The 115,343-nt window shown below is 39.9% G+C and carries 95 protein-coding genes and 2 tRNA genes (2 of these 97 cut by a window edge); 30 read left to right on the forward strand and 67 right to left on the reverse strand.

The genetic code is table 11. From position 1 onward, the window contains the following. The 33 genes from WA338_RS03700 to WA338_RS03860 form a co-directional block, all read right to left on the reverse strand. Positions 1-987, reverse strand: partial view of an efflux RND transporter periplasmic adaptor subunit gene (locus tag WA338_RS03700; RefSeq protein ID WP_009781597.1) — the 5' portion only. The gene continues 165 nt to the left of window position 1, outside the view; the window shows 987 of its 1,152 coding nt (coding positions 1-987); its start codon is at positions 985-987; its stop codon lies beyond the left edge, outside the window. A gap of 31 nt (positions 988-1,018) precedes the next feature. Beyond that, positions 1,019-2,278 (reverse strand): ABC transporter permease, encoded by a 1,260-nt coding sequence (locus WA338_RS03705; RefSeq protein ID WP_272986348.1) that lies wholly within the window; start codon positions 2,276-2,278, stop codon positions 1,019-1,021. A gap of 7 nt (positions 2,279-2,285) precedes the next feature. Beyond that, positions 2,286-3,530: an ABC transporter permease gene (locus WA338_RS03710; RefSeq protein WP_009781599.1), complete on the reverse strand. Its 1,245-nt coding sequence runs from the start codon at positions 3,528-3,530 to the stop codon at positions 2,286-2,288. Beyond that, positions 3,523-4,224, reverse strand: a complete 702-nt coding sequence (locus WA338_RS03715; protein WP_009781600.1) for an ABC transporter ATP-binding protein — start codon at positions 4,222-4,224, stop codon at positions 3,523-3,525. The genes WA338_RS03710 and WA338_RS03715 overlap by 8 nt, the downstream gene beginning before the upstream one ends. Positions 4,225-4,337: 113 nt before the next feature. After that, positions 4,338-4,565, reverse strand: coding sequence for a hypothetical protein (locus WA338_RS03720; RefSeq protein ID WP_040532972.1), 228 nt, complete (start codon positions 4,563-4,565; stop codon positions 4,338-4,340). 10 nt (positions 4,566-4,575) lie between these two features. Then, positions 4,576-5,151 (reverse strand): DUF420 domain-containing protein, encoded by a 576-nt coding sequence (locus WA338_RS03725; protein ID WP_009781602.1) that lies wholly within the window; start codon positions 5,149-5,151, stop codon positions 4,576-4,578. Further along, positions 5,152-5,901 (reverse strand): SCO family protein, encoded by a 750-nt coding sequence (locus tag WA338_RS03730; protein ID WP_009781603.1) that lies wholly within the window; start codon positions 5,899-5,901, stop codon positions 5,152-5,154. It abuts the gene before it with no gap. Between the two features lie 5 nt (positions 5,902-5,906). Then, positions 5,907-6,539 carry a hypothetical protein gene (locus WA338_RS03735; RefSeq protein WP_272986352.1) on the reverse strand — a complete coding sequence of 211 codons (633 nt, stop codon included), beginning with the start codon at positions 6,537-6,539 and terminating at the stop codon, positions 5,907-5,909. A gap of 121 nt (positions 6,540-6,660) precedes the next feature. Beyond that, positions 6,661-7,020: a cytochrome C oxidase subunit IV family protein gene (locus WA338_RS03740; RefSeq protein ID WP_009781605.1), complete on the reverse strand. Its 360-nt coding sequence runs from the start codon at positions 7,018-7,020 to the stop codon at positions 6,661-6,663. 27 nt (positions 7,021-7,047) lie between these two features. Beyond that, the gene (locus tag WA338_RS03745; RefSeq protein ID WP_272986354.1) at positions 7,048-8,031 is read right to left on the reverse strand and encodes a cytochrome c oxidase subunit 3; all 984 of its coding nucleotides are present in this window, start codon (positions 8,029-8,031) and stop codon (positions 7,048-7,050) included. Positions 8,032-8,161: 130 nt separating this feature from the next. Continuing rightward, entirely contained in the window at positions 8,162-8,755 is a 594-nt protein-coding gene (locus WA338_RS03750; RefSeq protein WP_272986356.1) for a cytochrome c oxidase subunit 3, read from the reverse strand. A gap of 1 nt (position 8,756) precedes the next feature. After that, on the reverse strand, positions 8,757-9,650 hold the full coding sequence (gene cyoE, locus WA338_RS03755) for a heme o synthase (protein WP_336092127.1): 894 nt from the start codon (positions 9,648-9,650) through the stop codon (positions 8,757-8,759). 126 nt (positions 9,651-9,776) lie between these two features. Then, complete coding sequence (locus tag WA338_RS03760; protein WP_272986358.1) at positions 9,777-10,178, reverse strand: Dabb family protein; 402 nt, start codon at positions 10,176-10,178, stop codon at positions 9,777-9,779. A 10-nt stretch (positions 10,179-10,188) separates the two neighbouring features. After that, positions 10,189-12,297, reverse strand: coding sequence for a gliding motility protein RemB (locus tag WA338_RS03765; protein WP_272986360.1), 2,109 nt, complete (start codon positions 12,295-12,297; stop codon positions 10,189-10,191). Positions 12,298-12,419: 122 nt separating this feature from the next. After that, the gene (locus tag WA338_RS03770) at positions 12,420-13,193 is read right to left on the reverse strand and encodes an energy transducer TonB (protein WP_272986362.1); all 774 of its coding nucleotides are present in this window, start codon (positions 13,191-13,193) and stop codon (positions 12,420-12,422) included. Positions 13,194-13,305: 112 nt separating this feature from the next. Then, positions 13,306-14,034: an energy transducer TonB gene (locus WA338_RS03775; RefSeq protein ID WP_009781612.1), complete on the reverse strand. Its 729-nt coding sequence runs from the start codon at positions 14,032-14,034 to the stop codon at positions 13,306-13,308. A gap of 57 nt (positions 14,035-14,091) precedes the next feature. Beyond that, positions 14,092-14,409, reverse strand: a complete 318-nt coding sequence (locus tag WA338_RS03780) for a VanZ family protein (protein ID WP_272986365.1) — start codon at positions 14,407-14,409, stop codon at positions 14,092-14,094. A 61-nt stretch (positions 14,410-14,470) separates the two neighbouring features. After that, positions 14,471-14,851, reverse strand: a complete 381-nt coding sequence (gcvH, locus tag WA338_RS03785) for a glycine cleavage system protein GcvH (RefSeq protein WP_009781614.1) — start codon at positions 14,849-14,851, stop codon at positions 14,471-14,473. A 12-nt stretch (positions 14,852-14,863) separates the two neighbouring features. After that, positions 14,864-22,141 carry a T9SS outer membrane translocon Sov/SprA gene (gene sov / locus WA338_RS03790; RefSeq protein WP_272986403.1) on the reverse strand — a complete coding sequence of 2,426 codons (7,278 nt, stop codon included), beginning with the start codon at positions 22,139-22,141 and terminating at the stop codon, positions 14,864-14,866. Between the two features lie 39 nt (positions 22,142-22,180). Beyond that, positions 22,181-22,762, reverse strand: a complete 582-nt coding sequence (gene ruvA, locus WA338_RS03795; protein WP_009781616.1) for a Holliday junction branch migration protein RuvA — start codon at positions 22,760-22,762, stop codon at positions 22,181-22,183. A gap of 73 nt (positions 22,763-22,835) precedes the next feature. Then, the gene (locus WA338_RS03800) at positions 22,836-25,142 is read right to left on the reverse strand and encodes an NADP-dependent malic enzyme (protein WP_272986368.1); all 2,307 of its coding nucleotides are present in this window, start codon (positions 25,140-25,142) and stop codon (positions 22,836-22,838) included. Positions 25,143-25,250: 108 nt separating this feature from the next. Beyond that, positions 25,251-26,729 carry an MFS transporter gene (locus WA338_RS03805; RefSeq protein ID WP_009781618.1) on the reverse strand — a complete coding sequence of 493 codons (1,479 nt, stop codon included), beginning with the start codon at positions 26,727-26,729 and terminating at the stop codon, positions 25,251-25,253. A 94-nt stretch (positions 26,730-26,823) separates the two neighbouring features. Further along, a complete protein-coding gene (queG, locus tag WA338_RS03810) occupies positions 26,824-27,792 on the reverse strand; it encodes a tRNA epoxyqueuosine(34) reductase QueG (RefSeq protein ID WP_394330431.1) in 969 nt (322 codons plus the stop codon). Then, complete coding sequence (locus WA338_RS03815; protein ID WP_336092138.1) at positions 27,752-29,086, reverse strand: cytochrome P450; 1,335 nt, start codon at positions 29,084-29,086, stop codon at positions 27,752-27,754. The genes queG and WA338_RS03815 overlap by 41 nt, the downstream gene beginning before the upstream one ends. A 9-nt stretch (positions 29,087-29,095) precedes the next feature. Continuing rightward, positions 29,096-30,118, reverse strand: a complete 1,023-nt coding sequence (gene ruvB / locus WA338_RS03820; RefSeq protein WP_009781621.1) for a Holliday junction branch migration DNA helicase RuvB — start codon at positions 30,116-30,118, stop codon at positions 29,096-29,098. 101 nt (positions 30,119-30,219) lie between these two features. Then, positions 30,220-32,046, reverse strand: a complete 1,827-nt coding sequence (locus tag WA338_RS03825; protein WP_009781622.1) for a cytochrome c oxidase subunit I — start codon at positions 32,044-32,046, stop codon at positions 30,220-30,222. Positions 32,047-32,071: 25 nt separating this feature from the next. Next, positions 32,072-33,142 (reverse strand): cytochrome c oxidase subunit II, encoded by a 1,071-nt coding sequence (locus tag WA338_RS03830; RefSeq protein ID WP_009781623.1) that lies wholly within the window; start codon positions 33,140-33,142, stop codon positions 32,072-32,074. Positions 33,143-33,168: 26 nt separating this feature from the next. Beyond that, complete coding sequence (locus WA338_RS03835) at positions 33,169-34,527, reverse strand: hypothetical protein (protein ID WP_040532977.1); 1,359 nt, start codon at positions 34,525-34,527, stop codon at positions 33,169-33,171. Between the two features lie 23 nt (positions 34,528-34,550). Continuing rightward, a complete protein-coding gene (locus WA338_RS03840; protein WP_272986374.1) occupies positions 34,551-35,210 on the reverse strand; it encodes a c-type cytochrome in 660 nt (219 codons plus the stop codon). Positions 35,211-35,213: 3 nt separating this feature from the next. Beyond that, complete coding sequence (locus tag WA338_RS03845; protein WP_072983103.1) at positions 35,214-35,753, reverse strand: DUF3341 domain-containing protein; 540 nt, start codon at positions 35,751-35,753, stop codon at positions 35,214-35,216. A gap of 2 nt (positions 35,754-35,755) precedes the next feature. Next, positions 35,756-37,546 carry an NrfD/PsrC family molybdoenzyme membrane anchor subunit gene (gene nrfD, locus WA338_RS03850; RefSeq protein ID WP_272986378.1) on the reverse strand — a complete coding sequence of 597 codons (1,791 nt, stop codon included), beginning with the start codon at positions 37,544-37,546 and terminating at the stop codon, positions 35,756-35,758. 31 nt (positions 37,547-37,577) lie between these two features. Beyond that, complete coding sequence (locus WA338_RS03855; RefSeq protein ID WP_272986380.1) at positions 37,578-40,661, reverse strand: TAT-variant-translocated molybdopterin oxidoreductase; 3,084 nt, start codon at positions 40,659-40,661, stop codon at positions 37,578-37,580. A gap of 57 nt (positions 40,662-40,718) precedes the next feature. Then, positions 40,719-42,062, reverse strand: coding sequence for a c-type cytochrome (locus WA338_RS03860; RefSeq protein ID WP_009781629.1), 1,344 nt, complete (start codon positions 42,060-42,062; stop codon positions 40,719-40,721). 219 nt (positions 42,063-42,281) lie between these two features. On the opposite strand from WA338_RS03860, the gene WA338_RS03865 reads away from it, so the two are divergent. Next, positions 42,282-42,668, forward strand: a complete 387-nt coding sequence (locus tag WA338_RS03865; protein ID WP_272986382.1) for an SPOR domain-containing protein — start codon at positions 42,282-42,284, stop codon at positions 42,666-42,668. A 77-nt stretch (positions 42,669-42,745) separates the two neighbouring features. Here the strand turns inward: WA338_RS03865 and infB are convergent, their stop codons facing one another. Genes infB through rimP form a run of 3 tightly spaced genes read right to left on the reverse strand, consistent with a single transcriptional unit; the run spans position 42,746 to position 47,293 of the window. Continuing rightward, a complete protein-coding gene (gene infB / locus WA338_RS03870; protein WP_272986384.1) occupies positions 42,746-45,535 on the reverse strand; it encodes a translation initiation factor IF-2 in 2,790 nt (929 codons plus the stop codon). 54 nt (positions 45,536-45,589) lie between these two features. Further along, complete coding sequence (gene nusA / locus WA338_RS03875) at positions 45,590-46,819, reverse strand: transcription termination factor NusA (protein ID WP_009781632.1); 1,230 nt, start codon at positions 46,817-46,819, stop codon at positions 45,590-45,592. A gap of 9 nt (positions 46,820-46,828) precedes the next feature. Further along, positions 46,829-47,293 (reverse strand): ribosome assembly cofactor RimP, encoded by a 465-nt coding sequence (gene rimP / locus WA338_RS03880; RefSeq protein WP_272986386.1) that lies wholly within the window; start codon positions 47,291-47,293, stop codon positions 46,829-46,831. Between the two features lie 169 nt (positions 47,294-47,462). Here rimP and WA338_RS03885 point away from each other — a divergent pair, with 169 nt between their 5' ends. Both WA338_RS03885 and WA338_RS03890 read left to right on the forward strand, forming a co-directional pair. Continuing rightward, a complete protein-coding gene (locus tag WA338_RS03885; RefSeq protein ID WP_272986388.1) occupies positions 47,463-48,299 on the forward strand; it encodes a universal stress protein in 837 nt (278 codons plus the stop codon). Positions 48,300-48,381: 82 nt separating this feature from the next. Continuing rightward, complete coding sequence (locus tag WA338_RS03890) at positions 48,382-48,711, forward strand: hypothetical protein (RefSeq protein ID WP_009781635.1); 330 nt, start codon at positions 48,382-48,384, stop codon at positions 48,709-48,711. Positions 48,712-48,821: 110 nt separating this feature from the next. Here WA338_RS03890 and WA338_RS03895 read toward each other — a convergent pair. Continuing rightward, positions 48,822-48,894: transfer RNA gene (locus WA338_RS03895), tRNA-Gln, on the reverse strand. Between the two features lie 265 nt (positions 48,895-49,159). Between WA338_RS03895 and WA338_RS03900 the strand changes: the two genes are divergently transcribed. Continuing rightward, positions 49,160-52,456 (forward strand): glycosyltransferase family 117 protein, encoded by a 3,297-nt coding sequence (locus tag WA338_RS03900; protein WP_273016793.1) that lies wholly within the window; start codon positions 49,160-49,162, stop codon positions 52,454-52,456. Beyond that, complete coding sequence (locus WA338_RS03905; RefSeq protein WP_009781637.1) at positions 52,456-53,106, forward strand: polysaccharide deacetylase family protein; 651 nt, start codon at positions 52,456-52,458, stop codon at positions 53,104-53,106. The genes WA338_RS03900 and WA338_RS03905 overlap by 1 nt, the downstream gene beginning before the upstream one ends. Here the strand turns inward: WA338_RS03905 and WA338_RS03910 are convergent. Both WA338_RS03910 and WA338_RS03915 read right to left on the reverse strand, forming a co-directional pair. Then, the gene (locus WA338_RS03910) at positions 53,103-53,399 is read right to left on the reverse strand and encodes a thioredoxin family protein (protein ID WP_009781638.1); all 297 of its coding nucleotides are present in this window, start codon (positions 53,397-53,399) and stop codon (positions 53,103-53,105) included. The two genes, WA338_RS03905 and WA338_RS03910, sit on opposite strands and share 4 nt — an antisense overlap. A gap of 125 nt (positions 53,400-53,524) precedes the next feature. Further along, positions 53,525-54,742, reverse strand: coding sequence for a metallophosphoesterase (locus tag WA338_RS03915; protein WP_009781639.1), 1,218 nt, complete (start codon positions 54,740-54,742; stop codon positions 53,525-53,527). Between the two features lie 132 nt (positions 54,743-54,874). Between WA338_RS03915 and WA338_RS03920 the strand changes: the two genes are divergently transcribed. Then, on the forward strand, positions 54,875-55,870 hold the full coding sequence (locus WA338_RS03920; protein WP_009781640.1) for an isoaspartyl peptidase/L-asparaginase family protein: 996 nt from the start codon (positions 54,875-54,877) through the stop codon (positions 55,868-55,870). Positions 55,871-56,348: 478 nt separating this feature from the next. Here WA338_RS03920 and WA338_RS03925 read toward each other — a convergent pair whose 3' ends face one another. Continuing rightward, positions 56,349-56,786 carry a retropepsin-like aspartic protease gene (locus WA338_RS03925; protein ID WP_009781641.1) on the reverse strand — a complete coding sequence of 146 codons (438 nt, stop codon included), beginning with the start codon at positions 56,784-56,786 and terminating at the stop codon, positions 56,349-56,351. A gap of 102 nt (positions 56,787-56,888) precedes the next feature. On the opposite strand from WA338_RS03925, the gene WA338_RS03930 reads away from it, so the two are divergent. The 9 genes from WA338_RS03930 to WA338_RS03970 all read left to right on the forward strand — a co-directional run bounded on the left by WA338_RS03930 (position 56,889) and on the right by WA338_RS03970 (position 63,297). Continuing rightward, positions 56,889-57,659 (forward strand): TatD family hydrolase, encoded by a 771-nt coding sequence (locus tag WA338_RS03930; protein ID WP_009781642.1) that lies wholly within the window; start codon positions 56,889-56,891, stop codon positions 57,657-57,659. A gap of 45 nt (positions 57,660-57,704) precedes the next feature. Further along, positions 57,705-58,841: a 1-acyl-sn-glycerol-3-phosphate acyltransferase gene (locus tag WA338_RS03935; protein ID WP_272986396.1), complete on the forward strand. Its 1,137-nt coding sequence runs from the start codon at positions 57,705-57,707 to the stop codon at positions 58,839-58,841. Beyond that, entirely contained in the window at positions 58,825-59,850 is a 1,026-nt protein-coding gene (locus WA338_RS03940; protein ID WP_272986398.1) for an asparaginase, read from the forward strand. Before WA338_RS03935 ends, WA338_RS03940 begins: the two co-directional genes overlap by 17 nt. A 92-nt stretch (positions 59,851-59,942) precedes the next feature. Beyond that, a tRNA-Ser gene (locus tag WA338_RS03945) sits at positions 59,943-60,030 on the forward strand. Between the two features lie 74 nt (positions 60,031-60,104). Continuing rightward, positions 60,105-60,896 carry a MotA/TolQ/ExbB proton channel family protein gene (locus tag WA338_RS03950; protein ID WP_272987318.1) on the forward strand — a complete coding sequence of 264 codons (792 nt, stop codon included), beginning with the start codon at positions 60,105-60,107 and terminating at the stop codon, positions 60,894-60,896. A 28-nt stretch (positions 60,897-60,924) separates the two neighbouring features. Beyond that, the gene (locus WA338_RS03955) at positions 60,925-61,365 is read left to right on the forward strand and encodes a hypothetical protein (protein ID WP_009781646.1); all 441 of its coding nucleotides are present in this window, start codon (positions 60,925-60,927) and stop codon (positions 61,363-61,365) included. A 9-nt stretch (positions 61,366-61,374) separates the two neighbouring features. After that, positions 61,375-61,980: an ExbD/TolR family protein gene (locus WA338_RS03960; RefSeq protein ID WP_009781647.1), complete on the forward strand. Its 606-nt coding sequence runs from the start codon at positions 61,375-61,377 to the stop codon at positions 61,978-61,980. Positions 61,981-62,001: 21 nt separating this feature from the next. Then, positions 62,002-62,484 carry an ExbD/TolR family protein gene (locus tag WA338_RS03965; RefSeq protein WP_009781648.1) on the forward strand — a complete coding sequence of 161 codons (483 nt, stop codon included), beginning with the start codon at positions 62,002-62,004 and terminating at the stop codon, positions 62,482-62,484. 102 nt (positions 62,485-62,586) lie between these two features. After that, complete coding sequence (locus tag WA338_RS03970) at positions 62,587-63,297, forward strand: porin family protein (RefSeq protein ID WP_273016785.1); 711 nt, start codon at positions 62,587-62,589, stop codon at positions 63,295-63,297. On the opposite strand, the gene WA338_RS03975 is transcribed toward WA338_RS03970, so the two are convergent. The 14 genes from WA338_RS03975 to pyrH form a co-directional block, all read right to left on the reverse strand. Continuing rightward, entirely contained in the window at positions 63,285-63,893 is a 609-nt protein-coding gene (locus WA338_RS03975) for a hypothetical protein (protein ID WP_273016784.1), read from the reverse strand. The two genes, WA338_RS03970 and WA338_RS03975, sit on opposite strands and share 13 nt — an antisense overlap. Continuing rightward, positions 63,893-65,347 carry an RNA polymerase factor sigma-54 gene (gene rpoN / locus WA338_RS03980; protein WP_040533778.1) on the reverse strand — a complete coding sequence of 485 codons (1,455 nt, stop codon included), beginning with the start codon at positions 65,345-65,347 and terminating at the stop codon, positions 63,893-63,895. Before rpoN ends, WA338_RS03975 begins: the two co-directional genes overlap by 1 nt. 147 nt (positions 65,348-65,494) lie before the next feature. Continuing rightward, positions 65,495-66,130, reverse strand: a complete 636-nt coding sequence (locus WA338_RS03985; RefSeq protein ID WP_009781652.1) for a response regulator transcription factor — start codon at positions 66,128-66,130, stop codon at positions 65,495-65,497. A gap of 3 nt (positions 66,131-66,133) precedes the next feature. Further along, a complete protein-coding gene (locus tag WA338_RS03990) occupies positions 66,134-66,892 on the reverse strand; it encodes a sensor histidine kinase (protein ID WP_009781653.1) in 759 nt (252 codons plus the stop codon). Positions 66,893-66,894: 2 nt separating this feature from the next. Next, positions 66,895-67,140, reverse strand: coding sequence for a hypothetical protein (locus tag WA338_RS03995; protein WP_336092159.1), 246 nt, complete (start codon positions 67,138-67,140; stop codon positions 66,895-66,897). A gap of 19 nt (positions 67,141-67,159) precedes the next feature. Further along, positions 67,160-67,615, reverse strand: a complete 456-nt coding sequence (locus tag WA338_RS04000; RefSeq protein ID WP_336092162.1) for a hypothetical protein — start codon at positions 67,613-67,615, stop codon at positions 67,160-67,162. A gap of 38 nt (positions 67,616-67,653) precedes the next feature. Further along, positions 67,654-68,388 (reverse strand): hypothetical protein, encoded by a 735-nt coding sequence (locus tag WA338_RS04005; protein ID WP_009781655.1) that lies wholly within the window; start codon positions 68,386-68,388, stop codon positions 67,654-67,656. 60 nt (positions 68,389-68,448) lie between these two features. Next, a complete protein-coding gene (locus WA338_RS04010; RefSeq protein WP_336092164.1) occupies positions 68,449-69,213 on the reverse strand; it encodes a hypothetical protein in 765 nt (254 codons plus the stop codon). A gap of 25 nt (positions 69,214-69,238) precedes the next feature. Further along, entirely contained in the window at positions 69,239-69,865 is a 627-nt protein-coding gene (locus WA338_RS04015; protein WP_009781657.1) for a hypothetical protein, read from the reverse strand. Between the two features lie 157 nt (positions 69,866-70,022). Continuing rightward, positions 70,023-71,462 carry an asparagine--tRNA ligase gene (gene asnS, locus WA338_RS04020; RefSeq protein WP_336092167.1) on the reverse strand — a complete coding sequence of 480 codons (1,440 nt, stop codon included), beginning with the start codon at positions 71,460-71,462 and terminating at the stop codon, positions 70,023-70,025. 120 nt (positions 71,463-71,582) lie between these two features. Beyond that, entirely contained in the window at positions 71,583-73,994 is a 2,412-nt protein-coding gene (locus tag WA338_RS04025) for an efflux RND transporter permease subunit (RefSeq protein WP_336092170.1), read from the reverse strand. Positions 73,995-74,127: 133 nt separating this feature from the next. Then, positions 74,128-76,275: a DUF5686 family protein gene (locus WA338_RS04030; RefSeq protein WP_336092173.1), complete on the reverse strand. Its 2,148-nt coding sequence runs from the start codon at positions 76,273-76,275 to the stop codon at positions 74,128-74,130. 79 nt (positions 76,276-76,354) lie between these two features. After that, positions 76,355-76,918 (reverse strand): ribosome recycling factor, encoded by a 564-nt coding sequence (frr, locus tag WA338_RS04035; RefSeq protein WP_009781661.1) that lies wholly within the window; start codon positions 76,916-76,918, stop codon positions 76,355-76,357. A 48-nt stretch (positions 76,919-76,966) separates the two neighbouring features. Further along, on the reverse strand, positions 76,967-77,674 hold the full coding sequence (gene pyrH, locus WA338_RS04040; protein WP_336092177.1) for a UMP kinase: 708 nt from the start codon (positions 77,672-77,674) through the stop codon (positions 76,967-76,969). A 141-nt stretch (positions 77,675-77,815) separates the two neighbouring features. Here pyrH and WA338_RS04045 point away from each other — a divergent pair, with 141 nt between their 5' ends. Together WA338_RS04045 and WA338_RS04050 are read left to right on the forward strand one after the other, a co-directional pair. Continuing rightward, positions 77,816-79,060, forward strand: coding sequence for a hypothetical protein (locus tag WA338_RS04045; protein ID WP_336092179.1), 1,245 nt, complete (start codon positions 77,816-77,818; stop codon positions 79,058-79,060). 34 nt (positions 79,061-79,094) lie between these two features. Further along, complete coding sequence (locus WA338_RS04050) at positions 79,095-79,613, forward strand: hypothetical protein (protein ID WP_336092182.1); 519 nt, start codon at positions 79,095-79,097, stop codon at positions 79,611-79,613. Positions 79,614-79,705: 92 nt separating this feature from the next. Here WA338_RS04050 and tsf read toward each other — a convergent pair whose 3' ends face one another. From tsf to rplM, 4 genes are all read right to left on the reverse strand, one after another. Continuing rightward, positions 79,706-80,671 (reverse strand): translation elongation factor Ts, encoded by a 966-nt coding sequence (gene tsf / locus WA338_RS04055; RefSeq protein WP_336092184.1) that lies wholly within the window; start codon positions 80,669-80,671, stop codon positions 79,706-79,708. Between the two features lie 96 nt (positions 80,672-80,767). Continuing rightward, a complete protein-coding gene (gene rpsB, locus WA338_RS04060) occupies positions 80,768-81,553 on the reverse strand; it encodes a 30S ribosomal protein S2 (protein ID WP_009781672.1) in 786 nt (261 codons plus the stop codon). A 191-nt stretch (positions 81,554-81,744) separates the two neighbouring features. After that, positions 81,745-82,131 (reverse strand): 30S ribosomal protein S9, encoded by a 387-nt coding sequence (gene rpsI, locus WA338_RS04065; protein WP_009781673.1) that lies wholly within the window; start codon positions 82,129-82,131, stop codon positions 81,745-81,747. After that, the gene (gene rplM / locus WA338_RS04070) at positions 82,132-82,587 is read right to left on the reverse strand and encodes a 50S ribosomal protein L13 (protein ID WP_009781674.1); all 456 of its coding nucleotides are present in this window, start codon (positions 82,585-82,587) and stop codon (positions 82,132-82,134) included. Positions 82,588-83,178: 591 nt separating this feature from the next. Between rplM and WA338_RS04075 the strand changes: the two genes are divergently transcribed. Continuing rightward, positions 83,179-83,871, forward strand: coding sequence for a hypothetical protein (locus WA338_RS04075; protein ID WP_154648969.1), 693 nt, complete (start codon positions 83,179-83,181; stop codon positions 83,869-83,871). Between the two features lie 3 nt (positions 83,872-83,874). Continuing rightward, complete coding sequence (locus tag WA338_RS04080; RefSeq protein WP_273016781.1) at positions 83,875-85,455, forward strand: hypothetical protein; 1,581 nt, start codon at positions 83,875-83,877, stop codon at positions 85,453-85,455. Positions 85,456-85,609: 154 nt separating this feature from the next. Here the strand turns inward: WA338_RS04080 and WA338_RS04085 are convergent, their stop codons facing one another. After that, positions 85,610-86,434, reverse strand: coding sequence for a DUF3667 domain-containing protein (locus tag WA338_RS04085; RefSeq protein ID WP_009781677.1), 825 nt, complete (start codon positions 86,432-86,434; stop codon positions 85,610-85,612). 56 nt (positions 86,435-86,490) lie between these two features. Beyond that, positions 86,491-89,337 carry a DNA polymerase I gene (gene polA / locus WA338_RS04090; RefSeq protein ID WP_009781678.1) on the reverse strand — a complete coding sequence of 949 codons (2,847 nt, stop codon included), beginning with the start codon at positions 89,335-89,337 and terminating at the stop codon, positions 86,491-86,493. 149 nt (positions 89,338-89,486) lie between these two features. Here polA and WA338_RS04095 point away from each other — a divergent pair, with 149 nt between their 5' ends. Continuing rightward, positions 89,487-89,786: a hypothetical protein gene (locus tag WA338_RS04095; RefSeq protein WP_009781679.1), complete on the forward strand. Its 300-nt coding sequence runs from the start codon at positions 89,487-89,489 to the stop codon at positions 89,784-89,786. Between the two features lie 65 nt (positions 89,787-89,851). On the opposite strand, the gene odhB is transcribed toward WA338_RS04095, so the two are convergent. Then, on the reverse strand, positions 89,852-91,087 hold the full coding sequence (odhB, locus tag WA338_RS04100) for a 2-oxoglutarate dehydrogenase complex dihydrolipoyllysine-residue succinyltransferase (RefSeq protein ID WP_009781680.1): 1,236 nt from the start codon (positions 91,085-91,087) through the stop codon (positions 89,852-89,854). A 48-nt stretch (positions 91,088-91,135) separates the two neighbouring features. Beyond that, positions 91,136-93,904, reverse strand: coding sequence for a 2-oxoglutarate dehydrogenase E1 component (locus WA338_RS04105; protein ID WP_272987297.1), 2,769 nt, complete (start codon positions 93,902-93,904; stop codon positions 91,136-91,138). Positions 93,905-94,070: 166 nt separating this feature from the next. Between WA338_RS04105 and WA338_RS04110 the strand changes: the two genes are divergently transcribed. Further along, a complete protein-coding gene (locus WA338_RS04110) occupies positions 94,071-94,586 on the forward strand; it encodes a hypothetical protein (RefSeq protein WP_272987296.1) in 516 nt (171 codons plus the stop codon). Here the strand turns inward: WA338_RS04110 and WA338_RS04115 are convergent. Both WA338_RS04115 and WA338_RS04120 read right to left on the reverse strand, forming a co-directional pair. Then, positions 94,570-94,908: a hypothetical protein gene (locus WA338_RS04115; RefSeq protein WP_272987294.1), complete on the reverse strand. Its 339-nt coding sequence runs from the start codon at positions 94,906-94,908 to the stop codon at positions 94,570-94,572. The two genes, WA338_RS04110 and WA338_RS04115, sit on opposite strands and share 17 nt — an antisense overlap. A gap of 7 nt (positions 94,909-94,915) precedes the next feature. Further along, complete coding sequence (locus WA338_RS04120; RefSeq protein ID WP_272987292.1) at positions 94,916-95,890, reverse strand: polyprenyl synthetase family protein; 975 nt, start codon at positions 95,888-95,890, stop codon at positions 94,916-94,918. A 162-nt stretch (positions 95,891-96,052) separates the two neighbouring features. Here WA338_RS04120 and WA338_RS04125 point away from each other — a divergent pair, with 162 nt between their 5' ends. From WA338_RS04125 to aspS, 5 genes are all read left to right on the forward strand, one after another. Then, a complete protein-coding gene (locus tag WA338_RS04125; protein WP_040532990.1) occupies positions 96,053-96,658 on the forward strand; it encodes a TetR/AcrR family transcriptional regulator in 606 nt (201 codons plus the stop codon). Further along, on the forward strand, positions 96,658-98,037 hold the full coding sequence (locus WA338_RS04130; protein ID WP_272987290.1) for a TolC family protein: 1,380 nt from the start codon (positions 96,658-96,660) through the stop codon (positions 98,035-98,037). Before WA338_RS04125 ends, WA338_RS04130 begins: the two co-directional genes overlap by 1 nt. Positions 98,038-98,062: 25 nt before the next feature. Beyond that, positions 98,063-99,238 (forward strand): efflux RND transporter periplasmic adaptor subunit, encoded by a 1,176-nt coding sequence (locus WA338_RS04135; protein WP_009781687.1) that lies wholly within the window; start codon positions 98,063-98,065, stop codon positions 99,236-99,238. Position 99,239: 1 nt separating this feature from the next. After that, positions 99,240-102,749, forward strand: a complete 3,510-nt coding sequence (locus WA338_RS04140; protein ID WP_009781688.1) for an efflux RND transporter permease subunit — start codon at positions 99,240-99,242, stop codon at positions 102,747-102,749. 225 nt (positions 102,750-102,974) lie between these two features. Further along, positions 102,975-104,723 (forward strand): aspartate--tRNA ligase, encoded by a 1,749-nt coding sequence (gene aspS / locus WA338_RS04145; protein WP_009781689.1) that lies wholly within the window; start codon positions 102,975-102,977, stop codon positions 104,721-104,723. Positions 104,724-104,882: 159 nt separating this feature from the next. Here aspS and WA338_RS04150 read toward each other — a convergent pair whose 3' ends face one another. After that, positions 104,883-106,100: a hypothetical protein gene (locus WA338_RS04150; RefSeq protein ID WP_009781690.1), complete on the reverse strand. Its 1,218-nt coding sequence runs from the start codon at positions 106,098-106,100 to the stop codon at positions 104,883-104,885. A 38-nt stretch (positions 106,101-106,138) separates the two neighbouring features. After that, positions 106,139-108,925, reverse strand: a complete 2,787-nt coding sequence (locus tag WA338_RS04155) for a TonB-dependent receptor (protein WP_009781691.1) — start codon at positions 108,923-108,925, stop codon at positions 106,139-106,141. Between the two features lie 188 nt (positions 108,926-109,113). Between WA338_RS04155 and WA338_RS04160 the strand changes: the two genes are divergently transcribed. Beyond that, positions 109,114-110,445: a deoxyguanosinetriphosphate triphosphohydrolase gene (locus WA338_RS04160; protein ID WP_040533779.1), complete on the forward strand. Its 1,332-nt coding sequence runs from the start codon at positions 109,114-109,116 to the stop codon at positions 110,443-110,445. Here WA338_RS04160 and WA338_RS04165 read toward each other — a convergent pair. Continuing rightward, positions 110,438-112,210: a 1-deoxy-D-xylulose-5-phosphate synthase gene (locus WA338_RS04165; RefSeq protein WP_009781693.1), complete on the reverse strand. Its 1,773-nt coding sequence runs from the start codon at positions 112,208-112,210 to the stop codon at positions 110,438-110,440. The genes WA338_RS04160 and WA338_RS04165 overlap by 8 nt on opposite strands. A gap of 96 nt (positions 112,211-112,306) precedes the next feature. Between WA338_RS04165 and WA338_RS04170 the strand changes: the two genes are divergently transcribed. The 3 genes in view from WA338_RS04170 to WA338_RS04180 are tightly spaced (at most 17 nt apart) and all read left to right on the forward strand, a layout consistent with a single transcriptional unit that may run on beyond the window. Continuing rightward, positions 112,307-112,762 (forward strand): nucleoside deaminase, encoded by a 456-nt coding sequence (locus WA338_RS04170; RefSeq protein WP_009781695.1) that lies wholly within the window; start codon positions 112,307-112,309, stop codon positions 112,760-112,762. Between the two features lie 17 nt (positions 112,763-112,779). Next, positions 112,780-114,684, forward strand: coding sequence for a DUF294 nucleotidyltransferase-like domain-containing protein (locus WA338_RS04175; RefSeq protein ID WP_336092199.1), 1,905 nt, complete (start codon positions 112,780-112,782; stop codon positions 114,682-114,684). Between the two features lie 2 nt (positions 114,685-114,686). Further along, positions 114,687-115,343, forward strand: partial view of a 3'-5' exonuclease gene (locus tag WA338_RS04180; protein ID WP_009781697.1) — the 5' portion only. The gene runs 9 nt beyond the window's last position; 657 of the gene's 666 nt are visible here — the first part of the coding sequence; the start codon lies at positions 114,687-114,689; the stop codon falls past the right edge of the window.

Here is a 115,343-nt window from a genome sequence, read left to right on the forward strand (position 1 = left end):
TTTTGAATCATACTGAACCAAAGCTTCCTTAATAGCGAGTACGTCATCTGCACGCTCTAGAATAATCGATGCATTGGCACTTAAACCGGCACGAATGAAGGTAGAATCTTTTTTGGCCAAAGTTCCCTTAATCTCAAATTGAATTGCTCCATTTTCTGCAACGCCTTTTGGCGCGATATAATCTAAGGTTGCATCAAACTTTTTATTTTCAATAGCCCCAACCGTAATCTCTAACGGAAGGTCTTCTTTAATTTTACCTACTTCGCTCTCATCTACTTTTCCTTCAAAGATCATATCATTAACATTAGCCAAAGAAGCGATCGTCGTCCCGTCGTTAAAATTATTAGATTCAATAACCTGGTTACCTTCTTTTACAGGAACTTCCAGCACCATCCCGGTAATCGTTGCGCGTACTGAAGTTGTCGCATTATTCCCCAATCCAGTTGTGGTACCCGTTTTTACGATATCATAGTTTTGCTGCGCACTAGACAAACTCACTTGTTGTTGCTTAAAATTTTGCACCGCCTGATTATACTCACGCTGACTGTTATCAAAATCATTGGCACTCACAACACCTTTATCAAAAAGTGCTTTCTGTCTTTGATAAATACTTTCTTGATTTTCAAGCGTTAACTTTGCGGTCTCCAAGTTGGTTCTAGCCGTTTGAATGTTATTACGTGCACTCACGAGCGAAGAAGCATTAGGAACAACTTCGATCTGCGCAAGCAAATCCCCGGCTTCTACAAACGCGCCGGCTTCTACAAGAATCTCTTTGATAATTCCTGAAATATTAGGCTTGATAAGCACCTCTTCCCGCGGAACAATACTTCCTGTAGCAACCGTTTTTTTAACAATGGTTTGTTTAGAAGGGGTTTCGGTGGTGTACACCACAGGGTCCTCCTGATTTTTCTGATATAAATAATAGAGTGATCCTATAAAAACGATAGCGATAACCGCCAGGATAACAATAGTAACCGATTTTTTCATGAGTTAATGATTCGTTTTGTTGATGAAATTTTTATTCGGTGCGCAAGGCATCAATAGGTTTAACTTTAATAGCATTTTGAGCCGGAATAAAACCAGCAAGTAATCCGGAAAAAATAAGAATGAAAAGCGCTGTGATCACTGTTCCCAGATCAACGCTTGGATTGGCAAACATCTCAACCGGACCATTAGCGTCGAGTATCGCGTTAAGCACATAAATAAGCGCTGCGCCTAGAGAGATCCCTACCATCCCGGAAATTATAGTAAGAAAAACAGACTCCATAAGAATTTGACCCCGTATAGACCAAGGGCTCGCACCCAATGCTCTGCGTATGCCTATTTCTTTGGTGCGCTCTTTTACGACAATAAGCATGATATTGCTTATCCCGATAATCCCTGAAAGAAGCACTAGGATCCCTACAAAATAGGCGACTACTTTAAGCGCGATAAACAGTCCGTCTACTTTTTGATATTGCTCATAAAGGTCAAAATTACCAATAGCACGATCGTCTTCGGGATGAATCGTATGTCTTGTTTTTATAATGTCAAAAACTTCAGACTTGAGCGCGGTGATCGAGTAACCATCTTTAGCGGTGACTGCCATCCAGCCAACTCGATTTCCCATATTGAAAGCCTGGGAGAACGCAGTAAAAGGCACATAAATCTCCTTTTGATTTTCTTCGGAATCGCCTTCGCTGGCAACTTTGGCATACGTACCCACAACCATAAAATTGACTCCGTTAATTTTGATGTACGTACCAATGGCCTCTTCGCCATTTTCATATAAAGCGTTACGCACGCCTTCGCCTATAATCGCCACTTTACGCTTCTCCTGAATATCTCCATAATTCATAAAGCGACCAGAAGTAATATTCATAGGTTGCTGCTCGATAAATTCAGGATAGTCGCCATAAACATTAAAGGCTCCTGAGTTGAGGCCACGCACAACATTATTCGCTCCGCCAAAACCACCCAATTGATTGCGGGGTGACACAAAGCGCAGTTCTGGTATATTTTGCTTTATTGCCGCCACGTCATCAAGATCATAATTAAATCTTCGACCTTTAGGTAAACCTTTATAAGGTTTCGATATGCCTTGCGTCCACATAAACATCGTGTTGGTTGCAATGCCTCCAAAATCTTTCTTTACACCATTCTCAAGCCCTTTTCCGGCAGCAAGAAGCACCACAAGGATAAAGATTCCCCAAAGCACTCCAAATGCCGTAAGCGCAGTCCTAAACCAGTTTCGGCTTAGCGCTTCTATAATTTCATCCCAGCGATCTTTACTAAACATAATAGTGTTATTCTTCGCGAAGTGCGGTTATGGGTTTAATACGTGCTGCGCGCCAGGCAGGAACAAATCCCGCTAAGGCCCCGGCAAGTACCAAAATAAAAACAGTAGTTATGGCCACATTAAAATTCACCGATGGATTTTTGATATAATCCATTTGCATATTGGGGCCCAGCACTTCAAGTAGCGCCATACTTAAAATCAATCCTGTAAAGCCAGCAATGGCAGTTACAAAAATAGATTCGTGTAGGATCATCCCTATGATCGATAATGGCTGCGCACCTAAGGCTTTGCGTATTCCTATTTCTTTTGTGCGTTCTTTCACAATGATGAGCATAATATTACTCACGCCGACCACCCCGGCGATAATGGTACAAATACCCACGACCCAGAAAAAGGTTTTGATCATACCTATCAGGTCATAAAATCGCTTAGCATTCTCTAGCGTGTTATTTACATTGATCGCGCTCGTATCTTCTGGCGCTACCAAATGACGTTCTTTTAAAAACTCTTCAATTTCTGCTGAAAACTGAAGCGACTGTGCTAAAGCATCTTGAAAATTCTCCTGCGGTTTTAAGGTAAATCCTAGGTTACGCACCTTATCTGATCCACCAAACACTCGTTGTGATGTTGAAAGCGGCACAAATACACGCGTCTCTTCGCGCTCTCCTCCCGGATCAGAATACACCCCCACGACTTTAAAGTTGATTCCGTTGATTTGAACATATTCTCCTACAGCTTCTTTACTTCCAAAAAGATCTTGCTTCACCTTATTACCTATGATCATGATCTTTGACTTTAACTTTTGATCATCATAATTGATGTAACGGCCAGCAACAAGATCTTCGTTTTCTAGAAATTGATAGTCCGGGTATACACCTTCAACGCGGTAGCTTCCACTCTCATCGCCGTAATTTAAAGTACCACTCCACACACGATAAATTGAAGATTTAAATTCGATATCATCTTCATATTTAGAAACCAGATAATTGTAATCATCGTTGGTCATTTCAATAAATCGCCCCGGATTCAGTCCTTTGTAGCCCATAGAGGTCACCCCGCTATACACTGAAATACGATTGGCAGCATCTCTTTGAAATTCTGCACTTATTCCGTTCTGCATTCCTTGTCCAAAACCCAAAAGAATAACCAGAATAAATATTCCTGAAGCTACAGATAGGCCCGTTAAAAAAGTACGGAGTTTATTTTTAGAGATAGTCTCTAATATTTCTTGCCAGCGTTCTAAACTAAACATGACTCGCTGCTCTAACTTGATTTACCGGTGCATCGTCTATGATCAACCCATCTTTGAGATTCACAATACGTTTAGTCATATGTGCGATATCGTCTTCGTGTGTTACGATAAGGATCGTTTTCCCTTCGTCATTAATTCCTTGAATCAAATCCATAACCTCATAACTCGTCTTTGTGTCTAATGCACCGGTTGGCTCATCAGCCAAAAGCACTTTTGGATCACTGGCCAAGGCTCTGGCGATAGCTACACGTTGCTTTTGCCCTCCGGAAAGTTCATTAGGCATATGATGTGCCCAGTTTGCAAGGCCCACTTTTTCTAAGTAAGCCATGGCTTTATCTGTGCGTTCTTTACGCTTCATCCCTTGATAATAAAGTGGCATCCCCACATTATCCAGCGCGCTTTTATAATTGATAAGATTGAAGGACTGAAAGATAAATCCCAAAAATTTATTGCGGTATTGGGCTGCAATTTTCTCATTGAGATTTTTTATTGGCACGCCATCTAATGTATAGGAGCCCTGATCTGCTTCATCCAGCATACCCAAAATATTGAGCAGTGTTGACTTTCCCGAACCAGACGAACCCATTATAGATACAAGTTCTCCTTCTTGAACTGAAAAATTAATACCCTTGAGAACATGAAGTGAATTTGTTCCCATAGTATAAGATTTGTGCAAATCTTTGATGGTGATCATAAACAGATGATGGTTTAAAGTACTGATGAAAGTTTAAAATTTTAACGTTCATCTGTTTAATAGACCCGATAAAGCAAAAAATGTTACACTAAAGCTGAAGAAAATCCCACAACTTAATCTTGAGAGGTTCTTTTAGCTTTCTTGCGACTTTTGTAAATAAACCAGATCAATCCACCCATTAATAAGTAGGGAATGGCAGCCAAATAAATAATCCCATTATTCACGCCTTCTGCCATGCTATTATCTGTTTCACTTTCTAAAACAGCTCTACACATTGCACATTGCGCACTTGCAGAAAGGGATATAAAAAGGAACACTAACGATAACAAAAAACGTTTCATAATTTAGAATTTAGGCCGGATAGTATGGGAAAATCATGAAATAAACGATTACACCAGTCACAGCGACATATAACCAAATTGGAAAGGTAATACGCGCAATTTTTCGGTGCATCGCATATTTACCCAGCATAGCTCTTACGTAGGTCACCAACACAAACGGAATCACTCCAATGGAAAGCAAAATATGAGAGATCAGAATAAAATAGTAGATATATTTAAAAACACCCACAGCTGCACTTTCAGCATCTGAAACCACCCCGTCTAAATTAGCATCACCAAACTTGGTTGAATCTGAAGTCGCGTGATACAAAACATACAATACCAAGAAAATCACTGAAAGTACAATACATACTTTTATGAGTTTCTCATGCAGTTTTCGGTTTCCCTTTTTCACTTGAATAACAGCGGTAAAAAGCAGCACCGCGGTGATCGCATTGATGGCAGCATAGGTTGGAGGTAAGAATCCTAATCGAGGAACATCTGGAATGCGTATCGTAAATAAAAACGCAACCGCAACCGGAATAGCGATCGACAACGCGATAATCCAACGATTATAAACCTTTTCTTTTTGAGCTAGATTCTCCATTTATTTCTTATTCTTATTAAGCAACTTGTTTATGTCTTCCATCAAAATATCTATTTGTGAGGTTTCTTCTCCTTCAACTTCCGGCGCTCCTTGCGGAATAAACCCACGATAATAGATCAAAGGATTTCCAAAATCATCTTTTCGCGAGCGAATGAATCCATTTTGATCTACCAAAGCAAATAATCCTGAATGCTGAAAATTTCCTTCAATATTAGGGTTCTCCTGAGCCAAAAGATTGAAACCCACATTAGCCAACTCATAGATTTCTTCTCGTGCTCCGGTCATTAAATGCCAGTCAGGATCAGTAATACCGTAACTCTGGGTATATTCTTTTAAAACTTCTGGAGTGTCATGCTCCGGATCTATACTAAAGCTCGCGATACCAAAATTTGGATTGTCTTTAAATGTGTTTTGTATATGTACGAGATTTTTGTTCATCGGGATGCAAATAGTAGGACATCGAGTGAAAAAAAACTCTACAAGAAAGACTTTTCCTTTGTAGGTATCTTCGGTTATAGTATCTCTGTTTTGATCTATAAACTCAAAATGTGGCACTTTTCGATCAGCGCCATTGACATTGATATAAGACAACTCGCCATCATCTTCTTGAGTATCGAGCTGCACAACATTAAGTCGGTCATTGTCGAGCACCTTGCCACCCATCACGCGATCTATAATTTTTGGGATCACAATGATTCCAAAAATGAGGACTATCACGGCAACACCAATATATGTTTTCTTTCTATTCATTGCATTTACTTTTTGCGATCTGCATTATTCTTTTTTAAAGCCAAGCGATATTCAGCCAAAACAATTTTAACGTCATCTTTCATTTTATCGGCCAATTCAGCAATATCAGAGCTATCATATCCGTAAAGTACACCGTAATCTTCATCATCATCTCTCCCGCGCAGCTTTCGGTCTTTATCAATGATAAAAATATAGGGGGAGCCTCCATCCTCTTGAAGGGAATAAGGCGTGTTTAAAGAATTAAAAACCGTGTTGATATTGGTCTGAGCGGTTTGTATAAAATACCAGTTAGATAAGTCTACTAGTTGGCTTAACTCATAGGTTACTTTTTCTAAAGCATCCTGATCGATACTTTCTGGCACTAAATACACAAATTGAAAATCATCAAAACCAGAAAATGACTTAAATATTTTTTGGTTCAGATTGAAAAGATCACCGCCGTCTCGCTCGATGGTATTGCCTAAAAAACCGAGTACCGTGATTTTATTTTCTAACCTCACATCTTGCTGAAGCTTTAACTCTGGAATCTCTTCCTCAATAACTGGTAATTTGGCAAAATTGTGCACACCAGAAGCAAAGAAAAGGTAGGCTACAATGGGTAGAATAAACAAAACACCTAGAACAATAAACTTCTTCATCTCAACCTTATTAAGCTATTTTAAACAGCGATTGCAAAGGTACATCACAGGGAGCTTTCCATAAAACAAGGCATAAAAAAAGACGGCGATTGCCGTCTCTTTTTTTTATGTTTTGATCTTCTTAAAAATCCCAGCTGATGTAACCATCTCGATAAACATCAAAGATGTAATCACCTTCTGTAAGAAGTATAAAAATCAAATAGCATACTAAGAAAATTCCGGTCCAAACAATTGAACGACGAAGTCCTTTAGTCTCGTGCTCCATGTGCATGAACGCCCAAGTAATATAATATGCTTTGTATAATGTAAGAATGATAAAGATCCAGTTAAGTAAGTGCATTCTTAAAAGATGCGTCTCAACAAGGAATTCTGGTCGTATAATACCTAGTATTACTTCTACAATTGTCACAACCGATAGGATTGCAAAAACTGTCCAAATTCTTTTTGTGGCTGAACCGTGATTTGATGCGTCGTGTGCCATTATAATGTTTTTAAAATCTCGTATTAATTAAACTAGGTAGAAGAATGTAAATACAAATACCCAAACTAAATCTACAAAGTGCCAGTAAAGACCAACTTTCTCAACCATCTCGTAGCTTCCTCTACGCTCATAAGTTCCCAGGATCACATTGATAAAGATAATAATGTTAATTATTACCCCAGAAAATACGTGGAAACCATGGAAACCTGTAATAAAGAAAAAGAAATCAGCAAAAAGTGGAGGTCCATATTCGTTATGCACCAAGTTTGCTCCTTGAACAACGCCCATAGCATCATTCTCTAATTTTGCTAAAGATGCCTCACGAGACAAAATAGTCTTTTCTCCAGCTTCGTTTAACATTTGCGTACGCACCAAAAGATCTGGATTTGCTTTAAAGCCTTCAACAACTTCTGCAAGTTCAAAATCTGGCATTGAACTTTCAGACTCATACCACAAAGCTTCACTCTTGGTTAGCTGTGTTCTATCGCTTGGTAATTCTACCGCAAAACTTTCTAAAGCTACCTGCTCACCTTCAGCATTTACTACTTGAAGAATTTTACCTCCTTTAGTTTCTATAGCACCATACTCACCAGAAATGAAATTTGCCCATTCCCAAGCCTGAGAACCTACAAAGACAAATCCTCCTAAGATGGTAAAGAACATATACCATATTACTTTATTCTTCTTCATCTGGTGTCCTGCATCTACCGCAAGTACCATGGTTACCGAAGAAAAAATCAGAATAAACGTCATCAATGCCACATAGTACATTGGTGCATCTACCCCGTGCAAAAACGGAAAGTGTGTAAACACTTCATCGGCAATGGGCCACTGGTTAATAAATTTAAATCGAGAAAATCCATAAGCAGCAAGAAATCCAGAAAAGGTAAGGGCATCAGAAAGGATGAAAAACCACATCATCATCTTTCCATAGCTCGCTTTTAATGGCTGAGAGTCTCCGCCTCCCCAAATTTTGCCTTCGGTGCCTGTTTTAACAGCAGTAGCGTCCATATTTTAATATCGGTTTATAAGCGTTGCAAAAATAGTTATTTTAAAAATGCTTTTCAAAGCAATAATCGGTATTTATAACCATTCAAAAAAAAGAATTTTAAAGAATCGTTAGTATTATAGGCTGTCTTTGTTAATGAATCAAATCATCTGCAAATAGAAAAAACAAAAACAGATACACCCAAAGGATGTCTACAAAATGCCAAAACGTTGCTCCTAAAGACAAACCAAGCATTTGATCTTTAGTGTATTTACCTCTTAATTGCTGGACGATCACCACCAGAAGCACGATTAAACCGGCAGCTACGTGTACAATATGACTTATCACAAAAGCATAAATAAACGACGTGGTTACGGTACTTTCACTCCCTGTAAAAAAGTATCCGTTAGCGATAATTTGATCAAAACCTACAAATTGGAACACCACAAAAGCAACTCCTAGTGCCAGGGTGACAAGCAACGACAGGGTAGCCAAACTCTTTTTCCCAGATTTCACGGCTTGTTTAGACACAAGCATAGACAAACTGCTCAAAACAATGACAAAGGTGCTGATGTAAAAAGCCTGAGGCAATTCAAAATCGCGTAACCAGTCGCGACGCTCACTACTCACAATGTAAGCACTGGTCAAACCGGCAAACATCATCGAGAGACTAATGATCCCAAACCAAAGCATCATTTTTTTTGAACGTGCTATTTTGACTTGTTCAGATTGTGAAGTATAATCCATCTTATCTCAAAAATTTATCTGCTACGTAAATGATCTGAATCAAGGTAATATAACTTACGCTAGAAAGCATCAAACGCTTTGCAGTAACATTATTTTTATATTTAAAAAGCCGAATTGCATAATAAAGTAAAAGCAGTCCTAATATTCCCACCAAAACTGCAGAAATAGGCGTTAGATATAATCTTCCGGTGACTCCAAAAACAGGAATCAAAGAAACCAAAACGGTCCAAATGGTGTACAAAATCACCTGTACTGCGGTCCCACGATCACGTTTTCCGGTAGGTAACATAAAGAAACCACCTTTTTTATAATCGTCATAAAGAAACCAACCAATGGCCCAAAAGTGTGGGAATTGCCAAAAGAACTGAAGCATAAATAGCGTTCCTGCTTCAATACCAAAATCTCCTGTTGCTGCCACCCACCCCATCATAAACGGAATAGCACCCGGAAAAGCTCCTACAAAAACTGAAAGCGGTGTTTTGGTCTTTAAGGGTGTATAAACACACACGTAAAGAAAGATAGAAATACCACCAAAAACTGCAGTAATGGGGTTGATGTAGTAAAGTGTAATGAGTCCTAAAACGGTAAACACACAAGCTATTATAAAAGCTGTGCGCACGCTCATTCTACCCGAAGGAACCGGACGATTTTTGGTTCGATCCATCAAGGCATCAAGATCTTTCTCGATGATTTGATTATACGCGTTAGAAGCGCCAACCATAAGATAACCACCTACAGCCAATAAAAGAATCGTTAACCAGTCAAATGTATAAGCGCCTAGAAGATATCCTGCCATACTCGAAAAAACCACACTGATAGCAAGACGCATCTTTGTGATTTCTTTGAAATCGATCCAGAGTGATGATGGCGATTTATGGGTTTCTACGAGGCTCAAAAGTGTGTTATTCAAGGGCTTTAAAAAGTCGTGCAAAGATACTGCACGAAGTACTTCTACACAACCAAATCACAACTTAATATAAGTGCTTTAAATCCTCAAATCTTCAGCCGTAAAAGCATTGATTTACTCCAGACCTACTGCATCATAAACCTGAACGCGCTCCCATAAATGTTCAGATTCTTCAATAAATTTTAGATGCACGGGCTCTTGTTGATACTTATTCTGAATTCCTTTAGAAGGAAAAGTCAAAATAATAGAATACGTCCAACTGTTGTCTACAACATCACGCGGCGTATTGGCCGGCTGGCCGATAAATTGCGTTTGCGCATATTCACTGGTACTTAAAAACTTTTTTAACGAAGCTTCAAAAGCCTTACGATCTTCTTGCCTATCGGGATTCTTTAACCAAAAGTAAACGACATGTGCAAAATTTGGATCAAATTCTTTCATAGTTGAAGTTTCATTTTTACAAGATACAGCCGTTACACAAAAAAGCACAACCAGCCCTAGCAGTGTTGTTTTCATCTTTAAAATTTTAATAATCGTAATACCAATTAAAGATATCGGTTCTAATACCAAAATTCAGCCAAACCGTGCTTTCTTCAAAGTTCACCAGATCAAATTGGTCTATAGCATGATTGCGATATAAGACATTGGTATATAATTTAAAGTTTGTAGAAGGATTAACAATGTAACCTAATTCAACATTCCCGATTAAGGTGTTTGCCGTATTTCCCTGACCGATCTCAATACCAAATTCACTTGGGATATTTTCATCATTCCCATAAATACTTCCACCATAATAAACATCATCTATATTTCCCAGTTCAAAACCACGCTTGCCATAAATTGCTTTTGCCATACCATACCAGCGGTCATTTTGATATCTGGCGATCGCAATAAACTCTCTAAAGTTAGCACCCCACAAATGCGCCATAGACTGATTGTTGTGACCATAATTCAACACAATCTCATTATTACTATATACATAAGGACGCACTTGATTATACTCCAGCTGAAGTTGCAAATTCTCAATATTGAAAGCATCGTAATACTTGACACCTAACTGCACTCCTTGTTTATTCTGAAAACTTTTGTTTGAACTAAAAACCGCTCCGGTTGAAAATTCATCGATGATCACTTGAGCATAAGCATTAAAACGGTCGCTAAACTTATATTTTGCACTCAAGCCGATAAGCGCATTTCCGCCACGAGAACCGGTTGAAAATTCGATTGCCCGATAAAAAATTATAGGATTTAAATAATTTAAGTCAAAGCCTCGGTCATTATCATTGGTCCAGATCACATTTTCAAAAAACCCCAAATTCAATCGTTTGGTAGCATTAAAACTCAAATAATGATTTGCCATGAATTTAGTTCTAAAAGAACCATTCTCGGTGACATCCGATCGAACATCTCTTAAAGACATCCACGTATTGGTGTATTTAAACTTCCAAAACTTCGTACTCATTTTAAAAAATGGATACGGACTCGCATTATCACTCAACAACAACGAGCGATAGCCATCACCTATAAAGTTTTTCCCGTGACCAAATTGAAAATTGAAATACTTGCTAGGCGAGTAAGACAAATAAGCTTCAGCTACCGGATAATCAAAATTCCCATCAGCAGCCTCTGCCGCAATACCTCTTCCCGGTACAATAGCAGGATTTCCGCCATCTGGCGCGATCGAGCGTGCTAATCGATTGTAATACCCGGCAAAACTTCCCTGGCTTTCATAAAAAACGGTGTAAAAATTAAGTTTACTTCCTAAACCTCCTTGAAAAATTACCGCCCGCGTATTGTTGTAGGTAAAACTTTGATCTTCATTATCTGCAGTTTCAAAACCCAACTGCAAATCTGCAGCAGGATCCAGCGTAAACCAATAGTCATCACCTTGCAAAGTCACCATATGTTCATTCCAAAGCTTACGCCCGAACCAAGATGATTTATCCTTATAAAGCGTTTCACGCTTTTGCTTAAAATCATAATAATTATTTACCTCTGTATAAAGGAAGGGCTTACTACTCGTGTGCGCATTTGTTCCTACCGCATTCATCTCCTGATCAAATCTGCTATAGGTTTGATGTGAAAAAGGCACATACAATTGAGAGTCGTACTCTCTGTTTTTAAATGGAAAAGTCTTGATCGCATCATATTCCGACTCTAGATCTTCAACCGGAGTTGCTCCGTAAGACACATTATCCTCTTCATTACTAGATTCAGACTGAAACCCTTCGGGCACCGGTATAGGCATACTGAATTGCATATACGTAGGCCTACCATTATATGTCGCAGGTTTGATCTTAGGCAACTTCTCAAAAACGCGCATAAGCGCTTCTCGCAAAGCTTCAGAAACTGCCGTGACATTAATTATTTTAAATTCACCTTCTCGGGTCACCTCAAACAAAACCACCATATCACCGGAATAACTGGAATCAATGATATCCTGCGGAATGACAAAATCGGCTTTAATTTTTGATATTAAAGTTTGATTAAAGCACTCTTTTAAAGCAGCGTCGCTCACCTGCTCGCAAGAATCAAAAACAGGATATTTTTCAAAATTACCATTGATTAATTGTGCTCTTACCGAAGCTATAACCAAAAAGAAAAGAATAATGCTTATCGTCTTTTTTATAGACATGAATTTAGAAGATTTAGGTTGCGGAAAGATAGCACTTTTTAAAAACAAGCCCAGCACTCGTAATTCAACAAAAAAAGCCCGCCTTTTCAGGCGAGCTTCTCGATACGTATTCTTATATCATGTTAATTTTGAACTTTAAACCGAATGGGTTGAGAATAAATAACACGCACATTTCTGTTACGCTGTTTACCGGGCTCCATCACGGGAAGTTTATTCATAACGCGTTTAGCTTCTTTTTCTAAAGCCGGATGCGGCGCGCGCGTTTTAAGGTTTATAATTTCACCATATTCATCAATAGTAAATTGCACGTCTACCCTATTTACTCCTGATAAACCATATTCTTCCCCTAAGGTCGTATCAAAATTTCGACCGATAAACGCATTGAGTTTTTCCTGCATGCAGGCTTTGCGCTCTGCATTGGTTTTTAAACCTTCACATCCGGGATAAATAGGAACAGTCTCTACCGCAATAAAAGGTACAGACTCCGGTTCTTCATCGGGAATATCTTTTAAATCTTCTAAACCAGGTACTGCCTCTGTTACCGGTTCAGGCTCCTCAAAAATTAAATCATCAATGGGCTCAGGCACATTTTCATCAATCACCGGCGAAACATCAAAAGATTCGATAGGTTTTGGCGGTTTAGGCTTTACCTCCTCACGTCTGATGGGTTCATTCCACTCATCCATCGTGAGGACCGCAACATCTGGAAGAACTTCTGGTTCATAAACCGTAGCAGGTGATTTGATTTCGATGACTACAATAGCCAGAATAAGAGCTACAATAAGCCCTATTTGAAAATAAACGACGTTGTTTTTACTTAAATTTACGTCGTGCTTGCTTGTTGTGCGCGCATCGCTTTGCCGAGCGACTGCAGCGCGTTCTTGTGAATTTTTCATAAGAAAAGTTTTAATGATTACTATTCTTTAAAACTTTAACAATAAGCTTGCCACAAAAAAATCCCGTCGCACATTTGTGGACGGGATTTTAAATTTTATATGTATTCAAGAATTAATCCTGAACCTGGAACACAATAGGAAGTGAGTATAATACCCCTACTGCCTTTCCTCGCTGCATACCAGGAGTCATTTGAGGCAATAGTTTAATTACACGTGCAGCTTCTTGCTCTAAACGCGGGTGTGGCCCACGAGAACCTATATCTACAATGTTACCTTTTTGATCAATTTTAAAACGTACATAGATACGATTAATACCAGATAAACCAAGTTCACTACCTAATTCAGTATTAAACTTACGGTTTACAAACTGACTAATCTTTTCAGACATACATTTTTTCTTAGCATCGTTTCCTTTCTCGCCTTCGCAACCAGGATAAACCGGTACGTTTTCGATAACAGCAAACGGTACATCTTCGATCACTTCTTCTTCTGCAAAAGTAACCTCTTCAACCTCAACGATCTCTTCTTCCTGACTGGTTTCAGTAGACTCGATTACGGTTTCTTCGATTTCTTTATCGTCCTCAACAACCTCGATAATTTCCGGTGCTGGTGGTGGCGGTGGAGGAGGTGGCGGTGGTGGTGGCGTGTTTAACTCAGTAATCGGCACATCTTCTTCAATCATATCGTCCATCTGTAATTGTCCGATATCAATGGCCTTTTTCTCATACGTCTTCCACTCGATAGCCATGTAACTCAGCCCGAGTATCAGAATAAGACCTAACTGAAAGAAGAGTACACTTCTTTTACTTAGATCTGCTTTAGGATTTTTCTTAGGTTCCATGTGAATCTTTAGTTATTAAGGATTGCTAATTTAATTAAAAATAGTATCAACTCGAAATTAAAGTTTTGATTTTAGCGCATTAAGTTGAGGTTTTGCTAGAAAAACTATCAGTATTCCTATTAAAATCCCAACTGAATTTGCCAAAACATCTTTAAAATCTGCTGACCTAGAGGTTGTTAACTCACCTTGTAAAATCTCAATAATTATACCATAAATCAATGCAAGGCTACAAGATTTTATTAATGCTCTTGAAAAATTGTCCTTTTTCTGCTTTAAAACATAAAAAAACAGAAACCACAAACTTACAAAAACAGCATACGCCAAAAGATGAACGATCTTATCGCTATCTTCTGGCGCATCGCTAATATGCGGCATAGGCATTAAACAAATGCTTGCAATGAATGCCGTATAAAGGTAGACTGCTATTTTAAGCAGATTAACCACCTATGATTTCTTGATAAGCTGCTACATCAAGCAACGTATCGAGCTCACTCTCGTCGCTAAATTTTATTTTGATCATCCAACCTTTACCGTAAGGATCTTCATTTACAGCTTCAGGCTCAGATTCTAAGTCTGCGTTAAACTCAATGATCTCACCGGTAAGCGGCAAAAACAAGTCTGAAACCGTTTTAACGGCTTCTACCGTTCCAAAAACCTCTTCTTTATCTAAGGTTTCTCCTTCGGTTTCTACTTCTACATAAACGATATCTCCTAATTCTCCCTGAGCAAAATCAGTAATGCCCACAGTAGCGATATCTCCTTCTATACGCACCCACTCGTGGTCTTTTGTATATTTTAAATCAGCTGGTAAACTCATAGTTAGTGTTAATTAATTTCCGAAATTATATCTTAATGTTATTCCTGAACGTATGGTGGTTTGCGGATATGCTGTTGAAATCGCATAGGTCGCAAACGCGTGATCGTAATAAAATATCGCCGTCAGGTTTTTACTCAACGCATAATCTGCTTTAAAAGTCAACCCATAAATATCTTGTCCGGCAGTGATTTGACTGTTTTCTAAATCCAAATAACGTACGATCGTCTCATTCTGTCGCAACGACAAATCTGCTCTAAAGTTTAAATCACTTTTTAAAACGGTTTGCCTTCCTCCTATTCTGGTAGCAAATCTAATATCTTTTAGTCGATATCCCAGCCCTATTATATATTCGTTTCCGTGAATTTCTGTGAGCAGGTTGTTGTCAAAACTCAATGAAAGGGTGCGATCTTTTCTTAATTCTGCTAAAATTTTAACCGAATTATTCATCTCAAAATCCAAACGAATTAAAGGTGAAAACAATTCCGTCAGGTTGATATTGGAGTACAACATCGAATTCATAAAGTCTCCTGCCTGATTGGTCTGTGCATCACTGGGATCATTATTCAAATCTGTATCATAATTCAAATTGGTTCGGAATTGATTTATCGTATAGCCTGCTTGATAGCCGTGATTGATAGAAAAACGCTTAAAGCGCTTTTTAAACCAATCGATTTTCATCAAACCGGTATATTTTAAATTCCAGTTAGGAAGCGGAAAACTTCTAAAAGCTCCCAGCGATACATCTGAAGCATTGCCCGGCGTATACGCTGCTAGAAATGCCGGCAATAATACACGCTGACTCGTGCGGCCAAAGCCTACAGGATATCCGTTCTGATCTCGAGGATATTGATCATTACCATAAAAATCTGCTGCAAGACGTTCTGCAATCACAAGACGATTAGACCGGAATCTATTGAAGTTTGCTGATGATTCTAACGAACTCGAGTTAAAAGCGGTCCCGATCATCAAAGTCGAAATACTGTAATTACCTAGCGTATTCCCCGTAAGACTGTTGTACTCGAGCGTCGTTGGGTCTACTCGATAATTCTCATTATAAGTTTCTTGATAGATACGATTCATGTTAATATCGATCGTAAGATCTTCAAGAAAACTGGTTTGTGCCTGTATGTCTAGATTTCGATTTTCTACTTCGCTGTATTGCTCATTATATTCTTGATACAAAGTAAGCCAACCTTGACGCGCAGCATAATCTCTAACTTCTGCCTGACTACCAAAAACAAAACCAGTCGTTGGACGTACGGTTCCTAAAAAGCCTACTCCCGGTAAATACCCGGGAAGATACGTCCCGTTGTTTTGCTCATAATTAACTTGTATTCGCTTAATTCCGGTAGCAAGACCTATTAAGGTATTGGTTGCTTTGTCTCCCGCACTCAATTTATTTTCTTCTTGTGGCTGTCTGGGCTGCGTTGGTGTTCCCAAAGTAGGTACGGCTCTACTTCGGTCTGATCTAGAAGAAGGTCCGGCGGTTTTCTTTGACAATCCTAGAGCATCATAAAGCGTCTTCATGTCTAAAGTCGTTTGCAATGCATGATTATTTGCATTTTGAACCGAATTCCCCAAATCAGGAATTCCTTCTAAAGTTTGCAATTGATAAGAACCCCGTGTCCACTGAAAGTCTGCACTATATGAATAAGTCGATTTGATAAAATCCAGGTACGGAAGTTTATTTATCGGCAATTCATAATTGAGCTGCATGGTTTGATTATGCCGATCTGGTGTACCTACATCAAAAAACTGAGAATAAACACCTCCAGCATTTTCATCTAGCGAGTTATCAGGATTTAAATAATTACGTACCACTCGGTTTTGGTATTGATCCAAATTGATACGCAGAGATTTGGTTACCGGATAATTAATTGTAAAAGTTCTATCAAACTGATAATTACGCTGTAAATATTCTGGGATAGGAATAGAATTTTCAGTGGCAAGAACATCTCTAAAACGCTGTCTACTGAATTGTCTTGTAATATTAGAAGAAATATTAACGCTAGCCGGCAAATAATTAAAGTTGAAATCTTTCAGCAACTTCCAATACTTACTGGTAAAAAGTGAATCATTCTTCTTAAAAGGTTCTACCGGTTTTGGCTGAAAGGCCATCGTATACGTCGCTCCGGCGCGCACATTTTGATCAACAGATTCTTCAATCTCAAAGTCCTTGTGTTCTTCTTGATTATGACTATAGGCAAAAGTAAAATTTTCAACATCCCACGGCATTGGCTTTTTATCTCCTGTACGCTCTTTACGCACTCCAATAAAATTGATACTCTCTCGCTTGGTGCGCTCAATAGCGATCTCCTTGATTCGCTCACGTTCTGCTTCAGAAGATGCCGCTGCAAGTCTATCATCTAGTTCGAGATCGGTATATAGCGGGTCATATTGCGGCGTTATGGTTTGCACGCCTTTAGCATAATTGAAAGGCACTTTTACCCCCCATTTTTGCGGCAACAGCTGCCCCAAATTAACGTTAGTAACCACATCGTACGACTTCACATCTTCACGCGCACGTTGATTGGGTCCCGCATCAATACTACCAAAACCGGTAGTAGACTGTCTTGCCGTTCCTGAAAAGGTTGCGAAATCAGCGAGATTGGCATCCATATTTACAATACCTGCCCAACCGCCTTCATTTTGCAGTCCAGATAAACGCAACTCATTAAACCAAGCTTCGGCACACACCGTACCGCGACCTTCGTCATTTCCATTTTTAAGACCAAGCATCAACACACGTACGTCTCCAAAACTAGGATTCCCTTGAATACCTACCCTAACTTTTCCGGTTTCATAAGGCGTACTCGCAGGGTCTACAATAGGATTACCTTCTTCATCAAAATAAGTGATTTGATCTGCAAGCGTGTTATAATCTCCATTGAAGAAGGTTGCCTTAACGGTTTGTAAAACCTCAAGCGGCAATTTTAATCGATTCACTTCCGGCCAAATCAAATCTGGGCTACTGGTACCAAAAGCCGTTGGGCTCAGTGGTAATTCAATCTGATAGAAATTTGAGGTCAAATCGGTACCCATCCTGATGATCGCGACCACTTCATTCTCTACTACCTGAATTTCATTAATAAGCGACTCCAGATGCACAAACATTTCCAGATTCTCGTACTGTCGCATATCTAACCTGAAGTTCTTGTAAACAGCACGGCTATCCTGAGTCTCCAGATCACAAACCGTTAAAGATAAGGACTGTTCATTCTGGCGGATGTTGTTATTGTTATTGATAAGTTCTTCCCGATAAACTCCGGGAGGCAACACATAAGGTATTGGGTTACGGTTGTTGTTTTCTTCAATATTTACTGAAGTCACCTCAAAGCGTGTATTTTCGGTTGAAGGGTCTGACTCATCAGGATCTAAAGTGTATAAGTAACGACGGTAATCACCACGCACCAGATCAAAAGCTCCAAAGCGCAATACTGTAGGATCTTGCCATCCACTCATAAACATGCGCATAAAGCGAATAGACCTAAAATCGTTTATTCCACCTTTGCTTCCGGTAGGTTCACTGATCGGGATTTTAAATTGATACCAAGTTACCGGCATCGTATTTCCGTTTTGAAGAGTCACTTCTATATCGCGTTGATCAACGATAAACTCGTTTGAGATATCCAGGCTTTGAGGTGTAATATCAAGTTGATACTCATAATAACTATCAACGGTATTCATTGTAAAATCTCTGTTGAAATCTTCAACATCAGGAACCGTTGTAGACCCGCGGTCTGTTTGCGATACATCAACGGGCGAGTTCCCCTCAAGACCGTTATAATTTTTATATCGATTTAAAACCGAACCGGTCGCTGAAACAAAATATTGATAATTATCTCCTGAAGGATCTTCCAGACCTGCAAACTCCGGATAATTTTCTGCTTCCTGCGCATCACTTAAACCATCATAACCTACATCTTGATTGGTACGCTGCTCTCCTTCGGTATCAAAAGCATAGATCAAAGCTTGATTGTTGGGCACTTTTCCCCAGGCAGTCTCTACCGTATTGCTTGCCGAACCGTCTTGCGGCAAACCATTTTCATATTGTTTTCTTCCGTCTTTGAGTACGTCTTCAGAAATGTTACCCAAGTTTAGTGTAAGTCGGCCTCCGGGATTGGTTGCATTTTCAGCATAAATAAATGGATCCATTACCCAGAACTCAATGAACTCTACATTTTGCTGTTCAAAATCTGTAGAAGCAAATTGGCGCATGATTCCTCCAAAATTCTCTGTGGGATTTTCCAAAACACCATCCTGAGCATCCTGACTAAAATTATAAGGACCACGCTCTCCCGGATAGTAGGCCAGATCTAAGGTAAACAACGCCTGCGTGGTACCGGCAATAATATCTTGCTCCGGAAAAATCTCATCCCTAAAAACCCTACGCGTAGCATAGGTTGAAACATCGGCGTCTGTTATTCCATCAGGACGTTGACTTGTGTAAAAAATAGGATCTATCGTATACCAAGCCAACTTTGCCCTTTTGTAGCCTGTTCTTAAATCGCCATTCATCAATTCTCCTCCAAAATCAATAGGCGCCGAAGACAAAAACCATTGCAAGGGCGAACTGATATCAAGCGAAGTTTGAGTTCCTTCAAAGTCATCAATGTAAGAGGCTGCTTCCCCGCCAAAATCGGTAGCTTTAGGTTGTCCCGGAATTAAATAAGCAACTTCACCACGCAAAGAAACCGTAGAAGGTACATCGGTATCAATGTTTGGAAGCTTGTTGACCAGACGCGTTAAAAAGGGAACTTCTGTTGAAAAATTAGCATTAAGACCAAAAATAGTATTGTTGATAGGTTCAAAGCTATAGGTGGCTTTTTGCGTAAGCGGTCGCTCATTGAGATTGAGCAAAGTTCCCCCCACCACAAAATTCTCGTTGAATTGATGCTCCACATTTAAACCTGTAAAGCGTTTAGTTTGTTGACCAAAAAGCGCATTATTTTCGGTAGAAACCTGAATAGGAACTCCTGAACCTTTGAGCGCCTGATCTAGAATAATCACACGACCTCGTCGATAATCTACAGAATAGTCCAAACCTTCTTGCAACACACGACCGCCTGCAGTAACCGTCACAGACCCTTGTGGAATATTGAAACCGCCTATTGGGATTCCTTCTTCTTGCGTAGATTTAAAAGTACCCTGTAATTGAAATACATTTTTATCGGCATTATCCCGCGCGACAGTTTTGGTTGAATTATACAGTGAGCTGTATACATATTTTGCCTGGTTGGCATTATAGGTATCAGCCTCTCCATACTGCTCTCCGTTGCTCGCCCGAAGCTTGTTAAATAAATATTCTCCAAAAGGCTCAACCGAAGTAAAAATGATACTTCCGTTACGCACGTTTACCGTAATCCCTTCTTGAAAGTCAAAAAATCCATCACCTCCCACCTGTGGATCACCATATTGTGTGAGTCGGTCTAAATTGAACACATTCAATAATGGAGTGTTTGCCACATCATCTGGTAATGCCGGCCCGCCGGCTGCTGCTGTGATGTAGTTAATAGGTGAAGGCGAGTTGTAAACGATATTCATTCTAAAACCATCAGGCTCTAATTGTCCAACGCCTAAACCGTAGATATTTTTCATCATCAAATCCCAAACCGGTTCCTGAACATCTGTGATATTACTTTTAAGCAATTTTACCACCAGAGCTTGCGAAGTTCCACCTTGTCCCGGAGTAATAAAGCTATCTAGAATACCATCATTATTTACATCTCTCCCGTTGGTTTGATCGGGATCAGCAGCATCGGCGATCTGATCTCCATCGGTATCCTGACCATTATCATTTACACCATCTCCATCAGGATCTACGTCAACAATATCTGGCACACCATCACCATCGGTATCGGCATAAGCTCCGCTAGTGGCATCTACTCCATCATTTGCAAACTCCCCTACCTGATACACTTCGCCGTTGACCGTATATTGAAATGCCACACCCAATACTTCATCATTGTTCAAGCGCTGATTTAATGAGATATATCCCAATTGTGTATTCAAGGTATATTCTGAAGCGGTAAGTTTACGTGCATTTTCAAGCGAAACATAATCTGAACCGTCAGCAACTTGCACGCCACCAAACCCTTCTTGAACGGTTGCCGCATCACGTATCGCCGAAGTAAGCACAGAAGGTGCGGTACCGTTGATTCCGAAAGGGTTAAAATCATTACTGGAGTTTCTCGGGTATGCTCCTGCCGGCAGATTTATAAATCCGCCGGGAAGGTTAGGCAACCCTATTTTTGAAGGATCTGATTCCCCAACATCTTGAATTGCGACAATATTTCTAGTATTCTCAAACCGCTGTGTACGGTTGGTCACCCAAACTTCAATACGCGTTATTTGAACATTTGAATTGATAAAAGGATAATTTGCCAGCGCCCGGTCATAATTATCTCTAAAGTACTGTGCCAAAAAGTAATGGCGATTCTCATCGTATTCTAAGGCAAAAATGTCAAAATCCTGAATGGTCCCGTCACCTTGCGCAACCACTTGGTTGGTTTGTGATTGTTGTTCAGAAAACACACCGGTGATCGTCGTCTTTCCAAACTGAAGTTGGGTTTTTACCCCAAATAAACTTTGTGAACCTTGAATGAGCGCACTATTGAGCGGCATACTCACATTACCCACCTCTATTTTCTGAATGATATCATCTTCGTTAGGCGTGTACTCTAACTTTATTTGATTCTGAAAATTAAAGGTAGACTCGGTATCATAAACAGCATTCACCTGCAGTCGTGTCCCCACTTTACCTAGCAAACTTAAACTGATACGCTGATCAAAATCAAAACTGAAATTGCTTCGGTTACGTGGAGAGAAACTCGGGTTATCTTGTTTGGTAAACAATCCTCCAATATCCATTTCTACCGAACCTTGCGGTGTGAATTCAATAGTATTTCCGCCAAAAATAGATTCAAAAAAATCAGAGTCTACATAAAAGTTAGGCAATAGACTGTTTTGATTTTCTTTACCTTCTTCGGTGCGCCCGTCTACAGCGGCAATTTTCTCTTGAAAATAAGCCCGCATGCGCTCTTTTTTCACCAATTCTTTGAATTCGTCTGGCGTGAGAATTCTCGGGTAATTGATGTTATATGCTCCTAAAGTTTCAGAGTAGATATACTTATCGGTAAGTGGATCATAAGTATATTTTGAAATGATAGAATTGGGATTCTTTAAGCTTAATTTCCCTAGGCTTACACCGGCTTCAGTAGAGTCTTGTTCCTCTTCTTCTTGGGCAAACACGGGTATAGAACACAACAGCGTTCCTGATATCAATAGCATTTGTAAGGAAAACCAGCGTAGTTTTGTACCCAATGTCTATTACAATTTTTTTAGTGCCAATTTAATGATCGTCTCGACCGAAGCTTGCGGTTCGTCACGCACAATAGTTGTACATACTTTTTCTGCCTGCTTCCGCGCAAAGCCCAAAGTCTCTAATGCAGATAACGCTTCTTCCTTATTGGTATTGTCTGCAATTGGCGAAACTTCATTAATATCATAAACTTTAAGAATTTTATCTTTTAAGTCTAAAATTACGCGCTGTGCAGTTTTGGCTCCAATGCCTTTTACTCCTTGAATGGTTTTAACATCACCGGTAGCAATGGCCTGCTTAACCTGACTAGGTTCAAGAGAAGAAAGCATCGTACGCGCAATACTTGTCCCAACCCCACTTACAGATATTAGAAGTTTAAAAATCTCTCGTTCTGACTTATGAGCAAAACCGTAAAGCGTATGCGCATCTTCTTTAATATGCAAATAGGTATACAACATAATGCTTTCGCCTTCGGGCAAAAGTGAAAATGTATGTAATGAAATATTCACAAAGTAACCCACACCATGACATTCAATGACGACATCTGTGTGATTTTTCTCAATTAACTTCCCTCTTAAAAACGTAATCATGTACTAATAAAACGTTAAGGCCTCAAATGTACTAAAATTAATCAGCACACCTAAGGCCTATTTATTTAAGGCATTATGCTTTGTTTTGACCTAAAAGCTCTTCCTGCAACTTCTTACCTTTTTGCTGTGCATCGATCACTGCAACTGCAGACATATTTACGATCTCATCAACACTAGCTCCCAGTTGCAAAACGTGAACCGGTTTATTCATCCCCATCATTATAGGACCAATATTGTCTGCATTATTCAACTCCTTCACCATTTTATACATGATGTTTGCCGAATCGATATTAGAGAATACAAAGGTATTAACCTTTTTCCCCGCGAGTTTCGAGAATGGAAATTTACTCTTTAGCATATCTGCGTTAAGTGCAAAATCTGCCTGAACTTCCCCATCTACAGCAAGATCAGGATAATACTTATGTAAATACGAAACGGCTTCACGCACTTTATCTGCTTGCGGATTTTTTGAAGAACCGAAGTTAGAATACGAGATCATCGCAATTACCGGTTCCATACCAAAAAGGCGTACTGTACGCGCTGTCATCAATGCGATTTTTGCCAATTCTTTTGCTGTAGGTTCAATATTGATCGAAGTATCTGCTAAGAATAAAGGTCCGCGACTGGTATTCATCAAGTTGGCCGCAGCTACTTTCTGAACATTAGGCGCCGAACCAATAACTTCAAGTACAGGTTTTACCGCTGAAGGATAACTGCTGCTATATCCTGTGATCATCGCATCAACATCGCCCTGCTTCACCATCATTGACGCATAATAATTACGCTGTCTCAACAAACGCTGCGCGTCATAAAGTGTTACGCCTTTACGTTTGCGCTCCTGCCAGTAAATCTGAGCATACTCGTTAAGTTTCGGTTTTTCTTCGGGTGTTTTGGGATCTATAATTTGTACATCAGCATCAAAATCAAGCTCTTCCATAAGTTCAATTATGGTGTCACGATTTCCTAACAATACCGGCATACCTATACCTTCGTCGTGAATGATTTGCGCAGCTTTTAAAACGTCAAGCTGATCTGCTTCAGCATAAACAATACGCTTTGGCTCAGTTTTCGCACGGTTGAGTATAAGGCGCACAATTTTATTGTCTGAGCCCATACGCTCGTGCAACTCGTCTTCATACTTGACCCAATCGGTGATCGGCTCTCGTGCTACACCGCTATCCATCGCTGCTTTTGCAACCGCAGGCGGCACTTTTGCAATCAATCTAGGATCAAAAGGTTTTGGAATAATATACTCGCTACCAAAGTTGAGTCGGGTTTCACCATAGGCAATATTCACTTGCTCCGGCACCGATTCTTTAGCGAGTTCGGCCAAGGCTTTTACCGCAGCCATTTTCATTTCCTCATTAATTTTTGTTGCCCGCACGTCTAGCGCACCTCTAAAAATGAAAGGAAAGCCAAGCACATTATTTACTTGATTAGGATGATCTGATCGTCCCGTAGCCATAATGATATCATCACGCGTATCCATCGCGAGATTATAATCGATCTCCGGATTTGGATTTGCCATTGCAAAGACGATCGCATTAGGCGCCATTGATTTTAACATCTCGGGAGATACAATATCTGCAATAGATAAACCGATAAACACATCGGCATCAACCATTGCTTCATCCAGCGTATCAATTTTACGATCTGATGCAAACTCGGCTTTTTCTGCAGAAAGATTCTCACGATCACTACGTATCACTCCTTTACTGTCAAGCATTACAATATTTTCGGCCTTTGCCCCAAACGCCTTATAAAGTCGGGTACAAGAAACCGCCGCAGCACCCGCACCACTTACTACGATGCGAATGTCTTCCATCTTTCTATCTGTCAACTCCACAGCATTGAGCAACGCAGCTGCAGAAATGATCGCTGTCCCGTGTTGATCATCGTGCATCACAGGAATATCGAGTTCTTCTTTTAAACGTCGTTCAATCTCAAAAGCTTCAGGAGCTTTGATATCTTCGAGGTTGATTCCTCCAAAAGTTGGCGCAATATTCTTTACTGTTTCGATAAAAGCATCTACATCTTTGGTATCTACTTCAATATCAAAAACGTCTATTCCTGCAAAAATTTTAAACAGAAGCCCTTTACCTTCCATCACCGGCTTTGAAGCTTCGGGACCAATATCGCCAAGTCCAAGAACTGCTGTTCCGTTAGAAATTACAGCAACTAAATTTCCTTTAGCTGTGTATTTATAAGCATTTTCTTTATCCTTTTCAATCTCCAGACAAGGCTCTGCAACTCCCGGTGAATACGCCAAGGAAAGGTCGCGTTGAGACGAATATTTCTTGGTAGGTACAACCGCGATCTTACCCGGTTTTGGTTTTGCATGATAAACTAAAGCCTCACGGCGCTTACTTTCTTTGCTCATAATTCTATTGTTTGCTAGTAGTACAAAAGTAAGCCTATTATTGAATCACCCTAAGAAATCTGAAGGTTTCCTTTTATCAATTTTTAATACTGAATTACCTCCTAACGGTTAAGACATATTAATTTCATCTGAAGAATAACTCTTTTTTAAACGCAAGGCCAATACTGCCGCGATAATAAAAAACACGCCACCAAAAAGAATTGCATTTACCGCATTATCGTCGAGTAGATTTTTGATAATAGGTCCAAATGTTACCGTTTGTATCAACATAGGAATCACGATCATCATATTTACAATTCCCATATAGACGCCGCGTTTTTGCTCTGGAATAACTTTAGAAACCATCGCATACGGAATCCCCATCATCGCCGCCCAGCCAATACCGAACAATACCATAGGAATAAGCAGCGCATATTCATTTTTTATGAAAGGCATGCTTAACAATGCAATTCCTGTAAAAACCAAACTCAATACATAAACATTGCGGGAACCGTATTTCTTAGCAAAAGGAACCAATGCCAGAGCAACGATCATCGTTACAAAATTGTAGGTCCCGTTCATCAAACCTGTTTGTGCTAAAGCCTGTTCAGAAATCATTTGAAAATTTTGAGCAAATGCAGTGTCTCCCGTCCCAACGGTTCCGCCAGATTTACATGCCTCCATAATCGCTTCAAAGCGTTGATTATCTTCATTGGTCAACCCGTAAATACTATTGCGCAACATAGGCGTGATAAACTGCCAATACACAAATAACGCATACCATTGAAAGAAATAAACCGCTGCTAATTTTTTAAGCATCTTAGGCATATTACCGATTGCAACTATAATTTCTGCAAATGGCTCTTGAATTCGCTGAAGAAAGGTGGATTCCTGTTTTTCCTTTTTTAGAATTGCCAAAGCCTCGTCTGACGGAGGAATTTCAGGAGTTTTCCAAACCGACCAAGAAATAGTTACTACCGAAGCAATTGCCCCAAGGAAAAACGAATAATACACCCACGTTGGAATATTAGAAACGGTCTCGGTTGCTGTAGAACATAACGCGGCACTCTGCTCTGCCGAAGTCCCGAACCAGTCTTGAAAGAGGAAAAGAGAAAAGTTAGCAATCGTAATCCCGGCTCCTACAAACAAGCTTTGCATTTGATAGCCAAACGTCAATTGATCATCATTGAGTTTATCTCCTACAAACGCACGGTAGGGCTCCATGGCTGTATTGTTTGCTACATCAAGTATCCATAACAAACCAACTGCGAACCACAACTCTGGACTATACGGAAATGCAAAAAGGCATAAACTTCCTAAAATTGCACCTATGAGAAAAAACGGTTTTCTACGGCCGCCCCATTTTGGCAACCATGTTTTATCTGAAATCGCACCAATTATGGGCTGAATTAAAAGTCCGGTTACCGGCCCGGCAAGATTAAGAATTGGCAAATCGGCGTGGTCTGCGCCTAAAAAAGAAAAAATAGGATTGATCGCTGTTTGCTGCAGCCCAAAACTGAATTGAATACCGAAGAATCCAACATTCATATTCCATATTTGCCAAAAAGAAAGATTTGGCTTTTTCAGCATACTCAGCACCTTATTCATAATATTTTAAATTTCAAACGTTTTCGGTTAGCAATTAATAATATTATGACATAAAAAGCAAAAATATCTCAGTTTTTAAAATATAAAAGTAGAATCAGTCAGCGTCTGCAGCATTCTCTAGAAAATCGATATTTCGTTTTAATCCGCTAAATTTTGTGCGCTTTACAGGAGATTTTTTGAAGATTTCAGAAAAAACTTCCTGCGTGAGCTCTTTCCACTCTTGTTTAGAGTATTCCAGTAGCTTCGGTTTTGGGTTGAATAAAGGTTCGTTATGTGGTTTTGAGAAGCGATTCCACGGGCATACATCCTGGCATACATCACAACCAAACATCCAATCATCCATTTTATCTTGAGCATAATCAGGAATCTCATTTTTCAATTCGATCGTAAAATAACTGATGCATTTGCTACCGTCTACCACATAAGGATCAACGATTGCCTGTGTAGGACACGCATCGATACACGCCGTACACGAACCGCAATGATCGGTAACCGGAGTGTCGTATTCCAGCTCAAGATCGATGATCAATTCAGCAATAAAATAAAAAGAACCTACTTGCTTGGTGAGTAAATTACTATTCTTCCCTATCCATCCCAGACCGCTTTTTGCCGCCCAAGCTTTATCTAAAACAGGAGCCGAATCTACAAAAGCTCTTCCATCTACCTCGCCAATATGTTCCCTGATCGCTTCGAGAAATCCCTTCAGTTTATCTTTAATTACAAAATGATAATCGGTACCGTATGCATACTTCGAAATCTTATAGGAATCGTCTCGCTGTCTTTCTTCAGGATAATAATTCAGCAGTAACGAAACCACGCTTTTTGCTCCGGGAACCAGCAAGGTTGGATCTAAGCGTTTATCAAAATGGTTTTCCATATAATGCATTTCACCATTTCGATTTTTATTGAGCCAATCTTCAAGTCGCGGCGCTTCTTGCTCGAGAAAACCTGCTTTTGAAATACCACAACTCATAAAGCCCAGTTCTTTGGCTTTGTCCTTTATCCACGAAGTATATTTGGCTTTAGTATTCAAAATCTCTTGGTGTAAAGGTGAGCAAGACATCTTTAGGTTTAAGCGTGATCAGCGGATTGATCGCAATAGGAGCGGTTTCTTTTTTGATCTTAAACTTTTTAACCAAATGACTCACCGTTAGAATCATCTCATACATCGCAAAATTATTGCCAATACACATTCGCGGCCCTGCCCCAAAAGGATAGTAATACGGAGAATATTTTAAGCTGTCATCAGCAAAACGGTCAGGATTAAATTCTTCAGGTCGCTCCCAAAAATCGGTATGTCTGTGAATTTCAAAAATGGAAAATAGAATATTGGTTCCCGCTTCAATCTCAAAATCGTCAAATTGATCTTTTTCAATGCTAATGCGATCGATAAAATACGCCGGCGGATATAGACGCATAGCCTCGTTGACCACCTGATTGGTATACTTGAGCGTTTTGATTTTTTCTAAAAGATCTACTTCGTTATCGGCTGCTAAGCTTTCGGCATAAAGTTTATCCTGAACTTCAGGATTTCGAGCCAACAAGGCTGCGGTAAAAGTTAATGCATTCGAAGTCGTTTCATGCCCCGCGATAAAGAGGATTAGAATTTCATCAATAAGTTGTTCGCGACTCATTGGCGTGTCGTCCTCATAACGCGCGTCTAGCAACATATCGAGTAAATCATCGTGTCGAATACCGCTAGCGATGCGATCATCTATAAGTTTACTTAGAATTTGCCGTGCTTCAAGCGATTGCTTTAAGGCACTTTTTAGAGCGCCAGAAACATGAAACCACCAGTTTAAGTAAGGCTGTCGCAACTCTTTGACCATCATACGCTGATTGCTCTCTGTAATATGCTGTAGTCTGTTGATCGCCTTTTGATCAATCACATTACTGAATAAGGCCTGAACGACCGTATTAAAAGCCAGATCATTGAAAATAGGAAAAATATCAAAGGCTTTACCGGTTTCAATTTTAGTGAGTTCCTCCTGAATGACTTCATCAACTTTCTGAAGTAACCCGTGCAGGGTTTTCTTGTGAAATGCCGGTTGAATGAGTTTGCGCTGTTTTGCCCAGTGCTTGCCATTTGCTGTTAAAAGACCTTGACCAACATATTTGGCCAGATCACGAGTTTGAATGGGAGACTTTTGATACTTTTTTTGATTTTTCTGAAGTGCGTGTTGTGCAAAATGTGCGTCTCTAGAAAAGAGAACGCTTCGGGTAAAACCTATTTTCAACTGAAACGTATTGCCTTTAGATTCAAAATTTCGGTGATGAAAGGGCAACGGGTTTTTTAAGATCGACAACGCCGATCTCAAAAATTGAAAAATGGAAACTTTTGGAAAAGCCTTCCCCATATCACAAGTTTAAAACAATCCACCTTGAATAGGTCCTTTCACTCGGTTCAAATGCGTATACGCCGCTTCGGTCACTTCACGCCCTCTTGGTGTTCTCACAATAAAGCCTTGCTGTATCAAAAAGGGCTCATACACTTCTTCAATGGTTTCGGCACTTTCAGAAACAGCCGTCGCGAGTGTGGTGATTCCAACAGGTCCGCCTTTAAATTTATCTATGATGGTTGCAAGAATTTTATTGTCCATTTCATCCAATCCGTGTGCGTCTACATTAAGCGCTTTAAGGCTAAAACGTGCGATCTCGATATCAATCGTTCCGTTTCCTTTGATCTGTGCAAAATCACGCACCCTACGCAACAATGCGTTAGCAATACGCGGTGTTCCCCTACTTCTACCGGCAATTTCTATCGCGGCTTCCATATGAATAGGAACATTGAGTATTTCGGCACTGCGTTGAACGATTGTAGTCAAAAGTTCGGTATTATAATACTGTAGTCTTGAAGAGATTCCAAAACGTGCACGCATAGGCGCGGTAAGCAATCCTGAACGCGTAGTCGCACCTATAAGCGTAAACGGATTAAGCGTGATTTGAACCGTACGTGCGTTTGGTCCACTCTCGATCATAATATCGATCTTGAAGTCTTCCATCGCAGAATACAAATATTCTTCAACAATTGGACTTAGTCGATGTATCTCATCAATAAACAACACATCGCGCTCTTCAAGATTAGTAAGCAATCCCGCAAGATCTCCCGGCTTATCCAAAACGGGACCAGAGGTCACTTTGATATTAACCCCAAGTTCATTGGCAAGAATATTTGCCAAAGTCGTTTTACCCAAACCCGGAGGACCGTGAAACAAAGTATGATCTAAAGCCTCTCCTCGACCATTAGCTGCTTGAACGAAAATTTCAAGATTCTCAATGACCTGTTCTTGACCGGTAAAATCATCAAAACTGAGCGGCCTTAAAGCACGCTCGATATCATATTCCTCGTGAGAAAAACCTTCTCCGCTTGGATCTAAATGTTCATTCATAACGTAAAGATACTAAATAGGCATTCATCGTTTACTTTAATACTGATGAATAAAAAAAGCCCGCGAACTGCGGGCTTTTACTTTTATATTTTCGAATCGACCTAGTGATTCATTTCTTCTTCATTAGGCTGAAGTGGAACATTCTGAGGAATATAATCTTGACCAGGAATTACATAATCTGTTTCATCCTCATTCAGTTTACTATAGTCATAAGACCAACGGTATACAGATGGAATCTCACCTTCCCAGTTTCCGTGAATGTGCTTCAATTCAGTAGTCCATTCTAAGGTATTTGATTTCCAAGGGTTCTTAGGACCTTTCTTTCCATAGAATATTGAAGAAAAGAAGTTGTATAAGAATACCAGTTGAACAGAAGCAGTAACGATCGCAGCAATGGTAATCATCACGTTTACGTCTGCCAAATCATCAAAGTATGGGAATGCTGTGTTTGAGTAATAACGTCTTGGAAGACCCGCCATACCAATAAAATGCATTGGGAAGAAAACAGCATAAGATCCAATCGCAGTCACCCAGAAATGAACATAACCTAGATTCTTATTAAGCATACGCCCTTCAAACATTTTAGGGAACCAGTGATATACTCCGGCAAAAAGACCGTACAGTGCAGATATACCCATCACTAAGTGGAAATGCGCTACTACAAAGTAAGTATCGTGAACGTTAATATCTAAGGTAGAGTCTCCTAAAATAATACCTGTTAAACCACCGGTAATAAATGTTGAAACTAAACCAATAGAAAACAGCATTGCAGGGTTCATCTGCAGATTACCTTTCCATAATGTGGTTATATAGTTAAAAGCCTTTACCGCAGATGGAATTGCAATTAACAAAGTTGTAAAGGTAAATACAGATCCAAGGAATGGATTCATACCCGATACGAACATATGGTGACCCCATACAATCGTAGAAAGGAATGCAATAGCTAATATAGAAGCAATCATCGCACGATAACCAAAAATCGGTTTACGTGAATTTGTTGCAATAACTTCTGAAGAAATACCTAATGCAGGTAGTAATACAATATAAACTTCAGGGTGACCTAAGAACCAGAATAAATGTTCAAACAAAACCGGCGAACCACCTGAGTTGTGTAGTACCTCACCTCCAATATATATGTCAGATAGGAAGAATGAAGTTCCAAAGCTTCTATCCATTATCAAGAGCAATGCAGCAGACAATAATACAGGGAAAGAAACAACCCCAATAATCGCAGTTACGAAGAATGCCCAGATGGTAAGTGGAAGTCTTGTCATAGACATTCCTTTGGTTCTCATATTGATTACAGTAACAATATAGTTAAGTGAACCTAATAAAGAGGATGCAATGAAAATTGCCATAGAAACTAACCATAAAGTCATACCGGTACCAGCAGCTGAAATCGATTCTGGTAGTGCACTCAATGGAGGATAGATCGTCCATCCAGCAGCGGCAGGACCTGCTTCAACAAAAAGTGATGAACACATGATAACAGCAGACAAGAAGAACAACCAGTAAGAAACCATATTCAAAAATCCTGAAGCCATATCACGAGCTCCAATTTGAAGTGGAATCAAAAGGTTACTAAAGGTACCACTCAAACCAGCTGTAAGTACAAAGAATACCATGATGGTACCGTGAATGGTAACCAAGGAAAGGTAAATACTTGGATCCATAACTCCTTCAGGAGCCCATTTACCAAGGAAAATTTCAAATACAGTAAAGCTTTCTTCTGGCCACGCTAATTGGATTCTAAAAAGTATTGACATTGCAATACCTATAACTCCCATTAACAAACCAGTAATCAAGTACTGCTTTGAGATCATCTTGTGATCTGTACTAAAAATATATTTACTTATAAATGTCTGATGATGATCGTGATGTGCGTGATCATCGTGAGCATGTTCAAAAGCTGTTGCGTTTGTTGACATATCTAGTTTCTTTTAAAAATCAATTTTACTGCTGAGCTACGCTCGCCTCAAAAGTCTGTTGTGTTTCTAACCAAGCTTCATAATCTTCTTGAGACTCCACCACTATTTTCATTTGCATGTTGTAGTGACTTGACCCACAAATTTTGTTACAAAGCAGGTAATAATCAAACTCATCATATGCATCCAATGCTGGCTCTCCTGCAGCTACCAATTCTTTATTTTTCTCCTTACGTATCTCTTGAATTGTACGCATTTTATCTTGCATATAATCCGTTTGACGAATCTCTTCAGTAGTTACTGTAGGCGTAAAAGAAAATTGAGTGATCATACCTGGCACCACGTTCATTTGCGCTCTAAAGTGCGGCATATACGCCGAGTGCAATACGTCCTGAGATCTCAATTTAAAAATCACCTGACGTCCTACCGGAAGATGTAACTCTTGCGTTACAACATCATCTTGACCATCTGCATCACTTGGATCGATACCTAATTGGTTAACACCCTCAATAAAACGTACGTTCGCATCACCTAAGATATTGTCTTCACCGGCGTAGCGTGCTTTCCAGTTGAAACGTTGCGCATAAAGCTCTACAACTAATGCATCCTCATCTTCCTCGAAATTCATAATGTCAGACCACGTAAACAAACCGTAAATAATTAGACCTGCTAAAACAATCACAGGAATAATGGTCCATATGAATTCTAATTTATCGTTATCAGCATAGAACAAAGCTCTTTTTCCTTTCTCTCCTTTGTATTTGTAGGCAAAAAAGTGAAGCAAAAACTGTGTAATGATTTGCACAACCATAATAAGTGCGATAGAGATAAACATCAAATTATCGTACTTACCACCGTGAGCAGAAGAAGCTTCTGGCAGATAGAATTTAGAATAATGCCAGAAACAATAGAACATTAAGAAGTAAAGGAACACCATAAACATAACCATCAATTTGGCATTGATACGGTTATCCTTTCCATTTGCAACGTCTGAAGTTCCTTCTTCAGAACTTCCCTTAGACAGCGCATATATTTTACTCATTTGCCATATTGCTACAGCAAAAAGAATGATTACAATAAGTACTAAAAAGACGGTCATTTTTGTGTTTTTTCTGTTCGTTGATATTAATAGTGAAAATGCTCGCTTTCTACTAAGAATGGATTATTCTTAGGTCTCAACGATACTTTAGCTAATCCTAAGCCTACCATTAAAATAAACAGACCTAAGAAGAATAGTAACGCAGCGAATTCTGTGATTCCGAAAGACCAATGTGGTCCAACCGTAGATGGCATAACTAATAGGAAAATATCTATATAGTGTCCTACTAAAATGAAAACACCAGCGATCACAACAAACCAAGAAACGCGTTTGAAATCACTATTCATCAATATTACAATTGGGAATACAAAGTTGATGATAATCATTCCGAAGAAAATAGGATTATACTCTTGTATTCTCAAAATAAAATAAGTCACCTCTTCTGGAATGTTTGCATACCAGATCAACATAAATTGACCAAACCATAAGTACGTCCAGAATACACTGAAACCAAACATAAACTTAGCCAAGTCATGTAAGTGACTATCATTTACAAATTCTAATTTACCTATCGCTTTAAGTGAAACCGTTACTATTGCTATAACAGTTACTGCTGAAACGATCATACTAGCAAAGATGTACCAAGCAAAAAGGGTACTATACCAGTGTGGAGTCATCGACATAAACCAGTCCCAAGCCATTGTAGACTCGGTAACAATAAAGAATGCTAAGAAGTATACCGAATATTTGAATAAGTTCTTATATGGCTTATCTCCTTCGGCGGTATCCATTGCCAGAGAATTTTTTCTAGCAAAATGTCTGTATAAGTTCCACCCTATGATATAGATGATACCTCTGATCAACCAAAAAGGAAAGTTCAAATACACTGATTTTTCTTGAAGAATAGTATCCTCTGCTACTAACTCGTGATTTTGCCAAGGAAAAAAATGTTCTCCTGCAAAGATCACGATCAATAAAACGATCACAGATCCCGGAAGGAGATAGTTTGTAATCCCTTCCATCACTCTAAATAATACCGGAGACCATCCTGCTTGAGCTGCATTTTGAATTGCATAAAAAACAAGCGTTCCTAAAGCGATCATCATAAAGAAAAAGGCTGCTACGAAAACAGCAGACCAAGGTTTTGTCTGCATCTGATGCAATACGTGCTCCATATGCTCTCCTTCACCGTGCGCTTCGTGGCCCATATCCTTATCGTGTGCCATTGCCTTTTCAGAATACCCATGTTCCTGACGCGCCTCGTCAACAAAATTTGCTTCTTCGTGACTAGCTTCTTCACCATGATGCTCTTCATGAGAGGCAAGTACTTCACTTGCTTCTTCAACCGTAGCGGGTACAGATAAAAATCCATAAACCACACCTACAAGTCCAAGAACCATACTAATTATGGCAAAAAGTCTTAATTTACTTGATAACGTGTACATAATTTTGAAATATCCTGCCTTTATTATTCTTCAGTTTGCGCTTCAGTTTCCTCTTCGGTTGCAGTTGCTTCAGCACTTGCAACATCTTCAGAAGTAGCTTCCTCTTCAAATGCTCTTTTAGGCTTTCCGTCAAGGGCATCTTTTAGATCGATCACATAATGGTTAATTAACCAAAGCTCACGCTCTGTTGTTTGAGATGCATAAGATCCCATAGTGTTAAGACCATAATAGGTTACGTGATATACACTTCCTTCAGTAATCGCACGTCCCTGATCATTATAAGCAGGAACCCCTAATATTTTTTCGCGTTTAGCTAATGTACCTTTACCATCACCTTTGTCACCGTGACAAATAGCGCAATAAATAGTGTACAACGCTTTCCCTTCATTTAAGTTATCTTCTGTGTATGGCACCGGGTTAGTCAAACTAGCTTTGGCCGCCTCATAACCTTCTGTGCTGTTCTCATAACCGTAAGGCATCCAACCACGCGAAACAGTTCCCTCTGCCGGCTGCATAGCTTCCATTCCGTTAGGAAAAACCTCATAATTGCCATAGGTCTCATAACCTACATCTTCATACATGTTAGGCATATATTGATAGTTGGGATGATCTTTATCCTGACAAGAGGCCATAAAAACCAACATCATTACCAATGAACCTAATATTTGAATATTATTTTTCATTTGTTACGCGTGTTCTTCGTTATGAATTAGACTTATCTCTGTAGCTCCTGTATCATAAAGAAACTTAGAAAGTTCATCAAGATCGTGATTTGCTGCATCAACTTCGATCAAAAAGTGATCATCAGTTGTACGAACGTCTGGATTCTCAGCTTTTTTAAAAGGCCAAATCTTACTTCTCATATAAAAAGTAATAACCATAAGGTGGGCCGCAAAGAATACCGTTAATTCAAACATAATTGGCACAAAAGCAGGCATATTTTGCAGGTAAGAAAAACTTGGTTTACCCCCAATATTTCTTGGCCAATCTTCAATCATTATGAAGTTCATCATAAGGGTCGCCACACTCAATCCAATTAATCCGTAGATAAATGAACATATAGCGATACGAGTATAAGGTAATCCCATAGCCTTATCCAAGCCGTGAACCGGAAATGGCGTATATACCTCAATAATTCGATAATGTTTAGAACGCAGTGCTTTTACTGCCTTCATAAGGATATCATCATCATTGTAAAGCACGTGTAAAACGTTTCCTGATGCCATAATTATTGTTTAAGATTTTGTGCCTGACCTGCCCAATCATCGCGCTCTGCTCTACCAGGAAACGCATCGATGATTTCGTCTAAAAGGTCATATTCTGTTTTAGTCATTTTACTCACCTGATCATAGGTATAAATACCTAACTGATGTAGCTTTTGCTCCAATACCGGACCAACACCACTGATCTTTTTCAGGTCATCAGCTGATTGTGTTGCCGGATCATAAGTTCCTATTTTAGCAAGCATCAAATCAATCTCTGCTTTTTTCGTTTCAGTATCAACTAATGCATCTGCATTTACAGTAGATTGGTGATAAGTACTTTTAGCATTTGAAGCAGCGGCTAAACTCTCTGGTCGAGTCGCATAGTTAGAGGTACGCTTATCTGTTGCTGTACCAGCTAAATCTTCACCTGACTCTCTAATTCTCTTGTAGCGTTCTCCTGAAGATTTAAGAATACTCTTAACCTCTGCTTGTGCAATAACCGGGAATGTACGAGCATACAATAAGAACAACACGAAGAAGAATCCAATTGTACCTACAAACACTCCTATATCAACAAATGTAGGTGAGAACATCGTCCAAGTAGAAGCCAAACGGTCTTTACTCAAACAGATTACAATAATATCAAAACGCTCAAACCACATACCAATATTAATCACAAGAGCTACGATAAATGTCCAAAGAATATTTCTTCTCCATTTCTTAACCCAAAGCGTAAGCGGCACGATTAGGTTACAAATAATCAGTGCCCAGAATGCCCACCAATAGGGTCCTGTGGCAGCACCAAATGATAAGTATGTATAGTTTTCATAAGGCACCCCAGAGTACCATCCGATGAAATATTCCGTTAAATAAGCAACTGTTACGATACCACCGGTAAGCAAGATTACCTTATTCATAAATTCAATATGAACAATGGTAATATAGTTTTCAAGGTTAACCACTTTTCGCATTACCAAAAGAAGCGTTTGCACCATAGCAAATCCAGAGAAAATCGCTCCCGCTACGAAATAAGGAGGGAAAATCGTACTGTGCCATCCCGGTACAACCGAAGTAGCAAAGTCAAAAGATACAATTGTGTGTACCGAAAGTACTAGCGGAGTTGCAAGACCCGCAAGAACAAGAGACACCTCTTCAAAACGCTGCCAGTCTTTTGCACGACCACTCCATCCAAAACTTAAAATACCATATATTTTTTGCTGAAACGGACTCTTAGTGCGGTCACGAATCATTGCAAAGTCAGGTAAAAGACCCGTCCACCAGAATACCAATGAAACCGATAAATAGGTAGAAATTGCAAATACGTCCCAAAGAAGTGGTGAGTTGAAGTTAACCCATAATGATCCAAATTGGTTTGGAATAGGCACAACCCAATACGCTAACCATGGACGCCCCATGTGAATGATCGGGAACAAACCTGCCTGCACAACCGCGAAAATTGTCATCGCCTCTGCAGAACGGTTAATCGCCATACGCCATTTTTGACGGAAAAGTAATAATACAGCAGAAATAAGAGTACCAGCGTGACCAATACCTACCCACCATACAAAGTTTGTAATATCCCAAGCCCAACCAATGGTTTTGTTAAGACCCCAAACTCCAATACCTGTAGACACTGTATATACAATACAGCCAAGACCCCACAAGAACGCAATAAGCGCGATAGAAAAACAAATCCACCAAGACTTATTGGCTTTACCAAGAATAGGAGCACCTACATCTACACTGATGTCGTGATAAGATTTCTCTCCAAGAATCAAAGGCTCTCTTATGGGTGCTTCGTAATGTGACGACATATTAATATATTGATATTTATTTTATACTAAATTAAGCTTCTGCAGTATTCTTAACTTTTACCTGATAGAATACATTAGGCTTCACACCAATATCTTCAAGTAAATAATACTTACGTTTATCATTTTTCAATTCTACGATCTCAGAATCTGGCATATTCACATCACCAAACTTGATAGCGCCGTTATCACAAGCATTACTACAAGCGGTTGCAAACTCACCATCCTCTACTGCTCTACCTTCACGTTTCGCATCAAGAATTGTTTTTTGTGTCATCTGAATACAGAAAGAACATTTCTCCATAACCCCGCGAGAACGTACTGTAACGTCAGGATTAAGCACCATACGACCAAGATCATTGTTCATGTTGTAATCAAACTCATCGTTTTCTGCATATAGGAACCAGTTGAAACGACGCACTTTGTATGGACAGTTGTTAGCACAGTAACGTGTACCTACACAACGGTTATAAGTCATCTGGTTTTGACCTTGTCTACCGTGACCAATCGCAGCTACAGGACATACAGTCTCACAAGGAGCGTGATTACAGTGCTGACACATCACAGGCTGGAATGCAACTTCAGGATTGTCATAAGACTGCTTTTCTACCACTGAGTAACTGTCAAAAGCAGGAAGCTCCTCAAGAGTTTTAGTTTCCTCTTCAAATGTATCTACAGAAGAATAGTAACGGTCAATACGCAACCAATGCATATCTCTGAAGTTTCTAACTTCTTGCTTACCTACTACAGGAACATTGTTCTCAGAGTGACAGGCGATAACACACGCACCACAACCGGTACACGCATTAAGGTCGATAGAAAGGTTAAAATGCGGCCCCATGGTATCGTCAAAAGATTCCCAGATATCCGCATTCTTATCTCTTACGGAAATTTCAGAGTGGTTATAATCAACCTCTCCTACGGGGTTCCAAGCGTGAACGTCTTTAGTATTAAAAATCTCTAAAGTGGTCTCCCGTATAATATCATCCGCACGCCCAGCCATCGTGTTCTGCATTTGAACACAAGCAAATTCGTGCACACCACCTACTTTTTCAATCTGAACAGATTGTGTGGCGCTAAAATCTTTATATAATGGGTAAGCATTAACACCTACCTGCATTTCTTCTTGAACAGCAGCTTTTTTACCATAACCTAAAGCTAAACCTACTGATCCCGGAGCTTGACCTGGTTGCACATAAACAGGAACATTCTCGATAGTTTTTCCATCAAGAGTGATGTTTACATAATTACCGTTTAAAGCTCCTTTAGAAGTAATTTCATTTTCAATCCCTAACTTGTCTGCATCTACTTTAGACATAGTCAGGTAGTTATCCCAAGAAGTTCTTGTGATCGGATCTGGAAACTCCTGCAACCAAGGATTGTTAGCCTGCTCTCCATTTCCTATACCAGTACTTGAATACAAAGTCAACTCATAACCAGATGTTGAAGCTTCTTCTTGAGCTAGAGCAGCAACAGCGCTCAAAAGCGTGATCGCACCGTTTGAAGTAGCACTTGACATTTCAGCAGTTTCTTCAGCTGCAGGAATAGAACCGGCAACAAAACCATCGTGCAATGCCTGATTCCAGCTTGTTGAAGCGTTACTCCAATTATTTTTTAGATACTCATAATACGTAACCTCTTGATCTGTCCAGGCTAATAGCGAATCCTGAAATTGTCTTGTATTGAATAAAGGACGAATTGTAGGCTGCGTTAAGCAAATCTGCCCTTTCTTGATTTCAACATCACCCCAAGATTCAAGATAGTGAGGAGCTGGAGCCAAATAATTACAAAGAAGTCCGGTCTCATCTTCTTTCATATTGAAAGAAACCTTAACATCAACATTCTCTAATCCAGCAACAAATTCTTCAGCATTAGGCAAACTATAAGCAGGATTCACACCCGCAACAAGTAGCGCACCTACTGCACCAGAATTCATATCAGCAACCAATTGCCGCACCTCTTCAGCATTACCTTGACGCGTCATCTTTGGTGCTTGAACATCAATTATCGTACTACCTAAAGTTTCGTTAATTGATAAAGCTACCATTTGCGCATTCGCATCCTGAACACCAGTCACAAACACCCCTTTACTTCCCGCTTTACGCAGTTGAGCTGCAGCACTCTTTACTGCCTCATCAAGTTCGGCAGGTAATCCTGTATTAGCACTTCCTCCAGAAACAATTGACTGAATAGCCGCAACCGCTTTTTTCTGTTGAGACGGAGTCATCGGCACACGCTTATCAGCATTTGCACCAGATAAAGTCATATTCGCCTCAAACTGTACGTGACGTGACATTTTTCCATTTTTAGGAACACGGCTCTTAGCATAGGTTGGACCGAAACCACCACCTTGCCAATCACCTAAAATATCAGCACCTACTGAAATTATAACTTCAGCTTCAGAGAAATCATAATCAGCCAATGCACGCTCACCATATTTGCTTTCAAAAGCATCCAAAGCCGCCTGCTCTCCTATCGCATCGTAAGTAACATGCTTTACATTAGGATACGCTGCACTAAACTCTGAAATCAACTTTGAAGTTGAAGGAGAGGCAAAAGTTTGCGTTAATAACACAATACTTTTTCCTCCTAAATTTTTTAATTTATCACCTAACTGACTATCTAACTCTGACCAAGAAGCATCTGCTCCATCAATCTTAGGACCTTGCAACCGCTTAGTATCATACATAGACAACACAGAAGCATGAACCCTTGCATTATTACCTCCTAAAGAAGCAGCCAGTTTGTTATTTTCAATTTTAATAGGTCTTCCTTCGCGCGTTTTAACCAAAACACTAGCAAAGTCAAAACCATCTGCCATGGTTGTAGCGTAGTAGTCTGCCTTTCCTGCGGTAATGCGCTCTGGAGCCACTACGTAAGGAATGGACTTGTTTACAGGCCCTTCACAAGCCGCAAGTGTTGCAGCCGCAGTAGAAAAACCTACATACTTTAAGAAATCACGACGCGTAGTTGACGAAGCATCTAACGAATCTTTGTCCCCAAGAAACTCATCCATAGGAATTTCTTGCGCAAATTCATTCTGTTTAAGCGCCTCAACAATAGAGCTATTCTCATTTAGCTCCTCAACACTTTTCCAGTATTTCTTGTTTGATGACATAAAATCTATTGTTATTTATTTTGAAACGCGAGTTAGACTACACGCAATCTTAACTTATTAATAATGGCATTTACCACACTCAAGACCTCCCATTTGTGCCGCAGTCAACTGCTCTACACCATACTTCTTAGAAAGCTCTTCGTGAATTTTTTCGTAATACGGATTTCCATCCATCTTCACATTAGTCTCACGGTGACAGTTAATACACCAACCCATAGTTAATGGTGCATTTTGATACATAATCTCCATCTCCTCCACAGGACCGTGACAAGTTTGACACTGCACCCCGGCAACACTTACGTGCTGTGAGTGATTAAAGTAAGCAAAATCTGGTAGATTATGAATACGCACCCATTCTACAGCCTGAGTCTCCCCGGTATATGATTGAGTCGCAGGATCCCATCCAGTAGCTTTATATAACTTCTGAATTTCTTTATCGTAAAATTCTTTTGAATAATCCTCAGTAACTGAACTGAATTCTGAAGTCGCATCAGCAACTTCACTAATACTTTTGTGACAGTTCATACACACATTCAAAGAAGGAATTCCTGAAGTTTTACTCGTACGTGCTGAAGAGTGACAATATTTACATTCGATCTGGTTATCACCTGCGTGAATTCTATGCGAATAATGAATTGGTTGAATTGGTTGATAGCCTTGATCAACACCCACCTGCATCATCCAACCGTAAGCGAAGTAAGCACCACCTAAAAGCAATACAATCACAGAAACAAGAACCAAGAATTGATTTTCAACAAAAGCCTTCCAAATTGGCTTGCGCGATTCTTTAACAGGCAACGCGACACCTTGTGCAACTGCAAATTTTCTAAGTGTATTATTCACAAGAAGCAATACCGCAACAAGCATCACAAGCACTACAGCCAAAATAGCTAAGATCACAGTGCTCGAAACACCACCTCCACTCTGACCGGCGCCACCACCAGCATTTGCCGGCGCTACAGGCTCTGGCTTTGGAGTTTCGGTATACGCTAAAATATCATCAATATCCGCATTACTTAGTTGCGGAAAAAGATTCATTGCAGTTTGGTTATACTCCTCATAAATCGCAATTGCTTCAGGATCCCCTGAATCAATTAGCGCACGGTTATTTTTAATCCACTGATACAACCACTCTCTGTCACGACGCTCAGTTACATTATACAATGCAGGCCCAGTCGCACGATTATACAACTTGTGACAAGCAGCACAGTTTGCATTAAATAATGCCTTACCGGCAGCAGCATCACCACCCTGAACAGCAGGAGTAGTTTCTGATTGCGCAGCACCTTCTGCAGCCGCATCAGCATCCTGAGCAAATACAATTGAAGAAAATGAAAGCAATAATGCTAAAGTGATTATAGAAAATCGAGAAGCTGAATTAAGGTAGTTACCCTGTTTCATAGTATGATAGAATTGTCATAATAATGCGGCACCAAATCTAGCTATTTAAGCATTAACCACCTAAACAAAATGCCGACAAATTTGATGGCAAAAGTAAGACTTAGAAGTGGATTTTTGAAGTGTTACTAAAGCGTTAAAAGGTAATTTATACCTGTTCTAAATAATAATTCCCGTGCATTTTGAGTTATTACAATTACTTTTGCTTAAACAATTTTTCTTATGAAAAGAACCCTTTTATCGTCTATATTTTTCTGCACTTTTGCCGGAATATTTTCCAATGTCGCTTTAGCACAATCTGCCCAAGCTCAAGTAGTTCAGGACAGTAGAATACCTGAATTATTAAAGTTAAAATCTCAGATGACCGTAAACGACGAATTAGCAGATCGTTATAAAATTCAGCTTTTTTACGGTCAGATAACCGAAGCCAATAAAGTTCAGGATGAATACAAGAGCAAGTATGAACAATGGGAACCTAAAATCGTATATGAAAGTCCTAACTATAAAGTATGGGTAGGAAACTTCAGAAATCGCCTGGAAGCTGATCGCGCATTATTAAAAATAAAAGAGAATTTCCCAAGTGCTTTTGTAATGAAGCCCGAACGTTAAAAATAACATTATCACTAAATAAAGAAAGCCCTTGATTCAACATCAAGGGCTTTCTTTTTATATGCTGCTAAAATCTGTTATTTCAACTTTTTCTTAACCGCTACTTCCTGGTAAGCTTCAATAATATCTCCTTCTTTGATATCATTATAGTTTTTGATCTGCATACCGCAATCATAACCTTTACTCACCTCTTTAACATCATCTTTGAAACGTTTCAGCGAAGCAAGCTCTCCAGTATAAACCACAACTCCATCACGTATTAAACGCACACCGGAGTTACGATAAATCTTCCCGGAAGTTACCATACAACCAGCAATTGTACCGATCTTAGAAATTTTAAAGGTCTCTCTGATCTCAGCATTACCAGTTACTTCTTCTTTCATCACAGGAGAAAGCATACCTTCCATCGCATCTTTAAGATCATTGATCGCATCATAGATGATCGAATATGTTCTAATGTCGATTTCTTCCTTATCAGCAACTTGACGCGCATTTCCTGCAGGACGCACATTAAAGCCGATAATGATCGCATCTGAAGCCGAAGCAAGCAACACATCACTTTCAGTAATTGCACCAACTCCTTTATGGATGATATTTACAACAATCTCTTCCGTAGATAGTTTTCCGAAACTATCTGTTAATGCCTCAACAGATCCATCAACATCACCTTTAAGAATAATGTTAAGCTCTTTAAAGTCTCCAAGCGCAATACGTCTTCCAATCTCATCAAGCGTAATGTGTTTCTGCGTTCTTACAGATTGTTCACGCTGAAGCTGCGTACGCTTATTGGCGATATCTTTAGCCTCACGCTCATCTTCCATCACATTAAACTTATCCCCAGCCTGTGGCGCACCATCAAGACCTAAGATCGAAACCGGAGTTGAAGGTCCTGCTTCTTTAATTTCTTTACCACGCTCATCCTGCATCGCTTTAACCTTACCACTATTGGTTCCTGCAAGTACATAATCTCCAATTTTGAGTGTACCTCCTTCAACCAACACTGTAGAAACGTAACCACGACCTTTATCAAGGAACGCTTCAACAACGGTACCGTTTGCACGTTTATCAGGATTCGCTTTAAGCTCAAGTATTTCTGCCTCAAGAAGTACTTTTTCAAGCAATTCTTCTACACCTATACCTGTTTTTGCTGAAATATCATGAGACTGAATCTTACCACCCCAATCTTCAACAAGCAAGTTCATGTTTGCCAGCTGCTCTTTAATTTTATCTGGATTAGCCGTAGGCTTATCTACTTTGTTTATTGCAAAAACGATAGGAACTCCTGCCGCTTGTGCGTGAGAGATCGCTTCTTTTGTTTGTGGCATCACATCATCATCTGCCGCGATTACAATAATAGCAATATCAGTAACCTGAGCACCACGCGCACGCATCGCCGTAAAGGCTTCGTGACCCGGAGTATCCAAGAAGGCAATTTTTTGACCATCTTTCAAAGTAACTCCGTAAGCACCAATGTGCTGCGTAATACCACCACTCTCTCCAGCAATTACATTTTCTTCACGAATGTAATCCAGAAGCGAAGTCTTACCGTGGTCAACGTGACCCATTACAGTTACGATTGGAGCTCTTGGCTTAAGATCTTCTTCAGCATCTTGCTCTACAGCAACCGATTCTTCGATATCTGCATTCACAAAATCAACTTCATAACCAAACTCATCAGCTACAATAGATAAGGTTTCCGCATCCAGACGCTGGTTCATCGTTACCATCATACCCAACGACATACACGCTGAAATAATCTGTGTAACTGAAACATCCATCATCGTAGCCACCTCACTTACCGTAACAAACTCAGTTACTTTTAAAACCTTGTTTTCTGCTTCTTGCTGCGCTTGTTCGCTTTCAGACTTTTGACGGTGCTGATCACGCTTATCCCTACGATACTTAGCTCCTTTTCCTTTGTTAGATTTACCCTGAAGCTTCTCAAGAGTTTCTCTAACCTGCTTTTGCACTTCTTCTTCTGAAGGCTCTTCTTTTACAACTGGTGCATTTCTACGGTTTCCGCCGCGTTGATTACGCCCTCTGTTATTGTTATTTCCGCTATTAGGATTTGCACCAGGTTTACTGATACGCTTACGCTTGCGCTTTTTATCATCCTTATTAGCTGCCGGTTTTTTCTTCTTCTCAGGTTTTTTAAACTGAGAAAGGTCAATTTTTTGACCTGTAAAGTTTGGACCGTCTAATTTCTTATAATCTGTTTTTAAGACATCATCACCAAGTTTTGGCTCTTCAGCCTTAGCTTCAGCTTTCTTCGCTTCTGCAGGTTTAGGTTTTGGCGCCTCCTTTTTAACCTCAGGTTTTGCTTCTGCCTCAACTTTAGGTTTTTCTTCTGCCTTTGGCGCTTCCTTTTTCTCGGTTTGCTCAGGCTTCACTTCTGCCTTTGGCGCTTCTTCTTTTTCCTTTTCTACTACTGGCGCTTCTTTTTGTTCAGGAGCAGGCGCTTCTTCTTTAGCTTTTTCAGGTTCTGCCGCAGGTTTGGGTTTTCCTGATTTATCTAAATCGATCTTACCTACCTGCTTAGGTCCTTGAAGATTAGTCTTAGCACGAATAACCTCTTTATCTGATTCTTGCTGCTCTTGACGCTTTTCTTCAATCTCTTCTTCACGCGCTTGTCTAATAGCTTCCTTCTCCTTCTGCTTTTCCTGCGCTACTTCTTTGGAAGCTACTTTCTTGCTGGCGTCTGTCTGAAATTGATCAGATAATACCTCGTAGATTTCGGCAGAGATTTTTGTAGTAGGGCGTGCCTCGATCTCGTGCCCTTTTTCCTTTAGGAAATCAACAGCACGATCAAGTGAAATATTAAGTTCACGCAATACCTTATTTAACCTCATGTTTTTTACTTCTGCCATAAAATGCTTTAATTCGCTATAAAATTAACCTAAAAAACCTGTACAGTCCTAAATTTATTCAAACTCTTCACGAAGAATTCTCATTACGTCTGCAATGGTTTCTTCTTCAAGGTCTGTTCTTCTAACCAGGTCTTCTACGTCTTGTTCTAAAATACTTTTTGCGGTGTCTAAACCAATTTTTGAAAATTCGGCAATAATCCAATCTTCAATTTCATCAGAGAATTCGGTAAGCTCAACGTCTTCTTCTACTCCTTCTCTGTACACATCTATCTCGTAACCAGTAAGCTGACCAGCAAGTCTAATATTATGACCTCCTCGACCAATTGCTTTTGAAACTTCTTCTGGCTTCAACATCACTTCTGCCGTCTTGTTCTCATCATCTATTTTAATAGAAGTGATTTTTGCCGGACTTAACGCTCTAGTGATGTAAAGTTGCAAGTTGTTTGTGAAATTAATCACGTCTATATTTTCATTACCTAACTCACGAACGATGCCATGAATACGCGATCCTTTCATTCCCACACAAGCTCCTACCGGATCAATACGATCATCATAAGAATCTACAGCAACTTTTGCTTTCTCCCCAGGGATACGCACCACCTTTTTAACAGTGATCAACCCATCAAATACTTCAGGGATTTCAGATTCAAACAATTTCTCTAAGAAAAGCGGTGATGTACGAGACATAATAATTGCAGGCTTGTTTCCTTTCAATTCTACACTCTCGATAATCCCTCTTACGTTCTCCCCTTTTCTAAAGAAGTCTGAAGGAATCTGCTTGTCTTTAGGCATGATGATCTCATTACCTTCATCATCAAGCAAGATAATCGCACGATGTCTAATATGATGCACTTCTGCATTGTAAAGCTCTCCTTCAAGATCTTTAAATTGCTTATAAATATTAGTGTTATCGTGCTCGTGAATCTTACTAATCAAGTTTTGACGTAACGCTAAAATAGATCTACGCCCCAAGTCGATAAGCTTTACTTCTTCAGAAACATCTTCACCTACTTCAAAGTCAGGCTCTATTCTACGTGCTTCAGTTAAGCTTATCTCAGAATTCTCATCCTCTACCTCACCATCTGCAACAACAACACGGTTACGCCAAATCTCTAAATCTCCTTTATCTGGATTAATAATAATATCAAAATTATCATCACTCCCAAAACGTTTTTTTAACGTACTTCTAAAAACTTCTTCGAGTATTGCCATAAGCATTACTCTATCTATGAGCTTATCATCTTTAAACTCAGAAAATGATTCGATTAACGCAATATTTTCCATGCTGTGTACTTAAAATTTTATCTTAACTTTTGCTTGCTTGATAGCATCGTAAGCTACCACCTCTTCCTTCTCAACGGTCATCTTACCTTTACCCACTTCTTTAGGTACGCGTTCTTTCCAGAACAAAACAATACCTTCATCGTGTACTTGTATAAGATTTCCTTTGATTTTTGCACCATCCTGAAGCACCACTTCGAGATCACGGCCTTCATTCTTTTTATATTGCCTTTTATTTACTAAAGGCTCTGTAGCCCCGGCAGACATCACCTCTAAAGAGAAATCCTCTTCCTCTCTATCCAGATTATGCTCCACCTTACGGCTCACATTTATACAATCTTGAACACTCACACCCTCGTCACCGTCGATAATCACAACGATCTCATTATTTCCTTTGATCTTTAGATCTATTAAATAAAGGGATGGATATTCTTTAAAAGCCTCATCAAGTAAGGCTGCAACTTTTTCCTTCAACATGTTCCTATAAAAAGAGGGGACTCAATGTGCCCCCTCGATTAATTTTCTTAATTCAACAGTGCAAATATAATAATATTTATCAACATATAAAATAGAACACGCTCGGTATTAATTGCTTAACTTTAATGTAGCCCATTAAAATCTATATAACTTTTAAAGTCAGTAAATTATGATCTCAAAATTATTACTGCCTACAGATTTTTCTGAACAGGCGCACTACGCATTTGAAGTTGCTTGCCAGCTTGCAAAACAGTACAAGGCACAACTACACCTAATTCATCTAGTAGAAATCCCTTATTCGCTAATTAATATCATAGACGGAAATCCTAACTCAGAACTTCCTGAAGCGTTTTTCTTTATGAAACTAGCGCAACAAAACTTCAAAAAGCTAAAGTCAGAACAGTTTGCTGAAGGGGTTGATCTTGTAGAAAATGTAAGCTTCAGCAATATTCACAGTGGAATTCTTGAATATGTAGAAAAGCACGATATCGATGCTATCGTCATGGGTTCTCACGGCTCTACCGGTTTTGAAGAATTATTCATTGGCTCCAATACCGAAAAAGTGGTTCGTCAATCAAAGATCCCTGTTTTTGTTATTAAAAAGCAACACATCCATTTTAAAATCGACACTATCGTTTTTGCAACAGATCTTGAAAAAGACAATATAGAACCCTTAAAACAAGCGCTTTTATTTGCAAAAACACAAAATGCAACACTCAAACTGGTATACATTAACACACCAGATCGTTTTGAGGCTACAGACGACATCATGCTTCTGTTTGATAAGTTCGCAAAAGACTTAGAGTATGATACATTGAATTTTGAAATATACAACGACCTGAAAGTAGAACGCGGAATTATGAATTACGCCAAAAGTCAACATGCCGATTTAATCGCGTTGGGCACGCACGGAAGAAAAGGGCTTGCTCATTTTCTTACCGGCTCCTTAAGCGAAGGTTTGGTCAATCACGCCAAACGTCCTGTTCTCACGTTTAAAATAAGCTAAAGGTTAATAATTTTCTAAATAACACTTCTTTAATGTTTTGACCCAACGCTAAAAAGTAATTTCAGAAAAAAAATTAAACGTTATGCAAACAGAAAGTCAAACCACGATACATGCGCTTTACAGACTTATTGAAGAAGGCTGCAGCACCACCTCGAATTCTGAGCGTACACTGCAATTACAGAAAGCGATCTTAAAGAAATTCTTTAAAGCTTCTGACGTCGAAATCACGCATCTTCAAAACGAGGTTACTATTACCATGCGACCTATGCTTTCTGATGCGCGTAGTACAGAGATCAATCTAGAAATCCCCAAGAAACAGTTTTCAGGATTTTTACAAAATTGCATTAAGAACGACACCAAAGGAGAAGTATTCTACATCAATATGATGCGTTACTTTGCTACCCAGAGTTAAACAGGTTAATTTAATAAATTGACTTAGAGAGCTGGCCTACAGCATTAGATCCTTCAGTTGTGCTAATAAACAAAAAAACCCGCAATCAAATTGCGGGTTTTTTATTGCAGTTGGCCTACTAGGGCTCGAACCTAGACTCTTCTGGACCAAAACCAGACGTGTTGCCAGTTACACCATAGGCCAGTACCTTTCTTTAAAAAGAAAACATTCACCTGACTTGCGAATGCGGCTGCAAATTTAATACAAACTTTTTGTTCACCAAATATTTTTTCAGGAAAATTTAAAGCAAAGAATAAATTAGACTTTAAGTACGTTAAAACTAAGCGCCTACTAAAAACACATTTTTAAAAAATGTAATTCTCGTTTCTTTTAGCGCATTACTTATAAAACAGAATAGATTACGCTATTAATTCTTAAATTCGCTCCTTGCTAATTTTGCCTTATGATTATGAACAACTTCAACTTTGCGAAGTACAACAAAATTGTAGGATGGCTAGCATTTGCCATCGCTCTACTCTCTTATAGCCTTACCGTAGAACCCACAGCAAGTTTTTGGGATGCCGGCGAGTATATCTCAACCTCCTCAAAGTTAGAAATAGGACACCCACCGGGAGCACCACTCTATCAAATGTTGGGAGCCTTCTTCTCTATTTTTGCTCCAGACAGCACCTACGTCGCGCTCTGTGTAAACTTTATGTCGTGTTTGGCTTCAGCATTCACCGTGTTATTTATGTGCTGGTCTATCTCTTTATTGCTGCTTAAATTACTCAAACGCAACAAAGAAGTCGTAAGCACTACAGATCATATAGCAATTCTTTCCGCTTCTTTTATTGGCGCCACAGCTTTTGGATTTACTGATAGTTTTTGGTTTAGCGCGGTTGAGGCAGAAGTTTATGCAATGGCCATGTTTATGTTTTCTGCATTGTTTTACACGGCTTTATTATGGGAACGCGACATGTTCAAACCTCGTGGCAATCGCTGGTTGATGCTTATTTGCTTTATCGTTGGTCTTTCATTCGGCGTACACTTTATGGCACTTCTTGCCATCCCGGCCATCGGATTCCTTTATTTTTTCAAGAATTACAAAAAAATCACCATAAAGAATTTCATCCTAGCCAACATCATAGTCGTTGGTGTATTGATGTTTATCTTTAAATTTTTATTACCATACACCCTTAGCTTTTTTGGCTACGCCGAAGTATTCTTTGTAAATACTTTTGGACTCCCTTTCAATAGTGGAACCATAATCGCTGGCATTGTTTTTATTGCCGTATTCTATTACCTGCTGAGTTACACCAGAAAGAAGTCGTATTACCAACTTAACACGCTTATCCTTTCAATCTTATTCATCTTTATCGGCTTTTCGAGTTGGTTGATGCTCCCTATAAGAGCAAATGCCGGCACAACGATTAACGAGAATAATCCAAACAACGCACGAGAACTTTTAGCGTATTACAACCGTGAGCAGTATCCTGAAACACATCTTTTTTATGGACCACAGTTTACAGAAATCTTTGGTGGACTCGACGCTCAGAATCCATACATCGACGGAAAACCTAACTATGAGAAAGACGAGGAAAGCGGTAAATATGTGATTGTCAACGACTGGAAGAATTCCGTTCAAAACTCTGAAGATCGCCACAAGGTATTTTTACCGCGTATGTGGAGCACCGATCATATTGTAAACTACATGCAATTTACCGGGCCGCTAGAGTTTCAGGTAAAACCTGAATACGCAGACAACCAAGAATTGCAGCAGGCTGTTGCCCAATTTAAATCTGATTATGCGCAAGGTCGTATGGATAATGAAGGCTTTCAGTCTACATTAATGCGCCTCAGACAATATATTAATGTAAACCCTCCTTCATTTGCAGACAACCTGCGTTACATGTTCGATTTTCAATTCGGATACATGTATTGGCGTTATTTTATGTGGAATTTCACCGGACGCCAAGATGATATACAAGGAAAATATGATGACCTTCACGGGAACTGGCTCAGCGGAATTTCATTTATAGATGAAGCTCGCTTAGGGCCTCAAGACAACTTACCAAGCGATGCTTTGGACAATAAAGCACGAAATACGTATTACTTTCTACCCTTAATATTAGGACTTCTTGGTTTGGTATTTCAAGCCAGTAAAGACAAAAAGAGTTTTTGGGTGCTTCTTGTTCTTTTCCTTTTTACAGGGATCGCTTTAAAAATATACTTGAATGAACGTGCCTTTGAACCTCGTGAACGCGATTATGCACTTGTAGGTTCATTCTACGTTTTTGCAATGTGGATTGGTTTTGGAGTCTACGCGCTTTACGATATGCTTAAAGAAAAGCTAAGTGCAAAAGTGGTTTTACCTATAGTCACTGTTGCTTGTTTACTCGCTGCCCCGGTACTCTTAGCTGCACAAAACTGGGATGATCACGATCGCTCGGGCCGTAAAACCGCACTCGCGATGGCAAAAATGTATCTGGATAGTTGTGATGAAAATGCCATCTTATTTACCATCGGAGACAATGACACTTTTGCCCTGTGGTATGCCCAAGAGATTGAAGGATACCGTCGTGACGTGCGCATTGTGAACACGAGTCTTTTTCAAACCGCCTGGTATATTGACGATATGAAACGCAAAGCCTATGATAGCGACCCTATCCCTTCTCAGCTTACTCACGATAAATATGTAGCTGGTAATAGAGATGCTATCGCGTATAACGGCCTTAGACCCAATGACACTTTAGACATCAAAACTTGGATGAACTGGATCGCCAGTGACGACCCACGAACCAAAGATGAACTTGAAAGCGGGACCAGTGTACACACCTTCCCCACACAACACGTGAGCATTCCGGTTGATAAGCAAACGGTACTTGCCAACGGTATTGTCGCACAAAAAGATGCAGAGGAAATCGTTTCTGAAATTGTAGTGAACATTAATGAGAATTGGATTTACAAAAACCGACTTCTAATGCTTGATGTTATTGCAAACAACAACTGGGAACGCCCAATATATTTTACCGGTGGAAGTTTTGGAGATGACGACTACCTTTGGATGAAAGATTATCTACAACTTGACGGTGTTTGCTATAAACTCGTTCCTATAAAAACACCAATAGATCCTCAGGCGCCTTACGACATGGGACGCATTGATTCTGAAAAATTCTATGATATTGCTACCAATTGGTATTGGGGTAATAGTGGTGATCCAGACATTTACCATGATACTGAGACCCGTCGTAACGGAATTACTTATCGTGGTAATTTGGCACGACTTACCGAAAAGCTTATTGAAGAAGAGCAATATGACAAAGCAAAAGATATTCTTGACTTAGCGATGGAAAAAATGCCGGTTGATATTTTTGAATATTACACACTCTTAGAACCCTATATAAGCGGATATTATGAAGTTGGTGAGCAAGCCAAAGCCCGCGAATTATGGCAACAAGTAGCCGGTAAGTATCAGGAGAAATTGGATTATTGGAGCACTTTAAGCTTAGAACGACAATATCAATATGCACAAGATATCATTACAGACATTGAGCGTTATCGTAGTTTGGTTGATCTGTTGATCATCAATCAAGATCAGGAGATCATTCCTGAAAAAGCGAGAGAGTTCAATTCTTATCTACGTAAATTCAATCAGTTTTATGGTGAAGATGAGACCGAACCCGAAACGGTAGAATCGATGTTGCCCAATGAACCAACCGGTGATAGTTCAGTAGCAATACCCGCAGCTACAGATTCGCTTCAATAATGAATTTCAAAATAAACCTACCCGTAAAGACGCCTAAGTTGCTTAAGCGTCTTTATTCGGGTTATGTGTGGGATAAATTCAGTAATGCTGCAACCGAAAAGACATTATATATAACCTTTGATGACGGCCCCATCCCAGAAGTGACTCCTTGGGTTCTAGACACGCTAGAAGAATATAATGCCGAAGCTACCTTTTTCTGTATAGGTGACAATATCTACAAAAATCCTGAAGTCTTTAAGCGTTTACTTGACAGCCCCCACAGTATAGGAAATCATACGCACAACCATTTGAAAGGGTGGAAAACCAATTTTGAAAAGTACATTACGAACTTTGAAAAAACAGAAGCGCTGATCGCCCACTATCGCGAGCCTCAAAAACTCTTTAGACCTCCTTACGGAAAAATCACACGACATCAAGCCAAAGCAATAAAGAAAAAAGGCTACGCTATTGTAATGTATGATGTGATTGCCTGCGATTGGGATAAGGAAAAATCTGGGAAAACCTGTTTAAACTATGTGATTAAGCACGCCCAACCGGGAAGTATAATCGTTTTTCACGACAGTCTGAAAGCCGAAAGCAATATGAAATATGCACTTCCTAAAGTTTTAAAACACTTTACTGAAGCAGGCTATTCCTTTAAAAAACTCTAGATAAATTTTTGGATTACAGAAGTAAGCGAATTGACACTTTGCGCTCCACTTTGACGCCACTTCATCTCGCCCTTTTTGTAGACCACCAAAGTTGGCAATCCTTTTACCCGAAGTGCTTCGGCAAGATCTGGATTTTTCTCAACGTCAATTTTGATCACTTTCACCTGATCACCTAAAGCAGCGGCAACTTCCCTTAAAACAGGATTCATAGCTACCGACGCCTGATCACCTTCAGCAAAAAAATCGATCAACACCGGGATTTCTAAATCTATAAGAGCTCCAAATTTTGACATAAATTATGCACTTTACACCCCTAAATATAAGGTTTAATAGGATATAAAGTAAAAATGAGCATATCTTTTGCAAAGCCGCTTTTAGATTACAAGTTATTCTAGCCCCACAAATAAGAGGAAACAACTTAACCTAAAGCTTTAGATTTAAGCGTGATCACTGTCACTTCAGGCCAAATACCTACACGTCCCGGGTATCCTAAATACCCAAATCCACGATTTACATTTAAAATGCGCCCTGCTTCTTTATATATTCCTGCCCAATTCTCATAGCGGTACTGCACAGGGCTCCAACGTATAAAACCGGGTATTTCAATCCCAAATTGCATCCCATGCGTATGACCACTTAAGGTAAGTTGGAAATTCTTGGGATCTTCTTTTAAACGTTCTGACCAATACGACGGGTCATGACTCATTAAGACTTTAAAATCTGAAGCTTTTAATCCCGCTGAAGCTTTATCTATATCACCCGCCTGCTTAAAACCAGCTCCCCAATTTTCAACTCCAACTAAGGCAATACGCTGCCCATTTTTCTCCAGCCACCTGTGTTCATTAAGGAGCAACTTCCACCCCATTTTTGCTTGAAGCTCTTTTAGGTCTTGTAGATTTTGAGCTTTTGCAGTTTGCGTTTCCCAATCTGCATAATCACCATAATCATGGTTTCCTAAAACAGAATATACGCCATCTTTGGCCTTCAATTTTGAAAACAAAGGCGTCCATTCGTTCATTTCGCTTGCAAAATTATTAACCAGATCACCGGTGAATAAAATGACATCGCTTTGTTGCTCATTAATAAGATCAACACCGTAAGCTATTTTTTCAGCAGCATCAAAGCTTCCGCTATGCACGTCACTTATTTGGGTGATTTTATAGCCATCAAAAGCTTCAGGCAAATCGTCAAATTCGAGTTCGTAGGACAGTACGCGATACCTGTATTTTCCTTTGTACATTCCGTAGATCAAAGAAGCAAAGGGAACAGCAGCAATACCAAGCGCAATTGCACTTATAAACTTGCGCCTCGAGGGAAGATGAAAACTTTCTTTTCCTGAAACAGCAGAAAAAACACCCGCAAGAACGCGAATAATATCTTCCCCAAACATAAAAACGATCAAAATAAGCTTAGGAACAAAAAAGACCAGAAACCACCCCAACACATACATTTCATCGATCGTGATACCGTTAGACCGGTCTAGATGGGTCAATGTGTAAATTAAAACCGCGAGTACTCCAACTGATAGTGCTATGTAAATACCATTTAGCCAAATCGATTTTGAAAATGTTCTAAACACCTGAAAGGCATAAATATCTATGAGAATATAGAAAATGATAAAAATTAACCAGCGCATGAAAATGTTTTAAGATTAGCAATATTACTAAAGGACTGCTCAGAAAAATCTAATATTTTCTTATTTTTTTGAAGATAATTTTCTCAAGAATAGTGCGGGCTTTAGTAACTTTCCAACCAAACACAAACACAAATGAAACGTCGTAATTTTATTACTAAAACCAGCATGAATACCTTAGCATTAGGCTTAGGAATTCACAGTCTGGCAAAAGCAAAACCCTTGAATAAACCCTCTAATAAAACCAAAATCAGCACTGCAGCTACAAAACCCGTCGCGATTTGCACTTGGCAATTTACTGAGGCCAACGCCACTGCGGGAGCCCTTCTTGATCAAGGAGCGTCTGCACTGGATGCTGTTATAAATGGTGTTGCTGTCGAGGAAGAAAATATAAAAAACACGACAGTAGGTAAAGGAGGTTCACCTGATCGTGAAGGTAATGTAACCTTAGACGCTTGTGTAATGGACCATACCGGAAATTGCGGTTCTGTTATGTGTGTTGAAAACATTACAAACGTTGCTGCACTTGCGCGAAAGGTGATGGAAGATACTCCACACGTTATTTTAGCCGGAAAAGGAGCTGAAGAATTTGCGGTTAAAAATGGTTTTACTGCTGAAAATCTACTAACTCCAGAGAGCAAGAAAGCTTACCAAGAATGGCTAAAAACTTCGCAATACAAACCAATTATCAATATAGAAAATCATGATACCATTGGGATGTTGGGTCTTGATAAAGAAGGAAACATCTCTGGAGCTTGTACTACCTCTGGTCTAGCCTACAAAATGAAAGGACGTGTAGGTGACAGTCCGGTGATAGGAAGCGGTTTATTTATTGATAATGCCATAGGTGGCGCTGCAGCAACAGGAATGGGTGAAGAAGTTATTAAAACTGTAGGTAGTTTTCTCATTGTAGAGCTTATGCGCAATGGAATGTCGCCACAAGAAGCTTGCGAAGAAGCCGTAAGACGTATCGTGACCACAAACCCTAACCATACTAATTTTCAAGTGGCGTATATTGCCATCAATAAAGCCGGAGAAACCGGATGTTACTGCATTCATCCCGGATTTAAGATGATGAAATACGCCAATGGGGAGAACACCCCTATCACCGCTGGAAGTCATCTAAAATAAGCCGGACAAACCTCCCCAATTTTACAGGTATTTTAACGCTCTGAATTTTCAGAACAAAAAAAATACCTTAGCTTTGTTCAATGCCATTGTGGTGAAAAATATTTAAGATTGTTGTAATTGACTTGTAATAATCAATTATGATTTGGGGTGAAAGCCAGCTCTTGCAGCTGGCTTTCTTTATTTAGAATATTTTAGACTGAATAACATTAAATCATCTTTTAATCAGACGTTCAAGCTAACTTCCTACTGAAAAATAAAAACGGGGTGCAGAGCGAGGGTTAAACATAAATTCAATCTCTAGAAAAATTAAAAATAACCGAAGCGAAGCGCTTCTCAACTAAAACACTCGCAGCTGGCTTTCTTTATTTAGAATATTTTAGACTAAATAACATTAAATCATCTTTTAATTAAACGTTCAAGCCTACTTCCAGCTATAAAATGATAAATGGGGTGCATAGCGAGGGCTAAACGAAAATACCTATTTTAGGTATAAGCAATTGTATTGATAATCAATTACAGCCTTTCCTTTTTTTAAAATATCTGCACCAATGATTCCGCTTACAGGATTTGCTTCATGATTGATCAATGCTTGATTTACATGAGAGAGATCAAATAGGACAATAGAAACATCCTTTGTAGACCAGTTGTCGATTTCAATTAAATTATCTTGGGAGATCTGCGTAAGCATATCAATCGCACCGGCCCCGGCAGCTTTCACTTCGCTTTCTTCAGCAAAAAGTTTAAAATGCTCCAGATCCTCAAATCCGATACAGGTATTAGACGCACCGGTGTCTAAAATAAATTCACCCGAAACCCCGTTGATACGCGCTTCAAATTTAAGATGCCCCGTACCTACAGGATTTAGTTTAATACGCTTGTAGCCTTTTTTTGTAAGATGCTGTCGCAATGATGCCATAACAATAATTCTATTTTCAAACTTAAAGCAATTTAAATGGCAAGGCTTTAAATATTCTATAAAGTTTGGTGCACCAAGCCGGCTATTTTAAATTTGCAGACTATGTTTATAGATACACACACTCACTTATATAGTGATTCATTCAAAGAAGATCGTGACGCTATAATAGAGCGCGCTATCAATCAATCAATTAACCAATTTATACTTCCTGCAATCGACTCAACCTACACCGATTCTATGTGGGATTTAAAAGAAAAGTATCCTGAAGCCATGCATATTATGGCCGGTTTACACCCAACCCATGTAGATCCTTTAAGTGTTTCTGAAGAGCTAGATCACGTTAAAAAGCAACTCGAGTCAAAAGACTTATGTGCGGTAGGTGAAATTGGCGTAGACCTTTATTGGGATTCTTCAACTAAAGATTTGCAGCAGGAAGCCTTTGCACAACAAATACGATGGGCTAAAGAATATGACCTGCCAATAGCTATTCACTGCAGAGATGCTTTTAAAGAGGTTTTTGAAGTTTTAGAAGCCGAAAAAAGCGATAAACTAAGAGGCGTTTTTCACTGCTTTACAGGAACTATTGAAGACGCACACAAGGCCATTGGCTACAATCTCAAATTAGGAATTGGCGGAGTGGTCACTTTTAAAAATGGTAAAATCGATCAATTTTTGAACGAGATCGACTTAGAGCATATTGTTCTTGAAACCGATGCGCCTTATCTGGCACCAAAACCTTTTAGAGGAAAAAGAAATGAAAGCGCCTACTTGCTTCACATTGCCGAAAAGCTCTCTGAAATCTATCAAGTACCATTAGCAAAAATTGAAGAAACGACTACAAATAATGCTAAAAAGCTATTTAAACTTGATTGATCTTTAAAATATTTCGTTCTTTACGCCTCAACAAAAAATGAAATTGTGTCAAAATTTGACTCTATAAGGCCGTATCACGATTCTGAAGTTCACGAAGTGCTTCAAACGTTTCACCGGCACCCCATGTTTCAGGCGTTATTACAATTTACTTTTCCTGATAAATCAGCAGAAGAGATAAAGTCGGTCATAGACGAATGTTATTCGATCTTTGATTTTCAAAGTAAGGTTATTTACAAGTCGGTGCACAAGGTTATGGAAAAAAGCACCGATGGTTTTTCGACTTCAGGCTTTGACGAACTCGAGCGTGATAAACCGTATTTCTACCTTTCGAATCATAGGGATATCATTTTAGACACCTCTTTTATCAATGTGGCATTATACGATCACGAGTTGATTATGACCGCTTCGGCTATTGGAGACAATCTCGTGCAAAAATCGTTTTTGATGGCTTTAGCGAAACTCAACCGTAGCTTTTTAGTCGAACGAAGTCTTAGCCCTCGCGAAATGCTCCTCAGCTCTAAGAAACTTTCAGAATATTTAAAGTTTCTTTTAAGTGAAAACCAATCCATTTGGATGGCGCAGCGCGAAGGCCGCACAAAAGATGGTAGTGATAAAACACAACAAGGTGTTTTAAAAATGGTTGCAATGGCTCGTGGTGAACAGTCTGCGCTTCAGTATCTTAAAAGTTTAAATATTAGACCGGTTGCAATTTCTTACGAATTTGACCCAACCGATATTTTAAAAGTTCCTGAACTTATCGCCAAAAGTGAAGACACGGCCTATGTTAAAAGCAACAATGAGGATTTCAACAGTATTCTAAGAGGAGCTCTAGGTACCAAAAAGCGCATACATATCGCCGCCGGTAAACTCAGCGAGGAAACCTTTGACGAGATCGAAGGTCTTGACCTTTCTGAAAATGACAAATTGCAAGAGCTTGCCCGACGTATTGATAAAGAAATCTATCGCATTTATAAATTGTGGCCCTCAAATTATGTGGCTTATGATTTATACTATAATACAGATCAATTTGCACACACCTACACCGATCGTGACAAGCGTAGTTTTGAACGCCGCTTTGAACGCAGAGTAGATCCTAATAGCGCGATCGCACGAGAGAGCTTCCTACTCATGTATGCTAATCCGGTCATAAACAAACTCAAAAGTATTGAGCAGACAGCCTAAAATACTACTCATATACACCGGTGGTACCATAGGAATGATCAAAGATTTTGAAACCGGTGCTTTGAAGGCATTTGATTTTAATGATCTACTTCAAAAAATTCCTGAATTACGCCTTTTAGACTGTGAAATAGAAACCACAGGTTTTGAACAGCCCATAGACAGTTCAAATATGAACCCAAAATTATGGGTAGCACTCTGCGACATCATTGAAGAAAATTACGAGCGTTGTGATGGTTTTGTTATTCTACACGGAAGCGACACCATGAGTTATACGGCTTCTGCATTGAGCTTTATGCTAGAAAACCTTTCAAAACCCGTTATTTTCACCGGTTCACAGCTCCCTATAGGAGATTTGCGCACAGATGCCAAAGAAAATCTCATAACCGCAATTCAGATCGCTGCATTAAAAAAGAATAAACGCGCTTACATCAATGAAGTCGGGCTCTATTTTGAATACAAACTTTACAGAGGAAACCGAAGTTCTAAAATTAGTGCCGAGCATTTTGAAGCCTTCAAGTCTCCTAATTATCCTCCATTAGCAACTTCGGGAGTACATCTAACTATAGAAGATGACAAACTTTTTCCGGCAAACCGAAAGAAGCTTATAGTACATCGCAACTTAAAAACCGACTTATTAGTCATTCATCTTTACCCGGGAATCGATGAAAAACTATTGACTTCTACCTTTGAAAATACCGATTATAGCGGCGTTATTTTGTTAACATTTGGCTCTGGAAATAGCACTACAGCCCCTTGGTTTACCCGGTTATTGAAAAAAATTATTCAAAGAAACATTCCCGTTGTAAACATTACACAATGTACCTGGGGCAGTGTTCAAATGGGTAATTATGAGACGAGTACAACCCTTAAAAATATAGGTGTTATTTCTGGAAAAGACCTCACGATCGAAGCAGCAATTACAAAAATGATGTATCTAAACAGTCAAAATTTGTCTCCAAAGGTCTTTAAGACTATATTTGAAACATCGCTAAGAGGAGAAATGAGTTAATGAGAAGAAGTTCATCTAAAACTCAAACCTTTTGGAAATCGATATTTTTTTTGTTAATTGGCAACCTTTTGAGAAAAGGCTTCGGCCTAAAAAGAGAGGTGGCCGAGTGGTCGAAGGCGCACGCCTGGAAAGTGTGTATACGTCAAAAGCGTATCGAGGGTTCGAATCCCTTCCTCTCTGCTATTTTTTAATAATTGAATAATTAATTTTATATCTTTATCCCTTTACTAACTAAATTTTTAAGATCAAAAGCAATGAAAAGAGTATTTTCTATTCTAGTTATCACAGCTGTAATCGCGTTAGGCAATCTTACAGCTCAAGCAAATACTGCACCTCTTATGACTGTCAACACAACAGCTATAGCAGCGGCAGTTCAAGAAGAAGCAGAAGAGGCAGTAGCCGATGAGACTGAGTCTTTATCCTTTACACAAGAGTTAAAAAAGCGTTTTATAGAAGGTGGTCCTGGATTTATGGGTATCGTTCTTTTATGTCTTATTTTAGGTCTTGCAATTGCAATTGAGCGTATTATTTACCTAAACCTTGCAACTACTAACACATCTAAATTAGCACAAGACGTAGAAGATGCTCTTAACAGTGGTGGTATCGAGGCTGCTAAAGAAGTTTGCCGTAACACCAGAGGTCCAGTTGCTTCTATCTACTATCAAGGTCTTGACCGTGTAGACGAAGGTGTTGATGCTGCTGAAAAAGCTGTTGTAGCTTACGGTGGTGTTCAAATGGGTCTATTAGAGAAAAACGTTTCTTGGGTATCTTTATTTATCGCACTTGCACCGATGCTTGGTTTCATGGGTACGGTAATTGGTATGATCCAGGCGTTTGATAAGATTGAAGCTGCAGGTGATATGCAACCTTCTCTTGTTGCGGGTGGTATTAAAGTAGCACTTTTAACAACAGTATTCGGTCTTATTGTTGCGATTATTCTTCAAATCTTCTATAACTACATCATCGCTAAGATTGATAGTATCGTAAACGATATGGAAGATGCTTCTATCACTTTGATAGATATGCTTGTACGTTACAAGAAGTAATAATCCCTCATAAATACATAAACAGATTATGTTACATAAAATATTAAAAATTATTGCACTCATCCTGTCTGTTCTTGGAGCGATCTGGCTCGTGAGAATCATCCTTGCAGGTGATACCGCAATAACAGATTCAGCAGAATTACAAGATAGCTTGGTAACACCATTCATCTTGATCGCATATGCAACCATTGCAATAGCCATAGTATTCGTTTTAGTTTTCGTTCTTAAGAACTTATTCAGCAGCGGATCGTCTTTAAAAGGCACTTTAATAGGTCTTGGCGCGTTTCTTGCAGTAGTTGTCATATCATATGGTTTAGCTTCAGGAGAAGAAGTTCAGCTACGTGACGGTGAAGTACTTTCAGCAAGTGCAGTGCGCTGGGTAGAAGCAGGTATTTATGCGTTCTATATCTTGGCGATTGTTGCAATTGGTGCGATGGTATTTTCAGGTGTTAAGAAATTAGCTAAATAAAAAACTATTATGGCAAAAAGATCAGCTCCAGAAGTGAATGCAGGTTCGATGGCAGACATTGCCTTCTTACTCCTCATTTTCTTCCTGGTAACCACAACAATTGAAACCGACAGCGGTATTAGCCGTAAATTACCACCAGAGATGGATGAGAATCAACCACCTCCACCGGTAATTAAAGAGCGTAACCTATTTACAGTAATTGTAAACAGTAATGATGAATTACTTGTTGAAGATGAAGTAATGGAGCTTAAAGACTTGAGAGCTGCTGCGATTGAGTTCTTGGACAATGGTGCAGAAAACTGTTCTTATTGTCAAGGAGCAAAAGATCCTAATTCATCTGTAAATCCTACTAAGGCAGTTATTTCTTTGGTAAACAACAGAGGAACATCTTACAAGCGTTACATCGCCGTTCAAAACGAACTTGTTGCAGCGTATAACGAATTACGTAATCGTGTTGCTCAACAGCGTTTTGGCGAATCTTTCATTGAGATGGAAAACCGCTACAACGACGCCAGAACTTCTGATGCGAATAAAGAGAAACTTAAGCCAAAACTTGAGGAAATTAGAGATCTTTATCCAGAGAAATTATCTGAAGCAGAGCCTAAGAAGAGTTAACAACATTTAATACAACAATTTATGTCTAAGTTTAATAAGAAAAAAAGTGGTGATTTACCAGCTATTTCTACAGCATCGCTGCCGGATATAGTTTTCATGTTACTTTTCTTCTTTATGGTTGCGACTGTAATGAGAGAAAACACATTGATGGTAAAAAACAATTTACCTACTGCAAATCAAATTGAGAAACTTGACAAAAAAGACCTTGTAATGTACATCTATGCAGGTGAGCCTGTAGATCGCTTTCAAGGTACTTACGGGACTTCTGCTAAAATTCAGTTGAATGATAAATTTGCAGATGTTTCTGAAATTCAAGACTTTATTTATCAAGAGCGTGCAAGCAAGCGGGAGGAACTTGTTCCTTTCTTAACTACAGCGCTTAAAGTAGATGGAGATAGTAAAATGGGACTTATTTCTGATATCAAACAGGAATTACGTACCGCAAATGCTTTGAAAATTAATTATGTTACCAAGTCTGGTAACGCAGTTGAAAACAACAATTAATACTCTTTAGAGTTAATTGCATATCTCTTAAAATTTAAGAAAACGTCCTGAGCATTTCAGGGCGTTTTTTTGTTACTTTAAATCAAAATCCACTGCTCTTAGATGAAGCGTATCCTTCTCGTCATATTCGTACTCTTCGGTTTTTCTGAATTTGCCCAAGCGCAAGATTCTTTAGTAACCACCATAGACACGACTTCCTTATATTCTAAATACAGAGAAGATCAATTTTACCTTGGGCTTACCTTTAATCTCTTAACCAATAAGCCAGAAGGGATGGAACAAAACGGCTTTAGTGGTGGTTTACAGTTTGGCTATATACGAGATATGCCCATCAATAAACAACGTAACTGGGCAATTGGTCTTGGTGCGGGTATTTCTATGAATACCTATAATCAAAATTTATTCGTTGGAGAAACGCCTTCTGAAGAAAGCATTTTTCAAGTCATAGACAATCAAACCAATTACAATAAAAACTGGTTTACCACCTATTTGGTCGAAGCACCGCTACAGCTTCGTTGGCGCACTTCTACGGCAACCACATACAAGTTTTGGAGGATTTATACAGGAGTTCAGTTAGGATACATGTATGCCTATAAATTTTACTTTGAGCAACCCAACAATCAAGTGACTCAAACAGACGTTCCGGAATTCGATCGTTTTAGAATGGGACTTACTTTTTCTTTTGGGTACGATACGTTCAATTTCTATTTCTACTACAACATTAACCCTATGTTTAATGACTCCGCTCAGATCGACGGAAGTCCAATAGAGTTGAACAGCCTTAAGTTAGGCTTGATGTTTTACATTTTGTAGAAATAAAACACGAGCAGTTGCGGCAAACCGCCAACCAAAACTCCCACTACCAATTCTGTCATAGTATGTGCCTTGAGCTCCAATCTGGAAGCAGCAGTTAAACCGATCGCAATTACCAGCAGCCCAATGATCATTAAGTAGTTTGCATTATAGATCATACTCAAGGCCATTACAAAAAACAGCACTCCGGCAATTCCCACCATATGCAAACTGGTTTTGAAGTTCAATAAACTTAAAATAAAGGCTGTAGCGGCAGTAATAAGAATCCCCAGGAAGAATATATAAAGTTCAGGAAATTCGTAGCCATTGATAATGATACGCACAATGAGCAGCAGTAACCCTATTTGTACAAGAAGTGGAATGCGCCGCTCCTTCACTTCTTTTAAATGCACAGAACTCACCAATTTCACACTTTCTAGTAAAAAGTAGAACAACACCGGTACAACAATCGTCAGTATGCTTATCGCAAACAATTTGGCATACATAAAAGATGGTGGCACAAACTTAGGCGTAACCGAAAAATAGATCACCACACCAAGCAACGGCATAAAAAGCGGATGCATAAGGACTGAGAAAAAGCGTAAAAAATATTTCATCAAATCTCTTTTCTTAGTCGGGCAACAGGAACATCTAACTGCTCCCGATATTTAGCAACCGTTCGTCTTGCAATAGGATATCCTTTTTCCTTTAAGATCTTCGCTAATTTATCATCGGTAAGCGGCTTACGCTTGTCTTCCTCTTGTATTGTGATCTCCAAAATCTTTTTGATCTCACGCGTTGAAACCTCCTCACCTTGATCGTTAGTCATGCTCTCACTAAAAAATTCTTTGATCAACTTGGTTCCGTAAGGGGTGTCTACATATTTACTATTGGCCACACGAGAAACAGTAGAAACATCCATCTCGATCTCATCGGCAATATCTTTTAGGATCATCGGGCGTAAATTGCGTTCATCGCCGGTAAGAAAATATTCCTTTTGATACTCCATAATGGCGCTCATAGTCACAAAAAGTGTCTGTTGGCGCTGTCTGATGGCTTCAATGAACCATTTTGCAGCATCTAACTTTTGCTTAATAAACATTACCGCGTCTTTTTGCGCCTTACTCTTTTCTTTAGCAGCTTTGTATCCTTTGAGCATATTAGTATACTCCCGAGAAACATGCATTTCTGGTGCATTACGACCATTCAAGGTAAGCTCTAATTCACCATCCCGAATATTGATCGTAAAATCAGGAATCACATGCTCTACCACTTTTGTATTTCCGGCGTAAGAACCGCCTGGTTTTGGATTGAGATGTTCAATTTCATCAATCGCATCTCTCAATTGATCTTCAGTAATATCAAATTTTGAAAGTAAGCGTGAGTAATGCTTTTTACTAAAATGATCAAAGGCATCAGTCAAAATATCTTTGGCCAGCGCAACAGCTTCGGTCTCTTCTTTGCGTTTTAACTGAATCAATAAACATTCTTCAAGACTACGCGCCCCCACTCCTGCGGGATCGAGATTCTGCACGATCTTCAAGATCTTTTCGAGATCCTCTTCCGTAGTATAAATATTCTGTGTAAAGGCAAGGTCATCCATGAGATCGACAAGTTCACGCCTTAAATACCCACTCTCGTCTACGCTCCCTATCAAAAATTCTGCAATTTGCATTTGCTCCTCATTGAGTCGGTAGGTATGCAACTGACTCATCAAATGCTGTGTAAACGAAGTTCCCGATGCATAAGGCACTTGCCGCTCTTCATCATCTGCGCTATAATTATTGCTGTTTAAACGATAACTGGGGATCTCATCATCAGACAGGTAATCATCAACATCGATCTCGGTCTCGATTTTTTCAGAATCATAGTCCTCATCGCTGCTGTTATCAAACTCCTCAAATTCATCTTTAGCATTCTCTTTCCCGCTGTCGAGCGCAGGATTTTCTTCAAGCTCTTGCTTTACGCGTTGCTCAAAAGCCTGCGTAGGCAATTGTATTAGCTTCATCAGCTGTATTTGCTGAGGCGAAAGCTTTTGTGAAAGTTTAAATTTGAGTTGTTGTTTTAGCATAAAGAGTATAACATCGGTTATTACAAAAATAAAAAAATGCATCTACCGATGCATCAGAATGTTTTGTTAACAGAAATCAGGCTTAATTTTTGCTTGTATATAGCCTAGGTTTAAATCAACACCTGTCAAATAAGGCCTTAACCCACATTAAGGAATAAAAATATTATTCTTGATCGCATAGATCACGAGGCCGGTACGGTTTTTTAAACCCAGTTTTTGAAATACAGCTTCGCGATAACCTTCGACAGTTTTTGGACTTAAAAACATTTTTTCTGCAATTTGTTTGTAGGTCATTTCGGTACAAGCGTGCTTTATAAATTCGATCTCGCGCTCTTTTAGTACAATTTCCTCTTCGGTTTTACTTTCAGTTTTATTTACAATACGTTCTACTGTATTGGTATAATAAAAGCCTTGCGTCATCACTTCATTTAACGCCAGCTCGAGAATATTCTTTCGGGTATCTTTAAGCAAATAACCCTTGGCTCCGGCGCGAATCATTTGCAGTACGACACCTTCTTCTTCCTCAATAGATAGTGCCAAAACTTTAATCTCAGGATAATGTTTTTGTAAAAAAGTAGTCGCTTCTATACCTCCCATAACCGGCATCTTAACATCCATAAGCACGATGTCTGGACGATTATCTGGGTTAGCCTCTACAAAGTTTATAAACTCTTGCCCGTTTTGCGCAACATTGACCACTTCAAAATTTGAAAATTGACGCACCAATCCTGCGATAGCTTCAGAAAGCAAGGTATGATCATCTACAATAGCTACTTTATACATAATTTAATCTAATGGATAATTTAATTTTAACTGTGTTCCCGCTCCTTCTATCGAACTGATTCTCGCATGTGCTCCGATCAATTCTGCTCGTTTATCAATGTTACTCAAGCCAATTCCTTTTTGCAACAAACGCTCTGAATCAAAGCCTATTCCGTCGTCGAGAGCTGTAACCTCTAGCGCATCTGCTTTAAAATGAACGCGTATTTGCAATGTAGAAGCCTTAGAATGTTTCATCGTATTGCTCATAAATTCCTGTACAATTCTAAACAATACAATTTCAACTTTCGGGTTGATGGCAACAGGATCACCGATGACATCATAATCTGCCGAAAGAAATTTTAAGCGGTTAAAGCGAGCCACTTCGTTTTCTAAGGACTTTAGAAGCGACTGACCGTTAATCGCTTCCGGGTTGATTGATTTTGACAACGCCCTGAGCTCATTTAAGCCCGTTCCTATCGTTTCTGCAACTTCAAGCATTTCTTCCCCACCTTCTACATTTTGTGCTTTAATTTTGGCTAATGTGAGCAACTGACCAATATTATCGTGCAATTCCCAACTGATATTACGCAAAGTTTCTTCGCGTATCTCTATTTGGGTTTCTGCAATGGCGCGTTCATAGCGCTTTTCGGCTTCAATTTGCTCGCGCAGCAAACTGTTTTTACGCTTCATAAATACCGAAAAAAGGACAAAAATGATCACCGCCAGTAAAAACAACACCAATAAGACCACTAGAATGACTAAAAGCTGCGTATCCTGATCCATAGTTATTGCATTAAATAGTTTGAAGATTTTGCTCTATAAAAACCGTAAGCAAAAATTAAATAAGAAATACAATAAGCCCAAAAGCTAGCATCTCTTATGATATTATAAAATGCATTAAGACTGTCTGAAGCATCTGTTATTTTAAACCAACCTACATATATAGCCACAGAAGCAGGGAGTTGAACAACCGTACTTATCACAAGACCAATACTTACATAAATCAAAACATGGTCTTGTATTTTGCTCAAATCTGCGCTATTTATTGTTTCAACCAAATATATAAAGAACAACCACAAGTAGAAGCATATCACCGGTTACTGCTGAAAATAGCGGTTTTTGATAAAGAAAATTACTTGTTGCTACAAAATAGATATACGTCAAAAGCCACACAGCATAAAAAGCGACCACTGTATTTTTGAATGAACGTTTATTCAAGTATTTGAAATACATCCAAAAGAGTGCTGAAAAATAAATCAAGTATCTCAGGTTGTAAAATGCGGTATTTCTCTCGGCAAGATTAGCAACCAAAACAAAAGCAGCCACTACCTCATTCAAGAAGTTATATCCCAAAAAAAGAATAAAAACGACGATTGGTGTTTTAGAGAACTTTTTCCAATAGCACAACCCAACTACAAACGAAAGCAGCTCGAGTGCAGTCATGGTCATCGTGGATGGATTGCTCAAAATGAACTCTAAACGTTCCTGTGATATTTCTAAATCCAATCTTCTCTAATTCTTAAATCCTAAATTAATTATTTGACCTACTGTGTTAAACTCATACTTGGTGCTTTTGCTCTATAGAAACCATAAGCAAAAATGAAATACATTAAAGCCCCAGCAAAAGTGCCCACATTTCTTAAAATCTGATAAAATTCCATTCTCGGTCCCGTATCCTTCCCTATTTTCTCCCACCCCACAAATGATGTAACTGAAGTTGGAATACTAATTACCAAATAAACCAAAAGCCCTAAGCCTAGATAAATAATCATGTTGTCTTGCAGCTTTGAAATAGTTGAAGCATTAATGACTTCTATAAAAACAAATAAAACACTGATCATCGTAAGAAAATCACCGAGAACCGTTGAGAACAATGCATATTCTAAAACTAGATTTTTGATAAATAACTGATACACAAAGCTTAGCGACCAAACACTATAAAAGAGAACAACGGCAAGTTTCAGCCTTTTTCGTATTAGGTATTTATAAAAAATGTAAAAATGAACACTAAAGTAAATGACTTGATGCACATTATAAAAAATGGTATTGTTATTACTCAAGCCACTAACGTAATAGGCTAAAGCAGCCATTTCGTTAAAGAAATTATATCCTAGAAATAGAATAAACCACCTTATAGGCGTTTGTTTAAACTTATTCCAATAAATCAATCCGAAAACGAAACTCAGCAATTCAGCAAAATCAGAAATCATTATTCCTGGATTTGTAACAAAGTACCCAATACGGTCTTGCCAATCAGCTATAATCAATAGTTCATTCAATCCTTTTAATTCTTTGATATTTTGCTAAAAATCAATCTTAACACTTTAGGCTCTTATAAATTAAGGACCCTTAGAACGATAAAACCCAAACATAAAAACGAAATACATTATGCAGGAAGCTACAAAGCTTACTTGCTTTATGGTATTAAAAAAGTCATTCCTAGAATCTGAATATTCTGTTATTTGCGCCCAACCTACGTGTATCGTAATCAGGACAGGAAGTTGCACCACAGCTTCTAAAAGCAAACCCAAACTGAGATAGGTAAAAAAATCATTTTGTATCCCTCTGACAGATCGCTGACTGATACTTTCTACAAAATAAAAAAGTATAATTCCCATTAGAAAAAAGCCTCCTAACACTCCAGGTACTAAAGCAAACTGAATCCAAAAATTAGAGACAGAAAGCCAGTAAACGTAAACGAACAACCAGATAACCGATAGTCCTATTATCGCCTTTCTAAACTTTGATCTTTCAAGTTTATTATAATAGAGACTAAATAACAGACCGAAATAAATTAGATAACGAAAATTGTAAAAAATCATGTTTGAATCGGCTACCCACTCCAATACATAGAAAACCGCCGCGGCCATTTCATTAAAAAAATTATAGCCTAGAAACAAAATAAACCATTTTACAGTTGAATTTTTGAATTTCCCCCAATAGATCAGCCCAACTGCAAAAGCAATTAACTCCAATGAATTCATAATCCAAAGCATTGGATTATCTAAAATAATAGACAGCTTTCTTTCTGAAACGGTCTGAGCGATTGCTATAATCAAAAACGATGATTTCAAGTTTTGAAAAACTAATTTGTTTGGCTGCACAAAAGAAGCCTGAACTTAATCTATATTAAAAATCAAACTCATTCGCCGGAGGTGGTGGAGCAAGCGTGCCTAAATCACCAGATAAGGACTCTGTATCTCCTTCTGCAGTCATTCCTCCAGAAGAACTTAGAACAGTCCCTACAGCTACTGCTTTCTTAGTTCCATCAGGTAGATTAAGAATAGCGAAGCTCACAGTATCTTTTGTACCATTAGGCAAATCAAGTAATGCGGCAGGATTGAAAAACACAGTTGCTTTGCCAGCATCTTTCTTAGCCGATTTTTTATTTTTACCAAAGTACACACGCAAATCTGTAATTTCAACACCTGCAGAATCAGCTTGTTGCTTAATATATGCCATATATTTTTGCATTTCTGAGAACGAAAAACTCACATAGCGTGTTGCCTTTTTGTACCTCACATCCTCTTCAGGGATGGTATCGCCTTCTTCGGTAATGTTTTCTGCAAGCTCGATAAGTTCAACACGACTGTTACCGTAATTTTTATATAAGGAATCTGCGCTAGCTAAAGGAATAATATTAGACGGAGCGCCTAAAATTGGTGCTTCATCTCCCTCGCAATCGCAAGGTTCATCACAAGAAGTCATTAAAAATGCAGCCGTAAGCACTGCTGCAACAAGGGTAGTTTTTTTCATAAATTGATTTATTGTTAGTTAGGTGTAAAATAGACATCTTTTTTTTCACTAGGAAAAAACTCCTTTAAAAAGGGTGTTTTTCCCCGTAGCTGATTGCAAAACAAAAAAAAGCCCGATTTAAAAATTAAATCGGGCTTTTTTGAATCTATTTATCTCCTTAGAATTCTGCGTTTTGAGGAAAACGTGGATAAGGAATTACGTCTCTAATATTAGTCATTCCGGTTGCGAACAACACTAAACGCTCAAAACCGAGACCAAAACCACTATGCACACAGCTACCAAAACGGCGGGTATCTAGATACCACCACAGTTCTTCTTCGGGGATGTCTAGCGCTGCCATTTTTTCTTGCAACACTTCTAAACGCTCTTCTCGCTGTGAACCTCCTACGATCTCACCAATTCCTGGGAAGAGAATATCCATAGCGCGTACGGTTTTACCGTCTTCATTGAGACGCATATAAAACGCTTTGATATTTGCCGGATAATCAAATAAGATCACCGGGCACTTAAAGTGCTTCTCTACAAGAAAACGCTCGTGCTCACTTTGCAAGTCGGCACCCCATGCTTCAATAGGATATTTAAATTTTTTCTTTTTATTTGGTTTTGAATTCTTAAGAATTTCGATTGCCTCTGTGTAGCTCACGCGCTTAAAGTTATTCTCTAAAACAAACTTTAATTTCTCACGTAAAGGCATTGGTGCACGCTCTGCTTCGGGCTTGCTTTTATCTTCCTGAATCAATCGGTTTTCTAAAAACTCCAGATCATCCTGGCAATTATCCATCACAAACTGAATCACGTATTTGATAAAGTCCTCTGCCAGATCCATATTCATATCCAGGTCGCAAAACGCAACTTCCGGCTCGATCATCCAGAATTCTGCCAGGTGACGGCTTGTGTTTGAATTTTCAGCTCTAAAGGTTGGTCCAAAGGTGTAAATCTGTCCCAGACCTAACGCATAGGTTTCTCCTTCTAACTGACCAGAAACCGTCAAATTGGTTTCCTTTCCGAAGAAATCCTTTTTATAATCAATGTTTCCGTCTTCATCCTTCGGCGGATTTTTCATGTCTAAAGCCGTTACTTTAAACATTTCACCCGCACCTTCTGCATCACTACCGGTTACAATCGGAGTATTTACATAATAAAAACCTTCTTTCTGAAAGTATTGATGCACGGCAAAACTCAATTGCGAACGCAAACGCATCACTGCTCCAAAGGTATTGGTACGTACGCGCAAATGGGCCTGCTCGCGCAACTTCTCTAACGTATGACGCTTAGGCGACAAGATGGTTTTCTTTACCTCTTCAGGATCTGCATCCCCAAGAATTTTAATTTCCTTAGCTTCAACTTCAACAGCTTGACCACCACCTTGACTTTCGATAAGATTTCCGGTCACGGCAATCGCAGCACCTACGGTAATACGTTTTAAAAGCTCAGGATCTGTATTTTCAAAATCAACTACACACTGTAAATTATTAAGCGTAGAACCATCATTTAGCGCAATAAAACGGTTGGCTCTAAACGACCTCACCCATCCTTTTACGGTAAGTTCGTGCCCCTTGGGCTCTTCTTTTAAAATGTGTACAATTGTTTTTCTCATAGTTATAGAATCAAAACGTCGCTAGACGTGATTTGCTTAGTTCTGTAATTAATCGTGATAAGCGACAAAGATAAATTTTACATCAGACTGGCACAAAACTGGCTAAAAATTTAAACAGAATTATTCTTTATCTAATTCTGCAAGCACTTCTTCATCTTCCACTTCGTCCAGAATCTGGATCGCCGGCTTTTTAAAGTCTTCTTTATTGGCAATATTTCGCTCTAGCGAAAGCAACAAAGAAGGAAGCAATAACAAGTTAGATAACATCGCAAAGATCAAGGTTACCGAAACCAGGCCTCCTAAGGCAACGGTACCACCGAAGCTACTGATCATAAATACCGAAAATCCAAAGAACAAGACGATAGAAGTATAAAACATACTCACGCCGGCTTCTTTTACCGAAGCATACACCGAACGCTTGATCTTCCACCCGCTACTTTTAAGTTCCTGACGGTATTTGGCCAAAAAGTGAATTGTATCATCTACCGAAATCCCAAAAGCAATACTAAATACCAAAATAGTTGAAGGTTTTATAGGCACGCCCAAAAAGCCCATCAATCCGGCGGTGATCAACAACGGCAGTAAATTTGGGATCAAAGAAACCAAGATCATTTTAAACGACCGGAACATAAAGGCCATAAATATGGAGATCAATAAAATGGCCAGCGACAAACTGATGATCAGGTTATTGATCAAATAATTGGTCCCTTTTTGAAAAACTAAAGCCTTTCCTGTCAAGGTAACGTCAAACTTATCTTCAGGAAAAAGAATACTTATTTTGTTGTATAAATTGTCTTCTACGATTTCCATACGATCGGTACCAATATCTTGCATAAAGGTCGTCATACGTGCATATTGACCGGTAGAATCTATGTAACTGTCCAGCAGCCCGGCTTCATTAGAGAAGCTTTGTGCGTAAGGCAAAATAAAGTTGCGCTCGTTTGAAGTGGGCAATTGATAATACTGAGGATCGCCATTATAGAATGCTTGCTTTCCATATTTTACCAGATTTACAATAGAAATAGGTTTAGAAAGCTCTGGAGTTTCTGAGATGGTTGTTGCCAGCTCGTCCATACGTTTTAATGTTGGCAACTTCATCACGCCTTTAGGACGCTTGGTATCGATCAACACCTCAAGCGGCATAATCCCGTCAAACTCGCTTTCAAAGAATTTAATGTCTTTGTAAAACGTAGTTTTCTTCGGCATATCTTCAATAAGACTTCCTGAAACTTTAATCTGATAAATACCTATCATACTTGCGATAAGCAAAATCACGGTGCTGATGTAAATCGTTATACGGCGATCGCGCACCATACGCTCAATCCAGTTTACAAAACCCTCGATCCAGGTTTTACCCAAATGTTTTAAATGACGCTCTTTTGGCGGCGACATGTAGCTGTAAATAATAGGAATAATGAGTAAACTCAGTAAAAATATCGCCAGGATATTGATCGAAGCGACGATACCAAATTCCTTAAGCAGCGAACTCTGCGTCAAAATAAACGTTGCAAAACCCGAAGCAGTGGTAATGTTGGTCATCAAGGTCGCGTTACCTACTTTGGTAATCACGCGCTGAAGCGCCTTGATCTTATTCCCATGATTTTTATATTCCTGCTGGTATTTATTGATCAAAAAGATACAGTTAGGAATCCCAATCACAATAATCAATGGTGGAATTAACGCCGTAAGCACGGTAATCTCATAACCTAATAAACCAAGAAATCCAAACGCCCACATCACCCCGATCACCACGGTGATCATAGAAATAAAGGTCGCACGATAGGATCTAAAAAAGAAGAAAAAGATAAGTGAGGTTACCAGAAGTGCGCCACCTACAAACCAACCTATCTCACTTATGATCGTTGCACTGTTGAGTGTGCGTATATACGGCATCCCGCTGGTATGCACTGTGATCCCGGTCTCTTCTTCAAACTGATCGATCAACGGAATGAGATCTTCTACGATGAAATCTCTTCGCGCGGCGGTATTTACGATATCCTTTTTAAGGTAAACGGCACTGCGTATGGTACCCGTCTCCTTGTTATAGATCAAGCCCTCATAAAACGGCAAGTCTTTAAAAAGCTTTTTCTTTAAAGCTTCTGCCTGAACTTTAGTATTTACAGATCCTTCTACAAAAGGAACCATTTCAAAACGCTTAGGCTCCTCTTGCTTTTCAAGCAGCTTTAAATCCTTCAAAGAAACCGAAAGCGCAACCGCGTCAAAACTATTGATCGTATCGGAGAGCGCGTTCCACTTATTAAGTACTTCAGGAGTAAAAAGTGTTGAATCTTTTATTCCGAATACGATAAGGTTTCCTTCTTCTCCAAACTGATCAAGAAATTTATTGTATTCGAGATTTACTTCGTGATCATCCGGCAGCAGGTTTGCTTCGGTATAGGTGAAACGCATGTATTTCCATTGCGTTCCTAAAAACACCGTAAAACCGGCAACCAGAAAAAGAATAAAGAGTCTGTTGCGTAAAATGAGGCGTGCTACACCGTTCCAAAATCCGTAACCCAAAAGCTTGGTCATCGTCCTAATTTAAGAGGCGCAAAGATACTCATTTAAGAGCGAATAGCCTTTGCTATAAATCAAAAACAAAACCTACAAAGCAGTCAAGGCATTGACTTGAAGATTTCTATGGAATTTCTACCTAAAAATGAAGCTACAACTGAAGGTTGAAGGTAAACTTGAAGGCGATATTATCGGCAAAACTTGGCAAATGATAAGCCCCGTAGCGATAAGTTAAACTTGTTCCAAAACCAAAGAGGATCTTGTTGATCTCAAAACCGCTTTCCATAAAGCCTTTATCAAGTTTATTAAAACTCACCTCTTGATGGCGCTCGATATCAGAAATATCACCAATAGCATATCGCGTGATGAACACCATTTCTGGCTTGAATTTTTCACCTAAATTAAACGGTCGCAAATGATGCTTGATTTGTAAAGAGGCTATTCGGTCTGAAAAAAACTCTCCAAAATACATCGTCTCAAAACTATTGACACCCGCAACCGAAAAACGCTGCATTATGGTTTCTTTGGTTGGTGCATTGGGATACGCATGAAAAAGATGGGTAAGCGGCACATCGCCAAACGCCATTTTTCCTTCTACTAAAAACTCGGTGGTAGATTTATTGAGTCGTTCTACCTGATAATAGAATTTTGCACCCACGCGCGTAAAATCAAAATCGCCGTTGAACAAACCCGAAATTCCTTTAGATACCTGCGCGGTCACTTTAGGATAGCCATCATAGATCTCAACGGTTCCTTTTTCTGAGCGCATAAACTTACTCGACGGACTCCAACGGATTCCAAAAGTAGCTTCGGTAATGTCATATTCACTGTACGACTCGTCTCCCAGCACAAAACGATAGGCATCCGTTTGCAGTACATTGGTTTTAGCAAATTGAAATTCTGAAAGAATCTTTGGCGTGATTTGATATTCTTGATTCAGCCGATACGTTTTATAATCAAAAAACTGGGTGATGTTAACCAGACGCGGCTCAAACAAAGAATACACCCGGCGATCTGTCAAATAATTAAAGCTTCCTACTTCTTGCAAATCGTCGTTATAGGTAAAACTCAACCAGGCGCCGTGCGATTCATTCAGTAGGATCCCACCTCCTATTCCATATTTTAAAACCTGATCTTTAAAACCATAAGCCGCATAACCTTCTAACCTAAAATTCTTTGAAAAATCAGCATTCGTAACTCCGCCTAAGCCTAACCGCAACCCTTCATAATTGTTATATTTTACGGGATAGGTAAGATCAAAATCAAAGAAATCTACCGTGTAATAGCCAATTCCAAAATTATTGATCACCGCCAGACGGCGTTCTATATTTTGGGTTTCGACAATGTTATTAAGGTAATCAAAACTATTAAGATCACGCTGAGTTAAGGCTTGCTCCCGATAGCGTTTCCAGAATGTTTCAGGCTTTTTATCGGCATCTTCCATCACCTCGATTGCCAGATTGGGATGCTCCAACTTTTCTTTTTCTGAAAGATCAAAGTTGGCATTATACGAAGTAGAAAGTAAGTAACGCCCCTCTATCGCTTCTTTTACCGGATTATTCTCAATCGTCCCTACGGAAACTTTTCCTCTAAAAAGTGACAACCGCTTTGAGGTTTCACCCTTTTCAATATATAATTTACTACTAAGCGGAAGGTAAACCTCTTCCTCTGGCAGGTATTTATAATACTGCTCGATGCGTGCTACCAGCTCATCATCTATGCCTATGTGCACTTTTTGAATCGCCAGAGTTTGAGTATCGAGATACAATATCCCTACAAGTCCGGGAATCGTTTGTGGCCGCTTAGGCTGAAAAGCAATTGCCAAACTCTTTCGATCTAAAATGGTCGTATCACCGACAAACTGATAGTTATAATTTTTAAGTCCGCGAGAAGATAAAGGCCCTGCATATCGATAATTGAAGATCACAAAATCCTCGTCATAGAAGGAACGTGACTGAAGCGTGATCCCTAAAGTCTCATACCGCGGTTCGTCAAAGCCCGCCATATTAAAACCAAGCACTTCTTCTTTAAATCCGTGATGAGCATTAAATGTATTTTTTGAAACTTTCTCGGTAAAAAAGGAATGCGCATTGGTCTCACGCTCTAGCGAGTCTGTGATAATGGTTTTCTCGTAGGTGGTATAGCTAAAATGATCAAGACGTTCCTGCGGATTATTTTTAGCAGCATTGCTTATTGCCAATTGCATCAGCGAATCTACATCTATGGTATTTTGCTGTCCAAATAAAGAATTTGAAAGCGCAAAAAGCAAAAACAAACAGAAAATAAGCGGTTTAGCCATTATCAATCAAGAACTTAAAATTAAAAATACTATAAAAAAAGCGACCCGAGGGTCGCTCTTAATAAGAGTTTAACGTCTGTTAGACCGTAAGTATTTCCTTTTCTTTAACTGCTAGAAGTTCATCTATCCTCTTGATGTATTTATCGGTTAGATCTTGCACGTCTACCTCTGCGTTACTGCAAATATCTTCAGCAAGACCATCCTTCTCTAATTTCTTAATATCGTTGTTGGCATTTTTGCGATCGTTACGCACGCCTACTTTTGCATCTTCAGCTTCAGCTTTAGCCTGCTTAACCAAATCTCTACGACGTTCCTCGGTAAGTGGCGGCACATTGATGATCACGCTTTCTCCATTATTCATTGGGTTGAAACCAAGATTAGCATTCATAATCGCTTTTTCGATCTCTTGAATCATCGATTTTTCCCAAGGTTGAATAGAAATAGTTCTCCCGTCTGGAGTGTTTACGTTTGCCACCTGTGCCAATGGCGTTTGACTACCGTAGTAATCAACCATCACACTACCTAACATTGAAGGGCTCGCCTTACCTGCGCGAATGTTTGCAAACTGTTTTTTCAAATGATTTACGGCATTTTGCATCGCTTCTTCGGTGCCGTCTAATATAAATTGAATGTCTTCGTTCATAGCCTTATTAATTCATTGATTTTTTTCAAACCAACCAAAAATACTAAATTATAAATTTACGGTAGTACCTATATTTTCACCATCTACAACCTTGAGTAAATTACCCTGTTTGTTCATGTCAAAAACAATGATAGGCAACTCGTTTTCCTGGCTCAACGTAAATGCAGTGGTATCCATAACCTTCAAACCTTTTTGAAGCACATCTTCAAAGCTTATAAAATCAAACTTAACAGCTTTCTCGTCCTTTTCAGGGTCACTGGTATAAATACCATCTACACGGGTTCCTTTAAGGATCACATCGGCGTGTATTTCAATAGCGCGTAAAACTGCAGCTGAATCAGTAGTGAAATACGGATTCCCGGTTCCTCCGCCAAAGATCACTACACGACCTTTCTCAAGATGTCGAATGGCTCTGCGGCGGATGAAAGGTTCTGCAACTTCATTGATCTTTACTGCACTTTGTAACCGGGTTTGAATACCTGCTTCTTCAAGCGCACTTTGCAATGCGAGGCCGTTGATCACGGTTGCCAACATCCCCATATGATCGCCTTGTACGCGATCCATACCACGGCTGGCCCCGGCAACACCTCTAAAGATATTTCCGCCACCAATAACAATAGCAACCTGCACCCCTTTATCAAGCACTTGCTTTATTTCTTCTGCGTACTCTGCCAGTCTATCAGGATCTATACCATACTGGCGTTTTCCCATTAATGCTTCACCTGATAATTTTAAAAGAATGCGTTTGTATTGCATGGCGTAGATAAGTTTTTGACAAATATAAGGTTAAATTGGTTTGTGGTAAAAGGGGAAAATACCTGTGTAGCTTATTTAAAAAAACAACTACTTTTAAAGTATTCTCTACAGCTTAATTTGCAATTACTTTAAACACTCATTATGATGAAAAAAAATTACGTTCAAAGTTTAAGTTTTATTTTACTGGCTTGCATAAGCTTATGGCTCTTTCAAAGCTGTGAAAGGGACGACACATCGTATCCTTTGCAACTTGAACAAAAGGAGATAAAAACCGTTTCTCCTAAAAATGCCAGTGCCTATCTCAATGGTTTCAGGGAATCTAAATCTAAACATTCAGGTAACTATATAGTAGGTATTGCTGATACCGTCTTGATGGAGGATATCTCAAATACTTCTGAAAAACTTGCAGTAATTCCGGCTATGACCGTTCACCGCAATTTAAAAAGCAGAATTCTTCTTTTGGAGATAGACGGAAAAGTTGAAAGTGTAGTTTTTAGCACACACGCTTATGACAGCTCAACAGCGGAGTTGTTCTCTGGCGAAATTTTGATCACAGATCTGGAAGGGAATTTTATTGACGCTTTTGAAATTATATCGGGAAAAATCAATGTTCAATATCTCAAAAGTAAAGCAGACAGCACTAAAGCATTACAGTCTAAAGGAATTGTAGATGATGAGAATGATGATTGTGGCGATGGGTGTCCATTTTCTGTTTGTAGTTGGTGTGGTGAACTTGAAGAAGTCGTTATTACATCTACACCATCTTCTGATAATTACACCTTATCTATTGACTGGCTTTACTCTCAAGGATCTAATGGCACTACTGATGCTGCTTGTGAAGTAGGCTGCGATAATTATTGGAGTTTTGGAGACAATAATGAAGGTGGTGGGGGTTTTAATTGTTACATCCCCGGGGATTTAAACGGCGATTGCGTTGTAAACGATGAGGATAAGTATTTTTGGCCCTATGCCGATTGCTCAAGCTGGGAATACGCAATTCAAAACGGAGTACGAGCAGCAGCAGTTAAAGGTGTAAAAGATGCTTGGGCTACAGATCTAGGTCATGGTAATATAAAATTAACAGGTGCCTATTTCGGAATAACACTGTATTTTACCATGCCTAGATATGGATTTACAAATGGAAGGGCAGCAACTGAAACGGCTAAGGTTGTAACTGAAGTTGGTCTAGAAATGGGTAAATGGTTAACACAACCTGCTAATCACGGAGTAAGTGATTTACAGGTGGAAATCAAATATTATGAAATGCTACAGACCGGAATGAAAAAAATAGGAGGTACAGTTTCAAAAAATGACCTATACAATTTAGCGATAGAAAACCCTACCCAATACAAAGTGAATTTATTAACCGAAACAAATTGCGACTAAATATATGATTGCTTTTTTATTATTCGTTTTCAATATGTCAATACAAAATCCACAAGGCCTAATAGGAAAACACATCAGTGTCCTGCCCGACTATGAACAATTGGAAAATTATGAAGCCAATAATGAATTAGAAACAAGGGTTTATTATTCAAAAACAAACCTTAGCTTTTTTGAGGAAGAAATCAATTCGATATCTATAAAAACTGATAAAAATGACCTTATCATTGAAGTAAGTTTCTCGATTTACCAAATACTTGACAACCCCAATTATTTGGGTGTTTTCAATAAAGAGTTTGGTAAACCTGATGCTTGTTTTTGTTTTGATGAACTCAAAAAATCATCGGAACATCGTTCTGCTGAAGGTGTTGTCGTCGGGAGTAAAATATTTTCAACTAAAACATGTGATTGCAATGCTGATGATTTGATTTATTCCGTCTGGAAATTAAAAGATAATTTGTATTTACAAGTGACACACCCCTTTACTGAATATGCTACATTTCCTAGATTAAGTATAAAAATTTCTCAAACCAACGGTCTATTAGAAGTTGAATAGTCTTTTACAATGACCAGATATACTAAAAATACGCGCCAATAAAAAAAGGCTGCCAATGGGCAGCCTTTTAAATTTTTTGAGTGGATAAAATCTTAAGCTAAGCTTACACGTTTAAATCCTACTACTCTTGCAGCACCTTTGCTCTCTACATATTTAGCAACGTTCAAGCTTTCATCCATGATGAATACCTGATCTAGTAATGCTTTCTCATTATCTAGCGTAGTATTGTCTGAAACGAAACGCTCTAATTTACCAGGAACGATACGATCCCAGATTTTTTCTGGCTTTCCTTCAGCTTTAAGCTCTGCTTTGATATCTTCTTCTGCCTTAGCCATAACTTCTGGAGTTAATTGAGACATAGAGATGTATTGTGGTACGTTCTTTTGGGTTTTACCTAAACGACCTAACTCGATATTTTCTTTTTCGATCTCAGCGATACGCGCTTCAGTTTCTGAAGCAACAAATTCTGGATCAAAATCTTTGTAAGATAACGTAGTTGCTCCCATAGAAGCTACCTGCATAGAAACCGCTTTAGCAACTTCTTCAGCGTTATCTGTAGCTTCAGATAAACCAGTTAAAGCACCAATTTTGTTACCGTGTACATAAGCACCGATGAATGCTGCTTCTAACACTTCAAAACCACCTATTTCTAGTTTCTCACCAATAACACCGGTTTGCTCGATCAATTTTTCTTCAACAGTCATCCCTTTAAAGTCTGCTGCTAAGAATGCTTCTTTTGAGTCAAAGTTGATTGCGATATCTCCAAGTTCGTTTGCTAACTCTACGTAAGAATCATTTTTAGCAACGAAATCGGTCTCACAGTTTAATGAAAACACAACACCTCTGGTATTTGCATCATTAATTTTTGCAATTACAACTCCTTCACTAGAGTCGCGATCTGCTCTTTTTTCTGCAACTTTTTGTCCTTTTTTACGAAGAACTTCAATTGCTTTGTCAAAATCACCTTCAGCTTCTACGAGTGCATTTTTACAATCCATCATACCAGCTCCGGTAGCCTTTCTCAGTTTATTTACATCTGCGGCTGTTATTTTTGCCATTTTAAATACGTTTTATGAGTTAAAACAAAAGTCGTTTAGTTTAGTGCAAAATTGCAGTATACTAAACGACTTTACTTATTATCAAATTGTTAAATACTATTCTTCTTCGTCGTTAGCTACAGCTTTAGCTTTTGCCTTAGCAGGCTTAGCCGCTTTATCTTTCTTACCTTCTGCAGATTTTTCTTTACCTGCTTTACGCTCAGAAAGACCTTCTACGATAGCATCAGCAACGTTAGAAATGATTTTCTCAATAGATTTTGAAGCGTCATCATTAGATGGGATAGCATAATCAACCTGACGTGGATCAGAGTTGGTATCAACCATCGCAAAGATTGGAATGTTTAATTTTTGAGCTTCTTTAATCGCAATGTGTTCACGCTTGATGTCAACTACAAATAAAGCACCCGGAAGACGTGTCATATCCTCGATAGAACCTAAGTTCTTCTCAAGCTTCTCACGCATACGGTTCATTTGTAATTGCTCTTTTTTAGACAAGCTATCAAAACGACCGTCTTGTTTCATACGATCTACAGTTTGCATTTTCTTAACCGCTTTACGTATAGTTACGAAGTTGGTTAACATACCTCCAGGCCAACGCTCTGTGATGTAAGGCATTTTTGCACGAGTTGCTTGCTCAGCAACAATTTCTTTAGCTTGTTTTTTGGTAGCTACAAAAAGTATTTTTCTACCTGAAGCTGCAATTTTACTCAAAGCTTCTGAAGCTTCGTTAAGTTTTGCAGCAGTTTTGTATAGATTGATGATGTGGATACCATTGCGCTCCATGTAGATGTAAGGCGCCATGTTTGGATCCCATCTTCTGGTAAGGTGACCAAAGTGTACACCTGCATCCAGTAAATCCTTTACATTTTCTGTTTTTGCCATTTTGACTTTAGTTTACGTTCCCGTTGTAGTAGCAATATGCAAGTGGTCTTCTAGTGAATCGCCAAGCACATTTAGATGCTAAACTAATTTCCTGATCACTCAGGACAACGACTTAATTTTTAATTAATTTCTTTTCGCTTTCAAAAACTGAATGAAAAATAAATTCCATAAAGATTGAAACACGATTCTTGTTAACGTTTTGAGAATTGGAATTTCTTACGCGCTTTCTTCTGACCGAATTTCTTACGCTCTACCATTCTTGGATCTCTTGTTAACAAACCTTCAGGCTTAAGGATAAGTCTGTTTTCTGCGTCTACTTCGCACATCGCTCTAGAAAGAGCTAGACGTACAGCTTCTGCCTGACCTGTGATACCACCACCATATACATTTACTTTTACGTCAAAGTTTTTGTCGTTTTCAGTCATTACTAATGGCTGATTAACTTTGTACTGTAAAGTTCCTGTAGTGAAGTAGTTATTAAGCTCACGCTTATTAACGGTAATATTACCAGAACCAGGAGCTAAATAAACACGAGCAACGGCGGTCTTTCTACGACCAATTTTGTGAATTACTTCCATTTACTTGAGTTCGTTAATGTTAATTGCTTTAGGTTTTTGCGCTTCCTGCCCGTGTTCTGCACCGGCATAAACCTTTAAATTGCGATAGATCGCACTACCTAATTTGTTTTTAGGCAACATTCCTTTTACTGCATTCTCAACAAGACGCGCAGGGTCTTTGCTGTACAATTCTTTTGCAGTAAGGCTTCTTTGACCACCAGGATAACCCGTATGACGGATGTAAGACTTCGCGTCCCACTTTTTACCTGTTAAGTTGATTTTAGAGGCGTTGATAACAACAACATTGTCTCCGCAATCAACGTGTGGTGTGTAGTTAGGCTTGTACTTCCCGCGCAACAATTTTGCCACGATGGTAGACATACGACCTAACGTTTGTCCTTCAGCATCAACAACAACCCACTCTTTGTTTACGGTGTTTTTGTTGGCAGATACTGTTTTGTAACTTAATGTGTCCACACTGTTTTATTTAATTATTAAACATTCCATTTCCTGCCTTCAAGCACTCGCGCGTGAAAACAGGGGTGCAAATGTACAATTATATATTTATATAGCAAACGGTGGTTTACGAATAATTTTTAGCCTTAACATTCAGCTAGATAAGCGCTTAAGGAAGCCGTACTGAAAACTCTGGTTAACGTTCATTCGTATCGGACTCACCCCTCCTTAAACATGCTTGTTTCTATTTAAGTAAATCTTTAAAGGTTTCTCTCTTAAATCTGGATTTTAAGTCAAACAAAGCAACTGTCTCAATACTTATTTTCATCAAACACTTGCGCTTTTATAAGACCTCCTATTATAAAAAGCTTAAAATCAACACATCTGGTAGTTTTTTGAATTATCAACAATTACAAAGACTCTAATTATCTATCTCACAAATAAGCCAACACAAAAAAGTGGTTATTTGTGAAATTGTCAATTTCCATAGGATAACTACACTCATAAAAACTTGATTATCAACATGTAAAATACCCTTTATTAGGTATTTCTTAACAAAAAAGCACCTTCTACTTTTGAAAGAGAATCAACTACTCACTTAAAAAACAGACCGTGAAAAAACTATTATTAACCTTGCTGCTATGCATCCCGCTATTTACTAATGCTCAAATGAGTATAGCCTTATTAGACCCTAGCGCTTCTGAATTTGAACCCCGGTATGCATTAGCAATAAATGGGTCGAGCTTAGGAGGTGGATTAGAAGTTGCCCGCTCCATTTCTGAAAAATTCAATCTTAGAATACGCGCTAATAGCTTTAATTTTAAAAATCTAGACTATTCTGTAGACATTGGCAATACAGGTACATTAGACCTTAGTGGGAATGCCCGTATGTTAGAGACAGACTTGTCTTTAGAATTTCTTCCTTTTAAAAAAGCCAGTTTCAAACTTGTAGGTGGACTAGGCTATTTTTTTAATGCGCTCGGCTCGGTAAATGCCTTATACGCCCAGCCTGTAAATTTTGGTCAAATTACAATCACACCTGACCAGTTTGGCACCGCTGACCTCAAACTGGATTACAGTGGTCTATCTCCATATCTGGGTTTAGGATTTGGGAGAGCTGTACCTAAAAACCGAGTTGGCTTAAGCGTTGAGCTAGGCACATTTTATTTATCTGAGCCGGACCTCATTATAGATGCTACAAAAATGTTATCGCCTCTTGCCGATCAAGCACCCAGCATAGAACTAAACATCTCCGACTATCGCTGGTATCCATTTTTAAACTTAAAACTTGCTGTAAAAATTTAAATCATGAAGTACATTAAACTACTCTTACTCACTCTCACTCTAAGTCATATCATCTCTTCTTGTGAAAAATCACCCGAGGAAATTTTTGATGATATCACAGTTACCATCAATCCTGATTTTATAGAATATTCTTTACAGATTCAATTTATTGATGCTGCTGACCCTGCAAAAACAATTGAAGACCTCTCAATTACTATTTTAGGTGCTAATAAAGACGCTATTTTAGAATCTTCTGGAGAACAAAACTTTCAAGTAATTGACGGCAGAACGTTTCTAACCCTAAAACCTGAGCTCGCTCCCAGTGGACCTGATGCACAAATATTCTTCCAAATTCTAGCTGAAGCACCGGGATACTTACCCGTAAACACTGACGCATTTTTTGATTATGACGAAAAAGATAAAAACCTAATCGTTACTATGATCAATACCGAAAATCCGCCAGAAGGTGTTGGATATATAAGCACACAGGTTACATTAGAAGGAAACGCGCTACCTGAAGATTTTGACCTTACTCTTGATCCAGGTAGCTCTAAAGCAACTGGCGCCACACTTGTACTTGAAGAAGGCACTCAATTTAAGGATGCATCCGGATCTGTGCTTTCAGGCAGTAATCTACAAATACAACTCACCCATTTTGATCCTTTTGGAGATGCAGCTTTAAATGCTTATCCCGGTGGTTTTACTCCCGAATCAGTCATAGGGCCAAGCGGATCATCAGAAGATATCGTTTTTGATACCGCCGGTTTTGCATCAATCAATATGCAGGTGGACGGAACCAAAGTCAAAGAATTTACAAAGCCTTTAAAAATTATAATGGACATAGACGAGGAACTGAATATGTTCAACACAGACACACCTCTTAAAACCGGAGACCAAATCCCTGTATGGAGTTATGAGATTGAAGATAACACTTGGCAATTTGAAAAGAACACTACAATACAGGAGGATTCAGGAAAATTAAGCGCAACATTCACTACTACGCATTTATCGTGGTATAATCTTGATTTTTATGGAAGCAGATGTAGATATGCAAATCCTATCAAAATAAATGCTCCTAATCTTTCTAGCACGTATTTTTATATCGAATTAGTCTCTCCATACACTCAGCGTACCATAAAAGCAAGATCAGTATATTTGAGAGATGGACAGAATCTTAACTTTAGGAATTGTCCCAATTTCCCAGTTATTTATAAGGTTTACTCACGAAACGGATGGTACAACAAAGGGGACCTCTTATTTGAAAGTGATGCCACCAATTTATGTGCACAAGAGCTTACCATAACTATTCCTCCGGAATCAATTCCTACTCCAGTAAGCATCGATCTCACCTTCACCTGCAGTGATAAAAACTTTGCGATTAAACCTTCCTATGGGTTTTATTACAAAGAGGTGGGGACACGGTACTGGAACTACGCTTATATGACTAATGGGAAAGCATCAAGTTCACTTATCAAAAAAGGAGATGTCGTTGAGTTTTGGATCTATATTGCAGGGCGCGTTGTGCGCTTTGAGCAAACAGTTGGAGAAGAAAATACTATTATCAATCACGAAATAGACGCAGCAATTTGTGATCAATACCTATAAGTATTGTAGTTGTTTTATATTTGGAGTGCTTCAAATAAGTACTCCAAATTTTAAATTCTCTATATTATTTTTGTCAGACAAGGGTGAACATAAATTAAAATCTGAAGCTCAAAACATTTTCAAATATTAATTCATTTACTTCAAACTAGATATTTTATACTGTTTGCTGCTGCTGAATCATTTCTTTAAAAAGTTCCGGATCGATAAGCAAGGTGAGAACCACAACAGCCACGCTTATTACCACATACAGCACCAAGAGCAACAGTAAGAAGAAAAGCGTTCTCAAAATAATTCCCTTAATGCTTAATTGATATAGCCTTTTATAAACATAAGCATTGTAGCCAATGTAAATAAGCACCGTAAACAGTCCAAATGACAAGTAATCTCCTCCAGCAATCAAAACGGTAAGTCCTATCAGGGTGGTTACAATAGAAAGATGCGAATACGTGTATAACTGAATGATTAAATGCTCGGTATAATTATGTTTACGCAAAGTCAAAAACGCTACAAATCCCATTAAAGCAAGAAAGGGTATCGTAGCAAACATAATCAAAGGCTGGTACTCCATGGTAGAGTCTTGAATCGCCTGAGAAATAGCATTGGGGTTACCTCCTATAGCACCCATTTGCTCAACCACTTCAGGGTAAAACTTTTTAAGTACAAAGACCTGTAATCCTGAAATAGTAATCGCTATTGTAAAATAGCTGAAGGCATTAAAATATCTTTTACGCAATCCGGCTAAAAACCCATCGATCACTTTTTCCGGTCTTACAAACAAGTCTTTGAAGGTACGCAGAAAGGTATTATCAATATTGAAAACCCGTTCCCCGGCTTCTTTCACAATACGCTTTGGAGTAAACCGTTCTTCAATTTTTTTGGCACCACAAATATTACAGAAGAAGTCTTTATCAGTTAAAGGGTTCCCACAATTCAAACAAGAAGTAACAGGCGTAAACGTGACGTTTTTTTCGGGCAGCATGAGTTCTGTATTATTTTAGAAAATTATTAAAATTTCCTAACACTCACTATACTTAATTAATGCGCATCCAACCAGTTATCGCCAAGACCTACTTCCACATCAAGAGGAACATCTAGTTTGAATGCATGTTCCATTTCAGATTTTATAAGTTCCTGTACTTCCTCCAATTCTGATTTGTAAACATCAAATACCAATTCATCATGAACCTGAAGTAACATTTTGGTTCTTAATCCTTTATCCTTGAGTTTATGGTGTATTTTGATCATTGCGATTTTAATGATATCTGCAGCGCTCCCTTGAATAGGTGCATTTACCGCATTACGCTCTGCAGCACCACGTACCACAGCATTGCTACTATTAATATCTTTTAAATAACGACGACGACCTAAAACCGTAGACACATAACCATTCTCGCGTGCAAAGTCTACTTGCTCGCTCATATAATTGCGCAATTTAGGGTAGGTCTTATAATAGGTATCTATAAGCTCTTTACTTTCGCTACGGGTAAGATCGGTTTGATTGCTCAACCCAAAAGCTGAAACACCATAAATAATCCCAAAATTCACGGTTTTTGCATTACTACGTTGTTCTCGCGTCACCTCATCAATAGGCACATTAAAGACTTTTGCAGCAGTAGATGCGTGAATATCTTCTCCTTCTTGAAAGGCCTTCATCATCGTTTCTTCCTGACTCAACGCAGCGATAATGCGCAATTCAATTTGTGAGTAATCGGCAGCAAGTAGAACGTAGTCTTCATTGCGCGGCACAAAAGCCTTACGCACCTGACGCCCGCGTTCGGTACGGATAGGAATATTCTGCAAGTTTGGATTGTTTGAACTCAGTCGGCCGGTTGCTGCTACGGTCTGCATATAATCGGTGTGTACGCGGCCGGTTTTTGCATTTACCTGTGCAGGCAGCGCATCAACATAGGTACTCTTAAGCTTAGAAAGTCCGCGGTAATCAAGTACGTGCTGCACGATCTCGTGGTCTGGAGCTAAATAAGACAGCACATCTTCTGCAGTAGAATATTGCCCCGTACGGGTTTTCTTCGGTTTATCTACCAACTTTAATTTGTCAAATAAAATTTCACCCAATTGCTTTGGCGAACCAATATTGAATTCTTCTCCCGCTTCTTCATAAATGCTTTTCTCCAGCGAAGCGATATCATTATTAAGCGCTTCAGAAAGACTGCCTAAAAATTCTTGATCCAGATTGATTCCCTCTAATTCCATATCTGCTAAAACCTGCACTAACGGAATTTCGATCTCGTCAAACAGCTTTTGCGTATTGGCCTCACCCAATTCTTTTTGAAAATGCTCTTTCAGCTGAAGCGTTACATCTGCATCTTCAACGGCATATTCAGTTTGCTGATCAACAGGTACGTCGGCCATCGACTTTTGATTCTTCCCTTTTTTACCGATCAATTCTTCAATAGAAACCGGCGTGTAATTGAGATAGGTTTCTGCAAGCACGTCCATATTGTGACGCATATCAGGATTGATCAGGTAATGCGCGATCATCGTATCAAAGAGCTTCCCTTTAACCTCAACATCATATTTGGCCAACACTTTGATGTCATACTTAAGGTTTTGCCCTATTTTCTCGATTTCTTCCGCCTCAAAAAACGGACGCAGCGCTTCGATCAGTTTTTGAACTTCTTCTTTTTCTGATGGAAACGGAACATAAAATCCCTTCGTTTTTTCCCAACTAAAAGCGATCCCGACCAATTCTGCCTGCAACGGATCTAGATCTGTAGTTTCAGTATCAAAACATACCGAAGTTTGCTTCATCAAGTTTTTGATGAATAAATTCATCGCCATTCCGGGAGCTACACTTTGGTAAAAATGCTCGGTATCCTTTATGGTTTTCCGGGTATTGCGCTCTTCTATAGCAGGCTCATCACCTCCAAAAAGATTGTATTGCCCCGCTCCCGCGTTCGCTGCTTTTTCAGCAGAACTCACTAGTTTTTTGGCGGTTTCCGTTCCGCTTACTGCGGCTCCGGTATCGCTATCGGCTTCACCGGAAAATATCTTGATAAACTGATCTTTAAGCCTACGGAATTCGAGTTCGTCAAAAATCTCCTGAACTTTGTCGGCGTCCGGCTGCGAAAGTTCGTACTGCTCAGCATCAAATTTCACATCGCAGTCGGTCATTATCGTTGCCAACTTTCTGGATAGACGTCCCAGCTCGGCGTTTTCGATCACCTTCTCTTTCATCTTCCCTTTGAGCTGATCTGTATTTTCTAACAAACCTTCTAAGCCACCGTACTGTTTGATAAACTTCTTAGCCGTTTTATCTCCCACTCCCGGCAATCCCGGAATATTATCAGACGCGTCACCCATCATTCCTAAATAATCGATCACCTGTTCCGGACGCTCCACTTCAAAACGTTTTTGCACTTCAGGAATTCCCCAGATCTCGATCCCATTACCCATTCGTGCCGGTTTGTACATAAAAATATTTTCCGAAACCAGCTGTGCATAATCCTTGTCTGGCGTCACCATAAAAACCTGATAATCCTCTTTTTCTGCCTGCTTGGCCAGCGTACCGATCAAATCATCTGCTTCCACGCCTTCGATCTCAATACACGGCACGTGCATCGCTTTAAGAATCTCTTGAATAATAGGCACCGCAATACGTATCGCCTCTGGAGTTTCATCACGATTAGCCTTATAATCCTCATACATTTCAACCCGTTCAGAACTTCCACCTTTATCAAAAGCTACCGCAAGATGATCTGGCTTTTCGCGCTTGATCACATCAAAAAGCGAATTAACAAAACCCATTATTGCAGAAGTATCCTGCCCTTTTGAGTTCACTCGAGGATTTTTGATCAATGCATAATAACCGCGAAAAATCAATGCATAAGCATCTAAAAGGAATAAGCGCTTTTGAACAGCCATATTGGGAATTTTTTAATCAATAAAAGAAGTATCAAAAATAGGAATTAGTCTTATGATAAAAGTTTTTAGCCGGAGACATTTTGACAAAAACAGTACAACCTATTTTAAACCGGATTACTTATCTTTCTTAAAACTGAAACTTAAATTCTATGAGCACGCCGCAATCCTATACGGAGTTTGAAGCCACACTAGACCAAAGCAATCCGCCGTCACATTGGCCCCAAGCCTTGCAAGCGCTTTGGCACCAAACGAAAGGCAATTGGGAAGCTTCACATAATATCGCACAAGACCTACATAGTGAAATGGGAAGTTTGATTCACGCACATTTACATCGCGATGAAGGTGATGATTGGAATGCAAAATACTGGTATCGCCAAGCCGGAAGAGCTTTTCCTCAAGTTTCACTAGCCGAAGAATTAAAACAATTGGTAAACGAAGTCATCACTTAAAATAACGCCAATAAAAAACCCGCTGAACATCAGCGGGTTTTTTGCTTATCTATATCTTGTACTAATTACAATTCTAAAGCTTTAAGCACATTGTTATCCATCAATAATTCTTCAGGATTTTCTAGTGCTTCTTTAACCGCTACTAAGAATCCTACAGATTCTTTACCATCAATGATACGGTGATCGTAAGAGAGTGCCACATACATAATAGGCGCAATAGCGATTCCGCCGTCGCGTACGATAGGACGCTCTACAATGTTGTGCATTCCTAAGATCGCAGACTGAGGAGGGTTGATGATAGGTGTAGAAAGCATACTTCCAAACACACCACCGTTTGTGATGGTGAAAGTTCCACCGGTCATTTCATCAACAGTAATCTGACCATCACGCGCTCTTAGCGCCAGACGCTTCACTTCAGACTCTACACCGCGGAAACTTAAGTTTTCAGCATTTCTAATAACAGGAACCATCAATCCTTTAGGCCCAGAAACAGCAATAGAAATATCTTTAAAGTCATAAGAAACCATCTCCTTACCATCGATCATCGAGTTTACCGCCGGGTACATTTCTAAAGCACGCACACAAGCCAACGTAAAGAATGACATAAACCCAAGGCTCACCCCGTGTTTTGCTTTGAAATCTTCTTTGTACTTACTACGTAGATCAAAAATTGGCGTCATATCAACCTCGTTAAAGGTGGTAAGCATTGCAGTTTCATTCTTTACAGAAACCAAACGCTCTGCTACTTTACGACGTAACATAGACATTTTAGAACGGCTTTCTCCACGACTTCCGGTTCCCGGAGTTCCCATAGAAGGCTGCGCATTTACTGCATCTTCTTTAGTAATACGACCGTCACGACCAGTACCTTTTACATCTTTAGCATCGATTCCCTTTTCATCCAAGGTCTTTTTTGCTGCCGGAGAAGGTGATCCTGAAGCATAGGTCTTTTTATCTTGAGCTTGCTCAGGAGTGCTCGATTTTGAAGGTGCTTCTTTTTTAGGTTCGGCTTTTTCTTCTTTTTGCTCTTCTTTGTCGCCACTGCTATCGCCTTCTGGTTTTGCAGCGTCGGTATCGATTAAACAAACAACTTCGCCTACAGCAACAGCATCACCTTCTTCTGCTTTAAGCGTAATAATTCCGCTCGCTTCAGCAGGCAATTCAAGGGTTGCTTTATCACTATCAACTTCGGCAATCGCCTGATCTTTTTCTACATAATCCCCATCTTCAACAAGCCATTGGGCGATTTCAACTTCGGTGATCGATTCTCCCGGCGAAGGGACTTTCATTTCTAAAGCCATAATTCTCTATTGTTAACTTTTATTCTTTAGTTAAAACTAAAATGTTTTTTATTGGTTATTTGAATTTTTATCAAAAACATCATCAATAACACGCTGATGTCTTCTTTTGAATCGTACAGAACTACCTGCGGCCGGCGCCCCGTAGAACTTACGACTGCACACTCTGAATTTTTGCGCTTCGGGAAGATGCATCAATAAGTGCCCGTAAGCTCCCATATTGCGTGGCTCTTCCTGAGCCCAAACCACATCGTCTGCATTTTTATATTTGTCAAGCGCTGCTCTGATTTCCTTTTTAGGAAGCGGGAACAATTGTTCAACACGTACAAGCGCCACATCTTCACAACCTAATTCTTCACGCTGCGCAAGCAAGTCGTAATAAAACTTACCGGTCACAAATACCAGTGTTTTTACCTGATCTGCTTTTACACTGTCATCATCAATCGTCATCTGGAAGCTGCCGTTTGCCAATTCTTCTTTGGTCGAAATTACTTTAGGATGTCTCAACAAACTTTTTGGCGTAAAAACGATAAGCGGTTTTCTAAAATTGGTCTTTAATTGACGACGCAATAAATGGTAGAAATTGGCAGGTGTAGTACAATCTGCAACATACATATTATCTACTGCACAAAGCTGTAAATAACGCTCCATACGCGCCGAAGAGTGCTCTGCTCCCTGACCTTCATACCCATGTGGCAATAACATTACCAGACCGTTTTGAAGCTTCCATTTATCTTCTGCTGCCGAAATATACTGGTCAAGCATAATCTGCGCTCCGTTACTGAAATCTCCAAACTGCGCTTCCCAGATAGGAAGTGTTTTAGGACTCGCCATCGCGTAACCATAGTCAAACCCAACAACACCATACTCTGAAAGCAGCGAGTTGAAGATATACATATGCCCTTGCTCTCCTTTAAGATTGTTAAGCAATACGATCTCTTCTTCACTCTCTTCAACTTTGGTCACTGCGTGACGGTGTGAGAACGTACCACGTTCTACATCCTGACCGGTCATACGCACATCAAAACCTTCTTTGAGCAATGAGCCATACGCCAGTAATTCGGCAAGACCCCAATCTATCTTATTATCATCAAAATACATCGCGCGACGCCCTTCAATGATCTTATTTATTTTTCTTAAGAACTTTTTCCCTTCCGGAAGCTTGGTGATCGCTTCAGCGATTTCAGTTAAGGCATCCAAATCAAAAGTTGTATCTACCGGCTGCATCATCTCATCTTCGGTAGCCGGTTCAAAACCTTCCCACTCATCCTGCATAATTGCAGTAATACGGGTAGTTTCTTCCTCTCTCGACTTTTCTAATTTTTCTTCAAGCTTCTCTTTATATTCGTTTTCCAGTTGCTTTACATAACTGTCATCGATCACGCCTTCTTCGATAAGCTTTTTAGCATAAATATCTCTTGCGTTATCGTGTTTTGCGATCGCTTTATACAATTTAGGCTGTGTAAAACGCGGCTCGTCACCTTCGTTGTGACCATACTTACGATATCCTAAAAGATCGATAAATACATCGCGACCAAAAGTCATTCTAAAATCTAAAGCAAATAAAGCTGCGTGCACTACCGCCTCGGCATCATCTGCATTCACGTGCAATACCGGAGACAATGTGGTTTTAGCCACATCGGTACAGTAGGTTGAAGAACGCGCGTCGAGATAATTGGTCGTAAACCCGATTTGGTTATTGATCACAATATGAATGGTACCCTTGGTGGTATAGCCATCTAATTGCGCCATCTGGATCACCTCGTATACGACACCTTGACCAGCAATTGCCGCATCTCCGTGCACTACAATAGGAAGCACCTCCTGCGGATTGTCAAAGTAATGACGATCTTGTTTTGCACGCGAGATCCCTTCTACCACGGCTCCCACAGTTTCTAAGTGAGACGGGTTGGGAGCAATATTGATATTGATCTCTTTTCCGCTGTCTGTGAGTCGGCTTGAGGTCCATCCCAAGTGATATTTAACGTCTCCGTCAAACACCTCCTGATCGTAGTCTTTGCCATCAAACTCGCTAAAGATATCTTTAGCATTTTTTCCGAAGATATTGGTCAGGGTATTCAGACGGCCGCGGTGTGCCATTCCCATCACAAAATCTTTTACGCCTCGATCTGCAGCCGCCTCAATTATAGCGTCTACTGCCGGAATAAAACTTTCTCCTCCTTCGAGAGAGAAACGCTTTTGACCAACGTACTTGGTATGTAAAAAGGTTTCAAAAGAAACCGCTTCGTTTAATTTTCTAAGGATTTTCTTCTTTTCGTCTCCAGAAAAGTTAGGGTGATTATCATTGATATTCAGTTTATCTTGAATCCACTGAATTTCTTCAGGCTTTCTTATAAACATATATTCAACACCAATCGAATCACAGTAGATTTTCTCAAGGTGGGTAATGATATCCCGCAACGTGTTGGAGCCTATTCCTAGAATTTCACCTGCGGTAAATGTCGTATCAAGGTCTTTTTCACTAAGACCGAAGTTCTCTAAAGCCAGGGTCGGCTCGTATTTTCTACGTTCACGTACCGGGTTGGTTTTTGTAAACAAATGACCTCGTGTACGGTAACCATCAATAAGTTTAACAACCTGAAATTCTTTCTGTAAGTTTTCAGGTACGGCAGCATTGGTATTTCCGCCGGTTACTACAGTAGCATCAGGCTCAATACCTAGCTCTTCTAAACCAAAATCAAAACCTTGAAAAAAAGCTCTCCAACTGGGTTCTACGCTATCAGGATGCTGTAAGTATTTATCGTAAAGTTCTGCGAAGTATGCAGTGTTTGCTGCATTGAGAAATGAAAATCTATCCATTTTATAAGTTAAATCTGTCGATTTTTTAAGCAATAATTTGTCAAAAATACAATAATTACTGCGCACCAACTGTGTGCATTCACAATTTTATGGTTATCATTAACATTTTAAAATAAGTATTTAACACCTTGCTAACAAAGTAAGTGCAATCCTAAACTATCTTATTATGAAATCGATTGTTTCCACACTCATCCTCACCGTAATTTTTACGTGTTTTACAGCTCAAAGTCATGCGCAATTTCGTTCGAGTTCCTTTTGGGACCGTGTGAGTTTTGGAGGCGGTCTCGGACTCAATTTTGGTGATGATTATTTTGCTGCAAATATCGCTCCCAGTGCGGTTTACAATTTCAACCCGTATTTTGCATTAGGCCCCGGGCTGAGTTATTCTTATGTGAAAAACGGAAGTTTAAGATCTTCGGTAGCCGGGGGAAGTATAATTGCCCTTGCAAACCCATTACCCATCATTCAACTTTCGGCGGAGTTTGAGGAGCTGTACGTATCTCAACGCGCCGATTGGGATGGTGGCACAGTCACAAATGATTTTTGGAATTCTGCTTTATTTCTTGGAGCCGGTTATCGCAGCGGCCCTGTAACTATTGGCGCGCGCTACAACGTGCTCTATAATGACAACGATGCGATTTACACCAGCGCCATTATGCCTTTTGTCAGGTTCTATTTTTAAACTGCACCTTTTTAAATTCGCGCTCCAAAATAAGTACGCTTACGCGTTGCACAAATTCGTGTACTTCACTATCAGGCAAGGCTTTGATCTTAGCTTCAGAAACATCAATCGCGTACAACAAGGTAAGGTAGTTTTCAAAATCGGAGAGCACCAGTTCGTACAAAGCAGCTTCCAGATCTCTCAGTAATTTCTCTGACGAACTCACTTGATCAAATGTGCTGTCTAAGCCGGCACGCTTAAAGTCTTTATTAAGCTGTGACACCAGAAATGCATACAATTTCTGCTCACGTGCCGCTTCTAAAACTTGCGTGCCATTGGTCATAATTGAGTTATACTTTTCTACGCATTAAGGCTTGCGCAAACTCCTTCAAAATTGTTTTGTTCTCTTCCTTTACATCAAGACAGTCTAAATGCTCCAATGCAGTGTTAGTATATTTCTCGATCTCCTGCTGGGTAGCTTCGGCTGCGCCGGAATCTATAAACAGTTGCTTTACCGTTTCTATTTTTTCTGAAGGATCTTGCGGATTGATACTGAATAAATGCTGAAGCTGTTTGCTATGTACCGCATCTAAACGTTCAAGCGCCGTAAGATATAAGAAGGTTTTTTTGTTTTCAATAATATCACCTCCTACTTGCTTTCCAAAGGTTTTAGGATCACCAAAAGCATCTAAATAATCATCCTGAAGCTGAAACGCGATTCCTAAATCACGCCCGTATTCATAAATACGGTTTGCATTTTCAGCAGAAGCATTGGCCACAATAGCACCCATCTTTAAAGCAGCACCTACCAAAACGGCAGTTTTGTATTCGATCATTTTAAGATATTCGGGGATCGTGACATCATCACGGGTTTCAAAATCTACATCGTACTGCTGCCCTTCACACACCTCGATCGCAGTTTTACTGAAGAGTTTTGCCAGCGCTCTAAACGTCTCTCCTTCATAATTCTCAAAAAGCTGATAGGCTCGTATGAGCATAGCATCACCAGAAAGTATCCCGGTGTTTACATCCCATTTCTCGTGTACGGTTTCCTCACCGCGACGCAACGGCGCATCGTCCATAATATCGTCATGCACCAGCGAAAAATTATGAAACACTTCTACGGCCAACGCCGCATCTAAAGCTTTTTGATGATCAGATTCAAAAATATCGGTTGCCATTAGGGTCAATACCGGTCGCAACCGCTTGCCTCCCAATTGTAAAATATAATGAATGGGCTCATAGAGATTTGCAGGCTCTTTTATAGCAAGCTTATCATTTAAATAAGCAACAAAAACTTCAGTGTATTGATCAATGCGCAGCATACTTCAAAATTTTCGGCTAAAATAAGACACTATTTCTGAACATAAGGCTCCAAGCGTCAGAAGCTGAGCTCAGGATCGCATGTTATGTCAATATTAAATATGCTAAAAACTTTGGAAACTTTTTTCGTTTTTAAAGTTTCCGTCTTATATTCGCCGCGCTTTATGAAAACCGAAATATTAAATAACGCCACACAACTTTTTTTAAATCAAGGATTTAAAAGCGTTACTATGGATGATATCGCCACGCATATGGGGATATCAAAAAAGACCATTTATGCCAATTATGCGCATAAAACCGAATTGGTAGAAGCGGTAGGCCATCATTTATTGAACAACGTGCAATGCGCTGTGAAAGACATGGTTGATGAACATATGAACCCTATCGAAGAGCTTTATGAGATCAAAAAGTATGTGATTCAACATTTACAGGGAGAGAAAACCTCATCCATTCAACAAATGATGAAATACTACCCAAAGATCTTTACCAAGCTGCGCGCATCGCAAAACGAGTTTATGCGCGGCTGTATGGAGAAAAACATTTCCCGTGGTATAGAACTCGGACTTTTTAGAGACAATCTCGATGTTGAATTTGTTTCTAGAATGTATCAAATTGGCATCACCAACATTAAAGATGAAACCATTTTTCCTTCAGATAAGTTTCCGCAGATCGCCCTGTATGAGACCTATTTGGAGTATCATTTACGTGGGATCGTCACTCCGGAAGGAAGAAAAATTCTCAATCAAATAATTCATTCAAATCAAGACTAATGCGAAAAACAATTTTCCTCTTAATATGCGTTTTAGGCTCTCTAAACACAAGCAAAGCCCAAGACAGTACAGAGGTACAATCTTATGCACTAAGCCTTCAGGAAGCCATAACTTATGGTCTCGAGAATAGCTATGATGCAAAAAACGCGTACACCGATGTAGAGATCGCTCTTAAACAAAAATGGGAGATCATTGCACAGGGACTTCCTCAGATTTCTGGAGAGGTGACGTACCAAAATCAGTTTATTCAACCTACCTCATTTATTCCGGCGGTGGTTTTTGACCCCAGCGCAGACCCCGGTGATTTCATCCCGGTGCAGTTTAGCCAGAAGCAAAATGCTTCGGCCGTAGCCACCTGGAATCAGTTGATCTTTGACGGCTCGTATATCGTAGGCGTACAATCGGCAAAAACCTTGCTTCAGATTTCTGAGAACGCCAAGGTTAAAACCGATCTTGAAGTAAAACAAGCAATCATTGAGGCCTATGGCAATGTATTGCTTGCTCAGGAAAGTGTTGCCATTCTTCAGAAAAACATAGAAACCGTAAACAAAAATCTAAACGACACCCAGAAGATTTTTGAAAACGGACTAGGAGAAGAAGAAGATGTAGAACAACTTCAAATCACTGCTTTAAATCTTGAAAGCCAACTCAACAGCACCGTGCGTCAATTGGCGATTGCATACGATATGCTCAAATTAACCTTAGGCATCCCGATTGACAGTAAACTCGTGGTAACAGATGCGCTTGAAGATTTGACGATGCAGTATTATGATCTCAATTTGCTTGCAAGAGATATCGACCCCGAGAACAACATAGATTATCGCATTGCCGAAGATCAAGCCAATCTTGCCGAAACCGAAGTAAAACTTGAAAAAAGTAAAGCCTTACCAACCTTAAGCGCCTATGTGAATTATGGAGCAGCAGGAGCGAGTAACTCCTTCACCTTCTTAAGTGATGAGCAACGTTATTTTGAGCAATCTATCTTAGGCGTTTCCTTGAGCGTGCCCATTTTCAGCAGTGGGATGCGCGCAGCGCGAACTGCTCAAAAAGAGCTGGCTTACAAACAGAGTCTCGAAGATCTTGAGCGCGCCCGCAATCAGGTAAAGCTAGAGATCGCTTCTGCACGTAATGATTATCAATTTGCGCTTGACAACTTTGCCACGCAAGAAAAAAACCTCGACCTGGCAGAGCGTATTGAAAATAAAAACTCCATCAAATTTTTTGAAGGTATCGCCAGCAGTTTTGAGTTGAGTGAAGCACAAACACAACTTTACCAGGCACAACAAGATTATTTACAAGCTATGTATGAAGTGATTGCCAACAAAGCAGCACTTGAAAAAGTGCTTGACACTTCAGTTTATAAACCAAAAGAAGACTAACATCCAGACATATCCTACACGCATTATGAAAAATATAATAACCCTAATAGCCGCAGCATTCCTAATCATTTCCTGCGGAAACAAAGAAGAATCTGTTGAGAGCGTCATTGAAAGTGGTGATCTAACCGCGATTCGCGCAAAGAAGACCGAACTGGTAAATGCTCAAAACGAACTTAAGACCGAGATCGATTCGCTTAACGCTGCTATAGATAAATTAGACGTTAAGAAAAAGGCAGCCTTAGTTACTGCTGAAACTTTACAAGACACCTTGTTCAAACATTATTTTGAAGTACAAGGAAATGTAAACACAGACCAAAACATTGTGCTGTATGCAGAATATACCGGCGTACTGACTCAGCTTTATGTCAAAGAAGGGCAGCGCGTTGCAAAAGGACAACGTCTTGCTAAAATTGATGATGGTGGTTTAGGAAGTGAACTTGCCCGCCAGGAAGCGCAAACGGCTTTAGCAAAAACAACTTATGAGCGTCAAAAACGCCTTTGGGATCAAAAAATTGGTTCAGAGATCAATTATCTGGAAGCAAAGACCAACTACGAAGCGATGCAGGCTGCAACAGATCAGTTGCGTTCTCGTGTGGGAAAAACGGTGATCACTGCGCCGTTCTCAGGAATTGTAGACAATACCTTAGCAGATCAAGGACAAGTGGTAAATGCAGGACAAACCGGAGTGTTACGTCTGGTAAACCTGAGCGATATGTATGTAGAAGCTTCTATTCCTGAAGCCTTTTTAGGTAAAGTTTCTGAAGGTACCGATGTTAAAATTAGACTGGCTTCAATAGGCAAAACCTACGACGGAAAGATCAGACAAGTAGGCAACTTCGTAAGTCCTGACAGCAGAACCTTTGATGTAAAAATTTCGATACCAAACCCAGACAACACCATCAAGCCCAACTTGATCGCTACGGTTATGGTTAATGATTATACTTCAGAAAACGCCATTGTCGTACCTGAAAATGTGGTTCAGCAGAATGCGTTGGGCAACAGCATCACCTATGTTTATGAAGAACAAGCTGACGGGACCGCAATTGCAAAACAAGTACAAATAAAAGAAGGTTACAGCGATGATCAGCGTATAGAGATCACTTCTGGACTTAGTGCCGGAGACCGACTGATCATTGAAGGAGCGCGCTCTCTTAGAGACGGTCAAGCTGTAGAATTAAAAGAATCTTCAAACAACCAATAAGATGGCCAAAAACACTTATAAAGAATTTAGCATATCGTCTTGGGCAATAGACAATAAGATGACGGTGTATGTGATCACCGCGATCATCTTACTCAGCGGTCTGTTTGCCTACTACAGTATGCCGCGTGAAGCATTCCCAGAGATCATAGAAACCAAGATCTATGTGAGCTCTGTAAATCCCGGGAATGCTGCAGAAGACGTAGAAAAATTTATTACCGAGCCGCTCGAAGAAGAATTCAACGACATCGCCGGGATCAAAGAGATCACTTCTACCACGCTTCAGGACTACAGTATTATCATTGTAGAATTTGAAGAGGATATCGATGTGAACGTTGCAAAAACCAAGGTTAAAGATAAAGTTGACTTGGTAAAGGCAGAAACAACCTGGCCTACGCTAGACAACGGTGCCAAGGTAGAACCCAACATTTTTGATCTTAACATTTCTGAAGAGCAGCCTATCTTAAACATCAACCTTACCGGAGATTTTCAGGTACAGCAGTTGAAAGATTATGCCGAGCATCTTCAGGATAAGATCGAATTGCTTCCGCAGATCAAAGAAGCGACCATTCGTGGTGCTGAAGAACAAGAGGTAGAAGTCGCTGTCGACATTTATAAGATGACTGCTTCTAAAGTGAGTTTTGACAACATCATCAACGCGATACGCTCAGAGAACAACACGATCTCTGCAGGTAACGTGATCACCGATGGTTTGCGTAAAAACATCCGAGTTTTAGGAGAAATTCAAGACCCTAAAGAGCTAAATAATATAGTAGTAAAACGCGATGGCGGAAACATTTTTCTTAAAGACATCGCAACAGTACGCTTTAAAGAAAAAGATCCTACCACTTTTGCCCGCGAATACGGTCAACCGGTGGTGATGCTTGACGTTAAAAAACGGGCAGGTAAAAATATGATCGAAGCGGTAGAGTCGATCAAAAAGATCGTTGCCGAAGAAGAAGCCAATTACTATCCAGAGTCGTTACACATCAGCCTTACCAATGACCAGTCGATCAAAACGGCAAATCAGGTAGACGACTTGGTAAATAACATCATATTTGGTGTTATTCTGGTGGTTGTGGTTTTGATGTTCTTCTTAGGATTTAGAAATGCACTATTTGTAGGTTTTGCGATTCCGCTTTCAATGTTTATGTCGCTTACCATTTTATCTAGTTTAGGTTTCACCCTGAATACGATGGTACTTTTTGGTCTTGTAATGGGACTGGGAATGCTGGTAGATAATGGTATCGTGGTGGTTGAAAACGTATACTCCTTGATGGATCAAGGAATGCCGCGCATCAAAGCTGCAAAGCAAGGTCTGGGTGAAATCGCCTGGCCTATTATCGCTTCTACAGCGACCACACTTGCTGCCTTTTTCCCCTTAGGATTGTGGCCGGGAACCATTGGTAAGTTTATGATCTATTTCCCGATCACACTTTCGGTGGTATTGAGTTCGTCTTTATTTGTGGCGCTCATCATCAACTCGATGTTGACCTCACGCTTTATGAAGACCGAAGAGGAAGATATGAGCAAAAAGAGCCTTATACGCAACAGCCTTATCCTCTCAATTATTGGGGTAATAATGCTCATTGTAGGTTTTGTGATAGATTCCGGAGGTTTTAGAGGTATTGGTAACTTGCTGTTATTGCTCGCGATTATGCTTTGGGCCTATAAATATTTCTTAGCAGGAGCCGTGCGTTATTTCCAGTTTGAATCACTTCGAAAATTAGAGAACACCTACGAGCGTTTCTTAAAGTACGCGCTGCGCGGAAAAAAAGCGTATGCCTTTTTCTTCGGGACCGTAATTATGCTGTTCTTATCCTTTGTTCTGGTAGGTATTGCACAGCCTAACGTGCTGTTTTTCCCGGAAAACCAGCCCAATCAGATCATTACTTATATAGAATATCCTGAAGGGACGGCGATCGAAAAAACCAATCAGCTTACTAAGCAAATCGAGCAACGCATCTTTGACGCGATCAAGAAATATGAAGATGCAGACGGATATAACTTTATGGTAGAGAGTGCCATCTCTCAGGTAGGTCAAGGTGCCGGAAACCCACAAACCGATGGTGGCCAGAGTAATGAAATGCCGCATAAAGGAAAGGTCACCTTATCTATGCGCGATTTTAAACTGCGCCGTGGCGTAAAAAGTAGCACCGTACTTTCTGAAGTGCGTGAGGCTGTTAAAGGCTTTCCGGGAGCTTCGGTAATTGTTGAGAAAGATGCTGCCGGTCCTCCGGTAGGTTATCCTATCAATATCGAGATCAGTGGTGAAGATTATGAAGAAATGCTTCTTGCCGCAGAGAATATGCGTACCTATATCGAAGGCTTAGGCATTGGCGGTATTGAAGAACTCAAACTTGACGTCAACAAATCTAAAGCAGAACTTGGTGTTACGGTAAGCCGTGAAAAAGCAGGTCAGTTAGGTATTTCTACTGTAGCTGTTGGGCAGACCTTGAGACGTTCGGTTTATGGTGAAGAAGCTTCTACTTACAAAGAAGGCGATGATGACTATGAGATCAATGTGCGTTTTAATGAAGATTACCGTTATGACGAGAATGCATTATTCAATCAACCGGTAACCTTTAGAAACAATCAAGGTCAGATCATCCAAGTGCCTATTTCGGCTTTGGTAGATAAAAAATCTTCTTCCGCTTTTAGCGCAATAAAACGTAAAGACCTTAAACGGGTAATCACACTGTATTCAAACGTGCTTACCGAGCAAGGTTTTAACGCCACAGAAATTGTAGGGCAATTGAAGAACGAACTTGCAGGCTACGATTTGCCTAGCGGAATTTCATATAGTTTTACCGGTGAACAAGAAGAACAAGCAGACAATATGAGCTTCCTGTTGATGGCATTAGGTATTGCGATGGGTTCTATCCTACTTATTCTGGTAGCACAATTCAACTCGCTTTCTAAGCCGGTGATCATTCTTATGGCGGTAGTCTTAAGTTTGGTAGGTGTGTTCTTAGGTTTGATCATCTTCCAGATGGACTTTGTGATCCTGATGACGATGATGGGTATTATTTCGCTTGCGGGTATTGTGGTAAACAATGCGATCGTTCTTATCGATTACACGCAGATCCTGATCGATCGTAAGAAAGAAGAATTAGGTGTTGAAGACGATGACTATCTTACTAAAGAAGAATACTTTAAACTTACCGTTGCCGGTGGTAAATCGCGCTTAAGACCGGTATTGCTTACGGCGATCACTACGGTTCTTGGTTTGATTCCGTTAGCAGTAGGACTTAATATTGACTTCTTTGGATTGTTTACAGATTATGATCCTGCGATTTACATTGGTGGGGATAACGTGATCTTCTGGGGACCGCTGGCGTGGACGGTGATCTTCGGGTTGGTATTTGCTACCTTCCTTACCTTAGTGATCGTACCGGTGATGTTTTACTTAACCAACCGTGCTAAAGTAAAATTTGCCGATAAACGCAAAGCACGTGAAGAGCAAAAGAAACAAGCTAAACTAGCCGCAGCTTCTGAAACTTCAGAAAGCTAGAAAAGCTTTTCATTTTAATTAGACTTAAAAGCAGAAGGACAACCTTCTGCTTTTTTGTTTTTCTAGGGTTGAATCCCATAAAAACGGAAAGCTTTACGCCTAAGTAAACTACCTCTTGGCAAGCCTCGGAGTATTTAACCCTTTGGCGGTGCCAATAAAATAACCTCAAAACAATAGGTGGTGACTTGCTTTAACTTCTTAAATTTGCACCTCAAATAATCAAGCATGTACAGAACGCATAATAACGGAGCTTTACGCGCCGAACATATAAACGAAACGGTTACTCTTGCCGGCTGGGTTCAAAAATCCAGAGACAAAGGTTTTATGATCTGGGTAGATCTACGCGATCGCTACGGCATCACCCAACTTATTTTTGACGAAGAACGCACCCCTAAAGCGGTGATGGATCTTGCCAAAACTATGGGGCGTGAGTTTGTGATTCAGGTTACCGGAAAGGTAATCGAGCGTGAATCTAAAAACCCAAAAATGCCTACCGGGGATGTAGAGCTTTTGGTTGAAAAATTAGAGATCTTGAACGAGGCCAAAACGCCTCCGTTTACTATTGAAGATGCAACCGATGGCGGTGAAGATCTCCGTATGAAATACCGTTATCTGGACATCAGAAGAAATCCGGTGAAGGAGAAACTCATCTTTAGACATAAAGTGAGTATTGCCGTGCGCAACTATTTATCGGAGCAAGGTTTTATTGAAGTGGAAACGCCCTATTTGATCAAATCTACTCCGGAAGGTGCCCGTGATTTTGTGGTGCCTAGCCGAATGAACGAAGGTCAATTTTACGCGCTTCCACAATCGCCACAAACGTTTAAGCAATTGCTTATGGTGGGCGGTATGGATAAGTATTTTCAGATTGTAAAGTGTTTTAGAGATGAAGATCTACGTGCAGACCGCCAGCCGGAATTCACACAGATCGACTGCGAGATGGCTTTTGTAGAACAAGAAGACATTCTGAACATTTTTGAAGGCTTGACCAAGCATCTTTTAAAAGAAGTGGTAGGTTTTGAGATCGAAAGTTTCCCAAGAATGACCTATGACGAGGCGATGGCAAAATACGGTAACGACAAGCCAGACATTCGCTTTGGGATGGAGTTTGGCGAACTCAACGCAGTAGCGCAGCACAAGGACTTTAAAGTATTCAATAGTGCTGAGTTGGTTGTAGGTATCGCGGTTCCGGGAGGAGCGAGTTATACCCGAAAAGAGATCGATAAGCTTATCGATTGGGTGAAGCGACCACAAGTTGGTGCTTTAGGAATGGTGTATGTAAAATGCAATGAAGATGGAAGTTTTAAATCTTCAGTAGATAAATTTTACGATCAGGAAGATCTTGCTAAATGGGCAGAAGCTACCGGCGCACAACCCGGAGATCTGATCTGTGTACTTTCTGGAGAAACATCAAAAACCCGCGCGCAATTGAGCGCGCTGCGTATGGAATTGGCCACACAATTAGGCTTGCGCAAGTCAGACGAATTTGCGCCGCTTTGGGTAGTTGACTTCCCGCTTTTAGAATGGGATGAAGAAACCGAGCGTTACCACGCGATGCACCACCCGTTTACTTCTCCTAAACCCGGACAAATGGAATTGCTAGACACCAAGCCCGGCGAAGTAAAAGCAAATGCTTACGACCTTGTATTGAACGGAAACGAAATAGGCGGTGGTTCTATACGTATTCACGATAAAGAGATACAATCTAAGATGTTTGATTATCTAGGCTTTACCAAAGAAGAAGCACAGGCACAGTTTGGCTTCCTGATGGATGCGTTTCAATACGGTGCGCCACCACACGGTGGTTTGGCCTTTGGTCTAGACCGTTTGGTAGCGATTTTAGGCGGACAAGAAACGATAAGAGACTTTATTGCATTCCCTAAAAACAATGCCGGCCGTGATGTAATGATCGATGCGCCTGCAACAATTGATGCAGCACAATTAGAAGAATTGAATTTGAAAGTTACTTTATAAGTCTCAGTCTTTATAAATTAAGAAAGCAGCCCGATGTGGCTGTTTTTTTATGGCTCCTACCGAAAGGCTTACTTTTAAGTAGTTTATTCCACAGGTATGAAAACAAAAAAAGGTCCGGACAATGTCCAGACCTTTTTTTATCGCTAATTCAAAATAAACTTATTCAACAGTCCAGCCTGCTTTCCAAGTATCATAATCTGTACCGGTAGCATCACCTTCATTCATAATGAAGTCACTTTCGTCAAATTCGTAACCTGTATCGTTCTTCATTTTTAAAGTAACATCATCAAAGTTTACAGTGTCTACAAATAACAATCCGTCTAAAACACCTTGACCTGTTGGGCTGTCTCCAGAATCACCATCAAGATCAAAACCTTCTTCGTATCCTTGAATAATTACGTTGTTGAACTCCCCTTGAGTACCCGCTCTTAAACGTACAGCTTCAGTACCTTCAGTATTTCCTTGTCCTACGATCAATACGTTGTTAAGGGTTGGAGCAGAGAAATAAACAGGGTTAGAGTTGTTACCTATATCGGTGTTAAATCCGTCAGCTTCAATAGCTTTATCGTGAGACACACCTTGTTTGATGTATACGTTGGTTAAAGTTCCTGAGTATCCTTCTGTCCAGTCTACAGAATCATCCTGAGCATTTACTACAGAAAGGTAACTAGCATTTACAGTACCTCCAAAAAACTCGATACCATCATCTTTACCTTCAAATGCTTGAATGTGATCTACAGTAGTACCATTACCTACACCGTAGAAAGAGAAACCGTTGTTTTCAGATTGTCCATCTGCTGCTCCACCTGAATACTCTACACGTACATAACGAATAACACCTGAGAAGTCAGATACATCGCTACCACCGTAAGGAAGACCACCAATTTCTGAAGTTGAAGTTGCAGAACCTCCGGTTGTAGAGTTGATAGGTGCACGTCCTAATAAGATAAGACCACCCCAGTCTCCAGCTGCAGGAGAAGAAGCTGCAGAAGTAAGTACGATTGGGTTTGTAGAAGTACCCTGAGCATCAATTACCGCATCCTGAGAAATTGCGATGTAAACATTAGCACCACTAGCAGCTCTGATAGTCATACCTGCAGGGATCGTAAGTTTTGTGTTAGGAGCCATTACTAAAGGTCCTGTCAATGTATATGTATTGTTGCTATCTAATACTAAATCACTTGTCATAGTACCTTGTAGATCAATAGCCTCTCCTGTTGGTTCTTCAGGCTCATTGGTTCCACCATTATTAGTCACGCTGTTGTCAACACTGTTATCAGTATTGTTAATTACAATTTCTGCAGTATCATCAGCTTCACAAGAGGCAAATAAAAGTGCCGCCGCAGTCAAGCCAGTAAGTAAATAATTTGTCTTCATTGCATTTAAAGTATTTAATTAATTTTCTATCGTTTTTATTAAAATTTATATTTTACGTTTAATCCTACGTTAATCCCTCTACGGTAGATAGAGGTGGTATAGTCTCCAAAAGAAGTACCTTCACGCACATACTCAATATCTGGATCAAGCAAGTTCTTTGCACTGGCGTTGATCTCCCAGTTATCTCCAAACTCGTTTCTCCAAACAAAGTCAAGCGTACCGTATCCTTTCTCGACTATATTTCCTAATTGACCAGATCCTAAAGCATCGATACGGTCTGCGAAATAAGAATAGATCAAGTTGGCTACAGGTTTATAATTTTCAAAAGAGGTCGGGCTATAGTTGATGTCTGCATTGATCAAGAACGGTGAAGCACCTTGCAACTCATCATCACGATCTAATGTAGAAGAGAACAGCCCGTTTGAACTTCTTAAGTCTTGTTGCGTATGCATATAAGTCCCGTTAATTCCCGCAGAAACTACGGCGTTCTCATCTGCATCGGTTACCAAGTTTTTACGTACTTCTAATTCAACTCCGTAAACATTAGCTTTCTCACCGGTTCTAAAATAACGTCGGGTACCGGTTGCGTCATTTGCGATCACAAGGTTAACAGGGTTTCTGATCTCCTTTGCAAAACCTGCGATCGATAGCAATTCAGATTTACCAAAGAACCACTCGTATTTAAGATCAATGTTATAAACGTCTGAGAATGATGGATCATTTAAAAGGTCTGGGTTACCTCCTACACGCTTGGTTACATCTTCGTAAACAAACGGCGCTACCTCTTTGAATTCTGGGAAAGAAACCGTTTTTGCAAAAGAGAATCTCAAGTTAGAATCGTCATTAAGCGCATAGCGTACGTTTAAACTTGGTAAGTAAAAGTTCTCGTAGCTTTCTGCATAGCCGCTCGCATCCGGAGGAAGGTTAATCACATCATAAGTGATCGACTGGTTAAAAGATTCTACTCTAAACCCGGGAACAAACAACCAGTTCCCTGTGGTGATCTCTGCATTGATGTATCCTGCGTGAATATCAAGATTACCGGTATATCGGTTCTCATCAAGACCTGGATAGTTACGGTTATCAATACCTAGCTCAGGAGCAATCGCTCTAAAAACGAACGTATCATAAACCGTCCCTAGGTTAGGTACATTAAAAATACTATCAAGATTGTTTATATCTTCAACCGGAGTGTTTGGCGCGATAAGGTCATATCCATAACGGATGTTCTTAAAGAAACGCTCCTTAGTTCTTCCGTTGTATCCAAAATTCAATTTGAAATTATCAGAAACGGTGTATTCCAGATTTAAACGGCTGTTAAGCTCTTCATCTTCGATATTCTGAAAATAACGCTGATTGTCAAAGTTGGTGTTGTTATAAAAAGAGGGATTCGTAGAAGGATCGTTATCTAAAGCTAAATTGTAATTCTCTAAAGCAAAACGCTTACGGTCTGGCTGATTAGAAAACACTTTATTATATCCTACACCCCAAGTCAATTCAAACTCCTCATCAAAAGTATGTAAGCCAGACAATTGATTTACAAAGATCATATCCTGATTAAACTGAATGTTCTTAGTAAAAAAGCCGCTGTCTGTATTTAAGATCGCATCACGGTTTCTACCATTACCATCAATACCAAAATTCCCAACCTCATCAGAAGAGCTGTTAAGGAATAAAGAGTTGAAGGTGATCTTATGTCCAGAATTTAAGCTGTAGATCGCGTTAAGCATCGCTGTAGTTGTTGTTGAATATTCAAACTCTTCAACATCGTCGTATACTTGCTTTTCTACCGTAGTAAAATCTGCTGCAGATCCTCTGCGATACTCATAATCGTTTGCAAAAGAAGCCGTAGCAAAAAGGCTTAATCTACCGCCTTCTCCCATTTCAAAAGACTTTCCGCCAGAAATAGATCCGTTTACATTAATAGGTGTTCCTCCATCTACAGGATCTACAGGATGCGATAAGATCACCGCAAACGGGTTGTTGTCATATCTATTATAAAAACCGAAATATCCGGTACCTTCACTACGGGTAAAATCCTGACCGATCGCTCTGGTATTGATACTAGAACCCAATTGAATATCTAAGAAGAATTTCCCCTTATAATCTTTAGAGATCACATCGATATTACTCGCTGCGAAATCTCCGTAAAACTTAGTAGAATAAGCTTTACTTACCGCTACATTCTGAATAATGTCTGAAGGAAAAAGGTCAAGATCCATGTTCTTTTTCTCAATATCATTTGAAGGAAGCGTCAATCCATTATAGGTGGTATTCAAATAACGGTCACCAAGACCACGCACATATACATTACCTGCTCCGCCTGACTGTTTTGAAACTCCAGAAATCTTAGCGATCGCTGCTGCTGCATCACTTACCCCTTTTCGGGCAAGTTCATCTGCTCCAATGCTCTGCTGGATACTTACTGCTTTCTTTTGTTCTAATAATAAGGCTACTTCAGATTCGCGAGAAACGGTAGTTGTGATCACCACCTCATCGAGTGCGGCTGCTGTAGCTCCTAATCCTGCGTTTATCGTGGTTACTTTATCTGCCTCAACAACAACATTGGGGACTTCTACAGTTTCATAACCCACAAAGCTAAAAACCAAGGTATACGTCCCGGCTTCTACATTTGAGATCTCATAAAGACCATCAAAATCTGTAGTCGTTCCTTTGCTCGTATTCTTGATCTGAACCGTTGCAAAAGGTAAAGGTTCATTATTAACTTCTTTATCACTTAACACTCCAACAATACTACCGGTTCCTTGTGCCCAAGTAGCTGCTGAAAATATAATACCTATTAAAAACAGATAAAATTGTCTCATTTGCTTGCATTTATTTTACGCTGCAAATATGTTGCGAAAGAACTGCTAGCCGGTTAATCCAATGTTATGAATTCGTAACCCAAGGGTTACTTCATGGTTACCTTAATGTTAACAGATTTTTGAGTCAGCTGGGTTTCATTAGATTAAAATTTGGCAAAGATGTATCTTGCCAAAAATTGCACGTCATGATGAATTGGGAGCATTTACTATCCTTAAAAAGACAAGGCGATACCGCCAAAAGACTACGTATAGAACAGGACGACACGCGCCTGGGTTTTGAAGTTGATTATGACCGTATTATCTTTTCGGCGCCTTTTAGAAGCTTGCAAGACAAGACCCAAGTCATCCCACTTTCTAAAACCGATTTTGTTCACACGCGCTTAACACACAGTCTCGAAGTCTCAGTTGTGGGACGCTCGTTAGGACGTATGGTGGGCAAAAAACTGTTAGAAAAATACCCGCACCTCGAACAAGTCTATGGTTACAAATTCAATGATTTTGGTGCCATTGTAGCTGCGGCAGCGCTGGCACACGACATTGGGAATCCGCCTTTTGGACACAGCGGCGAGAAAGCCATAGGCGAATTCTTTAAAAACGGCTACGGAAAACGCTATAAAGACAGCCTCACGGCGAAAGAGTATCAAGACCTCATCAAGTTTGAAGGTAATGCCAATGGTTTTAAGGTGCTTTCTCAAAGCAAACCGGGAGCGCAGGGCGGCTTGCGTTTATCCTATGCTACTTTAGGCGCTTTTATGAAGTATCCTAAAGAATCGCTTCCGCACAAACCTTCTGATCATATTGCCGATAAAAAATATGGCTTCTTTCAGTCTGAACGAGCGCTCTTTGAAGATGTCGCTCAAGAACTGGGACTTTTAAAGCGCAGCACTACAGATGATGTAAGTTGGTCAAGGCATCCGCTTGCCTATCTCGTTGAAGCTGCAGACGATATTTGCTACACCATCATCGATTTTGAAGACGGTATAAACCTGGGGCTCATCCCTGAAGAATATGCCTTAGAATATATGGTAAAGCTCGTAGGGCAAACCATAGACCGCAATAAATACAATGCGCTTCAAGAGACTTCAGACCGCGTGAGTTACTTGCGCGCACTGGCGATAGGCACGCTTATTAATGAGAGTGTGGATACTTTTATGAAATACGAAGAAGAGATCCTTGCAGGTACTTTTGACCAATCGCTTATCGACAAAAGCAACTATCAGGCGCAAATAACAGACATCATTAACTTAAGCATTGAACGTATTTACAACAGCCGCGAAGTGATCGAAAAAGAGATCGCCGGCTATGAGATTCTGTCTACCTTATTAGAAGCGCGTTGTCGTGCTTTAGACAATAACGACACGCATTACAATCAATTGATTCAGCAATTGCTAGCGCCCAATGATCATTCTGAAAAGAGCTTGTATGAAAACCTCATCCAGATCTGCGCTGAAGTCTCTACCATGACCGATGGTAAAGCCTTACGTAATTATAAAAAGATTAAAGGCCTCGATGTTAAATAAGCGTTAAGTATGACGCTAATTGTGCTTTCAAGCTTTCAAAATCCAGACCCACCGAAGTCTTCAGTTCTTCGGTGGTTCCTTGTTCGATAAAGCGATCGGGAATTCCCAGAAGTTCGAGTTTGCCTGTGTAGCTTTGACGTATCGCTTCTTCAGCGATTGCGCTACCAAAACCACCGGAAACGACACCATCTTCAAGGGTAATTATTGTAGAATAGTTACTGAAAACTTCTTGCAGCGCTTCAAGATCCAGCGGCTTGACAAAACCAAAATAATACACTGCAATTGCTTCGGGATAAACTTCAGCAAGCTGTAACGCCGTTTCCGTCAAGCTACCGGTTACCAAAACCGCGATTTTATCTCCTTCGGTTAACTTTTCAGCTTTACCGATTTGTAGCTCTTGAAACGAAGTTTTCCAGTCGATCGTAGTACCCCGACCGCGCGGATAGCGAATCGCAATAGGTTGTTCTAAACCAAGTTGTGCGGTATACATAATATTCCGCAGACTTTCCTCATTCCGCGGAGCGAAAAGGATAAGATTAGGAATGCAGCGTAAGTAGGCCAGATCAAAAACCCCGTGGTGCGTGGCCCCATCGGCACCTACCAATCCGGCGCGATCTACACAAAAAATAACCGGAAGCTTTTGCAAAGCCACATCGTGAATCAATTGGTCGTACGCCCGCTGTAAAAAGGTAGAATAGATCGCACAAAAAGCGACTCCGCCTGCGGCTGCGATACCGGCAGCAAGGGTGACGGCGTGCTGCTCGGCGATCCCCACGTCAAAAGCCCGCTCCGGGAACTCCTGCATCATATACTTTAACGAACTCCCGGTAGGCATTGCCGGCGTGATGCCCACGATCTTCTCGTTCTTTTTAGTCAACTCTACTAAAGTCAGCCCAAATACATCCTGATATTTTGGAGGTTGGGGAGTGGTACTTTTAGGATTGAGTTCTCCGGTTGCCGCATCAAACTTCCCCGGTGCGTGATAGAGTACCTGCTCCTTTTCGGCTTGCTTTAGTCCTTTACCTTTGGTGGTGATCACGTGTAAAAACTTAGGGCCTTTGATCTTTTTCAGCGTTTTAATGATCTCCAGAAGCTTGTCGATATCGTGCCCGTCAACCGGACCAAAATACTTAAAGTTTAAGGCCTCAAAAATATTCTCCTGCCGCTGACTCCCGGTCTTTACATTGGTCAGGTAATTTTTCAAGGCGCCCACACTCGGGTCGATTCCTATCGCATTGTCATTCAGGATCACGAGTAAATTGGCATCACTATCACCGGCGTGATTCAAAGCTTCAAAGGCCATCCCGCTTGCAATAGACGCATCGCCGATGACCGCGATATGCTGGCGCCGGGTGTTTCCTTGAATCTTTGCTGCGATCGCCATACCCAAAGCCGCAGAGATCGACGTGCTCGAGTGCCCGGTCCCAAAAGCATCATAAACACTTTCTTCCCGCTTAGGGAATCCGCTCAATCCTCCTAACTGGCGGTTGGTCTCAAAAATGTCCCGTCTTCCGGTAATGATCTTGTGACCATACGCCTGATGTCCCACATCCCAGATGAGTTGATCATCGGGAGTATTGAATGCATAATGCAGGGCCAGCGTGAGTTCTACCACACCCAGGCTTGCTCCCAAATGCCCTTCTTTGGTAGCGACAATAGCAATGATAAAACGGCGCAATTCTGCAGCAAGCGTATTCAGTTCTGCTACCTGAAGTTTACGTAAATCCTGAGGGTCATTAATGGTTTCTAAAAGCGGGTAACTCATAAAACAAAGGTAGCCGAACTTCCAGAAATAATTAGTTGGTCTTTTAAAAATGATACTGCAAAAAACTTTTTATCTTCAAGCTTTAAAACCAACCGCATGGCGCTTATCGAACCTTTTGACGATCACTATTTTATGAAAAAAGCCTTGCAGGAAGCCGAGACTGCTTTTGAGCTCGGTGAGATTCCCGTAGGCGCCGTTGTTACGGTAAACAACAGGATCATCGCACGGGCACATAATTTAACCGAACGTTTACACGATGTGACCGCCCACGCCGAAATGCAAGCCATTACTGCCGCAGCCAATTTTTTAGGCGGAAAATACCTAACCGATTCCACGCTGTATGTTACGCTTGAGCCTTGCCAGATGTGTGCTGGCGCCTTGTATTGGAGCCAAATCAGTCGAATCGTTTTTGGGGCGGCAGATACTACCCGCGGCTATCAAAAAATGGGAACGCAACTGCACCCTAAAACGCAGGTAACTTCAGGCATTATGGAAACTGAAGCTGCTCAATTACTGAAGCGCTTTTTTATCGAGCGCCGCAACCTCAACTAACGCTAAACACTAAACCTTTGAAAAATACCATTGCAGAACGTGTAGCCGACTTTTTAAAACGCTATCCTCCTTTTCAGTTTTTGGCCGCCGACAGCCTATTGCAAATCGCCGCACAGGTTCAAGTGCTTTATTTTGAAAAAGACAAGGCCATCTTTAAAGAAAAAGATACCAACCACAGCATGTTTTATGTGGTTAAAGATGGTGCCGTACGCGTTTTTAGAACGGTAGACAATCAACCCAAGATCGCCGATATCTGTGATGAAGGAGACATTTTTGGTTTACGCCCGCTTATTACGAAGGAAGATTATGAACTTTCAGCTTCTGCCAATGAAGAGTCTATTATTTACGGGATTCCTATCGATCTGTTTTTACCCATCGCATTAGCGCATAAAGAGGTGAGTAATTTTCTTATTGCCAGTTTTGCATCTAATGTAAGCGATCCCTACTCGCTAGAAGAAAGCGGCAAGCTGTTTACCGAATATTCTGTAGAGCGCAACAGTGAGATTTTTGACCTGCAAAAAGCACGGTATTCTAAAAATATACTCACCTGCTCCCCCGATACGACGATCAAGGTGGCTGCAAAAAAGATGAGTCACCGCGATGTAGGTTCTATTGTGGTAACGCACGAAGAAAAACCGGTGGGAATCATTACCAATCGGGATCTGCGTGACCGCATTGCGACAGGTGATTTTGACATTTCAGATTCGGTGGATAAGATTATGAGCAAGCCGGTGAAGTGTTTTCAGAAAGATCCCACGGTGGCGCAAGCCCAACTGATTATGCTGAAAAACGAGGTCAATCACTTGTGCATAACCGAAGACGGTACGCCAGACACCAAGCTTCTCGGACTCATCACTGAGCACGATATTGTGGTTTCGTTTGCAAACAACCCGGTGGTCTTACTGAAAGAAGTAAAACTCGCCAAACGTACTAAACGCCTGCGCGATGTGCGACTTAAGGTTTCGCGATTACTCAAAAAGTATTTAGATCAAAACCTTCCGGTATCTCAGATCCTCAACATTCTTAACGAGATCAACTATGCCATCGCCGTACGCGCTTTGGAGCTTTCGCTCTTAAAAATGGAAACACCGCCGCCGTGTAAATTTGCCTGGCTGGCTTTGGGAAGTCAGGGACGTAAAGAACAATTGTTGTTCACCGATCAAGATAACGCCATTGTTTTTGACAACGTGCCTGAAGAAGAATATGAAGCGACCCAAGCCTATTTTATAAAGCTGGCGCGCATCACCACGCGTGCGATGCATAAAGTAGGTTATGCCTACTGCCCTGCCGATATGATGGCGAGCAATCCCCGCTGGTGCCAGTCGCTTTCTGAATGGAAAAAACAATACCACATCTGGATCACCGATCCTTCCCCGGAAACCCAGCTGCTCTCTGCGATCTTCTTTGACTACAGTTATGTTTTTGGCGATACACAATTGGTGACCAAACTTTCAGACAGTATTCTAGACACCTTAGATGCCAACCCGATGTTTTACCGGGTGATGGCCAAAGATGCTATTAGGAGTCCGTCGCCTTTAGGGTTCTTTAGACAGTTTCTTGTAGAAGAAGGTGGTGACCATAAAGATTTCTTTGATATCAAAGCACGGGCTTTAATGCCGCTTATTGACGCAGCCCGGGTACTGAGTCTTAATCATAAGCTGCGCAACATCAACAATACCGCAGGCCGTTTTGAACGCCTTGCCGAACTGGAACAGAACAACAAAGAGATCTATGAGAACTGCTCGTATGCCTTTAAAGCCTTACTGAAATTCAGAACCAAGCAGGGAATTTTACACGATGACTCCGGAAGGTTTATTGAACTGGCAACTTTAAGCAAAGCAGAAAAGCTGAAGCTGAAGCGTTGCTTCAAATCGATTCACGATATTCAAGAATTGCTCACCCTTCGATACAACCTCAAATAGCTATGCACATTCCATTTTTCAGTAAAACGCCTGAGCCGCCAGAATTCTACAAGCAGTATGCTGCGCAATTCGCAAGCAAAAGCCTTCCCGAACTTGAGGAGGCGCGTTTTGTGGTTTTTGATACTGAAACTACAGGAACCAACGCGCGTGAAGATCGTATGCTAAGCATCGGCGCTTTAGAACTTAAGGGAAACAAAATAAGCTTGTCAAGCAGTTTTGAACTTTACGTGAAGCAAGAGGTGTTTAATGAAGAGGCCGTGGCCATTCACGGTATTTTAAGGGAGAACCGCAAGTATAAAAAAGTAAGTGAAGAAGAAGCCGTAAAAGCCTTTTTAGAATTTATAGGAGACGCTATTCTGGTTGGGCATCACGTAGGCTTTGACATTGGTATCATCAATTATGCGCTCAAACGCCTGGGTGCTCCTAAACTGAAAAATAAATTTACAGACACCGGAGTATTGTACAAACGCACGGTACATCTGGTCAATATCACAGATCCCAATAAGGTCTACACGCTGGATGATCTTTGCGAAGAATTGAATATAGCCAAGACCGACCGACATAAAGCCATGGGCGATGCGTATATCACTGCGCTGGCATTTCTAAAGGTTATGTCTAAACTAAAGACCAATAAGAAGTTAAAGCTGAAACAGATCCTG

This window comes from Leeuwenhoekiella sp. CH_XMU1409-2 (assembly GCF_037029365.1).
GTDB classification, from domain to species: domain Bacteria; phylum Bacteroidota; class Bacteroidia; order Flavobacteriales; family Flavobacteriaceae; genus Leeuwenhoekiella; species Leeuwenhoekiella blandensis.

What these genes read in the sequence shown, in the direction of transcription:
- WA338_RS03705 (WP_272986348.1), bottom strand. Translation starts at nt 2,278, where the DNA reads ATGTTTAGTAAAGATCGCTGGGATGAAATTATAGAAGCGCTAAGCCGA.
- WA338_RS03710 (WP_009781599.1), bottom strand. Translation starts at nt 3,530, where the DNA reads ATGTTTAGTTTAGAACGCTGGCAAGAAATATTAGAGACTATCTCTAAA.
- WA338_RS03715 (WP_009781600.1), bottom strand. Translation starts at nt 4,224, where the DNA reads ATGATCACCATCAAAGATTTGCACAAATCTTATACTATGGGAACAAAT.
- WA338_RS03720 (WP_040532972.1), bottom strand. Translation starts at nt 4,565, where the DNA reads ATGAAACGTTTTTTGTTATCGTTAGTGTTCCTTTTTATATCCCTTTCT.
- WA338_RS03725 (WP_009781602.1), bottom strand. Translation starts at nt 5,151, where the DNA reads ATGGAGAATCTAGCTCAAAAAGAAAAGGTTTATAATCGTTGGATTATC.
- WA338_RS03730 (WP_009781603.1), bottom strand. Translation starts at nt 5,901, where the DNA reads ATGAATAGAAAGAAAACATATATTGGTGTTGCCGTGATAGTCCTCATT.
- WA338_RS03735 (WP_272986352.1), bottom strand. Translation starts at nt 6,539, where the DNA reads ATGAAGAAGTTTATTGTTCTAGGTGTTTTGTTTATTCTACCCATTGTA.
- WA338_RS03740 (WP_009781605.1), bottom strand. Translation starts at nt 7,020, where the DNA reads ATGGCACACGACGCATCAAATCACGGTTCAGCCACAAAAAGAATTTGG.
- WA338_RS03745 (WP_272986354.1), bottom strand. Translation starts at nt 8,031, where the DNA reads ATGGACGCTACTGCTGTTAAAACAGGCACCGAAGGCAAAATTTGGGGA.
- WA338_RS03750 (WP_272986356.1), bottom strand. Translation starts at nt 8,755, where the DNA reads ATGGATTATACTTCACAATCTGAACAAGTCAAAATAGCACGTTCAAAA.
- WA338_RS03760 (WP_272986358.1), bottom strand. Translation starts at nt 10,178, where the DNA reads ATGAAAACAACACTGCTAGGGCTGGTTGTGCTTTTTTGTGTAACGGCT.
- WA338_RS03765 (WP_272986360.1), bottom strand. Translation starts at nt 12,297, where the DNA reads ATGTCTATAAAAAAGACGATAAGCATTATTCTTTTCTTTTTGGTTATA.
- WA338_RS03770 (WP_272986362.1), bottom strand. Translation starts at nt 13,193, where the DNA reads ATGAAAAATTCACAAGAACGCGCTGCAGTCGCTCGGCAAAGCGATGCG.
- WA338_RS03775 (WP_009781612.1), bottom strand. Translation starts at nt 14,034, where the DNA reads ATGGAACCTAAGAAAAATCCTAAAGCAGATCTAAGTAAAAGAAGTGTA.
- WA338_RS03780 (WP_272986365.1), bottom strand. Translation starts at nt 14,409, where the DNA reads ATGCCGCATATTAGCGATGCGCCAGAAGATAGCGATAAGATCGTTCAT.
- gcvH (WP_009781614.1), bottom strand. Translation starts at nt 14,851, where the DNA reads ATGAGTTTACCAGCTGATTTAAAATATACAAAAGACCACGAGTGGGTG.
- sov (WP_272986403.1), bottom strand. Translation starts at nt 22,141, where the DNA reads ATGCTATTGATATCAGGAACGCTGTTGTGTTCTATACCCGTGTTTGCC.
- ruvA (WP_009781616.1), bottom strand. Translation starts at nt 22,762, where the DNA reads ATGATTACGTTTTTAAGAGGGAAGTTAATTGAGAAAAATCACACAGAT.
- WA338_RS03800 (WP_272986368.1), bottom strand. Translation starts at nt 25,142, where the DNA reads ATGAGCAAAGAAAGTAAGCGCCGTGAGGCTTTAGTTTATCATGCAAAA.
- WA338_RS03805 (WP_009781618.1), bottom strand. Translation starts at nt 26,729, where the DNA reads ATGAATAAGGTGCTGAGTATGCTGAAAAAGCCAAATCTTTCTTTTTGG.
- queG (WP_394330431.1), bottom strand. Translation starts at nt 27,792, where the DNA reads ATGTCTTGCTCACCTTTACACCAAGAGATTTTGAATACTAAAGCCAAA.
- WA338_RS03815 (WP_336092138.1), bottom strand. Translation starts at nt 29,086, where the DNA reads ATGGGGAAGGCTTTTCCAAAAGTTTCCATTTTTCAATTTTTGAGATCG.
- ruvB (WP_009781621.1), bottom strand. Translation starts at nt 30,118, where the DNA reads ATGAATGAACATTTAGATCCAAGCGGAGAAGGTTTTTCTCACGAGGAA.
- WA338_RS03825 (WP_009781622.1), bottom strand. Translation starts at nt 32,046, where the DNA reads ATGTCAACAAACGCAACAGCTTTTGAACATGCTCACGATGATCACGCA.
- WA338_RS03830 (WP_009781623.1), bottom strand. Translation starts at nt 33,142, where the DNA reads ATGACCGTCTTTTTAGTACTTATTGTAATCATTCTTTTTGCTGTAGCA.
- WA338_RS03835 (WP_040532977.1), bottom strand. Translation starts at nt 34,527, where the DNA reads ATGTACACGTTATCAAGTAAATTAAGACTTTTTGCCATAATTAGTATG.
- WA338_RS03840 (WP_272986374.1), bottom strand. Translation starts at nt 35,210, where the DNA reads ATGAAAAATAATATTCAAATATTAGGTTCATTGGTAATGATGTTGGTT.
- WA338_RS03845 (WP_072983103.1), bottom strand. Translation starts at nt 35,753, where the DNA reads ATGGCATCAGGAAACGTTTTACACGTGCTTTACAATGATGATGATATC.
- nrfD (WP_272986378.1), bottom strand. Translation starts at nt 37,546, where the DNA reads ATGTCGTCACATTACGAAGCACCCATAAGAGAGCCTTTGATTCTTGGA.
- WA338_RS03855 (WP_272986380.1), bottom strand. Translation starts at nt 40,661, where the DNA reads ATGTCATCAAACAAGAAATACTGGAAAAGTGTTGAGGAGCTAAATGAG.
- WA338_RS03860 (WP_009781629.1), bottom strand. Translation starts at nt 42,062, where the DNA reads ATGAAACAGGGTAACTACCTTAATTCAGCTTCTCGATTTTCTATAATC.
- WA338_RS03865 (WP_272986382.1), top strand. Translation starts at nt 42,282, where the DNA reads ATGAAAAGAACCCTTTTATCGTCTATATTTTTCTGCACTTTTGCCGGA.
- infB (WP_272986384.1), bottom strand. Translation starts at nt 45,535, where the DNA reads ATGGCAGAAGTAAAAAACATGAGGTTAAATAAGGTATTGCGTGAACTT.
- nusA (WP_009781632.1), bottom strand. Translation starts at nt 46,819, where the DNA reads ATGGAAAATATTGCGTTAATCGAATCATTTTCTGAGTTTAAAGATGAT.
- rimP (WP_272986386.1), bottom strand. Translation starts at nt 47,293, where the DNA reads ATGTTGAAGGAAAAAGTTGCAGCCTTACTTGATGAGGCTTTTAAAGAA.
- WA338_RS03885 (WP_272986388.1), top strand. Translation starts at nt 47,463, where the DNA reads ATGATCTCAAAATTATTACTGCCTACAGATTTTTCTGAACAGGCGCAC.
- WA338_RS03890 (WP_009781635.1), top strand. Translation starts at nt 48,382, where the DNA reads ATGCAAACAGAAAGTCAAACCACGATACATGCGCTTTACAGACTTATT.
- WA338_RS03900 (WP_273016793.1), top strand. Translation starts at nt 49,160, where the DNA reads ATGAACAACTTCAACTTTGCGAAGTACAACAAAATTGTAGGATGGCTA.
- WA338_RS03905 (WP_009781637.1), top strand. Translation starts at nt 52,456, where the DNA reads ATGAATTTCAAAATAAACCTACCCGTAAAGACGCCTAAGTTGCTTAAG.
- WA338_RS03910 (WP_009781638.1), bottom strand. Translation starts at nt 53,399, where the DNA reads ATGTCAAAATTTGGAGCTCTTATAGATTTAGAAATCCCGGTGTTGATC.
- WA338_RS03915 (WP_009781639.1), bottom strand. Translation starts at nt 54,742, where the DNA reads ATGCGCTGGTTAATTTTTATCATTTTCTATATTCTCATAGATATTTAT.
- WA338_RS03920 (WP_009781640.1), top strand. Translation starts at nt 54,875, where the DNA reads ATGAAACGTCGTAATTTTATTACTAAAACCAGCATGAATACCTTAGCA.
- WA338_RS03925 (WP_009781641.1), bottom strand. Translation starts at nt 56,786, where the DNA reads ATGGCATCATTGCGACAGCATCTTACAAAAAAAGGCTACAAGCGTATT.
- WA338_RS03930 (WP_009781642.1), top strand. Translation starts at nt 56,889, where the DNA reads ATGTTTATAGATACACACACTCACTTATATAGTGATTCATTCAAAGAA.
- WA338_RS03950 (WP_272987318.1), top strand. Translation starts at nt 60,105, where the DNA reads ATGAAAAGAGTATTTTCTATTCTAGTTATCACAGCTGTAATCGCGTTA.
- WA338_RS03955 (WP_009781646.1), top strand. Translation starts at nt 60,925, where the DNA reads ATGTTACATAAAATATTAAAAATTATTGCACTCATCCTGTCTGTTCTT.
- WA338_RS03960 (WP_009781647.1), top strand. Translation starts at nt 61,375, where the DNA reads ATGGCAAAAAGATCAGCTCCAGAAGTGAATGCAGGTTCGATGGCAGAC.
- WA338_RS03965 (WP_009781648.1), top strand. Translation starts at nt 62,002, where the DNA reads ATGTCTAAGTTTAATAAGAAAAAAAGTGGTGATTTACCAGCTATTTCT.
- WA338_RS03970 (WP_273016785.1), top strand. Translation starts at nt 62,587, where the DNA reads ATGAAGCGTATCCTTCTCGTCATATTCGTACTCTTCGGTTTTTCTGAA.
- WA338_RS03975 (WP_273016784.1), bottom strand. Translation starts at nt 63,893, where the DNA reads ATGAAATATTTTTTACGCTTTTTCTCAGTCCTTATGCATCCGCTTTTT.
- rpoN (WP_040533778.1), bottom strand. Translation starts at nt 65,347, where the DNA reads ATGCTAAAACAACAACTCAAATTTAAACTTTCACAAAAGCTTTCGCCT.
- WA338_RS03985 (WP_009781652.1), bottom strand. Translation starts at nt 66,130, where the DNA reads ATGTATAAAGTAGCTATTGTAGATGATCATACCTTGCTTTCTGAAGCT.
- WA338_RS03990 (WP_009781653.1), bottom strand. Translation starts at nt 66,892, where the DNA reads ATGGATCAGGATACGCAGCTTTTAGTCATTCTAGTGGTCTTATTGGTG.
- WA338_RS04015 (WP_009781657.1), bottom strand. Translation starts at nt 69,865, where the DNA reads ATGAAAAAAACTACCCTTGTTGCAGCAGTGCTTACGGCTGCATTTTTA.
- asnS (WP_336092167.1), bottom strand. Translation starts at nt 71,462, where the DNA reads ATGAGAAAAACAATTGTACACATTTTAAAAGAAGAGCCCAAGGGGCAC.
- WA338_RS04025 (WP_336092170.1), bottom strand. Translation starts at nt 73,994, where the DNA reads ATGACCAAGCTTTTGGGTTACGGATTTTGGAACGGTGTAGCACGCCTC.
- WA338_RS04030 (WP_336092173.1), bottom strand. Translation starts at nt 76,275, where the DNA reads ATGGCTAAACCGCTTATTTTCTGTTTGTTTTTGCTTTTTGCGCTTTCA.
- frr (WP_009781661.1), bottom strand. Translation starts at nt 76,918, where the DNA reads ATGAACGAAGACATTCAATTTATATTAGACGGCACCGAAGAAGCGATG.
- pyrH (WP_336092177.1), bottom strand. Translation starts at nt 77,674, where the DNA reads ATGCAATACAAACGCATTCTTTTAAAATTATCAGGTGAAGCATTAATG.
- WA338_RS04045 (WP_336092179.1), top strand. Translation starts at nt 77,816, where the DNA reads ATGATGAAAAAAAATTACGTTCAAAGTTTAAGTTTTATTTTACTGGCT.
- WA338_RS04050 (WP_336092182.1), top strand. Translation starts at nt 79,095, where the DNA reads ATGTCAATACAAAATCCACAAGGCCTAATAGGAAAACACATCAGTGTC.
- tsf (WP_336092184.1), bottom strand. Translation starts at nt 80,671, where the DNA reads ATGGCAAAAATAACAGCCGCAGATGTAAATAAACTGAGAAAGGCTACC.
- rpsB (WP_009781672.1), bottom strand. Translation starts at nt 81,553, where the DNA reads ATGGCAAAAACAGAAAATGTAAAGGATTTACTGGATGCAGGTGTACAC.
- rpsI (WP_009781673.1), bottom strand. Translation starts at nt 82,131, where the DNA reads ATGGAAGTAATTCACAAAATTGGTCGTAGAAAGACCGCCGTTGCTCGT.
- WA338_RS04080 (WP_273016781.1), top strand. Translation starts at nt 83,875, where the DNA reads ATGAAGTACATTAAACTACTCTTACTCACTCTCACTCTAAGTCATATC.
- WA338_RS04085 (WP_009781677.1), bottom strand. Translation starts at nt 86,434, where the DNA reads ATGCTGCCCGAAAAAAACGTCACGTTTACGCCTGTTACTTCTTGTTTG.
- polA (WP_009781678.1), bottom strand. Translation starts at nt 89,337, where the DNA reads ATGGCTGTTCAAAAGCGCTTATTCCTTTTAGATGCTTATGCATTGATT.
- WA338_RS04095 (WP_009781679.1), top strand. Translation starts at nt 89,487, where the DNA reads ATGAGCACGCCGCAATCCTATACGGAGTTTGAAGCCACACTAGACCAA.
- odhB (WP_009781680.1), bottom strand. Translation starts at nt 91,087, where the DNA reads ATGGCTTTAGAAATGAAAGTCCCTTCGCCGGGAGAATCGATCACCGAA.
- WA338_RS04105 (WP_272987297.1), bottom strand. Translation starts at nt 93,904, where the DNA reads ATGGATAGATTTTCATTTCTCAATGCAGCAAACACTGCATACTTCGCA.
- WA338_RS04110 (WP_272987296.1), top strand. Translation starts at nt 94,071, where the DNA reads ATGAAATCGATTGTTTCCACACTCATCCTCACCGTAATTTTTACGTGT.
- WA338_RS04115 (WP_272987294.1), bottom strand. Translation starts at nt 94,908, where the DNA reads ATGACCAATGGCACGCAAGTTTTAGAAGCGGCACGTGAGCAGAAATTG.
- WA338_RS04120 (WP_272987292.1), bottom strand. Translation starts at nt 95,890, where the DNA reads ATGCTGCGCATTGATCAATACACTGAAGTTTTTGTTGCTTATTTAAAT.
- WA338_RS04125 (WP_040532990.1), top strand. Translation starts at nt 96,053, where the DNA reads ATGAAAACCGAAATATTAAATAACGCCACACAACTTTTTTTAAATCAA.
- WA338_RS04130 (WP_272987290.1), top strand. Translation starts at nt 96,658, where the DNA reads ATGCGAAAAACAATTTTCCTCTTAATATGCGTTTTAGGCTCTCTAAAC.
- WA338_RS04135 (WP_009781687.1), top strand. Translation starts at nt 98,063, where the DNA reads ATGAAAAATATAATAACCCTAATAGCCGCAGCATTCCTAATCATTTCC.
- WA338_RS04140 (WP_009781688.1), top strand. Translation starts at nt 99,240, where the DNA reads ATGGCCAAAAACACTTATAAAGAATTTAGCATATCGTCTTGGGCAATA.
- aspS (WP_009781689.1), top strand. Translation starts at nt 102,975, where the DNA reads ATGTACAGAACGCATAATAACGGAGCTTTACGCGCCGAACATATAAAC.
- WA338_RS04150 (WP_009781690.1), bottom strand. Translation starts at nt 106,100, where the DNA reads ATGAAGACAAATTATTTACTTACTGGCTTGACTGCGGCGGCACTTTTA.
- WA338_RS04155 (WP_009781691.1), bottom strand. Translation starts at nt 108,925, where the DNA reads ATGAGACAATTTTATCTGTTTTTAATAGGTATTATATTTTCAGCAGCT.
- WA338_RS04160 (WP_040533779.1), top strand. Translation starts at nt 109,114, where the DNA reads ATGAATTGGGAGCATTTACTATCCTTAAAAAGACAAGGCGATACCGCC.
- WA338_RS04165 (WP_009781693.1), bottom strand. Translation starts at nt 112,210, where the DNA reads ATGAGTTACCCGCTTTTAGAAACCATTAATGACCCTCAGGATTTACGT.
- WA338_RS04170 (WP_009781695.1), top strand. Translation starts at nt 112,307, where the DNA reads ATGGCGCTTATCGAACCTTTTGACGATCACTATTTTATGAAAAAAGCC.